The sequence below is a fragment of the Janthinobacterium sp. 64 genome, from assembly GCF_002813325.1.
GTDB lineage: Bacteria > Pseudomonadota > Gammaproteobacteria > Burkholderiales > Burkholderiaceae_D > Janthinobacterium.
Genome location: NZ_PHUG01000001.1, coordinates 4,283,364 through 4,397,810 on the forward strand (window position 1 = coordinate 4,283,364; position 114,447 = coordinate 4,397,810).

Genomic DNA, 114,447 nt, shown 5'->3' on the forward strand with positions numbered 1-114,447 from the left:
CTGGAACGCGTGCAGTACTACAATTTGACGGCAGGCATTGCCGCTTTGCACACCGGTATCAAGATGTAATGCATCAACGTTGGTGATTTTAGGAGATGGAATGAAATTGAAGAAATTTATGGTCGGCATGATGCTGGCCGCGACCACGGTATCCATGCTGGGCGAGGCGCTGGCCCGTCCCATGGGCGGTGGCCGTTCGTTTGGCCGCCAGTCGCAAAACGTGGGCCGCCAGGCACCCGCACCGGCGCCAACCCCGGCACCGGCCGCCGCGCCACGCCAGGCGCAACCTGCGCCAGCTCCCGCACCGGCCCCTGCCGCCAAGGCACCGAGCCGCTGGAAGGGCTTGCTGGGCGGCGCCCTGCTGGGTCTGGGCCTGGGCGCCTTGCTGTCGCATTTCGGCCTGGGCGGCGCCCTGGCCAGCATGATCAGCACCCTGCTGATGGTGGCCTTGCTGGCTGGCGTGGCTTACTTCATCTACCGCATGGTGCGCGGCAAGCGCGACAATAACGCCAGCGGCAATGCGCCATTCGCCGGCTTCGGCAACCAGCCTGCGCCAGCGGGTAACGTGCCGGACATCGGTTCGGGCATTCCACCGCTGCCGCCACTGCAGCCCGTCTCGTCCGGCGTCGGCCTGGATAAGCCGGCCCCGGCTGCCGCGCCATGGGGCGTGCCTGCCGACTTCGACAAGGAAGCCTTCCTGCGCCATGCGAAAAGCAATTTCATTCGCCTGCAAGCGGCCTGGGACAAGGCCGACGTCAACGATATCCGTGAATTCACGTCGCCGGAAGTGTATGGGGAACTGCGCATGCAAATCCAGGAACGGGGCGCGCAGCCGGACTTTACGGACGTGGTCACCATCGACGCCGAACTGCTCGGTATCGAGACGAGCGTCAACGATTACCTGGCCAGCGTGAAGTTTACGGGCCTGATCCGTTCGGCGCCGGGCGCGGCAGCGGAACCGTTCGCGGAAGTGTGGAATATGTCGAAACCCGTCAGCGGCAACAGCGGCTGGGTCCTGGCAGGCATCCAGCAATTGAATTAATTGCAAAAACTTGCTGAATACTGGCTTAAGTCCATGCGCAATGCATGATGCTTGACAGATATTCCCTGCTGAACTGGTAAGATCGAAGCCGCCCGCGTAGTTTTACGGGCGGTTTTTCTTTTTGGGGGCGCGAAGCGCGCAACATGATGGCACCACTTTCCGACCTTTCCCTGATGACGCCCGTCATCGCGACCATTAACCACTTGCTGGCGCAAGAGCCGTGGGCGCGCCAGCAGTTGGCCGTGCACGCCGGCAAGCTGGCCTGCATCGATACGGGCGCCGTGGCCTTGCGCCTGCGCGTCGACAGCGCCGGCATCCTCGAGGCGGCGCCGGCCGACATGCCGGCCAACGTCACCATCCGCGTAAAATTGTCCGATGTGCCACTGATCCTGCAAAACCGCGAGCGGGCGTTTTCCTACGTCAAGATCGAAGGCGATGCCGAGTTTGCCAATGCGATTTCGCAATTGAGCAAGGGCTTGCGCTGGGAAGCCGAGCACGACCTGGAAAAGGTCGTCGGTCCCATGCTAGCCACGCGCCTTGTTTCCGGTGCGAAAGATGCCGCCGCCTTTGTGCGCACGGGCCAGCAAAAGCTGGCGGAAAACGTGGCCGAATATTTTCTTGACGAACAGCCGATGCTGATCCGTCCTGCTACCCTGCAAGAGTATTCCGCTGGCGTGACGCGCGTGCGCGATGACGTCGAACGCCTGGCCAAGCGCCTTGCCCGGCTGGAAAAGGCGGCCGCTGCCGTCCAGCCGCAGTCCTCCTCACCGGATTTGTCTACATGATATTGAAATTTCTGCGCCTGTTTAAAATCATCCGTGTTTCCATCAAGTACGGTCTGGATGAAATAGCGATTTCTGGTCTGCAAGTTCCCCGCACCGCCAAATTGATCAACACCGTAATTTTCTGGCGCGACCTGTCGTCGCCACGGGGCTTGCGCCTGCGCCTGGCGCTGGAAGAGCTGGGTCCGATTTTCGTGAAATTCGGCCAGGTGCTGTCGACCCGGCGCGACCTGATGCCGCTCGACATCGCCGAAGAACTGGCGCGCTTGCAAGACCGGGTGCCGCCTTTCGATTCCGACCTGGCCATCGCGCAAATCACCAAATCGCTGGGTGCGCACCCGGATCAATTGTTTGCCCGCTTCGAGCGCGAGCCGGTGGCGTCCGCCTCGATTGCCCAGGTGCACTTCGCTACCTTGAAAGATGGCCGTGAAGTGGCCGTGAAGGTCTTGCGTCCAGGCATGAAAAAGCTGATCGACGAAGACGTGGCCCTGATGCACATCGCGGCCGACTGGACCAGCCGCCTGTGGGCCGACAGCAAGCGCTTGAAACCGAAAGAGGTGGTGGGCGAGTTCGACAAATATCTGCACGACGAGCTGGACCTGATGCGCGAAGCGGCCAACGCCAGCCAGCTGCGCCGCAACTTCGCCAATTCGGACTTGCTGCTGGTGCCGGAAATGCACTGGGATTATTGCTCCAGCAGCGTCATCGTCATGGAGCGCATGGTGGGTATTCCCGTGTCGCAGATCGACCGCCTGGTGGCGGCCGGCGTGGATTTGCGCAAGCTCTCCAGCGATGGCGTGGAGATTTTCTTCACGCAAGTATTCCGCGACGGCTTTTTCCATGCGGATATGCATCCGGGGAATATTCTCGTGTCGATCGCGCCCGAATCGTTCGGCCGCTACATCGCGCTGGACTTTGGCATCGTGGGAACGTTGAACGACTACGACAAGGATTATCTGTCGCAAAACTTCCTCGCTTTCTTCCGCCGCGACTACAAGCGCGTGGCCGAGGCACATATCGAATCGGGCTGGGCGCCGAAAGACACGCGCGTCGATGAGCTGGAAGCGGCCGTGCGCGCCTGTTGCGAACCGATCTTCGACCGTCCGCTGAAAGATATCTCGTTCGGCCAGGTCTTGCTGCGGCTGTTCCAGACCTCGCGCCGCTTCAACGTGGAAGTGCAGCCGCAGCTGGTGCTGCTGCAAAAGACCCTGCTCAATATCGAAGGCCTGGGCCGCCAGCTCGATCCGGAACTGGACCTGTGGCAAACGGCCAAGCCGTATCTGGAAAAATGGATGAGCAACCAGGTGGGTCCGCAAGGCTTCATGGAGCGCCTGCGCGCCGAGGCGCCCCGTTATGCACACATCTTCCCGCAACTGCCGCGCTTGCTGCACCAGGCCTTGACGGTGCAAGGAGAACCGCGTGAAAACGATGTGGAACTGATGAAAACCTTGCTGGCAGAGCAACGCCAGACGAACCGCTTGCTGAGCTTTATCGTGTACTTCGTGGGCGCTTTCGCCCTTGGTGCGCTGGGCTTGCAAGTGTTCATACGCTGGCATCAACTGCCATTTTAAAGGCTGAGGACGTAAGTGATGGCTGACTTCAATACCCGCGATCCGCTCTCGCCCGCCTTCTGGGACGAGCGTTTCGAGAAGCAATTTACACCCTGGGACCACGGCGGCGTGCCGTCGCGGCTGCGCAGCTTCGTTGCCGGCAGTCCGGCGCCGCTGCGCTGCCTGATTCCCGGCTGCGGTTCCGCGTATGAACTGGTTTTCATGCTCGATCACGGCTGGGATGCCACGGCCATCGACTTTTCGCCGGCCGCCGTGGCCGCCGCGCGCGCCCAGCTGGGCGAGCGGGCAGGGCGGGTGGTGGAGGCGGATTTCTTTGCCTGGCAGCCCGAGGCGCCGCTGGACCTGATCTATGAACGGGCGTTTCTGTGCGCCATGCCGCGCGCCATGTGGCCGCAAGTGGCGGCCCGCTGGGCGCAGCTGCTGGCGCCCGGTGCCATGCTGGCCGGCTACTTTTTCTTTGACGACAATGCCAAGGGACCGCCATTTGGTATTTCTCGTGAGAAACTACAGGAATTGCTGGCGCCGCATTTCGACTGCCTTGTCGATGAAGCCGTCGATGATTCCATCGCCGTCTTTGCCGGCAAGGAACGCTGGATGCGCTGGCGCCGCCGGGCAGACTGAGGCGGGCGGGGCAATTTCTGCTGGGAGCAAAGGAAAAGCTTTATAATTCAGGGTTTTTGATGATTTTCTCGGAGTAGAGATGCCGATTTATGCTTACCGTTGTGACGAGTGTGGTTTTGCCAAGGACGTCTTGCAAAAGATCTCCGATCCAGTACTGACGGTGTGCCTGTCGTGCGGCAAACCCAGTTTCAAGAAACAATTGACGGCCGCCGGTTTCCAATTGAAGGGCACCGGCTGGTACGCGACCGATTTCCGCGGCGGCACGGCGCCCACCACGGCCATCCCGACGGGCCCGGCTGATGGCGCCAAGCCCGCCCCAGCCGCCGACAGCACGCCTGCGCCTGCGTCCGCACCGGCTGCCGCTGCGCCGAAAGCGGACTGAGAGCGCGCCGCGCCGATACGTTCCATTACCGAGAAACCGATGCGTAAATACTTTATTACCGGACTACTGATTTTGGTGCCCCTGGCCATTACGGCCTGGGTCTTGAATCTGGTCATCAGCACGATGGATCAGTCGCTGTTGCTGGTGCCCGGCAGTAAGCTGCCCAGCGTCTGGTTCGGCCGCCAGGTGCCCGCGCTCAGTACCATTCCCGGCCTGGGCACGGTATTGACGGTACTGATCGTGTTCTTCACGGGCTTGCTGACGAATAACCTGGTCGGCAATTACGTGGTGAAACTGTGGGAAAAATTGCTGCAACGCATACCCATCGTCAATTCCCTGTATTCGAGCGTCAAGCAAGTGTCCGATACCTTGTTTTCCCCGTCGGGCAATGCCTTCCGCAAGGCCGTGCTGGTGCCGTATCCGCACCAGAACTCCTGGACCATCGCTTTCCTGACGGGCGTGCCGGGCGGCGATGCGGCGAACCACCTGGTGGGCGACTTTGTCAGCGTGTATGTGCCGACGACGCCGAACCCGACATCGGGCTTTTTCCTGATGATGAAGCGCAGCGATGTCGTCGAACTCGACATGAGCGTCGATGCGGCGCTCAAATATATCGTCTCGATGGGCGTGGTGGCGCCTGCGGAAGTTGTTGCTGTACCGGCCCCGGTCCCGGTACCGGCAACCAAAGAATAAAGGCAGGCGTCCCACGTGGGACGTGGCCGGATTGAACACTCACTAACCTGAACTGAGAATTTTATGTCTATGCGTACTGAATACTGCGGCCTCGTTACCGAAGCCATGCTGGGACAAACCGTCAGCCTGTGCGGCTGGGTACATCGCCGCCGCGACCACGGCAGCCTGATTTTCATCGACTTGCGCGACCGTGAAGGCCTGGTGCAAATCGTTTGCAACCCGGAACAAGCGGAGATGTTCAAGGTCGCCGAAGCCGTGCGCAACGAATTCTGCCTGCGCGTGACGGGCGTCGTGACCAACCGTATCGACGGCACGATCAACAACAACCTGAAGTCCGGCAAGATCGAAGTGGTCTGCTCGGAGCTGGAAGTGCTGAACCCGTCCGTGCCCGTGCCGTTCCAGCTGGACGACGACAACCTGTCGGAAACGACGCGCCTGACGCACCGCGTGCTGGACCTGCGCCGCCCGCAAATGCAAAACAACCTGCGCCTGCGCTACAAGGTGACGATGGAAGTGCGCAAGTACCTCGACGCGCTGGGCTTCATCGACATCGAAACGCCGATGCTGACCAAGTCGACGCCAGAAGGCGCGCGCGACTACCTGGTGCCGTCGCGCGTGAACGCGGGCAGCTTCTTCGCCTTGCCGCAATCGCCACAGTTGTTCAAGCAGCTGTTGATGGTCGCTAACTTCGACCGTTACTACCAGATCACCAAATGCTTCCGCGACGAAGACTTGCGCGCTGACCGCCAGCCTGAATTCACGCAGATCGATTGCGAAACCTCGTTCCTGACGGAACAGGAAATCCGCGACCTGTTCGAAGACATGATACGCGTCGTCTTCAAGAACACCCTGAACATCGACCTGCCGAACCCGTTCCCGGTGATGGATTTCGCCGAAGCGATGGGCCTGTACGGTTCCGACAAGCCGGACATGCGCGTCAAGCTGGCCTTCACGGACTTGACGGAAGTCATGAAATCGGTCGAGTTCAAGGTCTTCAACGGCGCCGCCAACATGAAAGGCGGCCGCGTGGTTGCCCTGCGCGTACCGCAAGGCGGCAGCATGCCCCGTTCGGAAATCGATGCCTACACGCAATTTGTTGCCATCTACGGCGCCAAGGGCCTCGCTTACATCAAGGTCAACGAGAAAGCCAAGGGTCCTGAAGGCTTGCAGTCGCCGATCGTCAAGTTCCTGCCTGCCGACGTGCTGGCCACGATCCTCGAGCAGACGGGTGCGCAAGACGGCGACCTGATCTTCTTCGGCGCGGACAAGGCCAAGGTCGTCAACGACGCCATCGGCGCGCTGCGCGTGAAAATCGGTCACAGCGAGTTCGGCAAGAAAGCCGGCCTGTTCGAAGACGTGTGGAAGCCATTGTGGGTGGTCGACTTCCCGATGTTCGAGCACGACGAAGAAGCGGACCGCTGGACGGCAACCCACCATCCATTCACGGCGCCAAAAGACGGCCATGAAGACATGCTGGAAAGCGATCCTGGTGCCTGCATCGCCAAGGCCTACGACATGGTCTTGAACGGCTGGGAACTGGGCGGCGGTTCGATCCGTATCCACCGCGAAGAAGTGCAGTCGAAAGTGTTCCGCGCGCTGAAGATCGATGCCGAAGAAGCGCAGCTGAAGTTCGGCTTCCTGCTCGACGCCCTGCAATACGGCGCGCCACCGCATGGCGGCCTGGCATTCGGCCTGGACCGTATCGTGACCATGATGACGGGTTCCGAATCGATCCGCGACGTGATCGCCTTCCCGAAAACCCAGCGTGCGCAAGACTTGCTGACGCATGCGCCGTCGGAAGTGGACGAGAAGCAACTGCGTGAACTGCACATCCGTTTGCGCAGCGCCGAGCCAAAAGTAGTGTAATGAAGCATGCGGCTGCCCCGGCGGCCGCTGTTTGATCCACTATGCAAAAAAAGGCGCTGTCGTGGCGCCTTTTTCATTGTTGATATGACTCATAAAATCCCTGTTTCCGTGCTGGTCGTCATTCATACGGCTGACCTTGACGTCTTGCTCATCGAACGCGCGGGCCAGCCCGGTTTCTGGCAATCGGTGACGGGTTCCATCGATGCCGTCGACGAGCCGCTGCTGCAGACGGCCGCGCGCGAATTGTGCGAGGAAACCGGCATCGTTGCCGATGGGCGCGACATCGTGCTGCGCGACTGGAACTTGTCGAATGTGTACGAGATCTATCCGATCTGGCGCCACCGCTATGCGCCCGGCGTGACGCGCAACACGGAACACGTGTTCAGCGTGCAAGTGCCGCGCGATACGCTGATTACGCTGAGTCCCCGCGAACACTTGCAATACGCGTGGCTGCCGTATCTGGCGGCGGCTGACCGTTGTTTCTCGTCGTCCAACGCGGAAGCGATTTTGCAATTGCCGGCCATGACGGGCCTGGCGCGTCCCACCTGATTTCCCTAGAAAGCACTCCATGTTGAACTGGTTACATTTGACTGCGCAGCAAAAATTGCTGGGCACCCTGGGCATCGTTTTCTGCCTGTGCTTTATCTTCCTGCTGTTCAGCTCCACCGTGCCCGGCCGCACGCCACCGATCGGCATGCCGCTGATGGCGATCGGCTGGCTGCTGCATCCGGGCGCCTTTGCCAAGGGCAAGCGCACCGTGGCCTGGCGCGGCGCGCCGTTGCTGGTCAAGATCGTCTGGGCGGCCGGTATCACCGCGCTGCTCGTCAGCGTGACGGCAGGCGTGGGACGCATGCTGGCGTGATTGTGTGCGTTTAGGTGCGCACGCGCACCTACGTTGGCGCCGCGCGGGGCCCGTCTGGGAGTAGAATCAAGGCATGAAAATCCGCGTAGCAACTTATAATATACACAAGGGTGTCTCCTCCGTGCGAGGCTTGCCCAGGGTCCATGCATTGAAGCAGGCGATTGCCCTGTTCCATGCCGATGTCGTCTTTTTGCAGGAAGTGCAAGGCAAGCATGACCGCAATGCGGCCCGCTATGGCGCCGAGAACAACGGCCACAAGCATTGGCCGGAAGCGTCGCAGCATGAATTCTTTGCCGGCGCCGAACACCATTCCGCGTATGGCATGAATGCCGTGTATGACCATGGCCACCATGGCAACGCCTTGCTGAGCAAGTTTCCCATCGCCTCGCAAACCAACCACGACGTGTCCGACCATGCCTATGAACAGCGCGGCATCCTGCATTGCGTGCTCAAGACGCCGCAGGCCGACGTGCATTGCTATGTGGTGCACCTGGGCCTGTTCGAATCGGGACGGGGCCGCCAGACGCAGGCGCTGATCGACGCCGTCATGGAGTCGGCGCCGCATGGCGAGCCCGTCATCATCGCGGGCGACTTCAACGACTGGCGCAACACGCTCAGCGACAAGCTGCGCAATGCGCTCGGGGTGGTCGAGGTATTCGACCAGCGCGCGTCGAACTCGGCCTTGGGCGACCTGGTGCGCACCCTGGCGCGGCGCCAGACGAAAACGCCCGTGCCCGTGCCGGCGCGCACCTTTCCCGCCGCTTTGCCATGGTTCCGTCTGGATCGCATCTATGTGCGCGGTTTCCACGTGGAAGGCGCGCAAGTGATGCATGGCACCTTGTGGGCGAAACTGTCGGACCACGCGCCGATCGTTGCTGCCTTGAAACTCGCGTAGACTGCCGGCATGCGCACAGTCAATTTTATCGCCGACAACGACATCAAGCTGCTGTATTGCGGCACCGATTACTTTCCCGCATTGGTCCAGGCCATCGATGGCGCCCGTTCGGAAGTGTATTTCGAAACGTATATCTTTGCCGACGACGCCACGGGCACCCTGGTGCTCGATGCCCTGAAACGTGCCGCCGCGCGCGGCGTGCTGGTGTGCATGATCACGGACTGGTTCGGCACGGGCAACCGCCGGGTCAACGCCATGCATGCGCAGCTGGAAGCGGCCGGCGTGCACCACCGCATTTTTAATCCCTGGTTCCGGCGCGGCATCACGCGCACGCACCGCAAGATTTGCGTCGCCGATGGAGAAATTGCCCTGGTGGGCGGTATCAATATCAATGACGACATGTTTTGCGACTATGACCACAACATCAGCCTGGAAGCGCCGCGCTGGGATTTCGCCGTGCAGGTGAAGGGCCCGCTGGTCGACGCCATCCATGAGGAAGTGCAGGCGCAATGGGCGCGGTTGGGCAAGATGAATTTGGTGCGGCGTATCAAGCTGTACCGCAAGATGCGCGTGGTCAGCAAGGAGCTGGCGAAGAACCCCGTCGTGGCCGGTTTTGTCGTGCGCGACAACCTGCGCAACCGCCGCACCATCCAGCGCGCCTACCTGCAGGCGCTGGGCCAGGCGCGCAAAAGCGTGATGCTGGCCAACCCGTATTTCGCGCCGGGGCACAAGCTGCGCCACGCGCTGGCCCAGGCGGCCCAGCGGGGCGTCGACGTGGTGCTGTTGATCGGCGTGGGCGAGTTTCGCATGCAAGATGCCGTGGCGCACTCGTTTTATCCGAAACTGCTGGCTGCCGGCGTGAAAATCGTCGAATACCGCAAGACGCAGCTGCACGCCAAGGTGGCCGTCGTCGACGATGACTGGGCGACGGTCGGTTCGAGCAATATTGACGCGCTGAGCCTGTTCCTGAACCAGGAAGCGAACGTGGTCATCAAGGACGTGGCCTTCGCGCAAAGCCTGCGCCAGCACATCGAGCAGGGCGTGGCCGACGGCATCGTGATTCACCAGGATGATTTCAAGCACATCGGCCGTGTCCGGCGCATCGGCTACGAAGCCGCCTTCCTCGTGTACCGGCTGGTGATGCGCATTTTTTCAGTAGGCAAGTACGCATGAACGAGATGACAACGGTAAGGCTGGACAAATGGCTGTGGGCGGCGCGCTTCTTCAAGACGCGCTCGCTGGCCAGCGAGGCCGTCGACACGGGTAAAGTCAAAGTGGGCGGCGAGCGCGTGAAACCGGCGCGCAGCTTGCGCGTGGGCGACGAGCTGGCCATCGACAATGGCGCGGAAACGTGGGAAGTGGCCGTGCTGGGCCTGTCCGACAAGCGCGGCGCGGCAAGCGTGGCGCGCCTGCTGTATGCCGAAACACCGGCCAGCATCGCCCGCCGCGAGCAACTGGCCGAGGAGCGCAAGCTGTTCCGCGAGCCGGGCACCACCATCAAGGGGCGGCCGACCAAGCGCGACCGCCGTCAATTGAGCAAGGCAGGCGGCCTCGACTGAGGCGCGCTTGTACCCAGATGGCAGGGGCGCACACCGCTTTTGCCCGCCTGAAATCGCTACAAACACGCGGCCAAAAAATGCTGCGCTGCACCAATAGAACACCGGCTCTAAAGTTCCCGTTTGACTTTTACGTGGTAGTGGATAATAGTACGAGCGTTCGGATTTTTTCGGAGCGTGCTTTTTTTTACCCTCGCTTCAGTCCGCCAGATCGGCAACATCACTTTTAGAACGGACCTCTTGAATACTTCAGTCAAATTCATGCGCAAGGGCGAACTGACCCGTGCAGCCATCCTCGACGTGGCGCTGGACTTGTCCAGCCGCGACGGCCTGGAAGGCCTGACCATAGGGCTGCTTGCGGACAAAATGAACATGAGCAAGTCGGGCGTGTTTGCCCACTTTGGCTCGCGCGAAGACTTGCAGATGGAAGTGCTGAAGCTCTACCACTATCGTTTCGAGCAAGAAGTCTTTTTCCCCAGCATGAAAGAGCCACGCGGCATCCAGCGCCTGCAATCGATGTTTGCGCGCTGGGTCAAGCGGGTCAGTGTGGAGATCGCTTCCGGCTGCATCTATATCAGCGGCGCCGTCGAGTATGACGACCGTCCGGGCCCCATCCGCGACTCCCTGGTGGCCATGGTACGGGCCTGGCAAGGCGCGCTGCTGCGCAGTGTCGAGCAATCGATCGCCACGGGCGATCTGAAAGCGGACACGGACGCCCAGCAGCTGGTGTACGAGATGTATGGCCTGATCCTGGCCCTGCATCACGATGCGCGCTTCCTGCGCGTGCCAGGCAGCATCGAACGGGCGCAAGCGGGCTTTATCCGCCTGCTGGCGTCGTACCAGAATTCCGTCACAAGCAAATAAGCCGTCAGGCAGTATCCGCAGCAACGCACACGCAGTTCACAAGTACAACACTTTAGCTAAACGCCTTCAGGAGAAAAATTATGGGTCAATACGTCGCGCCAATCCGGGATATGCAATTCGTTCTGCATGAGTTCCTGCAAGTGGAAGAAGAACTGAAGCAAATGCCGTCGTACGCCGACGTCGACGCCGATATCATCAACCAGGTACTGGAAGAGGGCGGCAAGTTCACTTCCGAAGTGTTGTTCCCGCTGAACCACTCGGGCGACCGCGAAGGCTGCCACCACGACCCCGTCACGAAAAACGTGACCACGCCGAAAGGCTTTAAAGAAGCCTACAAGCAGTACGTCGAAGGCGGCTGGGCGGCACTGGCTTGCGATCCGCAATACGGCGGCCAGGGCTTGCCTGTTGTGCTGAACAACTCGTTCTATGAAATGCTGAACTCGTCGAACCAGGCCTGGTCCATGTACCCTGGCCTGTCGCACGGCGCCTACGAGTGCCTGAAGGAACACGGCACCGACCACCAGAAGGAAGTGTATCTGCCGAAGCTGGTATCGGGCGAATGGACGGGCACCATGTGCCTGACCGAACCGCACTGCGGCACCGACCTGGGCCTGCTGCGCTCGAAAGCGCTGCCTGAGGCGGACGGTTCCTGGACCATCACCGGCAACAAGATCTTCATCTCGGCCGGCGAGCACGACATGGCGGAAAACATCCTGCACCTGGTGCTGGCCCGCGTGCCGGATGCGCCGGAAGGCTCGAAAGGCATCTCGCTGTTCCTGGTGCCGAAATTCCTGCCGAACGCGGACGGCACGGTCGGCGAGCGCAACCCGATCACCTGCGGCGCCATCGAAGAAAAAATGGGCATCCACGGCAATTCGACCTGCCAGATGAACCTGGACGGCGCGAAAGGCTGGATCATCGGCCAGCCAAACAAGGGCCTCAACGCCATGTTCGTCTTCATGAACGCGGCCCGCCTGGGCGTGGGCATGCAGTCGCTGGGCCTGACGGAAATCGCTTACCAGAACGCGCTGATCTACGCCAAGGACCGCACGCAAATGCGTTCGCTGTCCGGCATCAAGAACCCGGAACTGCCGGCCGACCGCATCATCGTGCACCCTGACGTGCGCCGCATGCTGTTGACGGGCAAAGCCTACGCCGAAGGCGCGCGCGCTTTCACTTCCTACGTGGCGCTGCAGATCGACCGCGAACTGCACCACCCTGACGCCGACGTGCGCAAGGAAGCGGCTGACGAAGTGGCGCTGCTGACCCCTGTCATCAAGGCCTTCATCACCGACAACGCCTGGATCGCCACCTCGGACGCGATGCAAGTGTTCGGCGGCCACGGCTACATTTCGGAATGGGGCATGGAGCAGTATGTGCGCGACGCGCGCATCAACATGATCTACGAAGGCACGAACACGATCCAGTCGCTGGACCTGCTGGGCCGCAAGATCCTCGGCGACAACGGCGCCAAGCTGCGCAAGTTCGGCGAGAAGATCAAGGCCTTTGTCGAAGACAACGGCACCGATGAAGCGATGAGCGAATTCGTCACCCCACTGGGAGACCTGGGCGACAAAGTCACCAAGCTGACCATGGAAATCGGCATGAAAGCTTTCCAGAACCCTGACGAAGTGGGCGCGGCATGCGTGCCATACCTGCGTGTCGTCGGCCACATGATCTACAGCTACCTGTTCGCGCAGATGGCCAAGATCGCCCTCGAAAAAGAGTCCAGCGGCGACACCTTCTACACCGCCAAACTGGCTACCGCACGTTTCTACTTCGCCCGCTTGCAGCCTGAAACGGCAACCCTGATCCGTCAGGCGCGTTCCGGTTCGGCCAACCTGATGGCACTCGACGCAGACCTGTTCTAAGACTTGAGGAAAATATGACCAATTTCATCGTTAAAAAAGTAGCCGTCCTCGGCGCCGGCGTGATGGGCGCGCAGATCGCCGCCCATTGCATCAACGCGAAAGTGCCGGTCGTGCTGTTCGACCTGCCAGCCAAGGAAGGACCAAAGAATGGCATCGTGCTGCGCGCCATCGAGAACCTGAAAAAGCTGTCGCCTGCGCCGCTGGGCAACAAGGATGACGCCGCGCTGATCCAGGTGGCCAACTACGAAGACAACCTGGACCTGCTGGCCGGTTGCGACCTGATCATCGAAGCCATCGCCGAGCGCATGGACTGGAAACACGACCTGTACCAGAAGGTCGCACCGCACATCGGCCCGAACGCGATCTTCGCCTCGAACACCTCGGGCCTGTCGATCACCAAGCTGGCCGAAGGCTTCGACGCCGACCTGAAATCGCGCTACTGCGGCGTGCACTTCTTTAACCCGCCACGCTATATGCACCTGGTCGAGATCATCCCGACCGAGTTCACCCGCCCGGAAATCGCCGACCAGCTGGAAGGCTTCCTGACCACCACCCTGGGCAAGGGCGTCGTGCGCGCCAAGGATACGCCGAACTTCATCGCCAACCGCGTTGGCGTGTTCGGCATCCTGGCCATCGTGCACGAAGCTGAGAAATTCGGTCTGTCCGTGGACGTCGTCGATGACCTGACGGGCGCCAAGCTGGGCCGCGCCAAGTCGGGCACCTTCCGCACGGCGGACGTGGTCGGCCTGGACACCATGGGCCATGTGATCAAGACCATGCAGGATTACCTGCCGAACGACCCCTTCGCTGCCGTCTACAAGACGCCGGCCGTGCTGGCGCAGCTGGTGGAAAAAGGCGCGCTGGGCCAGAAGAGCGGCGCGGGCTTCTACAAGAAGGTCGGCAAGGAGATTCAACGCCTCGATTTCGCCACCGGTGAATACGTCGCTGGCGGCGCCAAGGCAGCCGACATCATCGCCCGCATCCTGAAAGAAAAGGATCCGGTCAAGAAGATGAAGGCGCTGCGCGAATCGACGAACCCGCAAGGCCAGTTCCTGTGGGCGATCTTCCGCGACGCTTTCCACTACATCGCCATCCATCTCGACACCGTGGCCGACAATGCGCGCGACATCGACTTCGCCATGCGCTGGGGCTTCGGCTGGAACGTCGGCCCGTTTGAAACGTGGCAGGCATCGAACTGGCTGCAAGTGGCCAACTGGGTCAAGGAAGACATCGACGCCGGCCACGCGCTGTGCAATGCGCCGCTGCCAGCCTGGGTCTTCGAAGGTCCGGTCGCTGAAAAAGGCGGCGTGCACACGCCCGAAGGTTCCTACTCCGCCGTGTCGAACAGCTTCGTGCCACGCTCGACCCTGTCCGTGTATGACCGCCAGCCGTTCCGCGCGCCAGTCCTGGGCAGCGGCGCCATCGACGGCAAGACCGCCGGCACCACCGTGTTTGAAGACGAATCCGTGCGCGTCTGGCATACGGGCGACGATGTGTTGATCATCTCGTTCAAGACCAAGATGCACGTGATTGGCGAAGGCGTGATCAATGGCCTGAAACTGGCCTTGGCAGAAGCCGAGAAGAACTTCAAGGGCCTGGTGATCTGGCACGCCGACGCCGCCGAAGGCGGCGCGTTTTCGGCTGGCGCCGACCTGCAATCGGCCTTGCCGGCCTTCATGCAAGGCGGCGTGAAAGCCGTCGATCCGATCATCGCCGAACTGCAGAACACCTTCATGTCGCTGAAATACGCGAACGTGCCGGTGATCGCCGCGGTCGCGGGCCTGGCACTGGGCGGCGGTTGCGAACTGGCGCTGCATGCATCGAAGCGCGTGGCTTCGATCGAGTCCTACATCGGCCTCGTGGAAGTGGGCGTGGGCCTGATTCCTGCCGGCGGCGGCTTGAAGGAAGCGGCGCAGCGCGCCTACAAGGAAGCCAAGGGTAACGATATCCTGCAATTCCTGAAAACGGGCTTCACCAACGCAGCCACCGCCAACGTGTCGAAATCGGCGCTGGAAGCGAAAAAAATGGGCTACCTGAAGGAAGACGACGTCATCGTGTTCAACGCCTACGAGCTGCTGCACGTGGCCAAGGTCGAAGCGCGCGCCATGTTCGACGCGGGCTTCCGTCCAGCGCTCCCTTCGCTGATCCAGGTCACGGGCCGTTACGGCTGGGGCACCATCAAGGCGCAGCTGGTCAACATGCGCGACGGCGGCTTCATTTCGGCGCACGATTTCAAGCTGGGCGAGATGATCGCCGAGATCGTATCGGGCGGTGACGTGGACCAGGGCAGCTTCGTCAGCGAACAGTGGCTGCTGGATATGGAACGCAAGGCATTCCTGGAGCTGTTGAACCATCCGAAAACCCAGGAACGGATCATGGGCATGATGCAGACCGGTAAGCCGGTACGCAACTAAGCACAACGTCGATGACGATCCTGTCACTTGTTTTTAAAGTACTGCTGCGCGTGAGGCCAAGCATGGTGTATGACCGTATCAAACAACAGATGATGGACACCTTGCCCTTCGTGCGGCTGCTGGGGATCAGCATCGACGACATCGGCGCCGGCACCTCGAAGGTGTCGATGCCGGAAGATCCAAAACTGAATAATCACCTGGGCACGCAGCATGCGGGCGCCTTGTTTACCCTGGCCGAAACGGCTTCCGGCGCGGCCATGGCTGGCGGCTTCGCCGAGCTGATACTGGGCTTGCGCCCGGTGGCCAAGGAGTCGCGCATTCAGTACCAGAAGGTGGCCCGGGGCGCGACGCGCGCCGAAGGCCGGGTACCGGGCGATTTGGCTGCCTTGAAGGCACAGCTGGCACAGGACGGCAAGGTGGCGTTTCCCGTGGCAGTCGATATTTTCGACTCCGAAGGCACGCTGGCGGCACAGGTGACGGTGGACTGGTATTTGTCGCAGAAGCGATAGGCCAGCATCCCGGACATTCGACAGAACACGAACCTCGTTCAACATCTTTGAAAGCATAAAATGAGCAAACAACTTCAAGACGCCTACATCGTCTCTGCAACCCGCACCCCGATCGGCAAGGCGCCGCGCGGCATGTTCAGAAACACCCGCCCGGACGACCTGCTGGTGCGCGTGCTGCAATCGGCCCTGGCGCAAGCGCCTGGCCTCGACCCGGCCCTGATCACCGACGCCATCATCGGCTGCTCGTTCCCGGAAGCGGAACAAGGTTTCAACATTGCGCGTAACTCGGTGCTGCTGGCCGGCTTGCCGAAAACCGTGGGCGGCGTCACCGTCAACCGTTACTGCGCGTCGGGCATCACGGCGATTGCCATGGCGGCCGACCGCATCCGCGTGGGCGAAGCCGACGTGATGATCGCCGGCGGCATCGAATCGATGTCGATGGTGCCGATGATGGGCCACCACCCATCGATGAACCTGGACATGTTCAGCGATGAAAACATCGGCATGGCTTACGGCATGGGCCTGACGGCCGAAAAAGTGGCGCAGCAATGGAAAGTGTCGCGCGAACAGCAGGACGCGTTCTCCGTTGAATCGCACCGCCGCGCCATCGCCGCGCAGCAAGCCGGTTTCTTCAAGGCCGAAACGACGCCCGTCGAAATCATCACGCGCACGCCGAACCTGGCTACCGGCCAGGTGGACGTATCGCGCCGCACGGTCGACACGGATGAAGGCGCGCGCGCCGATTCGTCGATGGAATCGCTGGGCAAACTCAAACCCGTGTTTGCCGCCAAGGGCACCGTCACGGCCGCCAACAGCTCGCAGATGTCCGACGGCGCCGGCGCGCTGCTGATCGTCAGCGAAAAAATCCTGCGCGAGCATAACCTGACCCCGCTGGCGAAATTCTCGTCGTTCGCCGTGCGCGGCGTGCCGCCGGAAATCATGGGCATCGGCCCGAAATTCGCCATTCCCGCAGCGTGCGCCGCCGCCGGCATCACGCAAGACCAGCTGGACTGGATCGAGCTGAACGAAGCGTTTGCCGCGCAAGCCCTGGCCGTCATCGGCGACCTGGGCCTGGATCCATCGAAGGTCAATCCGATGGGCGGCGCGATCGCCCTGGGCCACCCGCTGGGCGCGACCGGCGCCATCCGCGCCGCCACCGTGATCCACGCACTGCAGCGCACCAAGCAGAAGTACGGCATGGTCACGATGTGCGTGGGCGCAGGCATGGGCGCGGCAGGCATCTTCGAGCGCGTATAAGTTTGGCGGGCTAAAGCAATACAACAGGGCGCTGCGGGATTACCCCGGCGCCCTTTATCTTTTTGGAGACGACATGGATATTTTGTGTAGCAAGAGCGAGGGCATTCTGACCCTGGAATTCAACCGCCTGGAACGCAAGAATGCGATCACGGGCGCCATGTACCAGACCCTGGCCGATGCGCTGGTGGCGGCCGAGACGGACGATGCGGTACGCGCCATCCTGATCTGCGGCAAGCGCGAGATTTTCACGGCCGGCAACGACCTCGATGATTTCATGAAGACGGCGCGCCCGAAGGATGGCTCGCTCGACCATGACCGTCCCGTGTTCCAGTTCATGCGCGCCCTGTACGGCAGCAGCAAGCCCGTGGTGGCGGCTGTTTCCGGCCCGGCCATCGGCATCGGCACGACCCTGCTGATGCACTGCGACCTCGTCTACGCGGCCGACAACGCCAGTTTCTCGATGCCGTTCACGCAGCTGGGCCTGTGCCCGGAATTCGGCTCCAGCCTGCTGCTCACGCAACTGGCAGGATACCCGCGCGCGGCGGAAAAGCTGATGCTGGGAGAGTCCTTCCCGGCCAGCGAAGCGCTGGAAATGGGCCTGGTATCGAAAGTCGTGCCCCTGTACGACTTGATGACGTACGCGCAAGGCCAGGCTGCCAAGCTGGTGGCCCTGCCAGCGGCCTCGATCCGCGCCACCAAGCGCCTGATGAAGCAAAGCCGCATGGAGCCGATGAAGGCCGCCATCGCCGACGAAAACACACTGTTCAGCGCCATGCTGGGCGGCGCCGAAGCGAAGGAAGCGTTTACGGCCTTCTTTGAAAAACGCAAGCCGGACTTCAAGAAGTTTGCATAAGTTCCAAGAAGCAAACCCAAATGCGGCACTGCCGGGGTCGGACCCTCAGGGTCCGACCCCAGAACTTGCCTTTGTGGCTTGCTTGATCTAGACGACTGGTCTAATTGTGCTACAATGCCTCGCATGAAAGCTGAATACACCGACGTGCGCCAGCACATTATCGACCAGGGCAAGGCCATCATCACGCGCAAAGGCTTTGCCGGCGTGGGGCTGAACGAGATTTTGTCGGCCGCCGACGTGCCCAAGGGCTCGTTCTACCATTACTTCAAGTCCAAGGAATTGTTTGGCGAGGCGATGCTGGAAGATTACGTCACCGGCTATCTGGATGAAATGGAGTTCGTGCTGGGCCAGCCCGGCAAGAGCGCGGCGCAGGCGCTGATGGCGTATTGGGCCAGCTGGACCAGCGCAAGCCTCGATGGCAGCGCTTGCGACTGCCGCTGCCTGGTGGTCAAGCTCAGCAGCGAAGTGGCGGACATGTCGGAACCGATGCGCGTGGCGCTGCTCGATGGCACCCACCGCATCATCGCCAGGCTGGCCCTGGCCATCGCGCGGGGCAGGGTGGACGATACCCTGCCATCGGTAGCCGACCCGGCGCAGATGGCCGCCACCTTGTACCAGCTGTGGCTGGGCGCGGCCATGCTGACCAAGCTGCGGCGCGACGCCAGCGCCTTGCAAACGGCGTGGCGTGCGACCCTGGCCATGTTGCAGCTGCCGCCGGACCAGTAAGCGAGTGTCAAGTACGCGGATGACAGACGTCCGCGTTTTTTTGAATTGCATTCTAGACGACCAGTCTAATAATATAGGAGCAGCAGCATGAAGAATTTTGAATTCCATAACCCGACCAAGATCGTGTTCGGTCTTGATACCGTCGCCAAATTGTCCACGCTGGTGCCGCACGATGCGCGCGTGCTGATCTTGTACGGCGGCGCCAGCGCGGAAAAGACGGGCACCCTGGCCGAAGTGCGAGCTGCGCTTGCGCTGGGCCAGCGCACGGTGCAGGAGTTTGGCGGCATCGAACCCAATCCCAGCTATGAAACCCTGATGCGTGCCGTGGCGCAGGTGCGCAGCGAAAAGCTGGACTTCCTGCTGGCCGTCGGTGGCGGCTCCGTGATTGACGGCACCAAGTTCGTCGCCGCCGCCGCCCTGTACGATGGCGAGCCGTGGGAAATCGCCGAGCGCGGTGGCGCCAATGTACGTCAAGCCCTGCCGTTCGGCACGGTGCTGACCTTGCCGGCCACGGGATCGGAAATGAACAGCGGCGGCGTGGTGACGAAAAAAGCCACACATGACAAGCTGAGTTTCCGCAATCCGCTGCTGTACCCGCAGTTTTCCGTGCTCGACCCCAGCAAGACCTTTACTTTGCCGGCCACGCAGGTGGCCAATGGCCTGGTCGACGCCTTTGTCCACACCACGGAACAGTATCTGACCTATCCTGTACAGGCGATGGTGCAGGACCGCTTTGCCGAAGGCTTGCTGCAAACCCTGGTCGAGATCGCGCCGCAGGCAATCGCCGCGCCCGACGATTACGCCACCCGGGCCAACCTGATGTGGACGGCCACCCTGGCCCTGAATGGCCTGATCGGCGCCGGCGTGCCGCAGGACTGGGCCACCCACATGATCGGCCACGAACTGACGGCCCTGTACGACATCGACCATGCACGCACCCTGGCCCTGGTGCTGCCCGCGCTGCTGGACGTGCAGCGCGAACAGAAACGCGGCAAATTGCTGCAATTTGGCGAACGTGTGTGGAACATCACGGAAGGCAGCGACGACGAGCGCATCGATGCCGCCATCGCCAGCACGCGCGCCTTCTTTGAAGGTCTGGGCATCCCGACCCGTTTGTCGGCCTATCAGCTGGGTCAGGAAGCGGTGGAAGCGGTACTGACGCAATTGGAAGCACATGGTATGACCTCGCTCGGCGAACACCGCGATATCGACCTTGCGCGCAGCCGCCGCATTCTCGAAGCAGCACTGTAGTCCCACCCCGCAAGCTCACTGAAAAGGAAACAACATGAACATCCTGATGGTACTGACCTCGCACGATCAACTGGGTAACACCGGCAAGAAAACCGGTTTCTGGCTGGAAGAATTCGCCGCTCCCTACTATGCCTTGCAGGAAGCGGGCGCCAGGCTGACGGTGGTGTCGCCCAACGGCGGCCAGCCACCGCTGGACCCGAAAAGCGATGAACCCGATTCGCAAACGGACGCCACGCGCCGCTTCAAGCAAGACGCCGAAGCGCAAGCCGTGCTGGCCAACACGGGCAAGCTGGCCGACGTGAAGGCGGCCGACTTTGACGCCGTGTTTTACCCGGGCGGCCACGGCCCGCTGTGGGATCTGGCCGAAGACGCGCATTCGATCGCGCTGATCGAACAGATGATCGCGGCCGGCAAGCCCGTCGCCGCCGTTTGCCACGCACCGGGCGTGCTGCGCCACGTGAAGGCAGCTGACGGCACGCCGCTGGTGCGCGGCAAACAGGTGACGGGCTTTACGAATACCGAGGAAGACGCCGTCGGCTTGACGGCCATCGTGCCTTTCCTGGTCGAGGACATGCTCAAGCAAAACGGCGGCGTCTACTCCAAGCTGGGCGACTGGCAGCCGTACGCCGTCACCGATGGCTTGCTGGTCACGGGCCAGAATCCCGCATCGTCGGAAGCGGCCGCGCAGGCGTTGCTCAAGCTGCTGGCCCGGTAGCGCGTCCGGCGGTCATGCCCGCCAGGATCAGGCTGACCGAGGCGTGCCAGTGCGTCTCGGTCGCCGGTCTGCCCGCCAGCGCATAGCCGTGCAGGAAATCGACGAGCGCATCGCGCCCGCGCAGCCGGGTTTTCTTGTCCTGCTCAAGGTCCTCCACGGCCAGCTCGAACAGCGCCGTGAACCGCTCGGCCACGTCGGCTTGTTCCACCAGCCCGCGCGCCATCAGGCGCACGAAATACGGCGTGGCGCCGACCAGTTCCAGGTACAGCGCGCACAGCGCGAGCAGGCGGCGCTGTGGCCCCTGGCGTTGCGTAAATGGCGGCTGGCGCGGATCGAGCGCGGCAAAACGCTGCGCCATCAAGGCCAGCAATAATTCCTCTTTTCCCGCGTAGTAGTGATACACGGCCATGGCATCGACGCCGAGGCGTTGCGCCAGCGCGCGCATGGAAAACGCATCGCCTTGTTCTTCCAGCAGGGCCAGGGCAGCGTGCAGAATGCTGGCGCCGTCCAGTGCGGGCGCGGCGCGGCGCGGACGCCCGGCTCGGCGCACGGGATTTTCAATCGCTTGAAGTTTTTGCGGTTTCATGGGCATAATTCTACACCGTAGAATTAATTGAAAGAGCGTCCATGCAAAAAATTTCTGTCAGCGTTTTTCTCGGCATCAGCCTTGACGGCTGCATCGCCGGAGAAAACGGCGACCTGTCCTGGCTGGCAGAACTGGCGCCCGACTCGCCCGACGCCACCGGCTATACGGCCTTGATGGAGCACGTTGATACCCTGCTGATCGGGCGCACCACGTATGACGCCGTGCTGGGGTTCGAGCCGTGGCCATATGCGGGCAAGCGCGTGGTGGTATTGAGCCACCACGACTTCGCGCCGCGCCATGGCGAGCAGCGCCGCGAAGGCGGCGTGCGGGAAGTATTGGCAGGTCTGGCCGCCGAGGGTTGCCGCCACGTGTATCTCGATGGCGGCGCCGTGATCCGCGCCGCTTTGCGCGAGGGCGTCATCGACAGCCTGACCTTGTCCGTGCTGCCCGTGGTGCTGGGCAAGGGCGTGCGCCTGTTCGAGGACGGCTTGCCGCGCAGCGACTGGCGCCTGGACGGCACGCGCCAGTTGCCCAGCGGCGTGGTGCAGCTGCGCTATCGAAAAAATCAAACCAGGCTGACGATGAAGCCGGAATCGTAGCGCTCGTTTTCCGGCGTGCCATCGGGCCGCTTGTAGCCGCAGGGGTTGCACACGACGCGGCACTCGCCTATCTGGTAGTCGAGCGAGGCGTGCATGTGACCATGCACCCACAGGTCCGCCTGCGCCACCAGTTCATCGAGCTGCGAGGCGAAGGCGGGCGAACCGAGATTGGTCGCGTATTGCTCTTCCACCGACTGCATCGATGGCGCCATGTGCGTGATGACGACCGTCTTGCCATCGAACGGTTGTGCCAGCTGCTCGGCTAGCCAGGTCTTGTGCCGCGCGTGCAGCTGCGCCGTGTCGCTCGCGCACAAGAGGCGCGGCGCGTCGCCGCCCGTGCTGATGCGCTTGTAGTCTGGCATGTAGGCTTGCGCCGCGTTCAAGGCTTCCTCGTACCTGTCGGAGCCGAACAGCAGAAAATCCGTCCACAGCGTGATGCCGAGGAAGCGCACGCCGTTCAAGACCACGGCGTCGCCGTCGAGCAGGCCGATGTTGGCGCCCTGTGCATTGGCGCTGGCGCAGGCGTCGCGCACGGCATCCTGCATGTGTTCGAGCTGGTGCCCATAGCCCTCGTGATTGCCATGCACGTACAGCACGGGCAGGGCGCCGAAGGTGCGCGCGGCCCAGGCGATGGCATGGTTGCCCGTAGCGATGTCGCCGGCCAGGATCACCACGTCGGGGCGGCTGGCGGCAAGGTCGATGGCGGGCGTGTCGTCACCCCAGACTTCCAGGTGCAGGTCGGACAGGATCAGCAAACGCATGGCAGTGGGCGCGGCAAGGCGCGCGGCAGTGGATGGGCCTCTATCGTAGCGCAATTGGCGGGATGGACGGCAAGCGCGCCCCACTGCTTGACCGCGCGAGGGTAGCGACGTTACCCTGTGGCATCGATTACCGCACACTCATTCCTGGAGCCGCATGCCGCCTTTCTACTTACCCAAGACTCTGCTCAGCATCGCGCTGGCCGCCATGGCGCTGCCATTTGCCGCGCATGGCGCCACGCCCGCCGTCGATCCCCTGACGCAGCCGATCGCCTCGCCGTATGCGGCGCAATGGAACCGACCGCAGCAGCCGGCGCGCATCCACGGCGACACGTATTACGTGGGCGTGGGCGGCTTGAGCGTGGTGCTGATCGATACGCGCGAGGGCTTGATCCTGATCGACGGCGCGCTGCCGCAATCGGTGGCCGCCATCAAGGAACACATCCTCGAGCTGGGCTTTCGCCTGGAAGACATCAAGTTCATCCTGAATACGGAAGCGCATTTCGACCATTCGGGCGGCATTGCCGCACTGGCCCGCGACAGTGGCGCGCAAGTGGTCGCCAGCCCGCTCGGTGCACAGGCGCTGCGCGCGGGTTCGGTGCTCGCGATGGACCCGCAAGCGGGCGAAATCGATCCCATGCCGGCCGTGGAAAACGTGCGCGAGATCGCCGATGGCGAAACCCTGCAACTGGGCGACTTGACCATCACGGCGCGCTACACGCCGGGCCATACGCCGGGCAGCACCAGCTGGACCTGGGTCTCGTGCGAGGATGCAGAGCGTCAGGATTGCCTGAACGTGGTGTTCGGCGCCAGCCTCACGCCGGTGGCGGCCGACGATTTTCACTACCTGGGCGATGAACGCCATGCGGACCTGACGCCGGCCTTCCGCCGCGTGATGCAGGACTTCGCCAGACTGCCGTGCGACATCCTGATCTCGGCCCACCCCGACCACTCGGGCGGTGACCGCAAGCTGACGCAATTGCTCGAAGGCGTCACGCCGAATCCCTTCATCGATGCGCAGGCGTGCAGCAGCTACGCGGCCAAGAATGAAGCCAAGCTCGATGCCCGCATCGCGAAAGAAAAAGCGGCTGCGACAAATTAACAACGTTGGCGCATGCGCCATGAAAATCAAAGTGAAAGCCACGCCCAAGCCGCGCAACCCGCTGGTGGCGGCCGGCAAGCACCGCTTGCAACAATTGCTGGCGGGGCGGCTCAAACCGGACGATTAGCGAGCCGGCAGTTCGACGATGAAGTTCGGATCAAAAGCGGGATTTTGCGGCGTGCCGCTGCGCGTCCTGTAGCCGCACGGGTTGCTGACGACGCGGCAGGGGCCGATGCGGTAATCGCGCGAGGCGTGGATGTGGCCATGCACCCACAGGTCCGCCTGCGCGACCAGCTCGTCCAGGCGCGAGGCATAGGCGGGCGAAGACGCCTCGCTGCCGTAGGCAGCGTCGACCGACAGCTGCGACGGCGCCATGTGGCTGATGACGACGGTGCGCCCATCGAACGGTTGCGCCAGTTCGCGCGCCAGCCAGGCTTTTTGCTGCGCGTGGAACATGGCCGTATCGGCCGCGCGCAGCTTGCGAAAACCCATGCTGGCCAGGCGGATGCGCTTGTAGTCGTTCATGATGGCTTGCGCGTCGTGCATGGCCGCTTGCCGCGTGTCGTCGCCCAGCAGGCGGAAATCCGTCCACAGGGTGGCGCCCAGGAAGCGCACGGCGTTGCCGGCCTGGTCGGTGATGATGTGGGAATCGGCGTCGAGAAAATGCACGTTGTCCGTGGCGGCGCAGACCGCGCGCAGCTCCTGGCGCACCTTGTCGAGGTGGTGGCCATAGCCTTCGTGGTTGCCGTGCACGTACAGCACCGGCAGGCCCGCGAATGCGGCGGCGGCCCAGGCGACGGCGCGCGCGCCCGTGTCGATGTCGCCGGCCAGGATCACGGCGTCGGGGCAGCTGAGCGCGAGGTCGCCCTGCGGCGCTTCGTCGCGCCATAGCTCGTGGTGCAGGTCCGACAGTATCAATAAACGCATGCTGTTTTCACGCCTGTTGAAAGAGCACCATCGTACCTGAAAACCTTCACTCTTCCGGCAGCGTGGCGAAGCTGTGCGCCAGGTAGTCGAGCAGCGCGCGCACGGCCGGCAGCAGGCCGCGCCGCGACGGGAACACGGCGTGGATGATTTCGCGCTGCGGCCGCCACTGCGCCATCAGCGGCAGCAGGCTGCCATTGGCCACCTGTTCGGTGATCATCATGGTCGGCAGCTGCACCACGCCCACGCCGGCCACGGCCGCGTCGCGCAGGGTCAGCATGTCGCCCGTGACGAAGCGCGGCGTATGGCGCAGCTGGGCGCGCGCGCCATCGGGGCCGTGCAAATCCCACTGGTAGTGCTGTTGCGGCATGCCCAAGGCCAGGCTGGGCCAGTCGGCCAGGTCGGCCGGCGCGGCTGGCCTGGCGGCGTCGCCGAACAGCAGCGGGCTGCCCACCATGCACTGGCTGCGCTCGGCCAGCACGCGCAGCACCAGGTCGCTGTCGGGCAGCGGCGGCGGACGCACGCGGATGGCCACGTCGATGCCTTCGGCCACCAGGTCGACGCGGCGGTTGCTCGCTTCGAGCAGCAGGGTCACTTGCGGATGCGCGCGCATGAAGCCGGCCAGCATGGGCGCGACCAGCGAGTGCAGCAGGGCGATGGGGCAGGACAGGCGCACCGTGCCGCGCGGCGCGGCCCGCGTCAGCTCGATCGCTTCCTGCGCCGCCTCCGCTTCCACCAGCATCGCCTTGCAATGCTCGTAAAACGTCTGGCCCACGTCGGTGACGGAAAAATGCCGCGTCGTGCGCTGCAGCAGGCGCGCGCCGAGGCGCTCTTCCAGCAGCGCGATGCGTCGGCTGAGTTTGGATTTCGGCATGCCCAGCGCCCGCCCGGCCGGCGCGAAGCCGCCATGGTCGACCACCTGCACAAAGTAATACAAGTCATTCAGGTCCTGCATGCCGCCTCCTTGATCGTTCTATTTTTGGAACACTGATGGCTGATTTTACCGTCTACCGCCTTCATCGTTGCAGGTCTATTCTGTCTCCATCGTCATGCACACCCCACAGGAGATCGAGATGAACACAGTCACAGGTATCTACAGCGCACCGCGCCAGCACTGGGTAGGCGACGGTTTCCCCGTGCGCTCGATGTTTTCGTATAACGGCCATGGCAAGCAGCTGAGCCCCTTCCTGCTGCTCGACTATGCCGGCCCTGCCGAATTTGCGCCCGGCACGCGTCCGCCCGGCGTCGGTTCGCACCCGCACCGCGGTTTTGAAACGGTGACCATCGTCTACAAGGGCGAAGTGGCGCACCGCGATTCGACGGGCCAGGGCGGCGTGATCGGCCCCGGCGACGTGCAGTGGATGACGGCCGGCGCCGGCATCTTGCATGAAGAGTTCCACTCGCCTGCCTTCACGCAGTCGGGCGGCACCCTGGAAATGGTGCAGCTGTGGGTGAACCTGCCGGCGAAAAACAAGATGACGGCGCCCGGCTACCAGGCCATCACCAGCGACACGATACCCACCGTGGCGCTGCCCGACGATGCAGGTTCCGTGCGCGTGATCGCCGGCGACTTCGCTGGCCTGCATGGCCCGGCCCGCACGTTCTCGCCGATGCAGGTGTGGGACGTGCGCCTGGCGCAGGGCAATCTGACGGAGTTGCCCGTGACCCGAGGCTGGAGCACGGCGCTGATCGTCCTGCATGGCACGGTGCTGGTCAATGGCGAGAGCGTGGTGCGCGAAGCGCAGATGGCGCTGTTCGAGCGCGATGGCGACAGCATCACCGTCGAGGCGAACAGCGATGCCGTGGTACTGCTGCTCAGTGGCGAGCCGATCGAGGAACCCATCGTCGGTCATGGCCCCTTCGTCATGAATACCGAAGCGGAAATCGCGCAGGCGTTCGAGGATTTCAACAGCGGCCGCTTCGCCCGTATCGCAAAATAATTTGTGTAGCGAATTTGTGTAATACCCGTGCCGCATCCCGCGGCACGGTTTTTCAGGAGACCACCATGAGCACCCCCGCCAACTTCCAAGGTTTGCCACCGATGATCGATCCCGACGACGCCGTCATGCTGTTGATCGACCACCAGAGCGGCTTGTTCCAGCTGGTGCGCGACATCGAGCAGCACGTGCTGCGCGGCCACGTCACGGCGCTGGCCAAGCTGTCGCGCCTGGCGAACATGCCGACTTTTACCACCGCTTCCGTGCCCGACGGCCCGAACGGTCCCTTGATCCCGGAAATCCACCATTTCAACCCGGAAGCCGTCTACATCCCGCGCACGGGCCAGATCAATGCCTGGGACAATCCGGCCTGGGTCGAGGCCATCGAAAAGACGGGACGCAAGACCCTGCTGATCGCCGGCACGCTCACCAGCGTGTGCATGGCCTTTCCCACCATCAGCGCGCTGGCGGCCGGCTACAAGGTGTTTGCCATCATCGACGCCTCGGGCAACTGGTCGAAGATGGCCACCGACATCACCATGGCGCGCGTCACGCAAGCGGGCGCCGTGCCGATCGATACGTATGCCGTGCTGGCTGAAGTGATGAGCACCTGGAACCGCGCCGATGCGATGGAATTTGCCGCCATCATGACGGACCATATCGTGCCGCCATACCGCGCGCTGATTGAAAGCTACGACAAGGCGCAGGGCGTGCAAAAGAATGGCCGCGAAACCAAGCTGGAAATTCTGGAAGCGGCCAGCAAGGGCTGATCACTTTACGGCGCGTCGTAGCGGGCGCGTATCGCCGCCAGCACGCCATGCTGTTCCAGGTGCGTGATGGCGGCGTCCAGGCGCGCCAGGTCGGCGGCGCTGGTCGTGCGCGCATTGAGCATCAGATGCACGGGAGCGCGCAGGACCAGGAAGGGCAGGGTGTTCAAGGCGACGCCCTGCAGGCGCGCTTCATGGCGCACGGCCAGCACGTCGCCCAGCAGCAGATCGGCGCGGCCCGCGTCGAGCATGAGGATACCCTGCCGGAAGCTGCCGAAGGCATTCAGCCGGCCGGCCTTTTCCAGCGCCGGCCGGGCCGCCGCATACTGCGCGCCATACCAGCCCACTTTGGGCGCCAGCAAGGTCGACTTGCCGCGCACCAGCTGCGCGAAGCTGGCGATTTGCTGGTGGTTGTGGGGCGAGCCGGATTTGCTGAAGACGCCCACGGCTTCATCGCGATACGAAATGGAAAAACGGGCATAGGAATGGCGTTCCGGCGTCTCGGACGCGGCGGGCATCAGGTCCAGCCCCCCTTTCTGGAACAGCAACTGGCGCCGCGCCGTGGGCAGTTCCGGCGCGGTCAGCAAGGTGCAGTGCGCTTCCTTGAAAATGGCGCGCAGCAGCTCCAGGTCCAGGCCCGTATAGTGGCCCTGGGCATCGCGGTAGAGATACGGCGGCCACTGTTCCAGCGCCATCGTCATGCGGCAGGCCTGGGCGGGCAGGATGTTGCCGAGCAGCGTTGCCGCAAGCAGCACGTGGCGCAAGCGCATGGAACATCTCCGCAGTGGTTCAAGTGTAGTGCTTAGCAATTTGCCAGAATGGCCACGGAAGTCAAGCAGTGCATGGCCGGTTACCGATATCAAATGGGCTATAGTGGCGGCTATCTTCATCCAAAGGAAATCCGCTTGACTCCCCCGCTCGAGATCGCCGCCAATGTCTTGATGACTGCTTCCATCATCCTGGCTGGACGCAATAATATTCATTCCTGGTGGATCGGCATCGTCGGCTGCGTGCTGTTTGCCGTGCTGTTTTTCCAGGTCAACCTGTACGCCGACGTGCTGCTGCAGCTGTTTTTCATCGTCACTTGCGTCATCGGCTGGCTGCAATGGCGGCGCGGCGCCGGCGGCAAGCCCTTGCCGATCACGCGCACGGGCTGGCGCAGCCTGGCCTGGGTGGTGCCTGCCGGCATCGCCTCCGTGGCGATCTACGGCATGCTGCTGCACCGCTTCACGAATGCCTACGCGCCCTTCATCGATTCGGCAGTGTTGGTATTTAGCATCATCGCGCAATTCCTGCTGATGAACCGGCGCATCGAAACCTGGGCCTTCTGGCTGCTGGTCAATACCGTCGCCGTGCCCCTCTATTACAGCCGCGGCCTGCACCTGACGGCCGTGCTGTACGCGGCTTACTGGGTCAATGCCGTGATTTCCTGGTACTGGTGGGGCGTGCAGGCACGCCGCGCGGCGGCCCCGCCGGAAACGATGGCTGACGCCTGACATAGCCAAACGCCCAGTCCTTAGATTCAAATCGTATATACAATCAATTTTTAATTCGTTCACGCCATAAAGACACCGGGATATAGTGGCCTTTCCCCGCTTACCGGTGTCTTTTATGTTGCGCTTTAGCCTTTCTGCCTGTTTTTATGCCGCCCCGCACCAGCTGGCCATGCAATGCATGGCCCAGTCGATGCCGGTGCGTGCCCGTCCACGCATCCCGTAATTCCTTCATACCCCCGTCGTTGTTTTGCCCGCAGGCCCACCCGGTCCGCGTGCCCCTGCTCGGCCTTTTTTATCTGAAAAAGGCTCAATCCCAATAAGAGGAAACCATGTTCAAACCACTCGCCATCAGTCTCGCCATCGCCGCCGCCTTTCCCGCTTTTCCCATCCTTGCCCACGCCGAAGAGGACATGCTGCGGGTCAACGTCACCGGCTCGAATATCCGCGTCAGCGAAAAGGAGGGCGCCAGCGCGGTGCAGGTCATCACGGCCAAGGAGTTGAAAGCCAGCGGCAAGACCAGCGTGTCGGATGTGCTGCGCGCCATCTCCGCCAACAGCGGCAACAGCTACAACGAACAATATACGGGCAGTTTCTCGGCCGGCACTTCGGGCCTGTCGCTGCGCGGCATCGGCCAGCAAAACACCCTGATCCTGGTGAATGGCCGCCGCGTGGCCAGCTATGCCACGGCGCAGGATTTGCAGCAGACCTTCGTTGACCTGAACAGCTTGCCGATGGCGGCCGTGCAGCGTATCGAAGTGCTCAAGGATGGCGCCTCGTCCGTGTATGGCTCCGATGCCGTCGCCGGCGTGGTCAACATCATCCTGTACAAGGAATTCACGGGCACGGACATCACGGCGCAATGGGGCGGCTCGACGCAAGGCACGGGCCAGCATGAAAAGAGCGCGGCGCTGCAAACGGGGTTCGGCAAGCTCGGGGAAGATGGCTACAGCGTGGTCTTCTCGGTCGATGCGCAGCAGCGCGACAAGCTGCAGCAAAGCGACGTGGCGTGGCTGCGCGATGCGGATTTCCGCAAGCAGCAGCGTGGCAGCCTGGGCTGGAACGTGACGAATTACGCGGGCGCCGATCCCACGCAAACCCTGGGCGGCGCGCGCGGGCCGCTGCAGCTGGTGCCGTACAGCGCCATCAATCCGGACGGCGCGGGGCAGGTGCTGGCCTATAATCCGTCGCCCTATGAAACCCTGATCCCCGGCATCCATCGCATCCACTCCTCGCTGCGCGGCACCGTGAAACTGAACGCGGACACGGAAGCCTACGTCGACCTGCTGCACAGCTATTCGCGCGCCGACCAGACCTTCAGCGCGCCATTGACGGTAAGCAGCTCGCTGCGCGCGTGGAACAACGGCACCAAGCGGCTCGACACGATTCCCGTGGTGCTGCCCGTGGGCCATCCGAACAATCCGGGCGCAACGCCCCTGCCGTTCACGGCCACCCTGTTCGACCTGGGGCCGCGCCTGAAGCAGGACAAGGTGACGTTCTATCGCGCCCTGGCGGGAGTCAAAGGCACTTTGGCGGGCTGGGACTGGGATACGGCCGTGGCCCATTCCAGCAGCAAGCTGGAGGAAACGGTGCAGAATTTCGTCAACCGCTATGAATTCCAGAAAGTGCTGGCCGATGGCAGTTACAACTTCTTTGACCCATCGCAAAACAGCGAAGCGGTGCGCAACCGCCTGCGCCTGTCGACCCTGCGCCCGGCCGAATCGACGCTCGACACGCTCGACTTCTCGGCGGCCAAGGATATCTGGAACCTGCCGGCGGGCCCGCTGGGCTTTGCCGCCGGCTTTCAATGGCGCCGCGAAAAGATGGATTCGCAAACCTCGACCGCCGTGCTGTCGGGCACGGAACTGCGTCCGGCGCTCAACATCATCGAGGGTTCGCGCAGTGTCTCGGCGCTGTTCGCCGAATTCAATGTACCCGTGGTGAAAAACCTGTCCGTCAACGTGGCGGGACGCGCCGACCATTACAGCGACTTTGGCAATGCATTTTCACCCAAAGCCAGCGCCCGCTACCAGGCGGCGCCATGGCTGCTGTTGCGCGGCACCGTCTCGCGCGCTTTCCGTGCACCGTCGCTGCCGGAAATCACCGACAGCACGGCCGTTAGCTATACCGGCGTGATCGATCCGCGCGACCCGTTGACGCCGACGCTGTCGCGCGGCGTGACGGTCATCACCATCGCCAATCCGGCGCTGCGCCCCGAGCGCTCGAAAAACCTGAATCTGGGCGTGGTGGTCTCGCCCACCAGCAGCTCGAGCATCGGCCTCGATTATTACCGCATCCGGCAGGAAGGCGTGATCGGCACGGAAAGCGCCACCACCACCCTGGACAATGAATTGACGTCGCCGGAAAAGGTCACGCGCGGCGCCGATGGCCGCATCACGACCCTGTACCGCCAGTTCCGCAACCAGGGCCAGCGCGACGTGTCGGGCATCGATCTCGACCTGCGCCAGCGCTTCGTCGACCAGGACTGGGGCAAGCTGACCCTGGCCGGCCAGTTGAGCCGCGTGCTGCGCTTTGCCGAGCCGCTGTCCGATGGCGCGCCGCTGACGAACGGCGCCGGCACCAATTATTTCGGCTCCATCCCGAAATGGCGCGGCGTCACCTCGGCCACGTGGGAGCAGGGCAAATGGTCGTCCACCCTGACCTGGAACTATGTGGGCAGCTATGCGCAACAACAGCACCTCGACGAATCGGTGGCCGCCTTCAGCACCTTCGACGTGACGACCAGCTGGCAGGTGACACCGAAGGCGAACGTCACCTTCATCGTGCAAAACCTGGCCAACAAGCGCGCGCCGTGGGATTACTCCGCCTCGGGCTTCGATTTTACCCAGAGCGACCCGCGCGGACGCTTTGCGTCGCTAAAGCTGAACTACAAGTTCTAGCGTTAGTGTCCGCCCGCCGCCTGCCGCTGGCCCGTCTGCTCCTGCAGGCGCTGGCGGTAGGCGCTGGGCGTCACGCCCATGCGCTCACGGAAGGCGGTGGCGAAGTTGCCCGCATTGTGAAAGCCGATCAGCAGGGCGATATCCTGCACGTCGATGTCTGTCTGCTGCAGCAATGCCACGCCGCGGGCGATGCGCGCTTCGCGGATGAAGGCAAACACCGTCATGCCCGTTTGTTCACGGAACATCAGGGTCAGCTTTTCGCGGTAGGTGCCCACGCTGCGGGCGATGTCGGACAGGTTGGGCAGGCTGCCCAGGTTGTCGAGAATGAGCTGTTTGACGGCATTGACGAACACCAGGTCGGGATGCTGCTGGCGCTCGCTGACCGGGACCGCGATGGGTAAGGTGCTGTTGCTTTTGCGCATCAATCCCAGGTGGATATGAATGCGCGCGGCCAGTTCTTCCGGCGTGAACGGCTTCGAAATGTAGTCGACACCGCCCACCTGCAAGCCCATGATGCGTTCCTTGGCGGCATCGGCGCCGCTGAGAAAGATGACGGGTATCTGCTCCGTTGCAGGATTGGCCTTGAGCAATCGGCATGCCGTGTAGCCATCCATCTCGGGCATGCGCACATCGAGCAGTATCAGGTCGGGTAACGTGGCCAATGCCAGCTGGTAGCCCTGGTAGCCGTTGAACGCGATGCTGAAACGGTAGGGCTGCTCGCTGAGCAGCTCCATCAGCATGCGCTGCTCGAACGCGGAATCGTCCACGATCAGGATGTTTTTTTTGACGGTTTCGCTGGTCAATGGCATGGCATGGATGACTTAACCAAAAAGCAAGTTGTGGCTTATTATGCCTCGCTTTTTCTTTTTTTTCTGCTTTTCTCGTGTTTCAAAAGAGGTTTCTCCGCCAGAAGAAGCGGCGATTTCCCAGATCGCTAATAATTCACCCATGCATTGACTTAAAGCAATGTCGATTGTTAAAAAATCTGTTTTGTAAATGCGGCAAAAAAACCGACGCCCTCAGGTTCCTGGCTCTCGGCGCTGATATTTTGTTGTCCTGGTTTGCGTGCCCCAAAAAACGCCGGCAATACCGTGACTATCCTCGACGTCCCTCATATTGACGGGCTCATTAATGATGTTCGATCATCAGGAGGTAGCATGTTGCGAGTCATTTCCCCCCACCTTATCGTTGCCGCCAGCACGGCACTGCTGCCGCGTGGCGCCGACGCGGCCGTGCATCTGAACGTCAATGCGAGCGTGAGTGTGACCTGCACCACGCGCTACCTGAGCGGCACCAGCGCCCGATACCTGTATTCCTGACGCTCAACATCCGCCTTGTCCGTGCCGAGGCTGGGCCCGTCGCGCAGGAAAACACCTGGCGCGTGTTCATCGATGAGGTCAGCCGTGACGATGAGCCGGGCCGCTTGATGAATATCGGACCCGCAGCGGAAGGCGTGGCTGACTTTGTAGTTGATCGTACTGATGTTTTCGTGTTGCAACTGAGATTTTTTCGATTGTTGTGTTGAATCAATGTGAGGAGATGGTCATGAAACATACCAACTTTAATAATTTGCCTTGCCCGATTGCCCGCAGCCTGGGCAAGGTGGGCGAATGGTGGAGCATCCTCATCCTGCGCGAAGCGTTTTATGGCAAGACGCGCTTCGACGAATTTGAAAAAAGTCTCAAGATCGCCCCTACCATCCTGACGCGCCGCCTGGCCGACCTGGTGGAAGGCGGCTTGATGACGCGCCGCCTGTACTGCGCCAAGCCGCCCCGCTACGACTATGTGCTGACCAAGTCCGGGCGCGCCTTCAAGCCCGTCTTGCTGGCGTTTATTGCCTGGGGTAATGAAAACTTCGCCCCGGAAGGCGCCAGCCTCGTCATCGCCAGCCGCGACACGGGCCTGGCTGCCGATCCCGTGCTGGTCGACGCCATGACGGGCTTGCCCATCAATGATGAGTACTACGCGTTCGCGCCGGGGCCGGCCGCCAGCGACAGCATGCGCAGCATCATCCTCGATGCGGAAAAAAGCAGCGGCATCGCACCCAAACCGAAGCCAGCGCCAGCCAACCGGGGCTGGGTGGCGGAAGGGCATCTGGCCTGAGGCGCGACGGCAGGCGAGCAGGAAGTTTGGCGCACAGCAAAGCGGGCACGGCGGTATAGCCTTACCGTCGCAATATGCAACACCAGTGCGGCGCAGGCCCGCGTATGCGGACCGGGCGCCTTCCGTGATCCGCTGTCCGTTGAAGGAGATCTGCGATGAACACATTGCAACAACACGTACGCCGCGCCGCCAGCGTGCTGGCGCTGGCCACCTTGCTCGGTGCCTGTTCCCACGGCCCGCACCACCCGGGCGGCCATGACGTCACCTTGACGGGCGCGCAGGAAGTGCCGGCCAATACCAGCACGGCCAGCGGCAACAGCAGCATCCGCGTCGCCCACGACCGCAGTGTCAGCGGCGGCGTGCGCTACACGGACATGCTGGCGACCATCGCGCATATCCATGAAGCGCCAGCGGGCGCCAACGGCCCCGTCATCGTGCCGCTGGTGAAAACGGCCGAAGGCATGTTTGCCGTACCGGCCGGCACCCTGCTCACGCCGTCCCAGCATGCGAGCTACCAGGCCGGCAACCTGTACGTGAACGTGCACAGCGCAGCCTACCCGGCCGGCGAGATCCGCGCCCAGCTCAAGCCATAGCCGGCCATCGGCGTTTTCCCGAAACCTCCTTGGGCCGCGCGAGCGGCCTTTTTTTGCGCCTGGGGGATGCTGCACGGGGCGCGCTACAATGGTGCTCCATGCTGACCATCCTCGCCATCACCTTTCCGTTCTTCGCCCTGGTGCTGTGCGGCTACCTGGCCGTGCGGCGCGCGCTGCTGCCGCTGGCCGCCATCGGCGGCTTGAACAGTTTTGTCCTGTACTTCGCGCTGCCGTGCATGCTGTACCGCTTCGGCGCCGCCACGCCCATCGCGCAGCTGCTCGACGCCAGCGTGTTCGGCGTCTACCTGCTATGCGCGCTGATCATGGTGGGCGTCACCATGGCCATGACGCTGAGCCACCGCATCGACTGGAACAACGCCGCCTTCGGCGCGCTGGTGGCGGCCTTCCCGAACACGGGTTTCATGGGCGTGCCCCTGCTATTGACCTTGCTCGGGCCCCGTTCCTCGGGTCCCGTCATCGTCACCATCGTCGTCGACTTGCTCATTACCAGCTCGCTGTGCATCGCCCTGTCGCGCATCGGCAGCGGCGGCGCGCACGGCAGCCGCACGGCCGTCGTCAACGCCATGAAGGGCATGGCGGGCAACCCCATGCCATGGGCGATCGTGCTCGGTGCCTTGGCGTCGTGGCTGGCACTGGCCTTGCCCAAGCCATTGATGCAGACGGTGGGCCTGCTGGCCGACGCTGCCTCGCCGGTCGCCCTGTTTACCATCGGCGCCGTGCTGGCCCGTTCGCAGATGAGCACCAGCGACCCGGCGCCGATGAAAGAATATGTACCCGTGGCGCTGAAAAAACTGCTGCTGCATCCGCTGCTGGTATGGGGCATCGGCCACGCGGCCATCGCGCTGGGCGCGCCGCTCGATCCGTTCGCGCTGACCTGCATGGTGCTGGTCGCTTGCCTGCCCAGCGCCAGCAACGTCTCGCTGCTGTCGGAACGCTTCGGGGCGAACACGGCGCGCATCGCCCGCATTATCCTGGTGTCGACGGCGCTGTCGTTTTTGACGTTTTCGGCGGCCGTCAGCTGGCTGGCGTGACGTTGGCGGCGATCAGCGCGCCCAGCGCCTGCGCCGCGCCGGGCTGGGTGCCGGCGGTCAGTTCGCGCGCCATCGTGGCCTGATCTTTCTGCGTGCGGTTCTGCCCCAGCTTCCATTTTCCCGTGAGGCGCGTGAGCGGGATTTCGATGCCGACGATGGCTTTCAGGAGTTTCTCGATATAGCCGGCCGGCGCATCGCTCACCCGCCACGGCGCGGCTTGCTCTGCCTCATGGCGCGCCGTCAGCCGCTCCACCAATCCCAGCAGCCATGCCGCGTCGTCGATGGCGCGCAGGGGGCCGTGCGCGTGCACCACCGCGTAGTTGAAGGTGGGTACTTCCTTGCCGCTGCGCTGCTTTTCCGCATACCAGGCGGGCGTGATGTAGGCGTGCGGTCCCTGGAAGATCACCATGCAGTCGGCACCTGCGGCGCGCCACAGCGGGTTGGCGCGCGCCACATGGGCGCGCAGGATGCCGAATGGGGCGTCAGCCGTGGGTGCGGCGATCTCGAATGGCAAATGGTCGGCGCACAGGCCATCGGCGCTCTGGCGCACCAGCGCGCCCAGCGGATGCGCGTCGATCAGGCCATGCAGCACGTCGAGGCGCTCTTCGCGGAAGGTGGCGGGCGTGTACATCTAGGCGACGCCTTCCACGACCACGTCGGCCGTCAGCGAATTGGCGATGTAGCAGCGTTCATGCGCGTCGTGGTGCAGGGCCGCCAGCGCCTCGGGCGAGGGCGGCGTTCCCGCAAACGCGATGCGCGGGCGCAGCACGATGCGCGTCATGGCCAGGCGGCCTTGCGCATTTTTCCCCAGCTCGCCGACGGCGTCGTCGCGGTAGTCGTCGATGACGACACCGCGCTGCGCTGCCAGCGACAGGAAGAACAGCATGTGGCAGCTCGACGTGGCCGCCACCAGCGCTTCTTCCGGATCGATATTTGCTTCCACCGACATGGGCAGCGGCACGGACAGGGGCGACGACGAGGCGGGTACCGTCAGGCCGCCGTCGAATTGCCATTCATGGCCGCGGCTGTAGCGCTGGCCGGCGAAATCCTGGCCGTCGCGCTGCCAGGCCACGGTGGCGAAAAACTGATGCATGGGTGCTCCACGGGAGTAAGAGGGATGCGTCATCTTAGCGCCAGTTTTGGCTATTTAAAACAGCCAATAAGTGATATCTTGAAGCTACCAATTCAAGAGTGCCGCCATGCCAGCTTCCCATTTGCACCAGATCATCGCCGCCTTGCCGCTGCAGCGCGGCGCCAGCGAGCCGCTGTTTCGCCAGCTGTATGCGGCCATCAAGGCCGCCATCCTCGATGGCCGCATGAGTCCCGGCGTGCAGCTGCCGCCCACGCGCGAATTTTGTCGTCTGCTGGCCGTGTCGCGCCAGACGGTGCTCAATGCGTATGCGCTGTTGACGGCGGAAGGCTATCTCGATGGCGCCGTGGGGCGCGGCACCTTTGTCAGTCGCGACGTTCCGCTGCTGGCGCCTGTCCCTGCTGCGGCGCCCGGCTTGCTGCGCCCCCTGTCTGCGCGCGGGCAGGGCGTGGTGGCGGCCATGCGCCAGGTGGCGTTCCACCGGGGGCCGCTGCGCGCTTTCCGCGTCGGCATGCCGCGCATCGACCATTTTCCGTTCGACGTGTGGAACCGCCTGGAAGCGCGGCGCTGGCGCCGGCCCGACCACCATTTCGGCTACAGCGATCCGGCCGGCTACCTGCCGCTGCGCGAGCTGCTGTGCGTGTATTTGAAAGCGTCGCGCGGCGTCCTGTGCACGCCGCAGCAGATCGTCATCACCTCCGGTTCGCAGCAGGCGCTGTTCCTGCTCTCGACTATTTTGCTGGCACCGGGCGACTCTGCCTGGATGGAGTCGCCCGGCTACCGGGGCGCCAGCGGCCCCTTGCGCGCGGCCGGCGCGCGCGTCTTTCCCGTTCCCGTCGATGCGCAGGGGCTGGACGTGGCGTATGGCGTGGCGCACTGTCCGCAGGCGAAGCTGGCCTATGTGACGCCGTCGCACCAGATGCCGCTGGGCGTGAGCATGAGTTTACCGCGCCGCCTGGCCTTGCTGGCCTGGGCCGCGCACAATAAAGCGTGGCTGGTGGAGGACGATTACGACAGCGAATACCGCTACACGGGCGCGCCGCTGGCGTCCCTGCAAAGCCTGGACCGCGATGGCTGCGTGGTGTACGTGGGTACCCTGTCAAAAGTGCTGTTCCCCGGCCTGCGCCTCGGTTACATGGTGGCGCCGCCCGCGCTGGCCGACGCGCTGGTGCAGGCCAAGGCCGTGATGGACCGCCACACGGCCATTGTGCCGCAGATGGCGCTGGCGGACTTCATCGCCGAGGGCCACTTTGGCCGGCATATCCGCCGCACGCGCGACAGCAATGCCGAGCGGCGCGACCTGCTGGTGCGCGGCATCGCGCGCGAACTGGGCGACCAGCTCGCGTGCGGCCCGGCCGACAGCGGCCTGGAACTGTGCGCGTATTTTCGCGGCGGCCACGATGAGGAAACGGTGTCGCGCGCGGGGCTGGAACGCGGTATCGAACTGCGCCCGCTGGGGCACTATGCCGACCCTGACGCCGGTGCCGCCTGCGCCACGCCGCCCGGGCTGTTGCTGGGTTTTGCGGCGATTCCCCCGGACGAGATGGCGCACGGCTTGCTGGAACTGGGACGCATCCTGCGCGGCCGATAAACTATACTGGCACTTGCCTGCACATGAAGAACACGACCATGAATATTACCCGCTGCTCCTGGGCCAACCCGGCCAATCCCCGCTACCTCGACTATCACGACACGGAGTGGGGCGTGCCTTGCCACGACGAGCGCCGGCTGTTCGAGATGCTGAACCTGGAAGGCGCGCAGGCTGGCCTGAGCTGGGAAACCATCCTGAATAAGCGCGACACTTACCGCGCCGCCTTTGACAACTGGGACGCGGAAAAGATCGCCGCGTATGGCCCGGACAAGGTGGCGCAGCTGCTGGCGGACCCCGGCATCGTGCGCAACCGCCTGAAGGTGGCCGCCGCCATCACGAACGCGCAAGCCTATTTGCGCCTGCGCGCGCAAGGCCAGACCCTGGACAGCTTTTTGTGGGCGTATGTCGATGGCCAGCCCATCGTCAACAGCTGGCAGCCGGGCGAATTCCCGGCCAAGACGGCCTTGTCCGACACATTGTCGAAAGACTTGCTCAAGCTGGGCTTCAAGTTCGTCGGCTCGACCATCGTCTACGCCTACATGCAGGGCATCGGCATGGTCAACGACCATGCGCCGGCCTGCTTTTGCCGCGCGGGGCATTGATGCGCCGCGCGCTGGTCCTGCTCGACACGGATTTTGACGGTGCCCGCTTTGGCGCAGCCTGTACGGTGCATGGCGGGCGGCGCCTGCATTACATCGCGCTGGCGCCGCGTCCCGTCGATGCCAGCCACTTGCCCGAGCAGTGGCGCGCACAGTGGCCGCTTTGCGTGCCGGGCTTGCACCGCATGGTCTCGCACGACGGCCTCGTCACGCTCGATGTACTGATCGGCGAGCCCGATGCCTGCCTGGCGCAATTGTCGGCGCGCGTCGATGAAGTGCTGCTGGCTTGGGTGCCCGCCGCCATGGCGGTGCTGGCGCGCCTGATGGTCGATGGCGGCCAGTTGCATGCGGTGCACCTGGACGAGACACAGCGTGCGGCGCTGCAACAGACTGGTTTTGTCTTCGACGAAAGCCGCTTGCGCGCCGTGTTTTATGCGCGGCGCGCAGAGTACGCGGCCGTCACCGTACCCGAGCGGCGCGCCATCGTCATCGGCGCGGGCGTGGCCGGCGCGGCCGCCTGCGAACGGCTGGCCGCGCGCGGCTGGAAGGTGACCCTGATCGAGCGCCACGCGCAGCCGGCCAGCGCAGCGTCGGGCAACCTGGCCGGCATCTTCATGCCGTTGCTGTCGAAGGACGACAACATCGCCACGCGCCTGACGCGCGCCGCCTATCTGTACTCGCTGCGCCGCTGGAAAGACCTGGGCGGCATCGGCACCGCCATCGAGGGCGCGCAAAGCGGCGTGCTGCACCTGGCGCGCGACGGCGCGCATGCGCAGGTGCAGCGGCAGATCGCCGCCAGCGGCCTGTATCCGCGCGAATTCGCCCGCTGGCTGGAAGCGCCCGAGGCGAGCGCCATGCTGGGCGCGCCGGCGCCCGATGGCGCCTGGTGGTTCGCACAGGGCGGCTGGGCACGTCCGTCTTCCGTCTGCGCGGCCATGCTGGACGCCTGCGGTGGCTTGCTCACGCGGCGCTTTTCCAGCAGCGCCCTGCGCCTGGAGCGTGGCGATGCGGAGTGGCTGGTGCGCGATGCGGACGGTGCCCTGATCGCGGCCGCGCCCAACGTCATCCTGGCGGCAGGCACGGGTGCCGTCGATTTCGAACAGGCGGCGGGTCTGCCACTGGACGCCGTGCGCGGCCAGGTCACGCACCTGGCCGAAGGCAGTCTGCCGTCGTTGCCGTTCGTCGTCTGCCGCGAAGCCTACATGACGCCGGCATACCAGGGCGTCATGTGTGTGGGCGCGACCTATGCTGCCGATGCGGACAGCAGCCTGCGCATGGATAGCCAGCACGACAATATCGCGAAGATCGCCGACATCCTTGGCGTGACCCCGTTCGAGGCGCCGCTGGCCGGGCGCACGGGCTTTCGCTGCATGGCGCCGGACCGCCTGCCGCTGGCGGGCGCCTTGCCCGACCCCGGCGTGCCAGGGCGCTGCGAGCGATTGCGCGACGTGCCGCGCTGGCCCGGCCTGTTTGGCTTGCTCGGTTACGCCTCGCGCGGCCTGATCTGGGCCCCGCTGGCGGCCGAACTGCTGGCGTGCCAGCTGGAGGGGGAGCCGCTGCCGCTGGAGAGTCAATTGGCCGCTGCGTTGGATCCTGCGCGGTTTTTATTACGAGAGCGCCGTAGAGCATATTGATTCTGGTCTTTTTCTAATTTACCCCCAAAACAAGTTCTGGGGTCAGACCCGGCGGGGGAATATGCCCCAATGGGGCATATTCCGATTCCGAAGGAACTGACCCCATATACGTTTTCCAGCTTTCCAAACTCTTTTTAATTTGTTTTCCGAACAACATAAGTTCGCTACAGTGGACTCGTGCTGGTTTTTGACGACGGAATAAAGAGGTGGAAAGATGGCTGCTGCAGAACTGATTTTCGATCCCCGCGCCGCCCACGGCGAGGCGGCTTTTGACGAAGTGCTCCATCTCGCGCGCAGCCAGGCGCAGGCGCAGGGCTTGCCGTATGCGGGCATCGTCAGCGCGCAGGATGCATGGCAGCTGGTGCAGGCTGGCAAAGCCGTGCTGGTTGACGTGCGCACGCATGAAGAACGCACGTTCGTCGGCTACGTGCCCGCCTCGCTGCACGTGGCGTGGGCGACCGGCACGTCCATGCACCGCAATCCCCGCTTTACGCGCGAACTGGAAGCGAAGGCGGGCGGCAAGGATGCCGTCGTGGTGCTGCTGTGCCGCAGCGGCAAGCGCTCGGCCCTGGCCGCCGAAGCGGCCGCCAAGGCCGGTTTCACGCACGTCTTCAACATCGCGCAAGGCTTCGAGGGCGATCTCGACGCGCAGCAGCAGCGTGGCCACAGCGGTGGCTGGCGCTGGCATGCGCTGCCCTGGCTGCAAGATTAAATCTCTTCCCGGAGCCACCATGAACCAGCGAGCCATTCCCCCCGCCTCCCTTGCCGCGCAGCCGCAATGGGAACTGCGCCAGATCGTCGATGAATTGCGCGCCGTGCGCGCGCAGTGGCGCGAAGGGCTGGCCAGCAACCAGGAGTGCGGCGCGCGCCAATTCCCGTCGCGCCAGCATTTGCGCGACATCATCAACGCCTTGTGCGCGGCCCTGTTTCCGATGCGCCTCGGCCCCCTCGACCTGCAGCAGGAGAGCGAGGATTTCTTTGTCGGCCACACGCTCGACACGACCCTCACGGGCTTGCACGAACAGGTGCGGCGCGAACTCAGTTACCACGCGCGCCAGCATGGCTTGCAGCAGACGGTCTCCATCGAACAGCAGGCGCTGGCCATCGTGCAGCGCTTCGCCCGCGCGCTGCCGCGCATCCGCGCCCAGCTCGATACGGACGTAGCGGCCGCCTTCCATGGCGATCCGGCCGCGCACAGCGTCGATGAAGTGCTGCTGTGCTATCCGGGCATCCTGGCCATCATCCATTACCGCCTCGCGCACACCTTGCATGCACTGGGCGCGCCGCTGGTGGCGCGCATCATCGCCGAAGTGGCCCATTCGCAGACGGGCATCGACATCCATCCGGGCGCCATCATCGGCAGCAGCTTTTTCATCGACCATGGCACGGGCGTGGTGATCGGCGAGACGGCCATCCTCGGCGACAGGGTGCGCATTTACCAAGCCGTCACCCTGGGCGCCAAGCGCTTTCCCGCCGGTGCCGACGGCATGCTGAAAAAGGGACTGGCGCGCCATCCCATCGTGCAGGACGACGTGGTCATCTACGCGGGCGCGACGATCCTGGGGCGGGTCACCATCGGCCAGGGCTCCGTCATCGGCGGCAATGTCTGGCTGACCCGCAGCGTGGCGCCAGGCAGCCATGTCACGCAAGCGCACAACCAGCAGGAGGCGCCCGATTTGCCAGAGTCGCCGGCGCCATCGCCCCCCGCTTTTGCCCACCACCGATGAGGACAGCATGTTGATCAAACAGTTTGGACTGGCCGTGCGCCAGTTGCGCGAAGGGCATGGCTGGTCGCAGGAGCGCCTGGCCGAAGCGGCCGACTTGAACCGCTCCTTCATCGGCGAAATCGAGCGGGGCGCCGCCACGCCGTCGCTGCTGACGGTGGAAAAGCTGGCCATCGCGCTGGGCGTCGGCCTGGCGGGATTGATGGCCCGCTGCGAACCGGAGCTGGTGGATTAGGTCGATGATAACGCCGCGTTGATGGCGATAGCATGTTGAGGAAAAGAGAGGGGTACTCGATACTTTATTCGTTTTTCAGATAAGCATATTCACTTTTCTCATCAGGAGTAGTCATGACAGCAGCAACAGAGAACCAGTTCGCGCTGGGCGATAACGCCGCGCGCCAGCTGGCCAATGCAAGCAAGAGCGTCCCCCAGTTATCCACGATCACGCCGCGCTGGCTCGTGCACCTGCTGCAATGGCTGCCCGTGGAAGCGGGTATCTACCGCCTCAATCGCGTGAAGAACCCAAAGGACGTGCGCGTGGCCTGCTCGCAGCGCGACGAGTCGGAACTGCCGCAAACCTTCGTCGACTATGACGAGCAGCCGCGCGAGTATTTTCTCAATGCCGTCAGCACGGTGCTCGACGTGCATACGCGCGTGTCGGACCTGTACAGCAGCCCGCACGACCAGATCAAGGAGCAGCTGCGCCTGACCATCGAGACGATCAAGGAGCGCCAGGAAAGCGAACTGATCAACAATCCCGATTACGGCCTGCTGGCCAGCGTGCACGACGACCAGCGCATTTTTACGCTGACGGGCGCGCCGACGCCGGACGACCTCGATGAACTGCTGACGAAAGTGTGGAAGGAACCGGGCTTCTTCCTCGCGCACCCGCTGGCGATTGCCGCCTTTGGCCGCGAATGCACGCGCCGCGGCGTGCCGCCGCCGACCGTCAGCCTGTTCGGTTCGCAGTTTTTGACGTGGCGCGGCGTGCCGCTGGTGCCGTCCGATAAACTGCCGATCGAAGACGGCAAGACGAAAATCATCTTGCTGCGCGCGGGCGAACAGCGCCAGGGCGTGATCGGCCTGTTCCAGCCTGGCCTGGCGGGCGAGCAAAGCCCGGGCCTGTCCGTGCGCTTCATGGGCATCAACCGCCACGCGATTTCGTCCTATCTGATTTCGCTGTATTGCTCATTGGCCGTGCTGACCGACGATGCGCTGGCCGTACTGGAAGACGTGGAGATCGGTAAATACCATGACTACCCAGACACCTACAAGTGATGGCGCGGCGGCCTTGTCCGCCGTCCCGTTCTTGCCCGATGAAGCGACCCTGAACCGCCTGGCGGGCGAGTTTTTCGCGCGCCTTCCCGGGTTAGATAAGTCGCCCAGCCTCGGCGGTTCCGGCAGCGTGCTCGATGCGGCGCCCCGCTATGCGAACCGTCCGCCGCCGCAGCCCGGCCCTTCGTTTGCCGCCATCGCCCCCGGCGTGGCGACGGCGCAGGTGCCGCCCGTGACGGCGCCGCTGGAGACACCGATTGCGCCGGCGCCGGCCTCCGTGCCGACGCCGCGCGCATCCGCCCTCGGTGCGCCGTCGCCCTACTATTTTGTCGGCGGCGCGCATGGCTATCCCGCATCGAACGGCAAGCTCGATGGCCTGGCGCAGCAGGGGCTGGGGCAGGCGATACCCGATGCCACGCCGCAGGGCGCGCCCGCGCGCCAACTGCCCGTATCGCCAGCCAGTGGCCAGCCCGCCTTCTATTTCCAGACCGAGCTGCCTGCGCGGCAGCAGGGGCATGGACAAACCCCCGCGCCGTTCGACGTGCATGCCGTGCGGCGCGATTTTCCCGTGCTGGCGGAGCGCGTCAACGGCAAGCCTTTGGCCTGGTTCGACAATGCGGCCACCACGCACAAGCCGCAATCGGTGATCGACCGCGTGTCGTATTTCTACGCGCACGAGAATTCGAACATCCACCGCGCCGCGCACGCACTGGCGGCGCGCGCCAGCGACGCGTATGAAGCGGCACGCGCCAAGGTGGCTAACTTCCTCGGCGCCGCCTCGGCCAATGAAATCATCTTCGTGCGCGGCGCCACCGAGGGCATCAATCTGGTCGCCAATACCTTTGGCCGCAAGTACATCGGCAGCGGCGACGAGATCATCGTCTCGCAGCTTGAGCACCATGCCAACATCGTGCCGTGGCAGCAGCTGGCGGCGGAAAAGGGCGCGATTCTGCGCGTGATTCCCGTCGACGACAGCGGGCAAATCCTGCTCGATGAATTCCGCAAGCTGCTCAACGGCCGCACCAAACTGGTGTCCGTGACGCAGGTGTCGAATGCGCTGGGGACGGTCACGCCCGTGGCGCAGATCATCGCGCTGGCGCATGCGGCCGGCGTGCGCGTGCTGGTCGATGGGGCGCAAGCCGTGTCGCACCTGCGCGTCGACGTGCAGGCGCTGGGTGCCGATTTTTACGTGTTTTCAGGGCATAAAGTGTTTGGCCCGACGGGCATCGGCGCCGTGTATGGCAAGGCGGACTTGCTGGAGCAATTGCCGCCGTGGCAGGGCGGCGGCAACATGATCGCCGACGTGACGTTCGAGCGCACCGTCTACCAGGGCGTGCCGAATCGTTTCGAGGCGGGCACGGGCAATATCGCCGATGCCGTGGGCCTCGGCGCGGCCATCGATTACGTGCAGCGCATCGGCCTGGACAACATCGCCGCTTACGAGCACGCGCTGCTGGACTACGCGACGCAGCAGCTGCAGGCGATTGCCGGCGTGCGCCTGATCGGCACGGCGCTGGACAAGGCCAGCGTGGCTTCCTTCGTGCTGGCCGGTTACGAGCCGGCGGAAGTGGGACGCGCCCTGAACGACGAGGGCATCGCCGTGCGTTCGGGCCACCACTGCGCCCAGCCGATTTTGCGCCGCTTCGGCGTGGAAGCGACCGTGCGGCCATCGTTCGCCTTCTACAACACGTATGAGGAAATCGACCGCATGATCGCGGTGGTGCGCCGTCTGGCGGGTGCGCGCCGCTGATCTTGCCTGCTTGTCAAGCTGATGCCGCCCTGGCGCAAGCTGGGGTGGCATTGTTGCGTCATGTCACGGTCTTTGCGCGCGACTGGCTGGCGTCCGCAGGCTGGCGGTATAATTTATCCTTGGCAATATTGAAGCTGCGGCCCCAAGGAGATATCCGGTGGAAAATCAACACAGCTCGCCCGAGCTTTTCCTGTTCCTGGCGTCGACCGTGCACGACATGAAAAATTCGATCAGCGTGGTCAGCGGCACTTTGGAGTCGCTGCTGGCGGCCGAGCAGGCGAAAACAGCCCCCCAGGCCGACCCCGCCTACCTGCAGATGGCGCAAATGCTGTACCAGACCAAGCGCCTCAACGATAACCTGATCCAGCTGCTGGCCCTGTACAAGGAAGTGGGCAAGCCCGGCTACCCGTTTGACGTGCAGCCGCAACTGGTGAGCCAGGTGCTCGACCAGGTGGTGGACCAGGAAAAGATCCTGCTGGCCTCGAAAGGCATCGGCCTGGAGACGGCGTGCCCGCCGGAGCTGATCTGGACCCTCGATGAAGACCTGGTCATCGGCGTGCTGGCGCATGCGATCAATAACGCCATCCGCTACACGAAGGACACGATACGCCTGTCGGTGCAGGAGCACGACGGCATGCTCGAACTGCGCGTGGACGACAATGGCGACGGCTACTCGCAGGCGCTGCTCGACGCGGGCAGCGCCGCCATGGATGGCATGGCGGCCGGCGTGAACTTTTCCACCAACAGCACGGGACTGGGCCTGTATTTCTCCAGCGAAGTGGCGAAGATGCACAAGCACCGGGGCAGCAGCGGCAGCATCGCCCTGGAAAATGGCGGCGCGCTGGGCGGCGGCTGTTTCATCCTGCGCCTGCCCTGAACGAGGAATTCATGACGACAGACAGCCACGCCACCGCCGCCGAAGCGGGCAGCACCGACTGGGCCGACAAGCATTATCTGCTGGTCGATGATTTCGTCGGCATCCGCATCCTGCTGCGCGAATCCCTGCGCAACCTGGGTGCGCGCCATATCGACCAGGCGGCCAGCGGCGGCGAAGCCATGAAGCTGCTGGCCAAGACGCGCTATGACGTGGTGCTGTGCGATTACAACCTGGGCGAAGGCAAGAATGGCCAGCAAGTGCTGGAAGAGACGCGCGTGCGCAACCTGACGGCGCCATCGAGCGTGTGGCTGATGGTGTCGGCCGAAAAAAGCGTGGAATCGGTGATGGGCGCGGCCGAGCACCAGCCCGACGCCTACCTGATCAAGCCGATCACGGAAGGCGTGTTGCTGACGCGCCTGAACCGCGTGTGGCACAAGAAGCAGGTGTTTCGCGAAATCGACCAGGCCTGCATGGAAAAGGATTATCTGCGCGCGGCCAAGCTGTGCGACGCGCAGATCGAGCTCAACAAACTGCACGCGCTGGAATTGCTGCGCATGAAGGCGTCGTTGTTGCTGAAAAGCGGCGAGCCGGACAAGGCCCGCGCCGTGTACGAAAAAGTGCTGGCCGAGCGCGATTACAGCTGGGCCAGGGCGGGCCTGGGCAAGATCCGCATGAACAACGGCGAGCACGAGGCGGCGCGGCAGATCTTCCAGGGCGTGATCGTCGAAAACAAGTATTACATCGACGCCTACGACCAGATGGCCATCGCCTACCAGCTGATGGGACAGCACGAGGAAGCGTGCGGCGTGCTGGAAAAGGCGGCGCGCCTGTCGCCCAATTCCGTGCCGCGCCAGCGCAACTTGGGGCTGGCGGCCCTGAAAGTGGGCAATGTCAGCATGGCGGAAAAGGCTTTTCGCAAGTGTATTTCCATCGGTGAATTTTCCGTCATGAAGACGCCGGACGCCTATCTGGGTCTGGCGCGCGTGTGCGGACTGAAGAAAGATGCCAAGGAAGCGCTGCAGTGGCTGCTGCTGGCGCAGCGCGAGTTCCCGCCCGAGCAGATCGGACTGCGCGCGAAGATCACGGAAGGCATGGTGCACCACGAAACGGGCGATTACCGGCGCGCGCGCAAGTGCGGCGACGAACTCGAAGCCATGCTGGCCGAAGACCCGGCGCGGCCCGAAAAAAGTATCTGCATGGAACTGGCGACCCTGCTGTTCGCCGTCGGCGTGAAGGATGCGCCGGCCGGCCTGCTGTGCTATGTGGTGAAGAACAACCACGACAACCAGGTGGTACAGGACGAGGTGCAAAAGATTTTTGACAAGGCCAAGATGGGCGACGAAGGCACCAGCCTGATCATCGCTGCGCGCAAGGAAGCGTCGGACTTGATGAACAAGGGCGTGCTGCTGTGGAAGACGGACAAGCTCAACGAGGCAGTCGCCTGGATGCGCGCGGCACGCGAAAAGCTGCCCAACAACCTGCGCATTCTGTTCAATTCCGCGCAAATCATCGTGTCTTTCCTGGAGCAGCGCGGTTACCAGGCGGAATTGGCGGCCGAAGCCATGGAAGTGTTGTTGTATGTAGACAAAATTGCACCGGGACAGCAGCGCTTTGCGCAATTGATGGAGCAACTGGTGCAGCTGACGCCGCCGCCCGGGCCGGAACAGGCCGTCGAGGTGGCGGAAAAAACGCCGCCGGCGCCGGAAAAAGGGGGAAAATCCGTGCACGAGCGTGCCGGATGATAAACTAGGGGCCAGCGTGGGTTCGCCCGTGCTTGAGTTGCTTTACAACAATAAGGAAGAAACTATGCGTGATGTGGTCAATGAAGTGTACAAAAAAATGAAGGTCGGCAGTATTGCCTGGGTACGCCCGGTCGCCGCCAAGGGAGACACGCTGGAAACATTCCAGTCTTCGTACGAGCACGCCAAGGCGCTGGCCGACGAAGGCCTGATCACGATCGGTGACGTAAAACGCCAGGCCGACAACATGATCGAAGCGATCCGCATTCATCGTATCGCCTGATCATATCGCCGGCTTGCGTATCAGGCCTTGCCTGGTGCTTTAGCCTTGGGCGCTGCGCGTTTCGCGGGCGCCTTGCGCAGCGGGGCCTTGGCCTTGGCTGCCGTGCCTGCTTCTGCCGGCTTGGCGGGCTTGCTGGCCGCTGGCTTGGTCTTGGCGCCAGCGCCGAAACTGGCCGCTGCCGCACTGGCAGCGTCGGGCGACATTGCCGTCGACACCGCCTGCTTGAACTGATCTTGTAACAAATTCCACCAAGCACTTGGATTTGCCAACTGGGCTGCTGCCTGGCTGCCGGCATCGTCGGTCGCCGCCGCAGCCGGTTCCGGCGCGGGCGCAGGTGCGGGCGCCGGTTTCGGTGCAGGCGCGGGCGCCGCAGGTGCAGCTTGCTGGAAAAACGCGGAAGCGTAGGGCACCGATTCAAAGACGCTTTTCTCGCTGGCGCCGGGCTGGGTGATGGCCGCCGCCAATGACGCACCCATCGATTTCAATGTGGCGATGGTACCGCGCTGTACTTCCAGCGCCTGGATACTGCCGCGCAGCATGCTGGTATTGAGGTTCAGCCATGCTTCGACGGCTTTCAGGTCGCTGATTTTCTTGTCCAGCTCTTCCACCGACAGGGTGGGCGCCGTGATGCCAGGCACGCCCATGCCGGGCACGCTCATGCTGCCCCACAGGTTCTTGACGAAGTCGAGGGTATCGGTCACAACTGCTGCGCCCGGTATTTGGGGCATTTGCGGATTTGCCATGCGAAATCTCCTGGTAGGTGGGTGCCCCTAGCGTAGCAGATATCAGCTTGCAACTGACGCAACGCTGCCAACATTTTCTTACATAAAACATCAGGAGTTGAGCGCGGGCAAGAAGCGGGAGACGGAGGGAAAGCGGTACACTACGGCCTATGATGCCCGACTCCTTCTTTTCGCCACCGCGCCGCCGTACCGTCGTCTTTGTCGCGCTCATCGGCGCACTGCATTACGTGGCGCTGGCATGGCTCACCTCGCATGCGCGCATGGTGCCGCTGGGGCAGGATCATGCGCAGGTGGTCAGCATGGCCTTGATCGCCGAGCCGCCCAAACCGCTGCCGGTGGTGCCGCCACCGCCGCCTGAACTGCTGCCCGTGCCCAAGCTCAGGCCGCCGCCACCGCCGCCGACGACGGAACTGGCGTCGAGCGAAACGCCCCAGTGGACGGCGCCCGCCAGCGACGTGCCGCAAGGCCCTGCCACGTCCGAGCCGGCCGCAGTGGCTGCCCCGGCCATCACGGCGCCTGCACCTGCCGTGGCGGCCGCGCCCGCGCCAGCTGCCGCACCGCCGCCACCGGCCGTCGAGCAGGCACGGCACTACAAGACGAATGTGCCTGCTTCGGCCCAGTTCGACTTGCATGTGGACCGGCGCGATGCCGACGGCACCAAGTGGCAGGGCGTGGCCGCCATGGCGTGGGACAATCGGGGCGACACGTATCAGCTGAAGCTGGAAGTGGGCTTGAGCATGCTGATCACGCGCATCAACCTGCTGGTGCTGACCAGCGAGGGCGTGATCGATGGCAGCGGCATCGTGCCCGTCACGGCCACGGAAAAACGCAAGGGCCGCGCGCAAACGGCCACGCATTTCAAGCGCGACGCCAAGGCCATCACGTTTTCGGCCACGACGGCCACGGCGCCATGGCAGGAGGGGGCGCAAGACAAGGCCACCGTGCCGTTCCAGCTGGCCGCCATCGGCCGCGCCGACGTCAACCAGCTGGCCGGCAATATCGACATCCTCGTCGGCGAGGAAAAGGAAGCGACCGTGTTCCGCTTCCAGCTGGTGGGCGAGGAAGAACTCGATACCAACATGGGCCGGCTGGTGACCTGGCATCTGCGCCGGCCACCGAAGCCCGGCACCTATTCGTCGCAGCTCGATATCTGGCTGGCGCCGTCGATGCAGTGGTATCCGGTACAAATACGCAATACCGAGGCGAGCGGGGCGCTGACCACGCAAACCGTGACCCAAATTCGCGTCAATGACGCTACAGGAAAATAAATGATGACTCTGACTACTTTCAAACACTTGCTGGCCGCCGGCGTGCTGGCCGCCACCTTCGCTCCCGCCATGGCCGACGCACCCGTGGAGCACCCCGTCATCAAGCGCCCGTACAAGCTGGCGCCATCGGCGGACCTCGTCTATTCGATCAAGGCCAAGCAGCGCGGCATCGGACTGTCCGGCGAATCGGTCAGCAACTGGCGCGTGGGCGATGGCAAGTACTCGCTGCTGGCCGAAACCAAGGCTGCCCTGTTCGGCAAGATTCTGGAGCAGCGCAGCGAAGGCACGGTCGACGATTTTGGCCTGGCGCCTTCTCAATTCGTGGAAAAACGCTTCCGCAAGGAAGCGGCCACCACCACGTTCAAGCGCGACAGCAAGACCATCGTCTTCAGCGAGGGCGATGACAGCTATCCGCTGAAAGGCGGCGAACAGGACCGCAACAGTACCGTCTGGCAACTGGTCAGCGTGGCGCGCGCCACGCCCGAGAAATTCACGCCCGGTTCGGAATGGAGCTTCTTCGTGGCCGGCCGCCACGACGCCGAGCCGTGGACCTTCAAGGTCGTCAAGGATGACAAGGTCGCCACCGGCCTGGGCGAAGTGGCCGCCATCCACCTGGTCAAGGCGCCGCCGCCGGACAAGAAGGGCCAGCAAGTGGACCTGTGGCTGGCGCCGTCGCTGGAATGGTACCCCGTGAAGGTGACGTTCGCCGATGAAGACGGCGATTACGTCGAGCAAACCTTGCAAAAGATTGTCAAGAAGTAAGTGCTTGCTATCAATTTTTGCGTCAAATTTTCAACCCTGATGCAGAAACCGGGGTCGGACCCTCAGGGTCCGACCCCAGCCCTTCGCCGTTGGGGTTTTCGTCAATACAACACTCGGCTACCTGACTGCCCGCTGGCTCCCCTCCCATGCGCTAAATTGCATGTCAGAACTGATATACTGACGCCCCCGCCCCGCAGTGCTGCGTTAGCCCGCTGCGCCGCCCGCTGAACACTCATCCGGAAAAGAATGATTGATATAATGGCAAGTGCAGCCGTGGCTACGGATGCACATCAGACAGAGCAAGAGCATCACGATTCCTTGCAGGCGCATTTCCAGCCCAATATTTCGGCCGACGAGATCGAGCAGGTATTTCACTTGAAGCGGGCCCAGCCCCTGCTGCAAGTGTTTACGGCCCTGTTCCACGGCGGTTTCGATGGCGTGCTGGTGCGTCTGCTGGTGTTGCGCGAGCTGGCGTCCGATGCGGCCACGTCCGCCTATACGCGCGCCGATATCAACACCAAGCTGGCCTATTTATTGCCGGAAAGCCTGGAAACGGTCTTGCTGCGCCTGCGCTCGAACCAGTTGCTGGCCTGGGATGCGCAGCAGGGCGTGTACCGCGTCACGCCCATGGCGCGCAATGTGCTGTCCGCCATCGACAGCTTGCTGGGCCTGGGCCAGACGGAAGATGAAGCGGAAATGGGTTTCCTCCTGTCCCAGGTGGCCGGTGCGCAAGCCGTCGGCGGCGTGTCGGTCGAGCAGCTGCAGCATCTGCTGGGGCGCCTGGTGGATTTGACGGAGGAATTCTCCGACGCCATCGCTTCCGGTTCCGAATTTCGCCTGCGCACGGCGCAGGCGAAGTGGAACATGGCCTGCGACTGGGTGGAAAAAGGCTCCGAGATTCTCGTGGCGATCACGTCCGATGAAAACGCGGACAGCGCCACGCACAAGGCGGCGCAGGCGATCGGCCGCGCGCAAAGTAAATTGCTCAACATGCAAGGCATGTTTTCGCGCGCGCTGAACCAGATCGAGCGCCAGCGCGTGCACCTGGGCCAGTCGGGCCTGTCGACCACGGACATCAAGCGCTGGCTCTTGCTGCACGACGACCTGGCCAGCCTGGCCGAAGGCGCCATCGATCAGCCCGTCGTGCCCCTGTTCAGCACGCCGGCCGAGATGATCGACGTGGCCGAAACGGAACTGCTGTCCGAACGGGCGGCGGGTGTCATCAACACGGGCCTGCCCAGCGGAGAGGACGCGCCCACCACCATCAGCGACGGTCCCGCCATGCAGCTTGAACTCGATGACTTGCTCGAACGCCTGTCGAACTTTGCCAGCCTGGGCAATTTCCCCAGCATAGTCGAAGAAGGGCCGAAGTCCGTACCGGTGCAGGATTCGCTGCTGCCGGCCAGCTTTGCCGTGGCGTCCTACCGCGCCTCGATGCTGCCGCTGTTGGGCGACGTGTCCGAAGCGAGCTTGCAAGGCTCGACGGCCGAACTGGCCCGTTTGCCGATTACCTTTACACCGACCGACGAGATGGTCCAGCTGACCGACCCCCATGTGGCGGCCATGTCGATCGCCTCGCTTTCACTGAATGTTTCACTTGATTTAGATAGCGGCACTGCCGATGAATGACGATTCCCAAATCCTGATTGCGCGCCTGCTCACGCATCAAACCCTGCGCCGCGACGACAAGCTCGTCAAGCGCGTGCTGTCCGACGAGCTGTTCCGCGCCGAAATTGATGCGCGCCTGCTGGCCTGCGGCTTGAAACTGCTCGACAACGTGTATGCCGACCATGTGACTTTGGCACTGACGCGCACCATCGAGCCGAAGATCTTCGGCGCGCGCGACGTGTGGCAAAACAATAACTTCGGCCTGGCGCGCGATGGCGTGGCCTTGCTGGTGGTGCTGTGGGCGCAGATCATCCTGCCCAAGCGCGAACGCCAGGAAACGCATCAGCATGCGGATGACGACCAGAACGATATGTTTGGCACGGAAAAGCCGCTGCCGCGCGCGGAAGACGCCTCGATCGGCATTTCCTACAAGGCGCTGCTGTCGGACTTCGGCGACAAGCTGGGCAAGAAGACGCGCATGGACATGAACCTGGGCACCCTGGCCAAGCTGGGCTTCATCGAGCGGCGTGGCGACTTCATCCTGGAAGGTCCCTTGCTGGACCTGATGATGGATACCGACGTGCTCAAGGAACGCATCATCAACGGCGCGCTCGCCGACGTGTTCAAGCGGGCGCCCGCGCGCCTGGTGGCCGTCGACCTGGACGCTGATTTGTCCGCTGATTTGTCCGCCGACATCGGCGACTTGCCTGACGCGGGCGACGAGCCTGCGTCCGACCTCCCTCACTGAAAGCGCCCATGTTTCATATCAAATCACTTGAACTGGTGCACTGGGATTACTGGCAGCGCATCAAGAATATTCCGCTCGACGCGAAGATCATCACCATCGCGGGGCAGAACGGTTCCGGCAAGACCACCTTGCTCGACGCCTTGCGCACCCTGTTCGGCCTCGACTGCTCGATGGGCCGCACGTATAAACACTATGCGCGCCACTCGGGCCAGCAGACGGCCTGGCTGCGCGCCGTGGTCGACAACAAGAACGTGGGCAAGCAGCTGTCGAACCGCCCGTTCCGCAGTTCCGGCTTCTTCAGCGACGATGAAGTGACCCTGTTTTGCCAGATCCAGAAAAATGGCGGCGACTGGAAGCGCCAGTATCTGATGCGTCCGGGCAATGTGCAGATCGAAGACATCACGGATGCCAACGACTGGCTCGGTGTGGAAAACTACCGCAAGCGCCTGGCCAATGCGGGCCTGTCGCCGGCCATGTCGAAAGTGCTGGCGCTGGAGCAGGGCGAGACGGACAAATTGTGCGAATACGCGCCGCGCCAGCTGCTCGACCTGGTCTTCCAGGTGTTTGGCGACAAGGAAGTGCTGGACGCCTACGATGAAGCCAAGCGCCACCAGCGCGACACGGAAGTGGAGCTGAAACGCTTCGAAACGGAACTGGAAGCGTCGAAGACCAACCTGGAAGGCTTGCGCCTGCGCGTAGCCAATTACCACCAGTGGGAAGGGCTGCATAAAGAGCGCCGCAACCTGCTGGAAGAAGTGCTGCCCAGCTTGCAGTACCACGAGGCGCGCGAAAAAGCGGCCATCGCCAGCCGTCAATTGCGCGATGCGCGCAAGCCGATGGCGCAGGCGGATCAGCAGCTGACCGATAAACGCAATGCGCTGGCCGCGCAAGCGAAGGCCTTGTCCGACGCGCAGATGAACGAAACCCTGCTGGAGCAGGAATCGATCGGCTTGCAGAGCCGCTTGTCTCTGATCAATGCCAAGCTGAAACCGCTGGACAGCCTGCTGGAACAGAAGGACCGCCTGCACAAGCTGGCCGCCGACTCGGGCAGCGACATCGCCGAAGTGGCGGCCCAGCTGGAACAGAAGGAAGCGGAACTGTTGCGCCAGCGCCAGCAGCGCGACGCCCTGTCGGCGCGCATCGCGGGCGAGCAGGCGACCATTGCCGCGCTGCAAGGCAAGACGGCCATGCCGGAGCCGGACAATGTGCGCGGCATGCGCCGTGCATTGCGCGACGCGGGCATTGCCCACGCGATGCTGTCGGACATCGTCGAAGTGACGGACAGCCGCTGGCAGGGCGCCGTCGAAGGTATATTGGGCGGTTACGCCTCCGTCGTCTTGCTCGACAAGGCCAAGGATGCGGCTGCCGCCTACCGCCTGGCCGAAAAAGAACGCTACCGCCACTTCATCGTGCCGGACCTGGTCACGGCACCCGTCGCCAAAGACGAGAGCTTGCTGGCGGTAGTAAAATTTTCCGCGCCCGTGCCCAGCTGGCTGATCGAGCAATTGTCGCGCATTGCGCGTGTCGATTCCGTCGAAGCCGGTTTCAAGCTGGGCAACCACGAGGAATGGATCACGCCCGAGGCGTATCACCGCGAACGCCGCGGCGGGCGCTCGCTGTTCGTGGAAGCGTCGCGCTACCGCTTCGGCCAGGCTGGCCGCAGCGGCCGCCTGGAAGCGCTGCTGCGTTCCTTGCCTGGCCTGGAAGGGCAGGAAGACACGCTCACCCTGGCGATCTCGAAGCTGGCGGCGGAAGTGGGTGCCCTGAAGGCGCGCATCGCCGGCGTCGACGCGGCCAAGGAACTCAGTGCGCGCCAGGACGAATTTGCCGAAGCGCTGCGCAACTCGAAGCCGCTCAAGGAAGAGCGCCTGGAAGTGGGCGGCCGTCTGGGCGAGCTGCAGACTCTGACGAAGAACGCCACCGTGGCGCGCACGCGTGCCGATACCGTGTGGCAAAACGCGCGCCTGGCCTTGTCGGAAGCGGAAGCGGGTTCGCGCCTCGGCTACAAGAAGCAGATCGAACAACGCGCCGAGCATGCGCGCGCCTTGCTGGCCCTGCGCCATGCGTGGCGCCATTTGCCGAAAAGCTGGCGCCGTCCCGCGCGCCGCGCGGCGCTCGTGGCCGAGCACCAGAATGCGCACCAGGTCGATCTGCGCGTTGCCAGCCTGCAAAACAGCCTGGCGCGCGACGACTGGGAACTCGACGCCACCGTCATCGACCAGCATCACCGCCTGTCGGATCAATTGCATGGCCGCCAGTCGGAAACGGACGAGCGCCGCTACCAGAACAACCGCGCCATCGAAGCGACGGGCAATGCCCGCGGTGCCTACATGGAACGCTTGCGCTACACCATCAAGACGTACAGCAAGAACATCAAGGAGCTGGGCGAACTGGCCGGCATCGAAGTGCATGCCGACCCCGTGCGCCTGGAAAACGACGACGTGCAGCTGTCGCAGGCGGGCTTGCACGTGCGTTTCAAATTCGACGGCAAGGGCGTGATCGGCATGAACGATGGCGAAGCGTCGGGCGGCCAGCAAGTGATGAAGTCGCTGGTGCTCTTGATCGGCTTGCTGAAATCGGAAGACGGTTCCGGCGGCTTCGTCTTCATCGACGAACCGTTTGCCCACCTCGATATCCGCAACATTCAGCTGGTCGGCGAGTTCCTGAAAAACACGCAAGCGCAATACCTGATGACGACGCCGTTGACGCACAACACGGATGTCTACGATCCCTCGGAGCTCACTTTGATCACGAGCAAGAAGAAAAAGGATAGCCTATGGGCGCAACCGATTTTCGTGCTGCAGCGCCGGGTCGATCCCGTGTCGGGCAAGGTGGCGTGATGATCGCGCGCAAGCTCGTTCTGGCCGTAGCCCTGTCGCTGGCATTGACAGGCACGGCCATGGCCAATGACGGCATCGGCTCGGTCAGTGCCGGCGGCATTATCGTCGGCAAGACCGACGCCGTGGCCATGAAAAAGGAAGTGCTGACCGTCAGCGCGGACTTGATCAAGGTCGAGTACGAGTTCCTGAACGAATCGCCAAGCGATGTGGCAGAGACCATCATCTTCCCGCTGCCTGCCTACGAGGCCGGCTACCACCAGTCGCCCACGTATTACGGCCAGCCGCAGCAGTTCTCGATCGAGGTCGACGGCAAGCGCAAGGATTACCAGACCGTGCTGCTCGCCAAACTCGACGGCCGTGACGTGACGGCGCGCCTGGCGCAGCTGGGCCTGTCGGACGCGCAGGTGGCGTATTTTCCCTCGTTCAGCCCGTTCGAAAAAAAGGTGGCGCCCTTGAGCGCCGCGCAGCAAAAAGCCATGATCGCCGAAGGCTTGCTGGCCAAGCTGTCCGACGATGAAGAATGGGTGCCGGCCTGGTCCGTGACGGTGGTCTACCAGTGGCGGCAGACGTTCCCGGCCGGTAAAACGGTGCGCGTGCGCCATCAGTATGCGCCGTTCGTGGCCGCCGGCCCCGGTGCCTCCTACCTGGGCGAGGGCAAGGAGTTTGAACAAAAGTATTGCGGCGACAAGGCTTTCTACAAGACGTGGAACCGTTTGGCGGCGCAACAGGGCGAGAGCGGTTTCGTCAATGCCAAGTGGGTCTCGTACATCCTAAAGACTGGCAACACCTGGAAGAATGGCATCGAAGACTTTACCCTGAACCTGGTCAAGGGCAAGCCGGATGAGCTCATCAGCCTGTGCTTCCCCGGCACATTTACCAAGATCAATCCCACCACCTTGCAGGTGAAGCTGCGCAATTTCCGTCCGCAGCAGGATCTGAATGTGTATTTCGGCAATGTCGAGGGTGGCAGCGAGAATACGGGCGAGGCGCCTGCGCTGCGCCCCCATTATTTGCTGAAGAAATAGAAAGATATCGCCATGCCCACTCCGATTCTCCCCCGCCGTTTGCGTAGCCTGCTCCTGGGCGCGCTGCTTGCCGCGCCTGCAGCCTGGGCCGACAGCTATACCGATTTCCAGCAAGCCAGCGGCCAGCTGGAAGCGCTGATGGCCAAGGCGACGCCGCACAGCGGCTTGCCGCGCCTGGGCGACCCTGGCGTGGCGGCACTGTTTGCCCAGGTCGCCGATGGCCCGCGCCTGTTCCAGGCACCCGTGGCCGCACTGCAAGACATGAACCAGAGCGTGGCCCTGTGCGAGCGGGCGACCAACCTGGGCAAGGCGTATTACACGTTTGGCTTGCAACGGCCGCTGCTGCTGTCCGGCGCCGAGCTGCAGCAGGCGCGCCGGGAGCAGGTGACGCAGAACCTGGCCAATTATGGCGATGAAATGGCCGCCCTGTTTGCCTTCGGCGTGCATTGCCATGCGCACTTGATCGGTTTGATGGAACAGGAATTCAGTACGCAGCCGGCGGACGCGGTGAGCGGGCCCGAGCGCATGCGCGCGCGCGCGTTCAGCAAGGGATCGAGCACCGTGTTTGCGAACGTGGCGCAGTTCGTGCAGGTGCCGTTCTGGAATGTGGCGCAAAAGAAAGTCATGCTGGCAGCGGCGGCGCAGCACGCCACGGCGAATGCCAATCTGATGGCGCCACCCTTGCGCGAGCGCCTGCTGACCAGCTTGGCTGATGCGGACAAGGACCTCGATCCCGCCCTGGCGCCGGCGCTGACGACGATACGCGAGGCGCTGGCGGTGACGACGTGTACCGGCCTGTGCCAGTACTACTGATTTACTCTGCGGCCTGCAGCGGTTTGTTGCGCTGGCGCCAGCGCAGCAAGCCCCACGCATACATGGCGTAGTAGCCGATGACCAGGCCGTAGGCTGCCATGGTCAGCGGGCTTTGGCCGAATGGCGGCGGCGGCACGGGCACGTCCTGGCGCGTGTTCAGGTAGATTTCCATGCCGCGGTACAGCAAGCGGGCGATGAACAGCATCGTGATGGCCAGGCCCAGGTAGCGGTGCTGGGTAAAAAAGAAATCTTTTCCTGCTTGTTCGAAGCGCGTCAGCTTCAAGCCCAGCACGCCCAGCCAGCCACCGGCCAGCGCCGCTGCGCCCAGGCTGGACAGGGGCAGGACCTCGAATTTCGTCGTCGTCGCCAGGAACAGCAGCAGCGCGGGGAAACCGACGGCCACGGTCCAGTGGCGCCACAGTTGCGACTTCTGGCGCGCCACCAGTTTCTTCAGGCGCGAATAAATACGCCAGACCAGCAGCGGGACCAGGAACAGCAGGGCGAGGGTAGTGGTTTCCATGTAGGCAATCGGGTACGGTAAAACAGCGATTGTAAGCGAGATGGAGACGGGCGGCGATGCTTGTCAAACGGTAAAAGTTGCCGGTTGACATTTACATGGCATCAACGCACTATGCCTTGTCACAATGCGCCGCCATGAGCGGTGCGGTGCACTCGCTGCTTGTCACCACCTTCATCCACTGGAGTTTCATGTCTACTCGTTTGCCTTTGCTGCCCATCACTGTCGGCCTGTTGGCCTCTTCTTCCCTGGCCATGGCGCAAGATGGCGCTTATCAAGCCCCGCCAGCGCCCCTGCAAGCCATCGTCGATGCGCCGCGCGCGCCGACCCTGAGCCTGAGCCCGAAACGCAACCTGGCCGCCGTGCTGCCCACGCCATCCTTGCCCGGCATTAGCGAAGTGGCGCAGCCGGAACTGAAGCTGGCCGGTTTGCGCATCAATCCGCGCACGTATTCGGCCAGCCGTTTCAGTTTTCACACGGGACTGGGTTTACTCGACATCGATACGCAGAAGGAAATCAAGGTCAGCGGCTTGCCCGCGTCGCCCCGCATCGCCGACCTGGCCTGGTCGCCCGACCAGCGCTACCTGGCGTTTACGCACATCGCCTATGCCGATCCCTCCAAGGGCGTGAAGGAATCGGGCGTGCAATTGTGGCTGCTCGACGTGCAGACGAAAGCGGCGCGCAAGCTGGCCAGCGCGCCTTTGTCGACCGTATATGGCCGCGGTTTTTCGTGGATGCCCGACAGCAAGACCTTGCTGGTGCAGCTGAAACCGGCCAAGCTGGGCGCGGCGCCCGTGGCGAGTGGCATCCCGACGGGCCCGTCCATCCAGGATAGCGTGCCGGGCGGTGGCGTCAAGCAATTGCGCACCTATCCCGACCTGCTGAAAAACGAACAGGATGCGCAGCTGTTCGAACACTACATCACCGTGCAACTGGCCTTGCTGGACGTGGCGGGCAAGCAGCGCCTGGTGGGCCAGCCCGGCCAGTTTTCGCGCGTGTCGGCCTCGCCCGATGGCAAGCACCTGCTGACGACCAGCATCGTGCGTCCGTATTCCTACATCGTGCCGGCGCATGACTTTGCCCACCAGATCGACGTACGCGACCTGAATGGCAAGGTGGAGCACGCGGTGGCGTCCCTGCCGCTGGAGGAAGGTCTGCCGCCAGGCAATGATGCCGTGTCCGCCGGCGTGCGTTCCGTCAGCTGGAGGGTCGATGCGCCCGCCACCCTCGTGTGGGCCGAAGCGCAGGACGGCGGCGATCCGGCCAAGGCGGCCGAGATCCGCGACATCGTCTACACGCAGGCAGCGCCGTTCAGCAACAAGCCGGCCGTGCTGGCCAGGCTGGGCTCGCGCTATGCGGGCGTGGCCTGGGGCCGCGGCGACCTGGCCCTGCTCAGCGAAGCGTGGTACAAGACGCGCGCCGTCAAGCAGTGGAAAATTTCGCCAGATCAACCTTCCGCGCCAGCCGACCTCGTGTATGCGGGATCGTTCGAAGACCGCTACAACGATCCGGGCCAGCCCGTCATGCGTGCCGATGCGGCCGGCTTGCCGCGTTTGCTCATCGCTGCTGATGGTTCCATCCTGCTCGACGGCCAGGGCGCCTCGAAGGAAGGCGACCGTCCCTTCATCGACCGCCTGAACCTGGCGACGAAACAGAAGCAGCGCCTGTTCCAGAGTGCCGCGCCCTACTATGAAAACGTGGTGGCCGTGCTGGACGAAGATGGCAGCCGCTTGCTGTCGACGCGCGAGTCGCCGACCGAGCAGCCGAATTACTATGTGCGCAACCTGAAACAGCAGGGCGCCGCGCAACTGACGGCCCTCACGCATTTCCCCCATCCGTTGCCGCAATTGAAGGACGTGCAGAAAGAATTGATCCGCTACAAGCGCGCCGACGGCGTCGACTTGACGGCGACATTGATGCTGCCGCCGAACTACGACGTCAAGCGCGACGGCCCGCTGCCGACCCTGATGTGGGCCTATCCGCAGGAATTCAAGACGGCCAGCGCCGCCAGCCAGACCAAGGGTTCGCCGTACAAATTCAATGCCGTCAGCTACTGGGGCCCGGCCGCCTTCCTGTCCATGGGCTATGCCGTGCTCGACAATCCATCGTTCCCCATCGTCGGCAATGGCGAGCAGGAGCCGAACGACACCTATCTGCCGCAGCTGGTGGCCGATGCCGAGGCGGCCGTCGATGAAGTGGTGCGCCGTGGCGTGTCCGACCGCAACCGCATCGCCATCGGCGGCCACTCGTATGGCGCTTTCATGACGGGCAATTTGCTGGCGCACACGCGGCTGTTCCGCGCCGGCATCGCCCGCAGCGGCGCCTACAACCGCACCCTGACGCCGTTCGGCTTCCAGGCGGAAGAGCGCTCGTTCTGGCAGGCGCCGGCCGTCTACCAGGCCATGTCGCCGTTCAATTATGCGGACAAGATCAAGGATGCGCTGCTGATGATCCACGGCGAGCAGGACAACAACTCGGGCACCTTCCCCATCCAGAGCGAGCGCATGTTCCAGGCCGTCAAGGGACTGGGCGGCACGGCCCGCCTGGTGATGCTGCCGAACGAAAGCCACGGCTACCGCGCGCGCGAATCGATCATGCAGATGCTGTATGAAAGCAACAACTGGCTGGAGAAATATGTGAAGAACGCGGCGCCACCGGCCGCCGACGTCAAGCGGGCAGCGAAATAAGGGGCGCGCAGGGCAGGAGGCGCATTTCTCGTGGTATGGTCTTCTTTTGTCTGCAGGGAGGCCAGCCATGTACGTCATCCACGCCCACCGCGCGCCCGATCCGGCGCCCGTCGATGAACCGATGCCGGCGCCGGAGCCGCAAGAAGCGCCCGGGCGCCAGCCGGGGCCCGTGCACCCGGTGCCGCAGGACGATCCCGTGCCGCACCCGCACCCCAGTTAATCTCGTCAAGAAAGGCTGTTTCAGATGGCAATTGTCAAGGAAGTCTACACACGCAAGGTCAGCGGAGAATCGTTCGACTATGAACTCGATTACACCCAGGGCGCGGACGTGGCCTGGATTGCGCGCGTGTACCACGATGGCGTGCTGAAAGGCTCGCCGCACGGCGCGCTGACGGCCAACGTACTGTCCGGCCCCGCGCTGGAGCAATATCTGCGCGCGTATGTCGAAGGCATGATCGAGCGGGGGCTCGACGTGGCTGAGTAAGCTGTTTGCTGCAGTCAAACAAAAGGGCGCCGAGGCGCCCTTTGTTGTTTGTTGGTCGGGGTCAGACCCCAGCACTTAATCAAACGCCCACGTGTACAACACGTCGAGCGCATTGTTCGTGCCCGTCTGGAATTGCAGGGTGATGCGGCGATTCAGCTTATAGCGCAGCTTGACCAGGCTCGTCGCCGTGCTCGTGCCTTGCTCGAACGTCAGGTAGGCGCGCGAGGACAGGCGCTTGCCGACCGTGACGACCGTGCTTTCCAGCCCCTTCGCCTGCGACAGTCCCACTTCATCAAGGCCCAGCGAACTGGCCAGCTTGCCCTGCAAGCCGCCGCCGGAGCCGCCGAAGAGGGCGCCTGCGGCCGTCGTCAGCAGGGCCATTTCATCGCCGGCCGCCGTTTCCGCACCGTGGCCGAGGATCAGCCAGGCCAGCTTGTCGCTGTCCGACACGCTCGGCGTGGAGACCAGCTTGGCCGTCGGCGCCTGGGCCGTGCCGCGCACTTCCACGCCCGCTTCCACATTCGTTTCCGACAAGGCTTCGCCCTCGGGACGCTTGCGCACGGCCAGGATGTTGAGCGACGGGTTGTCGTAGGCGCCCGTGAAGGCGATCAAGCCCCGCTCGATCGACAGCTTCTGTCCATAGGCCGCGTACTGGCCGTTGGTGACCTTGATGCTGCCCGTCACGCGCGGCGCGGCGCGGTTGATGACTCTGGCGCGCACGTTGCCGGCCAGGTCCGCATCGATGCCCATGCCGCGCAGGTGGAAGGCGCTGCCCAGGTCAAATTCCAGGTCTATATTCAGGGGCAAGGATGGCGCTTCCTTGCCGCCCTTGACTTCCTTGCCCAGCACCACCACGTCGCTGCTTTGCGTCGGGGTATCTTGTGGCGCCAGTTCGATCAGCGCGCGGTTGGCCTTGAACTTGCCCTCGAAGCTGAAGCGCTTGTCGTTGCGCACCAGGGTGCTGTTGCCCGACAGGATCAAGGTACGGTCGGGACGCGACAGCGCTTGCAGGCGGTCGGCCATCAATTTCAGTTCCAGGCTCGCTTCGCCATTCGCAAAGCGTACCCAGCCATCTGCCTGCACCTTGCCGTCGCCGCCGTCAAAGCTCAGGCGCTGCAGTTGCAATTGATCGCCGGCCAGCTTGGCTTGCAGCACGCCATTGCGCAATTTCAAGCCCTGGTCGGCCCAGTTCACCAGCAGCTTGCTGCCGTTGATGTCGCCATTTAATTGCGGTGCGCCGATGGTGCCGCTGCCGGACAAGGCCACCTTCAAGGCGCCGCCCAGTTCCAGCCCTGGCTGGCCCGTCAGCGGCGCCAGCCAGGCCAGTGTATCGATGCTGGTGGTGCCCGTCAGCGAGAGGGCGCTGTCGTTGCTGATGCGCCCGTTCAGCATGTGCACGGTGGCGTTGATATCGCTCTGGCCCGCGCGCGCGCCGTCGAGTTTCACGGCCAGGCGCAGTTGCTGGTTGGCTACGTCCACTCGCGCATCGATGGTGCGCAAGCCCAGCGCCAGCGGCTGTTCCACACCCACCGTCACGTCGCCTTTTTCGCGGTAGATGTGCAGCATGCCGGCCAACGACGGATCCTTCTGTTTCGCCGTCGGCACCTGCATGTCGAGCGACCATTGCGCGCCCAGGGTCAGGTCGCTGCGCGCATTGGCTTGCAGCGAGGGAATCACTTGCGCCAGATAGGTCAGGGCCACGCCGGCCGCCTGGCCGGAACTGCTCCAGCGGGGGCCGTTCTTGACGAGGCTTTGCATGGTAATGCTGCCTGCCGGCAATTTGATGACGGTATTGCCCACGCTGATCTGCTCGGGCTGGCCCAGGCCCGCCACGCCGCTGCCGGCCGGGCCCGCCACTTTCACGGGCACAGGCGCTTGCAGCACCAGCGCATAGCGGCCCTTGTTTTGCAGGCTGTCGATGGTGCCCGTCCAGCTGGCGCCGCTCTGGCTGCCGCGGATTTGCACGCTGGCGTCGAAATCGTCGTTGCGCGCCGCCAGGCTCACCGTATGGCTGCCGCGCGTGCCCGTCGTGCCCAGACGGGCGCTGGCCAGCTTGAAGGTGGGCGTGCTGTAGCCCGTGATGTCCAGCGCGCTGACCATGGGGTCGAGCGCGCCCTGGCCGGCGCCCACGCTGGCGCTGCCTTTGATGGCTTTCAATTGCTGGTCGCCAAAGAAGGTCAGGTCACGGCCATCCAAGGTCAGTTGCGCGGCGGGCGCGTCCATCTTGCCGCTCACGGAACCGGCTGCCTGCAGCACGCCGGCAAAGCGCGGGCCCAGGGTCGACAGTTGCGGCGCATCGAGTTTCCATGTCAGCTTGTCCGTGGCGCCACCGAGCGCGCCCTTGGCCAGCAGGCTGTTCGGCCCCAGGCGCAATTCCGTATCCACGCTGTCGATGCGTTTGGCGTTGGCCGACAATTTGGCGTAGCCGGCCAGCGGCGCATTTTGCAGAGTCGATTCGCGCAGGGCCAGGTTGAGCGCCACTTGCCAGTCGCTCGTCAGGCGGCCGCTGCCGTTGAAATCCGCATTGACGTTGCCGTTGGGCAGCGATGCGCCAAACGCGGCCGGGTTGATCTTTTGCAGCGAACCCGTCATTTTCAATTCCGCTTGCTGCTTGGCTCCCGTCAAGCCCACTTCGCCGCTGGCGTGGATGGCGCTGTCGGGCGCAGGGCGCTTGCCGCTGGTCAGGCCCAGTCCCTTCGCATCGGCAACAAAGCTCGTGCGCGGCTGCTGCATCGTGCCTTGCACCACGCCGCTGGCCAGTACCGTGCCCAGCAAGTCGCCCTGCAAGGCGGAAAGTTGCCGCGCATCGACGTTCCAGTTGAGCTTTTCGCCGGCGCCGCCGAAGTTGCCCTTGGCCGTGACATTGTTCTTGCCCAGTGCCAATTGCACGTCGATGCCGCTGAAATGGGTCGCGTCGGCCGTCAGCTTGCCCTTGCCGGACAGGGGCTGGTCGAGCAGCTTGCTGGGGCGCACGGTGAAGTCCGCATTTGCCAGCCACTGGGGAGCCACGTGGCCATTCGCGCGCACGTCGAGGTTCAGGTCGGCTACGGGGAAGGCGCCGAAATCGGCAGGGTTCAGGCGGCTGGTGCTGGCCACGGCCTTGAACGGTTGCTCGTCCTTGAGGCTGATCTGGCCCGTCGCGTTGACGCTGCTTTTGCCCGCTTGCAAGGTTGCCTTGCGCAGTTGCACCAGTGAGTCGGCGAGGGTCGCTTCCACGTCCAGGCGCAGCTTGGCTTCGCCGAGCTTGGCACGCAGGGTCTGCGTCTTGCCGTCGCTGTCGAGCACGATGTCGCCCACGATCTTGGTGCTGTTGATGCTGCTGTACATGTGCTGCAAGTCGATCTTGTCCGTGTGCAAGGTCAATTGCGCATTGCCGATGGGCGCGTCGGCCGCATCGCGGTTAAGCTTGCCGCTACCCGTGAATTTACCCGCATTGCCGAAATCGATGATGGCCGATTCCAGTGTGGTAGCCGTCAGGGTGCCGCCCAGGCGCGCCTCGAACTGGCGCAGCGGCAGCTTTTGCTGGTCGATGGGACCGGGTGTGGCGTGGTTGAGGATGGCCAGCTTGCCCGACACGGTTTGCGCGTTGGGACGCGTGTCGATGGCGGCATCGAGTTCCAGGCTCAGGTCCGCCTGCGGCAAGGTCGCGTCAAACTTGCCCGGATTGATGTTGCGGCCACGGATGTTGGCCGAGCGCAGGATGATGACGGGATCGAACGGCGCCAGCGCCAGCTGGGCATCGGCCGTGGCCGCGCCCGCGCTGCCCTTGGCCGTCACGTTCAGCAGATTCAGGTCGCCACCCAGCTGCAGATTCAAGGCGGCGGGTTTTTCACCGGCTGCGGCATTGAGCTGCGTCAAGCCGGCCTTGCCTGACAGTTTGAACGGCTGCGTGGCCGCTATCGTCGCGCTGGCCGTGGCCTGGCCGAACGGCGTCAGGGCCGACGCGTTTTCCAGCTGCCATTGGGTCTTGTCGCCCGACAAGGTGAAATGGATCTTTTCAAATACCGTGTTGCCGCCCGCGCTGACCAGGGTCACCTTGTCCAGGCGCGCGTCGGCAATGCCGATCTTGAACGGTGCCGCCAGGCTGGCGGGCATGGTCGATGGTTCCTCGGACGGCGCCGTGCTTTCCACGGACAGGCTGGCCACGTGCAGTTCGCTGATGGCGATGCCTTCCGAGAAGAACTGGAACGGCGACCAGTTGATGTCGATATTGTCGGCCGTGATGTGCTGCGTCTTGCTGCGGTAGCTGACGTGGCCCAGGTGCATGCGGTTGTAGAGCGAGCCGGACACGCCCGACACTGCGATGTCGCCGCCGCTGGCGCTGGCCACTTTTTGAACCAGCATCTGCAGGGTCGATTCGCGGCCCAGGAACCAGAAGGCGCCGCCCAGCAGCACGGCCAGGCTGGCGACGGCGATCAGCACGTAGCGCACCCAGCGGCGCGGTTTTTTCGCCGGCGGTGGCGGTGCGGCGTCGTGGGACTCGGTAGTCATATCGGACATCAGAAAGTAAATCCCAGAGAGAAGTGCAAACGGTAAGCGTGGACGGCGTGGCCATACGCCACGTCGACATTGATGGGGCCGACGGGGCTCTTGTAGCGCCCGCCCAGGCCATAGCCCGATTTCGGCGTCATGGCCGCTTTGACGGTGTCGGCCGCGTTGCCGGCGTCATAGAAGGCGGCAATGGCCCACTTCGGCTTGAACCAGTACTGGTATTCGGCGCTGCCGGTGAGCATGTAGCGTCCGCCGATGGTGGCATCGCCTTCCTTGACGCCCAGTTCCTGGTAGGCATAGCCGCGCACCGACTGGTCGCCGCCCGCGCGGAACAGGTAGACGGCCGGCACGCCGCGTTTTTCCTTCGAACCGAGCGCGCCCATTTCGCCGCGCACGATCAGCTCGCCCTTTTCACCGAGCGGGCGGTAATACACGGCCTTGCCGGCCACGCGCACGAAGCGTTCGTCCGTCAGTACGGGCAGCAGGGCGCCGCCCACCTGGGCATTGATGACATAGCCCCTGGTGGGAAACAGCAGGCTGTCGAGGCTGCGCTTGGTGATGGCATAGGTCAGGGGCAAGCTCTTGCTGCGCGTCTGTTCCAGGCCCACGACGGTCTTGTCTTCGCTGAGGAACTCGAACGTCAGGCTGCGTTCGAGGTTGGTGCCGCCCCAGTTGCGCTTGGCCGAGATGGTGGTGACGGCCGTGATTTCATTGGAAATATCGCTGCGCTCAAACGAAGCGCCGGCGCTGTCGTTGTAGCCGCGCTCAGTGGTGGGGAAATAAAAATTGGCGTGCGCCGCCTGTTTCTTCGTTTCCATGGTGATCGCGCTCTTGAAGCGCGTGCCCCACACGTTCAGGTTGTCATAGTTGAGCTGGGCGCGGTTACCCGTGTTCGTACTGAAACCGAGACCGGCGCTGACGTTTTGCTGCTTGTTTTCCGTCACGCGCACGACCAGCGGCAGCAGTGGCGCGGGGCCGCGGTTGGCGGGCTTGGCTTCAGGGACGGCACCGGCGGCCTCGGCTTGCTGGCTTTCCTGGGCCGCTTCGATCTGCTCGCCCAGGATGCTGCTCATGTCGGCACTCACTTCCACGCTGGCAAAGTAGCCCGTGTCCTGCAGGCGCGCCTGCAACGATTGCAGCGCCGATTCGCTGTAATAGTCGCCCGGGCGTATCTTGTCGAGGTTGCGGATGATGCTGGCATCGTAGCGCTTCAAGCCTTCGATGCGCAGCTCGCCGAAGCGCAGTTCAGGGCCGCTGTCGAGCACCACCAGCAGGGACACCTTGTGCGTTTCCGGATCGACCACGGCTTGGGTATCGACCAGCTGGGCGCGCGGGTAGCGCGTCTGTACCACTTCGCGCAGCAGCGCGCGCTTGGCCGATTCCCATTCGGCCTGGCGGAACACGCTGCCCGATTTCAGCGACCAGCTGCGCTTCAGGGCTTCCGTGTCGAAGGGCTCGGAAGCGGCCAGCGGCGGCGTGGGGTCGAAGCCGCGCAATTCCAGTTCGACCTTGTCGACGGTCGCGGGCGGGCCCGGGTCGACGTCGACGATGACGACGGGTTTGGCGCCCGTCGTATCGACGCGCACCGTGACGACTGGCGTGTAGTAGCCGGCCGTGGCGATGAGGTTCCTGGCCTCCTCGGGCGTAGCGCGCACGAGGCGCCGCAATTGTTCGCGGTCCATGCGCGGGTTGCCGCGGAAGCGTTCCAGGTCCAGGTTTTTTTCCAGCAACTCATCGAGGTCGCCGGGCGCGTTGACCTTGACCTCGTACTGCAGCGGCGCGGGCGCCGCTTCCGTGGCGCTGGCGCTCTCTGGCGCAGCATCTTGCGTGCGTTCTTGCGGCCCTTCCTGCGCGCGGGCTTCGGCGATCGGGCATATCAAGATGACACTGCCGGCGGCCGCCAATGTCAGTTGCCCCATTACTTTTGTCACTACTTGTGCCAAAATTCGTGGTCGTATCGCCTTGCCGGCAGCCGTATGCCGTATGGGTCGTGCAGAAAACATGGTGCTCCAGATGAGTAAATGCTGACTGCATGTTACCGGAATAGGTAAACTGATGGCGGACGAATAAGTATTTTTTGCCCGGGGAGTCACGTTTCCCCGCGCACGATTGCAACAGAGTAAAACTGAAAAGAAAGAAATTATGCTAGCAACGGACTCCGCACTGGTGCTCTTTAGCGGTGGACAAGATTCCACCACCTGCCTGGCCTGGGCCCTCAAGCACTATAACCGTGTCGAAACCATCGGCTTTGACTATGGACAGCGCCATGCGATCGAGCTGACCGTGCGTCCTGGCGTGCTCGAACAGATGCGCCAGCAATCGCCCGAGTGGGACCGCCGCCTGGGCCAGGATCACATGATCGACCTGTCATTGATTGCCGCCATTTCCGATACGGCCATGACGCAGAACGTCGAGATCGTCATGCAGGAAAACGGCTTGCCCAACACTTTTGTTCCTGGCCGCAACTTGCTGTTCATGACGGTGGCTGCCACCGTGGCGTATCGCCGCGGCTTGACGGTGCTGGTGGGCGGCATGTGCGAGACGGATTTTTCCGGCTACCCGGATTGCCGCGACGATACGATGAAGGCCCTGCAAGTGGCGCTGAACCTGGGCATGAATACGCGATTGAAACTGGAAACGCCGCTGATGTGGCTGGACAAGGCGCAAAGCTGGGACCTGGCGCAAGACCTGGGCGGCCAGCCGCTGGTCGACCTGATCCGCAGCGGCACGCACACGTGCTACCTGGGTGAACGTGGCGAGCTGCACGACTGGGGCTATGGCTGCGGCACTTGTCCCGCCTGCGCCCTGCGCGCGAACGGCTACCAGCACTACGCGGCGCGCAAGGCTGCAAAGCAGGCTGCCAACTAAACAGGTTGCGCCGTTTCTTCAAGCGGCGCGGCAGGGGGACAAGCCATGCTGTGGTTTTTGCCACAGGAGAACCTTGCCATGAAATCCCTCTTTGCCGCGCTGTACGGCCCCGTGTTCTGGGCCGGCTTCATCGGCGCCGCCGCCTGCCTGATTGCGGTTGCTCACTACTCCCTCTGGGTCTTGCCGCCCTTGCTGCTGCTGGCCCTGCTCACATCCTTTCTTGCTGAACGCTATCTGCCATACGATGGCGCGTGGAACCATGCGCACGGCGACGGCTGGCGCGACGCGTTGCATGCGCTCGTCAATGAAGCGCTGTACCTGCTGGGCCTGGCTGCTTTTCCCCTGCTGGCCGGACACCTGGCGCTGGGGGACTTCTGGCCAGTCCAGCTGCCATTCTGGGGGCAACTGCTGCTGGCGATCCTGATTGCCGACTGCGGCATCACGCTCGTGCATTACCTGAGCCACCGCTATTATTTTCTGTGGAAACTGCATGCCGTGCATCACAGCGTGCAGCGCATGTATGGCTTCAACGGCTGGATGAAACATCCGCTGCATTTGCTGCTGGAAGCGGCGGGCGGCATGCTGCCCTTGCTGCTGCTGGGCATACCGGAGCATGTCATGGCCGTGCTGGCGTTTGCCGTGGCGGTCCAGCTGTTGCTGCAGCATGCGAATGTCGACATGCGCATGGGGCCGCTGCGCCACGTATTCGCCTGGGCGCCCTTGCACCGTTTCCACCACATGAAGTACGGCACGGCCGGCGACGTGAATTTCGGCCTGTTCTTGACGTGCTGGGACCGCCTTCTGGGCACCTGCTTCGACGCGCCGGACTATCGCATGCGGGGTGAAGACCTGGGCATCGGCAGCCGTCCCGATTATCCCGTGGCCTACCTGCCGCAATTGATCGAACCATTCCGCGCGGAAGAGGGCGTGCGCGCGCCCGAGCTGCCGGCCGGTTTGCGCCAGGGTCTCAGTCGAGCAGCGTGACCTGCAACTGGCGCAAGCTGCGGTCGGCGCGCACGCCGAACAGGCTGCGCATGGTGCGCGAAAAATGCGCGGCATCGGCAAAACCGGCGCCGTGGGCGGCGTCCGTCAATGTACCGCCAAGCAAGATGAAACGGATGGCCAGGCGCAAGCGGCGCCACAGCACCAGGCGCCGCACGGGCAGGCCCAGCTGGGCGCTGAACAGGCGCTCCAGCTGGCTCAGCGACAAATGCGCCGCCTCGGCCACGGCGGCCGCGCTGACTTTGCCCGACAGCAGCGCGTCGACCTGGTCCAGCGCGCGCTGCACGCGCACGTCGGCGAGGATTTCCCTCGGTTGTGCCTGCAGCGCGGCGGCCAGGCTGTCGAGGCTGGGCACGCCTGCGCTGCTGGCGGCCGCCAGCAAGGCCGCGCCACTCAGGCGCTGCGGTTCCGCATAGATGGTCAGCATGGGGGCTGGCGCGCTCAGGATGGCGTGCGGGCGCAGGCTGTCGATCAGCAAGTGCCGCGCCGTGTGGACGATGCCGTCGAGCTCTGCCGTGAAGGGCGCCCCGGTGCTCAGCATCAGCTGGTGCGCATAATGGGCGTGGCTGTCCGTGGCGCCCGCTGCGCCATGCAAGATGGCAAAGTCGGGCGCCAGCCATAGTGTTCCCTGCCAGCTGTCCTGCTGCAAACGAGACTCCTGCGTGATGGTTTCCAATGCATCGAATTTTCCCGACGTAGACATTATTGCATTTGCGAAATTTGTGATTTTTTTAATACAATATTCAGCATTGCAAGGGCGCCCGCTGTAACGTACTATCATTCTCATCGACTACCGATGGTAATCGTGCAGCCCGCTGCCAGCCATGCTGCTGGCCGTGTAGCGGTTTGATGTCCGTTCTGCTTGTCCGCCTGCCATGCCTACACGCGCGTCTACGTCGTGGTTTGCTCGATCAGTGTCGCACTGGGTGGGGCCGCGCGTGCTGGCTGCGCTGGTGCTGGCGCTGTGCCTGGGGCTGACGTATGGTGCCTGGCGCAATGCCCACGACGCCAGTGAACAGCAGGTGCAGGCCGATTTTGACTTTCGCGTGCGCGAACTGGTGGGCAATATCGTCGTGCGCATGCAGACCTACATCCAGGTGCTGCACGGCGTGCAGGGACTGTATGCCAGTTCGCAGGACGTCACGCGCGGCGAATTCCATGCCTATCTGGCGGTGCAGCAGGTGCACCGGCATTTTCCTGGCATCCACGGCATCGGCTACCTGCCGTTGTTGCCCGGTGCCGGGCTGGCGCGGCACGAAGCGAGCGTGCGCGCGGAGGGCTATCCCGGCTATGCCGTGCGTCCGCCGGGCCAGCGCGCCTGGCATGCGCCCATCACGTATCTGGAACCTTTAAGCGAAAGCAACCTGCTGGCGTTCGGCTATGACATCTGGTCCGAACCCGTGCGCCGCGCCGCGCTCGAACAGGCGCGCGACACGGGGCAAGCGGCCATGACGGGCAAGATCCAGCTGGTGCAAGATGGCGGCAGCGCTCAGACGCATGGCTTCCTGGTCGTGCTGCCCGTGTATGGCAATGGCTTGCCGCATGGTAGCGTGGCGCAGCGCCGCGCCGCCTTGCGCGCCTGGGTGTTTGCGCCGTTCCGCATGGCCGACCTGATGGCGGGCGTGGGCGGCGAGGGGGCGCGCGAGCTGGACCTGGCAATCTATGATGGGGCACGACAGGCTGAGGCGGCGCTGATGTATGACAGCTTGCCGGACATGCTGGCGGAGGCCGGGTCGGACAGCCTGGTGTCGCAGCAGGCGGTCAGCATCGCCGGCCATGTCTGGACCTTGCGCGTGCGCGCCATGCCGGGCTTCGATGGAGAACTGCTGGCGCGGCCCCGCCTGGTGGCCTGGACCGGCTTGCTGGCCAGCATCGTGCTGGCGCTGGCGGCCTGGCTGCTGGCGGCGAGCCGCACCCGCGCCCAGGCGGCGCTGGCGCGTTCGAGCCAGTTGACGGACCAGCTCGAACAGGGCCAGGCCAGCGTGCTGGCGATGGCCGAGGCGGCGCAGCGCAGCCAGGCCATGCTGCGCAGCATCCTCGATTCGACCATCGACGGCATTTTGGTCGACAACATCGCAGGCCGCATCTTCACTTCGAACCGGCGCTTCCGCGACCTGTGGCAAGTGCCCGACGCGCTCGACTGGCAAGCGGACGGCGCGGCACTGGTACGCCATATGGAAAGCCAGCTGGAGCAGGCGGCGCCTTTCCTGGGAGCACGCGCCCACGCGCCGCACGGCCACCGCGAGCGGCGCGACGTGCTGCACCTGCGCGATGGACGGGTGGTCGAGCAATACGTGCGCAGCATGCAGCTGGGCAATGAACAGGCGCGCTTGTGGACCTTCCGCGACATCAGCGAGCGCAGCCAGATGGAACGGCGCGAGCACACGCGGCGGCAAGTGCTGGAAATGCTGGCCACGGGCGCGCCGCTGGAGCGGGTGCTGGAAAGCGTGGTGCTGAGCGTGCAAGCCGACCATCCCGCCATGCTGTGCAGTATCTTGTTGCTCGATGAAAATCGCCACCGCCTGGTGCTGGGCGCGGCGCCGAGCTTGCCCGCGTTTTTCAACCTGTCCAGCCATGGCCATGACCTCGACACCCTGCAGGGCGTGCATGGCATCGCCGCGCAAGCGCTGCGCGACGGCCAGCGCGTGATCGTGGGCGACCTGCATGCCGCTGCCGATGTGCCAGAGACGATGGAACTGGCGTGGCGGGCCCAGCTGCAATCGTGCTGGGCCGAGCCCGTGCGTGGCGGCTCGGGCAAGTTGCTCGGTGTGCTGATGGCGTATCACCGCCAGCCGACGTTACCGGGCGCGGCGCATCTGGCGCGGCTGAGCGAGGCGGCGCACCTGGCCGGCATGGCCATCGAACAGGCGCAGGTGGCGCTGGCCCTGCGCGCCGGCGAAGCGCGTTTCCGCAGCCTGTACGACCATGCGCCCGTGGCCCTGTGGGAACAGGACTGGTCGGCCGTGCGCGCCGCGCTCGATGCGCTCAAACAGGCGGGCGTGCGCGACCTGGGCGCCCACTTCCAGGCCAATCCGGACGCGCTGCAGCGGCTGGCGGGACTGGTGCGCATCATCGATGCGAACGGCGCCGCGCTGGCGCAGGTGCGCGCCAACGAGGGCGACCAGCGCCGCGGCGCGCTGGGCCTGGCGCAGAATTTCGATGCCAGCGCCTTGCCCCGTTTCGGCGATGCGCTGCTGGCGCTGGCTGGCGGCGCCCACCTGTACGAATGCGAGAGCAGCTTCTTGCGTCTCGATGGCGCGGCGCGGCAAAATGAGCTGAGCTTGCTGGTGATGCCCGGCCATGCCGACAGCCTGGACTTCGTCATGGTGTCCTCGCTCGATATCACGGAGCGCAAGCGCATGAACGCGGAATTGCTGCAACTGGCCACCACCGATTTTTTGACGGGCTTGCCGAACCGGCGCCATTTCATGGCGGCACTGGAAAACGAGCATGCACGGTTGCAGCGTGAACTGGCCAGCTGCGCCAGCGTGCTGATGCTCGATATCGATCACTTCAAGCGCGTCAACGACGAGTATGGCCACGCCGTGGGCGATACCGTACTGCGCCACCTGGGCGCGCTGATGTGCCAGGCGCTGCGCAAGGTCGACGTGCCGGGCAGGGTGGGCGGCGAAGAATTCGCCATCTTGCTACCGGGCACCGACCTGGCGGCGGCCGCCGTGTTTGCGGAGCGCTTGCGCCGGCGCGTGGCGGAAAGTTCGCTGACCACCGATGGCGGCCTCCTGATCACCATCACGGTGAGCATCGGCATGGCCGCCATGGCCGGCACCGATGCCGATTGCGACGCCGTGCTGGCGCGCGCCGACGAGGCGCTGTACCGGGCCAAGCGTGGCGGACGCAACCGCATCGAACAGAATGATGGCGGCAGCGACGGCGTGCTCAGCAAGTTCATGGCGCAGTGATTACAGGCTGTGCTGGTGTGCTTGTGCCTGCTTTTGCTTGCGGCTGACGATCAGCCAGACGATGGCGACGGGAATCAACAGGGGCAGCAGCACGGGCGTGCTCAGCGCCAGCACCAGTACCACGCCGAGTGCCAGCACGGCGATCAGCACCACGCCCACTCCCGCCAGCACCACGCCCGTGACGACGGCGGCGCACACCAGCGCAATGGCGGCGACGAGCAAACCGCCACCGGCAAACACCAGGCCGAACAGCCATTCCAGCGGACCGTCGACATCGTCGCCGTTGAACTGCATGTGCATGTCGCTGCCGCCGACCTTGTCGAGGAACAGGCAGGCCAGCATGACGATGAGGACGAAAGTGAGTATTTTTTTCATGGTAAGCCTCGGTGTGTGGGTGATCGGGGATGGCATGCTCACACTGTAGGGGCACGCCGGGCTGGCCGCCAGCAGCGTGCGACAGGCCGTCATTTTCACGGTATGGGAGGTCTGTACGGGCAGAAAACGCTGAATCTGGAACAAGATTTCTTTTCTTGTAATACGCGCAAGCCGTCCTATACTGAACACCTCAGTCTCGCAAGGAGGGCAACATGCTTTTGTTTGCAGATACCGGGGATCAATCGCTATCCCTTTCCCACCATCAAACCACGCGCCAGCGTAGCGCCCCGCAGTCCTGCGCCGAACCCGTCGGTGCGCCAGCGGCGATACCGCCGATCATCATCAATCCCTTTAATTACCATGCGCCACTGCCAGCCATCGACCCGCGCTGGGTGCCGCCCGGTCCGCCGCTGACCTGGCCGAACCGGCCGGCCATGTCCATGTGCTGACGGCACCGGCGGACGGCAGCCGTCTGGCCTGGCCATGAAAAAGCCCGCATCGCGGGCTTTTGCCAGTACCTGCCCGCGTCAGGAGGATTTGCGGCGCAGCATGAAACCCAGCAAGCCCAGGCCGGCCAGCAGCATGGCATAGGTTTCCGGTTCGGGAACGGCCGCGATGAAGGCGTGGTTATCCGTCTCGAAGGCATTCTGCGTGGAGTGGAAGGCAACCGAGGTGATCTTGCTGCCAGCGCCGGCGAAGGCATTCACGTACAGACCCACGGACTGGTTGCCGTTGGCGGCATCGCCGGCCAACGCTGCCAGTTGCATGCCCGTCAGCGTGGTCGAACTGTGGTCGGCAAAGGTGTAGGTCACGCTGTTGTACGTGTCCGGCGAACCCATGTAGAAGCCGAAATAGCTCAAGCCGCTAGTGAAGTTGGCGATCACGGGCGAGAACTGGTCGGAAGAAGTGCCTGCCGACAAATACTTGCTGATATCGCCAGGAGGCGCAGCATGGTTGCTGTTCGTGCCGGTAAACAGCGCGCCGTCGATGTAGTTGGCGGGCAGGATGCCGCTGTTGAAATCGATCGTGGTGGCGCCTGCAACGGATGTCACCAGCCCTTCGCCGGCCAGGGCTGTGCCGCCGGCCGTAAATGTGGGGACGGCGCTGGCGCTGCCGGCGGCGGCAACGAGCGTCGCGCATGCCAGTGTGGACAAGATTCTCATGTTTATTCCCTCAAAGATGTATAGGTGTACGCAGCTGTTTTGATCAGGACAGGCAGAAGTGCTTGGCGTGGCGATGCAAGGCGGCGTGCGGGGATGAGGGGCGCCGCAGGGATAAAAATTTCTTGTGGCCAAGCATTACTAAATGCAATATTTGAAATATAAAAAACATAATTCAGATTGCAAAATAATAATAGTCGTACTTGAGCAATATCAAAGCTCGATTGCTAGAATGAAGCTACTACATTGATAGCTTGTCTTATTGCCGAGATCGACTATGGCGGGCCGCGCCTTACCTTGCGGCAAGGCGGCACGGGTGGGCGTTTTCGACTATCATGCTAGCCCCGACCTTCCATCACGAGCACCGCCATGAGTACCGATTTCCCCGACTTTTCCGACGAAGCAGCCGAGCCAGACAATGACGCCCCGATCCAGGAGCCGCGCCTGTGGGTAGGCAATGGCTGGACGGCGAGGGTGATCAAGAACGAGGAAGATGAAGGCTGGGCCGTCGCCATGATCAAGGACGGCGAGCCGGAACCGGCGCTGGTGGGTCCGTGGACCATGGGCCGCGACAAAAAAAACCCGAAGCCGCTCGACGTCAACGCGTTCAACACGCTGGTCAAGACGGCGTCGGAAGTGCTGCGCCGCCACGAGCAGCAGCTGCATGCGCAATTGCACAAGAACCTGTTCGTCGCCACCGACGAGGGCCAAGTCAAGGTGATGTTCGACATCGTCCCCGACGAAGACCACCCGTACGCGGAACTGAGCGCCTACGACGCCGACGGCGAACAGATCGCCAAGGTGCGCACCTCGGCCGCGTTCAAGTTCAATGCCACGTCAGCGGCGAACTGGATCGAGGGCGGCTACCGCCGGCCGTAATCCGGCGCCACCACCGGCGCCAGTGGTGATGTCGGATTACGGCCCTTCGGACCTAATCCGACCTACGTCCGACCTACCTCTTGCCGGCGGTACGCCAGCCGGTACAGCAGCGGCAGCACCAGCAAGGTCAAGGCTGTCGACGACAGGATGCCGCCGATCACCACGGTGGCCAGCGGACGCTGCACTTCGGCGCCCGTGCCCGTGGCAATGGCCATCGGCACGAAGCCCAGCGAGGCCACCAGCGCCGTCATCAGCACGGGCCGAAGGCGCGTGATCGCTCCCTCGCGTATCGCCTCCTGCAAGGGCATGCCCTGTTCGCGCAGCTGGCGGATGTAGGCGATCATCACGAGGCCATTGAGCACGGCCACGCCGGACAGGGCGATGAAGCCGACGGCCGCCGAGATCGACATGGGTATGTCGCGCAGCCACAGGGCGACGATGCCGCCCGTCAAGGCGAACGGGATGCCGCTGAACACCAATAAACCATCCTTTACATTGCCGAACATGGCGAACAGCAAGACGAACACGAGTGCCAAGGCCACGGGCACCACCAGTTCCAGGCGTTTCGTGGCCGACTGCAATTGTTCGAACTGGCCGCCCCAGCTGGTCCAGTAGCCGGCTGGAATGCTGACCTGTGCATGCAACTGCTGCGTGGCGTCGGCAACAAACGAGCCGATGTCGCGCCCGCGCACGTTGGCGCTGATGACGATGCGGCGCTTGCCGTCTTCGCGGCTGATCTGGTTCGGTCCCGGCGCCACTTGCAGGCTGGCCACTTCACCGAGCGGGATGAAGCGGGCACGGCCTTCCGCCGCCGCACCCAGGGGCAGGGCGATGGGCAGGCGTTTGAGTTGCTCCAGGTCGCTGCGCAGGCTGTCGGGCAGGCGCACGACGATGTCGAAGCGGCGGTCGCCCTGGAACAGGGTGCCTGCCTCTTGCCCGCCGATGGCCGTGGCAATCGCCGCTTGCACATCAGCAATGTTGAGGCCGTAGCGCGCCGTCTGCTCGCGGTCGATCTGCACCGTCAGCATGGGCAGGCCAGTCGTCTGCTCGACTTTTACCTCTGTTGCGCCCGGTATCTTGCCCAGCACGCCGGCGATCTTCGCCGCCGTACTGTCGAGCACGACCATGTCGTCGCCGAACAGTTTCACGGCCACGTCGCTGCGCACGCCGGAAATCAGTTCATTGAAGCGCAGCTGGATCGGTTGCGAAAACTCGTAGTTATTGCCGGGCAAGCTGGTGGCCGTCGCTTCGATTTCCGCCAGCAAGCGCTCGCGCGATTTTCCCGGTTCCGGCCATGCGTCGCGGGGTTTCAGCATGATGTAGCCGTCGGAAATATTCGGCGGCATAGGGTCGGACGCGATCTCGGCCGTCCCCGTGCGGGCGAAGACGCGGGCGATTTCCTTGTGGTTTGCCATCAGCTTGCTTTCCAGTTGCTGCTGCATGGCCAGCGATTGCGTCAAGCTGGTGCCGGGGATGCGCAAGGCCTGGATGGCGATGTCGCCCTCGTTCAAGCTGGGTACGAATTCGCTGCCCATGCGCGTGGCCAGCAAGCCCGACAGCACGACGGCCACGGCCGCACCCGTCAGCACGACGGGCGTGTTGCGCATCACCTTGTCCAGCAGCGGCGCGTACCAGCGCTTGGCGGCGCGCATGATGGCGTTTTCCTTTTCCGCCACCTTGTCGCCGATAAACAGCGCCACGGCGGCGGGAATAAAGGTGATCGACAGCAGCATGGCGCCCAGCAAGGCGATCACCACCGTCAGCGCCATCGGCGTAAACATCCGTCCTTCCACGCCCGTCAGCGCAAAGATCGGCAGGTACACGACCATGATGATCAGCTGGCCATACAGCAAGGGCCGGCGCGCCTCTTGCGATGCGGCAAACACTTCGTGGAAACGTTCCTGCAAGGTCAACGGTCGTCCCAGTTTCTGCTGCGCATGGGCCAGGCGGCGCACGCAGTTTTCCACGATCACGACGGCGCCATCGATGATGATGCCGAAGTCCAGCGCGCCCAGACTCATCAGGTTGGCGCTCACGTGGTATTGCACCATGCCCGTAAACGTGAACAGCATGGCCAGCGGGATCACCATGGCCGTGATCACGGCCGCGCGGATATTGCCGAGGAACAAAAACAAAATGGCGATCACCAGCACCGCGCCTTCGAGCAGGTTTTTCTTCACCGTATTGATCGCCTTGTCGACGAGCACCGTGCGGTCATACACGGTGACGGCGTGCACGCCTTTCGGCAGGCTGCGGTTGATTTCCACCATCTTCTTGTCGACGGCTTGCGAGACGGCGCGGCTGTTTTGCCCGATCAGCATGAACACCGTGCCGAGCACCACTTCGCGGCCGTTTTCGGTGGCCGCGCCCGTGCGCAGCTCGCGCCCCAGCACCACGTCGGCCACGTCGCGGATGCGGATAGCCACGCCCTGCACATTGGCGACGACGATGTTGCCGATGTCGTCCTTGGAGGCCACCTGGCCCGGCGCGCGTATCAGCAATTGCTCGCCCTGCTTTTCGATATAGCCGGCGCCCACGTTGCTGTTGTTGCGTTCGAGCGCCGTCACCACGTCTTGCAGGCTGATGCCGTAGGCGGCCAGTTTTTCCGGATACGGCGCCACCTGGTATTGCTTGGCGTAGCCGCCGATGGCATTGATTTCCGTCACGCCCGTGACGTTGCGCAACTGCGGCTTGATGATCCAGTCCTGGATTTCGCGCAAGTCCGTCGGCGTGTATGGCGTACCATCGGGTTTTTTCGCGCCCTCCTGCGTTTCCACCGTCCACAGGTAGATTTCGCCGAGGCCTGTAGACACGGGTCCCATCTTCGGCGTGATGCCAGCCGGCAAGCTTTCCTTGGCTTCCTGCAAGCGCTCGTTGATCATCTGGCGCGCAAAATAAATGTCCGTGCCATCCTTGAAGATCACGGTCACTTGCGACAAACCATAGCGCGACAGCGAGCGCGTCTGTTCCAGGTTCGGCAAGCCGGCCATGGCCGTCTCGATGGGAAACGTCACGCGCTGCTCGGTTTCCAGCGGCGAATAGCCGGCGGATTGGGTATTGATTTGCACCTGCACATTGGTGATGTCGGGCACGGCGTCGATGGGCAGCTTTTGATAGCTGTAGATGCCCAGGCCAGCCATGGCGGCGACGGCCAGCATCACCAGCCAGCGCTGGTCGATGGCGAAGCGGATCAAACGTTCAAACATGATGGTTTCCTTTCGTTTGACGTGATCAGTGTTCGTGGCCGGCAGAATCTTTGCCCAGCTCGGACTTCAGGACAAAACTGCCTTGCGCCGCATACGGCGTGCCGGCGGCAAGTCCCTGCTGGATGTGCGTCAAGCTGCCATCGCTGCGGCCCGGCACCACGGGCGTGGCCTGGTAGCCATCTTTCACTTGCACGAAGACGACGGGCTTGTCTTCCACCGTCTGGATGGCCGTGCTGTGCACGGTAACGGGCGCGTCCGCTTCACCGGACACCACTTCCACCGTGACGAACAGGCCCGGGCGCCAGGCCATGTCGGGGTTCTGCAAGCTGATGCGTGCCTTGGCCGTGCGCGTCTGCTCGCCCAGCAAGGCGCCCACATAGGTGATCGTGCCTTGCGCGCTGGCGTCAAATGCGGACGCTTTCACTTCCGCCTTGCCATTCACGCGCACGGTGGCCAGGTCTTTCGCCGGCACGGCGATTTCCGCCCACACGGTCGACAGGTCGGAAATGACGAAGATGTTCGCGTCTTCCTTGACGGCTTCGCCCAGGGTGATGTGTTTTTCCAGCACCATGCCGTCGAACGGCGCGCGGATCTCATAGCGGTTCAACGGACCTTTGCTGGTACTCGTGGCGCCCAGCGCGCTGAGCTTTTGCTGCGCGTTCTGCACGGCGATTTCCGCTTCGCGCCACGCTTGCTGGGCCTGCAGATAATCCTGTTCGGCCGAGATTTTTTCGCGCCACAGTTTTTCTTCGCGCTCATACGTGGAGCGGGCCAAGGATAGCCGCCGCTGCGCCGACAGCAGTGCGCTGCGCTGTTCCGACAGTTCCGTGCTGGCGATGACGGCCAGCACTTGCCCCTTTTTCACCAACTGGCCCAGGTCCGCCTGCACGGCTTCCACCACGCCGGCCAGACGCGGCACGACGTGGGCCGTGCGGTCTTCATTGAAGCGGATTTCGCCGGGCAGGGCCACCGTCGTTTTGATGCGGCCCGGCGCGGCCGTGGCGATGACGACGCCGGCCGCGCGGCTTTGCGCGGCGCTCAATTCCAGCTTGCCTTCCACTTCTGCGTGGCCGTGTTCGTCTTTCTTTTCAGCATGTGCTTCCGCCTTGACGGCAGGGGCGGGTGGGGCGCCAGATTTTCCCGTGCCCAGGATGAGGATGGCCAGCACGATGCCGGCCGCCGCGATGGCGCCGATGGCGATCGCTTGTTTTTTGTTGAGTGTGATGTTCATGGAGGGTGTTCCTTACAGGGAAGCGGGGGCGCCCAGCAGGCGCTCGATCTCGGCGGCGGCGTGCTGCGCTTCCGTCAGCGCGCGCAGGTATTGGTTTTTGGCTTGCAGCAAGGTGCGCTGGGCATCGAGCACGTCGAGGAAGGCGAACTTGCCGAACTCGAAACCCTTGCTGGCCGCGTCGTAGGCGCTCTGGGCGCCAGGCAAGATGTCCTGGCGCAAGCTTTCCACGTCCAGCCGTGCCGTGGCCAGCCGTTCGATAGCGGCGGCCACGTCCGTTTGCACGGCGATGCGGGCGGCGGCCAGCTCGTCGCTGGCCTTGTCGCTGCGGCGCAGGGCGTCGAGCTTGTTGCCCGCGTTGCGGTCGAAAAAAGGCAGCGGCAAGGCCAGGCCGATGATGGCCTGGTTGCGGCCCAGTTCTTCCGAGCGCTTCATGCCGATGCTGAATGTGACGTCGGGCGTGGCGCGCCGCTGTTCCACGTCGAGCATGGCTTGCCGCTGGGCCAGCGCGCTGTGCGCCTGGCGCACGGCCGGGGCTTGCCCCAGACGCGCCGCCAGTTCGCTGGCCGGGGGCAGCTCGGGCAAGGTTTCCAGCCGGCCTTCCGCCAGGGTAAAACGGGGCGTGGCATTGCCCCACAGCGCGGCCAGGCGCTTGCGCGCGCTGGCCAGGGTGCTGCGGGCCAGGTTCAGCTCCAGCCGCACGCTCGCTTCGGCGACACGGGCGCGGGTTTCCTCGACGGGCGAGGCCTTGCCGGCCGTCACTCGTCGGGCCGTGATGTCGCTGGCGCGCGCGGCCAGCGCCTGCGCGCTGTCGGCCAGGCGCAAGCCTTCCTGCGCCGCCAGCACGTCGACAAAGGCGGACGTGACGGCGGCGCGCGTGTCGGCTTGCTGCAGGGACAGGCCCGCTTGCGCCAGGTCTGCGCCGCGCTGGGCGACGGCCGCGCGCGCCCCGCGCTTGCCGCCCAGTTCGATCAACTGGTTCAGTTGCACGGTGGTGCTGCGCGTGGCGCGCCGCGTGTCTTCCAGCACGGTTTGCAGTTCCGGGTTGGGCAAGGCGCGCGCCTGTTGCAGGGCGCCGCCTTGCGCCGCCAGTTCATGGCGGGCGGCCGACAGGGTGGCGTTGCCGCCCTCGGCCAGGGCCAGCGCGGCGGGCAAGGTCAGGGGCGCGGCGGGTTCCACGCTGGATTGCGCGTGGGCAAAGTTGCCGGCCAGCAGGCCAGCGGATAGCAAGAAAATGAATCGGTACATCGAATTCTCCAAGGTACGGAAAAAGAATTCGACGGGACGCGCAGGCTGGCGCCTGACTTACGTTGAAAAGTGATTGAAACGTCCCGTCGGCCTAGATGGCCGACGACCAGTCAGGGCGCTTGGGAGCGTCCGGGATGTGGGAAGCGTAAAAGAAGGGGGAGGTGTCCGCGTTGACGGAGGCCATGTCGCCGGTGGGCAGGCTGGAGCCGGCCGGCAGCCATGCATGGCCGATGCCGTGGCAGACGTTGCAGTCGCTGTGCGGCTGGCCTTTGGATTGCTTGTCAGCCTTGTCGGCCACGGGTTTTTTGTCCGCGTCCGCCTTGTGCTGGTGGCTGTGGTGGCCCAGGTGCTGCGCCGCCTTGCCTTCCTCGTGCAGGCAATACGCGCTCGCCGCGGCCCAGGACATCTGGAGCGGAAGCACGAACAGCAGCAAAATGAGGAAGAATCGGCGCATGGTGACGGCTATTGTACAGAAAGAAGCGCTTAACGTGGCTGGGCGCGCCACGCCTTCAGTTGCGCGGCGATGGCCCTGCCCTGGAACAGTTGCGGCTCGGAATGCTCTTCCGCCTCCATGCCGCCTTCGCGGAAATCGGCCGCCTCGCGCGCCTGCACCAGCACCTTGGCTTGCTCGAACGCTTCGGCAAAGCCTGCGCTCTTGGGCAAGGATTCCTTGAAGTACGCTTCGCTGAAATACGTAAAATCGTTCTGGTCGTCGCAGCCGAACGAGGTGCGGTCGCTGCGCGCGGCCGTGATGATGAGGGTATTGTCATCTTTTAAGGGCGCGATGAAGCCGCCCGCATAGCAGGCCGAAACGACGATGACTTTCCAGCGGATGCCGCTGTGCTTGAGCATGGACGCCAGTTCCTGCGCGGGCAGGCTGTGCAAGTCCATGCCGTTTTGCGCCAGCGCCAGTTCGTGTTCGGGCGAGCCGTGGCTGGTGAGGAACAAAAACAGGATGTCGTTGGCCTTGTCCATCTTCGCGCCCAGGGCGTCGAGGCTGGCGGCGATGCTGGTGCGCGTGGCCATCGGTTGCTGCGCCACCGTGTTGCGGCTGTTGACCAGCATCAAGGAGCGGCCCGTGGTGCCGTAATCGCGGTCGAACTGGCGCTGCACGAAGGCCGTTTCGCGGTGAAACACTTCCTGCGCGCCATCGCCGGCCACGCCCAGCAAATACAGATTGATTTTTTTCGCCGCATCGCGCGGCGCGATGCGGGCCAGGGCGCCGTCGAGCAGGGTGCGCTGGTTGTACAGGGCCAGCTCGATATTGTCGCGCGTGAGCTTGTCTGCGGCCGGGTCGTCGAGCTGGCCTTCCATCCAGTTGCCGCTGTCTTCGCGCCGGCCGTCCGCCTGCGCCACGGCGTAGCGCAGCACGCCCTTGCCGTCGAACTGGCCATTCTTGAAGCCGCCCCGGTATTCGTCGCCGTCGGCCGTGCGCAGCACGCCAGTACCTTCGAATTTCCAGTCTTTCAGCTCGCCTTCGTAGTGGATGCCGTCGCTGGTGGTGACGGTGGCCTTGCCCTGCACCTGGCCCTGGACGAAGTCGCCTTCAAAGACGGTACCGTCCGTGTCGGTCAGCTTGCCGGCGCCGTGCGGGCGCCAGTGTTTGAAGTGGCCTTCGAAAGTGGCGCCATCGGCGCCCTGAAAGCGGCCTTGCCCCTCGAAGCTGCCCTTGACGAAGCTGCCTGCATAGATTTCGCCCTTGGGCGAGGTGTAGCGGCCGATGCCGTCGAAGGCGCCCTGGCGGAAGGCGCCCGTGTACTCGACGCCGGAGGCCTGGCGCAGCATGCCCTGGCCGGAAAACACGCCTCGCGCGAAGCCCCCTGCGTAAAACGCGCCGCTCGCGTATTCGAGCCGGCCCTGGCCATGCATCTTGCCTGCGACGAGGGGGCCGAAATAGCGTCCGCCATCGGCCGTCTCCGCCGCCGGCGCCTTGGCAGGCGCGGCGCACAGCGGCGGCATGCCCAGCGCGGCAAAGACCAGCAGGCCGGCGAGGGTATAGGGGCGAAGCGAGGCGCGTAGCGTGGCGGTCATGAGGACGGTCTGGTCTGTGGGAAGGGGCCTAGTCTGCCACTGTATCGCCAAGGTGGCAAATGCCGGCGTGGCGTGTGTTGCGGTGCCTCAAGGCAAGATTGTGCATTTTATGCCGTGCCAAGGCTGGGCTGAACTGATAATATTGATTTTCAGAACATATCGACACAAGGCACACAGTTACCCATGGAAAGCCGTCTCAGCCGTCTGGAAGCCGTTCAAACCGTGTTGCTGGAAATCGGGCAGCGTTCGAGCACCTGCAGCGATATCAGCGAATTCCTGCAGGCGGTGCATGCGGCGCTGGGCCGCATCATGTATGCGGCCAACTTTTATGTGGCCCTCAGCGACCATGACGACGGCCTGGTGCGCTTTCCCTATTTTGTCGACGAATTCGATGCCGCGCCCGACCCGGACGAGGGCGTGCGCCTGGCAAGCGCGGCGCAGTCGCCCACGGCCTGGGTCATCGTCAACCGCAAGCAGCTGGTGATGACGGCCGACGACGACGCCATGCGCGCCATCGGCGGCGGCGCCTGGGGCGGCGGCACGGCGGCCGAGCACTGGATCGGCTGCCCGCTGCTGGACCAGCAGCACCAGGTGCTGGGCGCCATCGTCATCCAGAGCTACGACGCGCAGCACCACTTCAGCCTGGAAGACCAGGCCCTGTTCGCGCTGATCGCCACGCACGTGTCGAGCGCCCTGCAAGGCATGCAAAGCATGGACCGGCTGGAAAAGGCGGTGCAGGAGCGCACGGCCTTGCTGGCGCACGAGGTGGCCGAGCGGCGCCGCGCGGAAAACCTGCAGCATGCGCTGTATGAAATCGCCAACCTGTCGGCGCAGGCATCCGACGCGACGACCCTGTACGCGCGCCTGCACGCCATCATCAGCGAACTGGTGACGGCGAAGAATTTCCTGATCGCCCTGTACCACCCGGACAACAAGGACATCACGATCCCGTATTTTGTCGATGAAAAGGATGCACAGGCACCCGTAAAACGTTTTCACTATGGCATCGGCATGAGTTCGTACGTGCTGGCGCGGCGCAAGGCTTGCCTGCTGGACGCCAGCAGCTACGCGGCACTGGTGGCCAGCGGCGAGATGGACGAGCCGCTGGGCAATGTCGGCATCGCCAGCTGGATGGGCGCGCCCATGCTGCTGGGCGAGCGCAAATATGGCGTGATCATCGTGCAAAGCTACGACGAATCCGTCGTATATGGCCAGGCCGAACTGGACGTGCTGGCCTTCATGGCCAGCCACGTGGCCGTGGCGATGGCCCGCATCCAGGCCGACAGCGCCATGCGCCGGGCCAAGGAAACGCTGGAAGAGCAGAACGCGGCCCTGAACAGCGCCCTGAGCGCCTTGCAGGAAGCGCAGTCGGAACTGGTGCGCCAGGAAAAACTGGCGTCGCTGGGGCGCCTGGTGGCGGGCGTGGCGCATGAAATCAATACGCCGCTGGGCATTTGCGTGACGGCCACCAGCCACCTGGTGCAGGAATTGAAACTCACGCGCGAAGACCTGGAAGGCGGCCAGCTCGATGAAGACGGCTTGCGGCAATTCTTCGACATTATCGACCAGACCCTGCGCATCATGACGACGAACACGCAGCGCGCCGCGGCGCTGGTGCGCAGCTTCAAGCAGGTGGCTGTGGACCAGTCCTCGGACGAATTGCGCAGCTTTAATTTGCGCAAATACCTCGATGAAATATTGCTTTCCTTGCAGCCGAAGCTCAAGGGCAAGCCGGTCAAGGTGGAGATCGACTGCGCGCCCGAGGTGCAGTTGCGCAGCTATCCGGGCGCCGTCTCGCAGATCGTCACGAACATGGTGGTCAATTCACTGGTGCACGGCTTTGCCGAAGGCGAGCCGGGCAAGATCAAGATTTCAGCCAGGACGGCCGGCGAGATGCTGGAACTCGACTACAGCGACGACGGCATGGGCATGGACAGCGCCACCCTGGGCCAGCTGTTCGACCCCTTCTTCACGACCAAGCGCGGTTCCGGCGGCAGCGGACTTGGCGCGCATATTCTGTATAACCTGGTGACGGGGCCGCTGGGAGGGACGGTGAAGGTGGTTAGTGCGCCGGGGATGGGCTTGCATTACAAGATACGTTTCCCTCTCGGTTTCAATGATGTGTCCTTGAAAACCTAAAAACGGCGGGCCGGATTGGCCCGGAATGCCCGTATTGGAGACCTGGGCCGAAGCGTGTTTTGCCGGTGTGCGTATTGCTCAGCGACGTAGGTCGGATTAGGCCGCAGGCCGTAATCCGACAACATTGTTGACGTGGCCGGTGGTGATGTCGGATTACGCGCAAGCGCTAATCCGACCTACTAATCCGGGAAACGCTGATTCAGCGCCAGCGCTGCATCCAGATTCGCAATCAGCAACTCCACATACTGCGGGTCGAGGTGGCTGCCGCTCACTTCGCGCAGGTAGCTGACCACGCGCTCCAGGGGCCAGGCGTCCTTGTAGCAGCGCTTGTGCATGAGGGCGTCGAAGACGTCGGCGACGGCGGCGATGCGCGCGTATTTGTGGATGTTGTCGCCCACCAGGCCTTGCGGGTAGCCGCTGCCGTCGTATTTTTCATGGTGCTGGTGGGCGATCACGGCGGCTGCCTTCAAGAGCGGGCGCTGGGAGCCGTCGAGGATGGACATGCCCACGGTCGGATGCTGCTTCATGATTTCCCACTCGGCCGCGTCGAGCTTGCCCGGTTTCAGCAGCACCGCGTCCGGCGTGGAAATCTTGCCGATGTCGTGCATGGGCGCCGCGTGGCGCAGCACCATGGTTTCCTCTTCCGACATGCCGGACGCCTGCGCCAGCAGCTGGCACACTTCGGCCATGCGGCGCACGTGGTTGCCGCCTTCGTGCGAGCGCGATTCGACCACGTCGCCCAGGCGCAGGATCAGTTCGGCCTGGGTATCGGTGATTTCCTGCGTCAGCAGGATGTTGTCGAAGGCAATCGCCACGCCCGAGCAGAACACTTCCAGCAATTGCGCGTCGAGGTCGGAGATTTCTTCCACGCCTTTCAAGACCAGCAGCGAAGCCTTGCCGCTGCTGTTCGGAAAATAGCCGACATAGGTGTCGCCGTGCAGGCGCGAGATCTTGTTGCTCTTGGCATGGTCCAGCTGCGACAGCAGGGACGGGCTGAGGATGCCGCCGTCGGCTTCATGGTCGCCGATCTGTGCGAGGATTTCATAATCCTGCTCGCCCGTGATGGCGCTGGCGCCGCGCAGGCGCAGCAGCATGCTCGTTTCCAGGCGCAGCAGGGCGACGACTTGCTGCAGCAGGCCGCTGGCGAAGTCGCGCAGGTTGCGCTGCTTGAAAATGTGCGCCGAGGCGGCGATGACTCTTTCCAGGCCTTCACGGTAGTGCAGCTGGGCCTGGCGCGCCTCTTCCACCTTCATGATGTCGCGGTAGGCGCGCAGGGCGGCAAAGGTGGTGGTGAACAGCTTGGTGCGGTCCAGTTCCGTCTTTTCCTTGTAGTCGTTGATGTCGTAGTTGACGATCACGCGTTCTTCCGGCGCCTGTCCCGGCTGCCCGGTGCGCAGCACGATGCGCGTAAACTGGTTGCCCAGGTCTTCGCGCATCCAGCGCGCCACTTCCAGGCCGCTGTCTTCGCGTTCCATCACCACGTCCAGGAAGACCAGCGCGATGCCGTCTTCGCGCGCCAGCACCTGCTTGGCTTCGGCGCCGCTGTAGGCGTGCACGAAACTCAGGGCGCGGCCCTCCAGGCGGAAACGGCTCAGCGTCAGTTTGGTGATGTCGTGGATGTCGGGTTCATCGTCGACGAGCAGGACTTTCCAGGGAGGTAACTTGGGCGATGCTGAAGACAAAAATGACATAAGGGCGAGTTCCGCTAAAAGGCATAACTGACGCAATGTTGAAACGCCTGCGCCAGGAATTCCTGTGCGCCATTACCGGCGTTGCGCATTTTTCGGGCGCATTTTGTCGATTGTAGACTGACAGCTAAATATTAACAATATGCAAGAAAAATTGACTAAAAACATGCAACATCGGTGCTAAAAAAACACTTTAAATCCGGTCTGCTGACACTATCTATGCTTTATCGCTTAGGCAACTATATTTTCAAGACAATACTTTGTTTTAATTAATATTGCCAATGAATCTGCAAAAAATATGGCGTCTCGCCTTTCCGGCGCGAAATCAGAAAAGTAACAAGGTATGAATTGCGCGTCAGAATGGGCTGCGCCGCGCTATATTGGACAGGTATAAGAAGTGGCACCATGCCACGCACATTTCCTGAAAGGGTACATCATGCAAAAGCAAACGACGCGCGCCCTGGTCGCCGGCCTGGCCTTGCTGGCCAGCAGCGCGGCCTGGGCTGGAACGGAAGTGCAGTTCAGCAAACCGGATCAATACACGGATATCCCGTTCAATCCGCAGGAACGCGATGACGTGCTGAAGGAACTGAGCCGGCATTTCGAGAAACTGGGCGCATCGCTGCCGCCCGGGCAAACCTTGAAAATCGACGTCACGGATGTGGACCTGGCGGGACGTGAAAATCCGTCCCTGCGTGCCGGGCAGGATATCCGCGTCATGAATGGCCGGGTCGACTGGCCGCGCATGCGCCTGCACTATGTGCTGGAGCAGGATGGCAAGGTCATTCGCAGTGGCGATGCGGCCCTGTCCGACATGTCGTATCTGAACCGCATCAACCACTATTTCAGTAATGAAAAGCTGCGCTATGAAAAGCTGATGATCGATGACTGGTATGCCGATACTTTCGGTATCAAGGTGAAGCGCCAGGCGCGCAAGTAAGCGAGCGATTTCATCGCTATGTCAGCGCAGGTACGCAGCTTCGATGCGTGCCAGCTGGCCGTTCTGCCGCATGGCAAGCAAGGCCGCATTCATCTTCTCGATGAATGCGGCCTTGTAGGCGGGTGTATTGCGTGCGCTGTAGGCGATATACGTGGCTTCGGACGACAGTTCCAGCACTTCGTGCAATTGAAAGCCGTAGTTGCTTAGTTCTCCTTGCAGCTGGCGCGCCGTGTGGCGGGCTGCGCCGCGGTCGCTGGCGTAGCAATCGATGCGCCGCAGGGCCAGTTTCTTCAGATTGGCTTCGTTGCCCTTGGCCGCTTCCAGATGCAGCACTCCCTGGCGGGCCGGCTCCATCAATTTTGCCGACAGCAAAAAACCCGTGTTGACGCCGATGGTCAGGCCGGCGAAATCCGCAGGAAAATGCGTGCGCGGTGTGCGCATGACGGCGTCATGGCAAAACAGCACCACCGATTCGCGGTACAGCATGGCCGAATACGGTTGCACGTACGGCCGCTCCGTCTTGCGCCCGGGTGGGAACAGACCGAATACCTGGCCTTTTTCCAGGGCATCGAGTCCCCGTTTCCAGGGGCGCGGCTGCAGGTCCAGCTGATACTCCGGCATGCTGGTAGCCGCTGCGCGCAGCATGTCGACGTACATGCCCTTGAAGACGCCGTTTTCCACATAGCTGTACGGCGCATAGTCGTCGTCGCCATACAGGATGACGGTTTGCGGCGCGGCCAGGGCGCTCTGCCACACGCCCGACAACGCCAGGGCCAGGCATAGTCTTGCCGTTATCGCTGCTTGCATGCCGCTCCAGTTTCAATGTCTTCCTGGCAAGCATACAGCATGGCGGCAAGGCGACCCGCTTAATTTCCCCTTTAGTCGATCCAGTTCACCTGCGGGAACTTGCTGCCGAACTCTTCCGGCATCGGTACGACCTGGCTGCGCTTGTAGTTGAAAAACACAAAGCCGGACTTGGCCATCGCGATCAGGGTGTTGTCGCGCGGGCGCGTGATGCGGAAGGTGATGTCGCCGCCATATTTATTGAAATCCATGACGCCCACTTCGAACAGCAACTGGTCGCGCGCATGGGCTTCGGCACGGTAGGTGGTGGCCAGGTCGGTGACGATGATGCCGGTGCCGTCCGCTTCAATGTCGCGCACGCCGAATTCGAACAGGAAGCGGGCGCGCGCCTCGGAAATCATGGAAATCATGGAATCGTTGCCGAGATGGTTGCCGGCATTGATGTCCGTGGTGCGTACCGTCAGTTGCGAGGAATAGCAATACTGGTCTTCGGGAAATTCAAGTTTCAAACGGGCCATGGTGTTCTCTTGGGCTGGTGCGCGGGGCGCGACGGGAAAAACCCATTCTAGCCGGTTCCCCGCGCCCCGTCGAAAAACGTCCTCTGCCGCGTGCGCCGCCATGACCGCCTGCGCACGCTTACTTGCGTACGCTTATTTACGCTTATTGACGGACGATCTGGTACACCTTGCCCGTGCCGCTTAGCATGTACAGCTCGTTTTTCGCATCCTGGCCAAACGACAGGATATTGCCCACATTGGTGATGCCCCAGTTCGTCACGGCGGAGGCCGTGCCATTGCTGTAGCTGAAGCTTTTCAGCCAGCCGCTGCAGTAGTCCGAATACAGGTACTGCCCCGCCAGTTCCGGCAAGGCCGTGCCCCGGTACACATAGCCGCCCGTGATCGAACAGCCGTTGGCCGCATCGTTGCTGTACGTGATGGCGGGCAGGACCAGCCCCGCCTGGTTGCAGCTGGCGCTGTTGTAGCACTGCGTGCCTTCCATGATGTTCCAGCCATAGTTGTTGCCCGCCTGGCCCACGGGACGCACGTCGACCTCTTCCCAGTTGGCCTGGCCCACGTCGGCGATGTACAGCAGCTGGGCCGGCACGTCGAAGGCGTAGCGCCACGGATTGCGCAAGCCATAGGCCCAGATTTCAGGGCGTCCGCCTGCCGTGGCAAAGGGGTTGCCGGGTGGAATGGCGTACGGCTGGGTCACTGTGCTGGCGTTGACGTCCAGGCGCAGCAGTTTTCCCAAGAGTACGTTGATGTTTTGTGCATTGCCGGGCGGGTCGCCCCCGCTGCCGCCGTCGCCCGTGCCCGCGTATAGATAGCCGTCCGGGCCAAAGCTGAGCAAGCCGCCATAGTGGTTGTTGAACGTGGGATGGGGAATCGTGATGATGGTCAGCGCGGACAGGGGGTCGGCCACGTTGGCGTTGCCCGCCGACACTTGCCGCCGCTCGATGACGATATCGCCAGCCAGGTTGGTGTAGTACAGGAAGAAATAGCCGTTGCTGGCGTACTGCGGATGGAAGGCCATCGACAACAAGCCCCGCTCGCCACTGGTGGTGGTGAGCGTACTGATATCGAGGAAGGGCGTGGCCAGCAAGTTGCCGTTCTGCACCACGCGGATGCGACCGGCCCGTTCGATGATGAACAAACGGCTGTCGCCGGGCGGCGCGGTGAGGAAGATGGGCACGCTCAAGCCGCTGGCCACTTCCTGCAGGCGCAGGGCCAGCGGTGCCGTGGCCGCGTACGTGACGGCCGCGCTGGCCGTGCCGCCGGCCGTCACTTGCACCTGCTGCGTGACGGGCGTGGGCGCCAGGGTTCCCGTGCCTTGCGCCACGCTGGCGGCGCTGAGCGTGTAGGCGCCGGGTGCCAGGTCCGTCAAGGTGGTGCTGGCCGTCAGCGTCTTGCTGTAGGACGCCGGTCCTGTGAGCGTGACGGCGCCCGCCACGCCTGCCGGCAAGCCGCCGATGGTGACGGTCAGGCTGCCCGTGGTGGCCCCTGGCGCTGGGTGGTGATGGCCGCCGCCACAGGCTGTCAGCAGGGCCAGGCAGCATGCCAGCAGCAGGGCCAGCCAGGGGCCGGGGAGGCGGGAAAGGAAATGGCGCATGTCGGTCTCCTGCGGGAATGACGCAATGGCTGCTCAAAGGATGTGCCCAGAATGCGCGTCTTTGTATTGGGACGTTTGCGCTGGCGCAAACGTGCGGCGGCAGCGGACAAATGCGCCGCGTTTTCAGACAAGCGCGGGGTTCCTTGCCCCGCCACGTTTGCTGGCAGCCGATAATGGCGCATCTGAAACCGAGCAGGAAGACATCCCATGAAAACCAAAGCCGCGATTGCCTGGAAGGCGGGCGCCCCGCTGACCATCGAAGAAGTCGATCTGGCCGGCCCGCGCGCCGGCGAAGTGCTGGTCGAGCTGAAAGCCACGGGCATTTGCCATACCGATTACTACACCCTGTCGGGCGCCGATCCGGAAGGCATCTTCCCCGCCATTCTCGGCCATGAAGGCGCCGGCGTCGTCGTCGACGTGGGTCCGGGCGTGACGACCCTGAAAAAGGATGACCACGTCATTCCGCTGTACACGCCGGAATGCCGCCAGTGCAAGTTCTGCCTGTCGCAAAAAACCAACTTGTGCCAGGCCATCCGCTCCACGCAGGGCCGCGGCCTGATGCCGGACGCCACCAGCCGTTTTTCGCTCAATGGCCAGCCGCTGTTCCACTACATGGGCACGTCCACCTTTTCCAATTACATCGTCGTGCCGGAAATCGCCCTGGCCAAGATCCGCGAAGACGCGCCGTTCGACAAGGTCTGCTACATCGGCTGCGGCGTGACGACGGGCGTGGGCGCCGTCTTGTTCTCGGCCAAGGTCGAGGCGGGCGCGAATGTCGTCGTGTTCGGCCTGGGCGGCATCGGCCTGAACGTGATCCAGGCAGCGAAGATGGTCGGCGCCGACAAAATCATCGGCATCGACATCAATCCGGCGCGCCAGGCCATCGCGCGCAAGTTCGGCATGACGCATTTTATCAATCCGAACGAGGTGGAAAACGTCGTCGATGCCATCGTGCAACTGACGGACGGCGGCGCCGACTACAGTTTCGAATGCGTGGGCAACACCAACTTGATGCGCCAGGCGCTCGAGTGCACGCACAAGGGCTGGGGAAAATCGTTCATCATCGGCGTGGCGGCGGCGGGCCAGGAAATTTCCACGCGCCCGTTCCAGCTGGTGACGGGGCGCGAATGGCGCGGTTCGGCCTTCGGTGGCGCGCGCGGTCGTACGGACGTGCCGAAAATCGTCGACTGGTATATGGAGGGCAAGCTCAACATTGACGACCTGATCACGCATCGCTTGCCGCTCGAACGCATCAATGAAGGCTTCGACCTGATGAAAAGCGGCGAATCGATCCGTTCCGTCGTGTTGTACTAATCTTATCGGGTGTACTCATTGCGCAACACTTGACGGACGGGGCAGGGCGGCAGGCTGTACTTCGCTGCCTGCCCCTGCTAGTGTGAAGGCATCCACCTTGCTTTGGGAGCCGTTCATGTTTGCCACTGCCTACCTCGCCACCTTGCGTCGCATGCTGCCCGTCTTCTTCGGCGCGGCCCTGTCTTCCCTGCTGGCCTTGTGGTGGAGCAATGCCGCCATCCTCGCCACGCCGGCCATCTGGCTGGCGCTGCTGGCCACGTATCTGCTGTGCGCGCTAATGTTTACGCCGCTGGCCTGGCACCGTCAGCAGTTGGCCACGCGCCACGTGCGCAGCAACAAGTCGCGCTGAGTCCTAGCGCGCCGTGCTGGAAAAACGTTCGCGGTAGTCGCGCGGCGTAATGGCGAGTTTCTTTTGGAACAGGCGGCGCAGCCTTTCTTCGCTGTGCAAGCCCGCCTGCACGGCCACCTGTTTTAAGGACGATACATTGTCTTCCAGCAAGCGACGCGCCACTTCAAAGCGCGCCGTCTCGATGAATTCCGTAGGACTGCTCCCCGTTTCGCGCTGGAACACGCGCGTAAAATTGCGCTCGCTCATGGCCAGCCTGGCTGCCAGCAGCGGTATGCCGAGCTCTTCGCCCAAGTGTTCCATGATCCAGCCCTGCAACTGGCGGATGGTCGGATGCGTCGTCATCTGGCTCGACAGGTGCACGGAAAACTGCGACTGGCCACCGGGCCGCTTCAGGTACACCACCAGGTCGCGCGCCACTTCCAGCGCGATATCGCGGCTGAAATCGTCTTCCACCAGGGCCAGCGCCAGGTCGATACCGGCCGTCACGCCGGCCGACGTCCAGAATTTCCCTTCCCGCACGAAAATTGCGTCGGCATTGACGTGTATCAATGGATAGCGCTGGCGCAGGCTTTCCACGGCGCTCCAGTGCGTGGCGGCGCTCTTGCCGTCGAGCACGCCGGCTTCGGCCAGGAAGAAGCAGCCCGTGCACAGCGCCGCCAGCGTGTCGATGCGCGGCGCCGCCTCTGCCACCCAGGCGGCGAGGGCGGGAATGTCCTGCAAGACTTGCTCGACGTGGTGGCAGCCGACGATGACGGCCAGGTCGGGCAGGCGGTTCACATCGAGTGCCTTGCTGGCGTGCAGCGACATCAGCGTGTCGGACTTGACGGGACCAATGGCCGTCGACACGATGCGCACGTCGTAGCCGCCGGGCAGATGGCGCAGGCGCAAATGGGTGTTGGCGTAATCAAACACTTTCATGGCGCCGATGGCTTCGAGCGCCTTGAAACCGGGGTAGACGATGATGTCGACGGTACGTAATGGAAATTCTTGCGGGCTGTGTTTGATCATGCAATGAATGAGATAAATGGAATAGTGCCATAATGCAATAACAGCGGTGGCATAGATTAGCATGGAATAAGCGACGGACCGCCTGGTTTCCCACTCATCAGATTCATCGATATCTTGCGCATATACATTTTTCTCGTCGGTTTGTTCTTCTATCTATCGACCGGCATGGCCCAGGCGGCCACCTTCAATTTCAATGGCGTTGACGTCAGTAATTGCACCCGCTCTGGCGCGCAATATACCTGCGGCAACTTGTCCATGGCCGATACCGACGTTATCGTTATCGCCAGCGGCTATGGCGTGACCTTCAACAGTTCTCTGACCATGACTTATAACCAGGGATTGAGGATGAGTGGCAGCGCCGCGTTGACGGCCACGGGCAATCTCGATATCAAGGACATCAATCCATCCAACTTGAAAGTGACTGGTGGCAGCCTGACGGCGGAGGGCGGCACGTTCAGCATGGGAGCGCAGGCGCAGACGATCATTGCCAACATTGCCGGCACGACCATCAAAATGGGGGGGAGTGCCGTCAAGGTGACAGGCAGCATCAGTGCCAAGGGACTGGTGGAAATTTCATCGGGCTCGACCATCACGGGGGCGATTGGTGGCAATATCGTCAATATCCTGCCCGCGAATAGCCAGATCGAGGGCGATATCACCGCCAAGACCACGCTGACCATCGGTTCCGGCAGCCAGATCAAGGGTGACCTGACTGCGCCGACCATCGATCTGAAGGCGTCCGGCCTGCTTGTCACGGGCGACGTGACGGCATTAAAGTCGCTGACCATTGCCTCTGGCAATGCCATCAATGGCAATGTCGAGGGCGGCAATGTCACCCTGGATGCGGCGAATGGGTATATCACGGGCAATGCACTGGTCGACCACATCACGCTGGGGTCGTGGACGCATGTGGATCAGACGATCACCTGCAAGGCCTATACTCCAGCCAACCCCTGCAGCTGCGTGACGAACAACAGCGGCTGGCCTGCCGGCAGCGTCAACGGCCCGAAATGCGGCCCCGGCACCCCCACTGGTCCCCACCATTTCCAGATCGATCATTCAGGCACGGCCCTGACGTGCGCGCCGCAAACGGTAACGGTGACGGCGTGCGCGGATGCGGCTTGCAGCGTCAAGTACACGGGCGGCGCCACCGTGATGCTGAGTCCTGGCGGCATTACTTCTCCATCCGTCCAGATCGGCAGCACAGGCATGGTCAGCACCACCGTTCGCCAGTACACGGTCGGCACGGCCACCCTGAGCCTGACCAGCGTGCCCGGTGCAACGGACGCGCTGGTGTGCAAGCGCAGCTCGGACAATAGCAATAGCTGCAACATGGCGTTCGCGGCGACGGGCTTGATGGTCACGCCCGTCAATCATAACTCCGCCGTGGCCACGGATTTCACAATCAGCGCATTGCAAGATAAACCGAACGAGCAGGCCTGCGTTCCCCTGTTTAAGAATGCCAGCAAGGATTTGACCCTCAGTTGCAGCTACAGCAATCCTGCCAGCGGCACCTTGCCGCTCCTGGTCAAAGGGACGGGGGGCTTTGTGCCATTGGCCGCGAGCGCCAGCAGCGCGTGCAGTGCGACGGGCCAGTCCGTCAACCTGGCGTTCGACAACACTGGCGTTGCCACGGCAACCATGTCCTATGCCGACGCGGGCAAGCTGACGTTGAACGCAAAGTATGAATCGGCCAGCGGCAGTGACAAGGGCTTGAAGATGCAAGGCAGCGGGGACGTGATTGTCGCTCCGTACGATTTTGTATTCAGTGCGATCGCCACGCCACAGCGTGCGGGCGTGGCCGTGACGGGCGTGACGCCGGCAACAGCGGTTAACGTATCGGCACGGAATTTTCTGAAGGCGGTCACGCCCAACTTTGGCCGCGAAGCGGCGCCGCCAGCCGTGCTGCTGGGACGTACTGTCGTTGAGCCCACGTTTGCCGGCCGCGCCGAGCCGGAGGCCGATGGCAGCCTGGGCTTCAGCGGGGGTGTCTTGACCGCCACGGGCATGAGCTGGAAGGAAGTGGGATTGGTTCGATTTACGGCCAGCTTGAGGAACTACCTGGGATGGCAACGGCCTGCCGTCGATGGCATCATTCCACCGCTGGCAAGCGGCACGAGCGGCCAGGTGCAGTTCATCCCGCACCACTTCATCACGGAGTTGATCAAGGACAAGGAAGCTGACCAGCCCAAAGTGACCAACGGCATCGCCACGCCATGCGCCGCCCCGCTCACCTGTGCCAACGATGGGGAGCAAGGCCGCTACGCCTACTCGGGGCAGGCGATAGGCGTGCGCGTGACGGCGCGCGCCTTGGGGGGAGCGACGACGGCCAATTATGACGAGCGCAATCCGAGTGCCATGGCGCCCGTGTTGCTCGAAGGCCTGGATGCGGCCACGGGCGCGATTTCCTTTCCACCGAGCACCCCTGATGGCAGCAGCCGCCTTACCGATGGCAGCAAGGCGCAAACCACCGTCACCGGCGTGGCGCCTGCGACATTTACCCTCGGCATCGCCCGAAGCATGGTCGCCTACCGTTTTCCGGGCAAGGCAGGCGCGCCGGTGAAGGTGGCGCCCACCGACGTGCTGCTGCGCGCCAGCAGCACGTATCCCGGCGGCGCCGTCGTCAGCTCAAGTTCGGCATTGATACAGAACGAGGCACGCATGACCGTGCTGTCGGGGCAATGGCAGGTAGCCCACGGCTATGGCTCCGAGTTGCTGCCCGTCCGGCTGGCCGTGCAAGTGCAGTACTGGAATGGCACGAAATGGATCACGAACCTGCTCGACAGCATCAGTGAGTTCAACAAGTCGCAGGTACTGTTTGTCAATTGCAAGAAAACGCTGGACTGCAGCAAGCTGGCCGCTGATGACCGGGTCTATACCGTCGTGCAAGGCGCGTTGCCGCAGGCCAATCGCCTGACCCTGCTGGCGCCCGGAACCGGCAAGGCTGGCAGCGTGGACGTTTCCGTGGGCAATCATCCCTATCTGGGCAGCACGGTGGGCGTCGTTGTCTTTGGCATCCTCAGATCGGGCCCCGTGCTTTACCTGCGCGAGATGTATTGAGCCTGTGCAAAGGGGGGCGGACGCAGGCGGCGCGAAAAACCAGTAACATGCCTGGCTGTGGCATTTCCTCCCCCAACCTCAGACTGGAGTTTTCTATGAGCACAACTTCGCAGTGGATCGATATCGCCGGCCCGGACGGCAGCTTCCAGGCTTACCTGGCCGTGCCGCACGTGGGCAAGGGCCCCGCCATCATCCTGTTGCAGGAAATATTCGGCGTCAACGAACACATCCGCGCCGTGGCCGACCAGTACGCGGCCGATGGCTACGTGGTGCTGGTGCCCGACCTGTTCTGGCGCGCTGGCGCGCACATCGAACTGGGCTATGACGAAGCAGGCTGGAAGCGCGCCGTGGAACTGATGCAGGCCACCGACAATCCGCATGCCGACGCCGATATCGCCGCCACCGTCGCCGCCCTGCGCGCGCGTCCGGAAGTGACGGGCAAGCTGGCCTCGGTCGGCTATTGCTTCGGCGGCCGCCTGTCGTTTCAAACGGCAGCGGCCGGCCTGGTCGATGCCGCCATCGCCTATTACGGCGGCGGCATCCAGAACAAGCTGGACCTGGCCGACCAGATCAAGGTACCGCTGCTCATGCATTTCGGCGGGCAGGACAGCCATATTCCGCCGCAAGCCGTGCAAACCATCGCCGAGCGTTTCGAAGACCGGCAAGACGTGGAAATCCATATCTATCCGGGCGCCGAGCACGGCTTCAATTGCACCCACCGCGACAGTTACCAGCAGCGCGCCGCGGCCCACGCGCACGGCAATTCCTTGATTTTTCTGGCGGAAAATCTGTAAGCGGGAGCGCCGCCAGCGCTGTCGGCTCGGCAGTAAAGCCGCATGGGCGCTAAAATAGCGGCTGTGCCGGGCAACTCCGGCCGGCCGGGCGCGGCGCCCGGCAAACCTGGATGAGGAACCGAATCAAAGATGGCCCAAGTAATTGTTTCTGTAACATTGGCGGCAAGCGCCGAAAGAGTGTGGGATTTTATCGGCGGCTTCCAGTCGCTGGCTGAATGGTCGAGCTCCATCAAGACCAGCCTGCCTGAGCACGGCGGCAGAGTGCGGCGCCTGAAAACCACGGACGGCGCCATCATCGCCGAACGCCTGCAAAGCTACAGCGAAGCGGACAAGAGCTACAGCTACACCATCGTCTCCGGTCCGATCCCCGTCAAGAACTACCGTTCCACCCTGCGCGTCACGGGCGAACCGGGCGCGAATGAATGCGTGGCGCAATGGTCGAGCGAGTTCGACGCGGCCGAAGGCGTGGAAGAGGTCATGGTGGGCGCGTTTCAGCATTTATACGAAACAGCGTTCGTCGACCTGAAACGCATCATGGCCATTTGAATCACCAAACCCCATAGCAAATACCGAGGTCAGACCCTGAGGGTCTGACCCCAGCCTTTCTGTTTTGCGGGTTAAACATGGTTACCCTCTTAGCGTTTTACCTTCCCAAACGCCTCACCCTTGTTCCAAGTAGGCAAGTTCTTGTCGTTCGCCACTTCATAGCCCAGATTCAGGGTGAACTGCGCCTGCTGCACCATACCGGACAAGTCCCACGACGGGTGGTACTCATCGGTGACCTGGTGGTAATCCTTTTTAAACGCCACCAGGCGCTCGCCCGAGGCTTTGGGTTCCTGGACGAAATCGAAGGAGCCGTCGCCGGAAAACACGGCTGAGCCCACGTTGAAGGCGGGCACGCCGGCCTTGGCAAACGCAAAATGGTCGGCACGGTAAAACGCGCCGGACAGGTCGGGGATCGTCGGCGCCAGGCGCAAGCCCATGCGTTTGGCGACCCTGGCGGCGCTGGCGTACAGGCTGCTGCGCTCGGCGCCGGCCACGCCGATGTCATGCGTCTTGCCGACGAAATTCATGCTGTCGAGGTTCAGGTCGGCGGCCGTCTTGGCCAGCGGCCACAGGGGCGCGCGCGTGTAGGCCGTGCTGCCCAGCATGCCCGTTTCTTCGCCGGCCGGCCACAGGAAGATCTGCGTGCGCCGTGCCGGCTGTTTCACGGCCACTTGCGCCATGGCCAGCAGGGCCGCCGCACCCGAGGCGTTGTCGATGGCACCGTTGTAGATGTGGTCGCTCTGGCCAGCGCGCTGGCTGCCTTCGTCATCCTTGCCCAGATGATCCCAGTGCGCCGAGTAAATCACGGCTTCGTCCTTCAATTTCGGGTCCGTGCCCGGCACGATGCCGGCCACGTTGAATTGCTCGATGCTGCGCACATGGCTATGGACTGCCACCTTGACCGTCGCGTTCAGGGCGACGGGGCGGAATGCGCGCGTTTCGGCCTGCGCGCGCAAGGCGTCCAGGTCTTGCCCGCCCGCCTGGAACAGGGCGCGCGCCATGTCTTCCTGCAGCCAGCCTTCCATCGCATTGCCCGCGCCCGCCAGGTTGAAGCGCTCGTGGCCGAAGCCGTTGGCGGGCACCGACCATGGATACGAAGCGGACGCCGTCGTGTGGATCAGCAGCACGCCTGCGGCGCCCTGGCGCAGCGCTTCTTCGTACTTGTAGACCCAGCGGCCGTAATACGTGAGGGACTTGCCGGCGAAGCGCTGCGGTTCGGCGCTTGTGGGCTGCGGGTCGTTGACCATCAGGATGAGCAATTTGCCTTTTACATCAACACCCTTGAAATCGTCCCAGTTTTCTTCGGGGGCGCGGATGCCGTAGCCGGCGAACACGACGGGTGCGTCGAACGCCACTGTCTGCTGGCCATTCGCCGCGCCAAAGACGATGTCCTGGCCGAAGGCGGGAGACAAGGTCTTGCCGCCCGCGCTGAAGGTCACTGTGCTCGATGGCAAGGCCTTGCTGCCGACGATGGTCAGCGCTTGGCGATATGTGCCATCTTTTAATGGTTGCAGGCCGGCCACGGCTGCCTGCGTTTCCAGGTAGCGCACGGCCAGGTCGCCGCCGCGCTGGCCCGTGCCGCGTCCTTCCAGCAAGTCGTCGGCCAGGAAGGACAGATGGGCGCGCAGGGGCGCTTCGGCAACGAGCGGTTGGGCGAGGGCGGCCGTGCTGAACAGGCTGGCGGCGAGGACGAGGGGGAAACGCATGACAACTCCAAAAGTGAATACGGGAAAGCAAAGCAGTGGCAATCTTACTCTACCGCAATGCTCTGGCGTAGCGCGCGGCGTGCGCGCGCCATTGCGGCCACAATGGCCGCTGGTCCACCGACAAGGAGCGTTCCATGACTGCCACCGATTTGCAATCGAGCAATACCCTGCGTACCGCCGACGGCACCCTGATCTACTACAAGGACTGGGGCAGCGGCCCGCCCGTCGTCTTCAGCCATGGCTGGCCGCTGTCGTCCGATGCCTGGGAAGACCAGATGTTTTATCTGGCTGCGCGCGGCTACCGCGTCATCGCGCACGACCGGCGCGGCCATGGCCGTTCCAGCCAGCCCTTCGACGGCAACGACATGGATACCTATGCCGATGACCTGGCCGCGCTGATTGAAGCGCTGGACTTGACGGGTGCCACCCTGGTCGGCCACTCGACGGGCGGCGGCGAAGTGGCGCGCTACATCGGCCGCCATGGCACCGGGCGCCTGGCGGGCGCCGTGCTGGTGGGCGCCGTGCCGCCGCTGATGCTGCAAACCACTGAAAATCCGCTGGGCTTGCCGCTGTCCGCGTTTGACGCCATCCGTGCCGGCGTGCAGGCCGACCGCAGCCAGTTCTTCCGCGACTTGAGTGTGCCCTTCTATGGCTACAACCGGCCCGATGCGAAGCCCTCGCAAGGCGTGCGCGACGGTTTCTGGCGGCAAGGCATGCAGGCGGGCATGCCGGCATCCTATCTGTGCATCAAGCAGTTTTCCGAGACGGATTTCACAAGCGACCTGGCCAGCTTCGACGTGCCGACCCTGGTGATCCATGGCGACGATGACCAGATCGTGCCGATTGCCGCGTCGGCGCGGCGCACTGCCGAGCTCATCATCGGCAGCAAGCTGCTCGTGTATGCGGGCGCGCCGCACGGCCTGGCGACGACGCACAAGGATAGGCTGAACGAGGACTTGCTGGAATTTTTGCGCCACTCGGTCGATGCGGCAAGCAATATCGGGGCGCACCTGTAAAACGGTCACATCTATTGCAAAACACATAAGATTGCTTGTTTTTTGCACCAATTGCGTGCGGATCGCCGATTTTTCTGCGTTGTAGATAGCAAAAAACGGCGTTCTGCCGCCTGTGTCCACCCGGTAAGGTCCAGTAAAGAGTAAACTAGCAGATACACTCTTTCGCATTGGGCGATTCGAGCGAACTTGTGAGTGATTTCATGTCTGATACACCAATTTCCTTATTTTCCGACCTTAACCTGAGCGAGCCGCTGATTCGCGCGCTCAAGGATGTCGGTTACGAAACACCGTCGCCTATCCAGGCGGCCACGATTCCATTATTGCTCGCGAACCGCGACGTGCTGGGCCAGGCGCAAACAGGCACGGGTAAGACCGCCGCCTTCGCCTTGCCTATCCTGTCGCGCATCGATCTGAAACAAAGCTCACCCCAAGCCCTGGTCCTGGCACCGACGCGCGAACTGGCCATCCAGGTCGCCGAAGCGTTCCAGGTGTACGCCGCCCACATTCCCGGCTTCCACGTGTTGCCGATCTACGGCGGCCAAAGCTACGGCCCGCAGCTGTCGGCCCTGCGCCGCGGCGTGCACGTCATCGTCGGCACCCCAGGCCGCGTCATCGATCACCTGGACAAGGGTTCGCTCGACCTGTCCAAGCTGAAAACGCTGGTACTCGATGAAGCCGATGAAATGCTGCGCATGGGCTTTATCGACGATGTCGAACGCATCTTGAAAGAAACGCCGGACGGCCATCAAACGGCCCTGTTCTCGGCCACCATGCCTTCCGTCATCAAGCGCATCGCCACGACCTACCTGGTGAACCCGGCCGAAGTGACGGTTGCCGCCAAGACGGGCACGGCCGACAACATCCGCCAGCGCTACTGGCTGGTATCGGGCATGCACAAGCTCGACGCGCTGACCCGCATCCTGGAAGCGGAAGCGTTTGACGGCATGATCATCTTTGCCCGCACCAAGCTGGGTACGGAAGAGCTGGCCGGCAAGCTGCAAGCGCGTGGCTTCTCGGCTGCCGCCATCAATGGCGACATCCAGCAAGCGCAGCGCGAGCGCACGATTCAGCAGTTGAAAGACGGCAAGATCGACATCCTCGTGGCAACCGACGTGGCCGCCCGCGGCCTGGACGTCGAGCGCATCAGCCACGTCGTCAACTACGACGTGCCGCACGATCCGGAAAGCTATACCCACCGTATCGGCCGCACGGGCCGCGCCGGCCGCAGCGGCGAAGCGATCCTGTTCATCACCCCGCGTGAAAAGAACTTGTTGAAAGCCATCGAACGTTCGACCCGCCAGCCGATCGGCATGCTGGAACTGCCAACGATCCAGGCCGTCAACGACGTGCGTATCGCCAAGTTCAAGGAACAGATCAGCGAAACCCTGGCCTTGGGCGAACTGGAACAGTTCCAGTCGCTGATCGAAGATTTCGAACGCGAGCAAAATATTCCCGCCATCGAAATCGCCGCCGCCCTGGCGAAGATGGCACGTGGCAATACGCCGCTGCTGCTGGACAAAAACAAGGCGCGCGAGCAAGCCACGTGGCAAGACGACCGTCCTGCACGCCAAGACCGTTTTGAGCGCAATGACCGCTTTGACCGCCCTGAGCGCAATGACCGCTTCGAGCGCAGCGAGCGTGGCGAACGTCCGGCCTTCCCGAAAAAGGAACGTATTTCCCGTCCTGCCGACGCCGGCATGCAGACTTTCCGTATTGAAGTCGGTCATCAGCATGGCGTGAAACCGGGCAATATCGTGGGCGCCATTGCCAACGAAGCGGGTATCGATTCGAAAAACATCGGCCGCATTGAAATCTATGACGACTACAGCGTCCTGGACTTGCCAGATACCATGCCGAAAGAATTGCTGGACCAGCTGAAATCCGTGTGGGTGGCAGGCCAGCAGTTGCGCATCAGCCGTGACGGCGACGCGCCGGACCTGGCGCCGCCAGCCGCGCCGCGCAAGCCGTTTGCCGCCAAGTCCGCGCCAGCGTTCAAGGATGCGCCAGCGGACGCGGGCGACGCAGCACCTGCGCCGCGCGCGCCGAAGAAGGAACGTCCACGCCCGGGCGTGACGGCCTACCGCATCGAAGTGGGCCGTGAGCACGCCGTAACGCCAAGCAACATCGTGGGCGCCATCGCCAACGAAGCGAACCTGGAAGCCAAGCATATCGGCCGCATCGATATCTTTGACAACTACAGCGTGTTGGACTTGCCTGAAGGCATGCCGCCGGAAATCCTCGACCACCTGAAATCGGTCGTCGTGTCGGGCCAGAAACTGCGCATCAGCCTCGATGACGGCACGACGGAGCGCAAACCTGCGCCAGCGCGTCCAAAGTCGCCACCGCGCAAGACTTACAAGTAAGCCATCCCTTCGCAGGTGCCTCCCCCGGCGCCTGTGTCGCGGATTGGAGACACATCCCCCACTGGCGCGTTCGCGCCAGTTTTTATTTTCCCTCAAGAAACGAATATTGTTGCCGCGTTATTGCTGGCGGCAGGCGTCGCCATGTGCTGGCCTTTATCGCAATGCCTGCGCGTCTTTTTGATCGGCGCAAGTACCATATTTATTGCCCGTGACATCAATGCATAATTTTTTATTAATTATTGCACCTGCACGCAATTTTAATTTTGCATTTCAATAAAATCAATCAAGTTGGGTCAAAGTAAATTCTAAAACATAAATGAATTGGCTTTTATTAAATTTTTTGACCAGCGTCACTGTCGCCGGGGCGATATATCGGTGGTGCTTGATGTGGTATATTGTTTTTATAATTTTGTTATGCTAGTTGAAAAAAATAGAGGAGCGACGATGCGGGTCAACACGCCTATCACGCAAAATGAATACGTATTAAATGAAGGCATGACGATTGTTTCCACCACGGATTTACAGGGAAACATCAATTACGCCAATCAGTATTTCATTGAGGTCAGCGGTTTTTCAGAAATGGAACTGCTGGGTGCGCCACAGAATATTCTGCGTCATCCCGATATGCCGGCCGAAGCGTTTGCCGACCTGTGGGATACCATCAAGACGGGCATGCCTTGGACCGGCATGGTCAAGAACCGCTGCAAGAATGGCGATTTTTATTGGGTCTTCGCCAATATCACGCCCGTCATTGAAAACGGCCGTCCGATCGGCTACATGTCCGTGCGTACCAAGCCCTCGCGTGAGCAGGTCAACGAGGCGGCAGCCCTGTATAAAAGTTTCAAGGACGGCAATACCGCGAACCTGGCGATCCGCAATGGCCGCGTCGTGCGCCAAGGCTGGGCCGCCAAGCTGGCCGAGTGGCGCAAATTGACCCTGTCGCAAGACCTGGCCTTCCATTGCATCGTCTTTGGCGTGGTGCTGGCCATCCTCGGCTGCGCCGTTTGGAATATCGACGGCGATACGAGCACGGCCACGCGTAGCTGGCTCAGCGGTGCCGCCGCCGCGGCCGTGGTGCTGATGCTGTATTTCTGGACCCATCTGCACAATTCGCTCGTTGCGCCGCTGGGCGACGCCATCACGATGGCGCGCAAGATGGCCGGTGGCGACTTGACGGGCGTCATCGACAAGGTGCGCGACGACGACATGGGCCAGTTGATGGCCGCCCTGCGCCAGACCAATATCAATCTGCACAGCATCATCGGCGACGTGCGCGCCAACTTCGAGGATATCCGCATCACCACGGCAGAGATCGCCACGGGCAATATGGACCTGTCCAGCCGCACGGAATCGCAGGCGTCCAGCCTGGAGCAGACGGCAGCGAGCATGGAAGAGCTGACGTCCACGGTGCAAAACAGCGCCGACCACGTGGACGCGGCCAATAAGCTGGCGGTGCAGGCGTCCACCGTTGCGTCCAAGGGCGGCACCATCGTCAGCGAAGTGGTCACCACGATGGATGAGATCAGCAGCTCGTCGCGCAAGATTCTGGACATTATCGGCCTGATCGACGGCATCGCTTTCCAGACGAATATCCTGGCCTTGAACGCGGCCGTGGAAGCGGCCCGCGCGGGCGAGCATGGCCGTGGCTTTGCCGTCGTGGCGGGCGAAGTGCGCAGCCTGGCACAGCGCTCGGCGACGGCGGCCAAGGAAGTCAAGCACCTGATCGACCATTCGATCGCCACCGTGAATGCGGGCAGCGTGCTGACCAGCAATGCGGGCGCCACCATGGCGGAAGTGATCGCCTCCGTGGCCCGCGTGACGGAAATGATGGACGAGATTTCTTCCACCACGCGCGAGCAGAACCAGGGCATCGGGCAAGTCAACCAGGCCGTCATCCACATGGATGGCATCACGCAGCAGAATGCGGCGCTGGTGGAGCAGGCGGCCGCGGCCGCCACCAACCTGGCGCGGCGCACCGAGAGCGTGGCCCAGTCGATCGGCATCTTCAAACTGAAGGCCTCGCCCAAGCGCAAGGCTGCAGGGGTGGGGCGCAGCGTGGGCGCGGGCATGGCGTCGCGCGCTTTGCTGAAGGCGCGCTAATTACCCCAACGGCGAAAGGCCGGGGTCCGTCACTGCGTGACCGGAATGCTTCCCATTGGGAGCATTCCCCCCAGTTTGCTTTTGGGGTACTCTTACTTCTTCACCCGATACACTTCCCCGCTGCGCACTTTCTTCACCACCCCATCCCCGCCAAACAGAATCACATACTCTCCCTGCGCGCCCGAGGCCGTCGGGTAGGTGTACATCCACACTTCATTGCCGCTGTCGAAACGGATGGACGTGCTCTCGCCCAGCGCGGCGCGCAACTGGTCGCGCGTGCTGCTGCCCGGCTGCACCGTCTGTTCCAGGGTGGCGTAAGGCACGTTTTTGCTTGCCTGCAAGGCGCGCGTGCCCGAGCACCCGGCCAGCAGCGCCAGCGCGAAGACCAGCCACTTCATGGCGCCACCTCGTCCATATACGTAAATTCCAGCAGGGTATCGTCGGGCCAGTTGCTGTCCCACAGGGGCGCGTAATACGTGCGGTCAAGCAAGACCTGGCAATCGCAGTAGGGCAGCGAGGCGGGCGTTTGCTCGCCGCCCGCGTACAGCATGGTAAACGGTAGCGCAACCCTGCGTTCGCCATGCACGAGGGTCACGCCGAACAGGGGGCGGTCCGTGAAAAACAAATAATTGCCGTCCGGCTCGGAACACACTTTATCAGTGCTGTAGAGCATGCTGGACAGCCAGGCGATGATTTGCGGGTCGTTCGAAATCAGGCCCGAATCCATGCCGGCGCGGCATTCCAGGCGCAGGTCGCCCAGGCGCCGCGTGCCGGGCGGCAAGCCGGGCGTGATCACTTGCGCGCGCCAGCTCATGCTGGAAGCCTTGCGGTTGGCGATCAGCACGGCATCCTCGCGCGCGGCTTGCGCGTTGCGCACGGGGGCAAAGCTGTTGTCCTCGGCCAGGGGCAGCGGGATGCTGACGGTGTCGCCGGCGATGCGCAGCTGCACGCCCGTCATGTCCACGCCGGGCTGGCGCGGCAGCAAGCGAAAGCGCAGCACCGCTTGCGGCGCCAGCGCATGGTCGCGCTCGAAGCGGTCCACGCCCTGCAGCATCTTGCGGTAGGATTTATCCACGGGGTCGCGCGTGGCATCGACCTTGACTTGCGGCACGGGCGCGGTTTGCGCCAGGGCGACCGGGCCATGGAGCAGGCAGGCAAGCAGCAGGGAGAGAGGAATACGCATGGCTTGATGCTACGCCTTTTTGCGCGGCAGCCACGCACGCGTGAGTGTCTCAGTATTCGCTGTATTTGCGCGCGTCGCCGCGCACCTGCTGCGCCGGATACTTCTGTGCGTTCAGTTCCATCTTTTCCAGCACGGCAGCATGCAGGTCGACGCCGCTCTTGTCGGCCAGGCGCACCAGATACATCAGCACGTCGGCCAGCTCGTGGCGGATGCCCGTGCGCTTGGCATCGTCGAGTTCGGCGTCCGCGCCCGTCGGCAGCCACTGGTAGTGCTCGACCAGTTCCGCCACTTCCACGGACAGGGCCATGGCCAGGTTTTTCGGCGTGTGGAATTGGTCCCAGTCGCGTTCGTCGGCAAAGGCGCGCAGGCGCGCGCGGATGTCGAGCAGGCTGTCGGCAGGCGCGCTCATGCCGCTACCTGCAGCGTTTTTTTCATGAAGGCCGGCACATCGGCTTGCTGCGGTGATTCCAGGCGGATGGTCATGGGGAGGTCGAATGAATGGGACTTCCCCCATGGTATCACTGAGGCCGCGCCAGGCGCAGCGTCAAACCGATGGGCGACATCACAAAACCCATCAGTTCCTGCGCCTCGCCGCCATCGGGCGTATCGACGCCGGCGATGTCGAAGCTGCCCAGCAGCATGGCCATGGCGATCTTGATTTCCAACAAGGCCAGGTAGCGGCCCGGGCAGGTGCGCAAGCCGGCGCCGAAGGGCATGGCGGCGCGCTTGTTGTTCGCCTCGCCGCCTTCCAGCCAGCGTTCGGGCTGGAACGCTTGCGCGTCGGGGAAGTGCGCATCGGACACGCTGTCGTGGCGCATCACGCACCACAGCATGCTGCCGGCCGGCACGGCCACGTCGCCCACCACCGTGTCACGCAGCGCTTCGAGCGGAATGTAGGGCGCCACCGGTTTCAAGCGCATGGCCTCGCTGGCGCAGGCGCCCAGGTAGTCGAGGCTATCCATTTGCGCCACGCTGAACTGCGCCACGTCGGGCGCCAGGCGCCGCACTTCCTCGCGCGCCCGCGCCAGGCATTTTGGATTGCATTGCAGCAAGTACATCATCCAGGACAGCGTGTTGGCCGTCGTGTCTTCGCCGGCCAGCAGCATGGTCAGCACATTGCCGGCCACGGCGCGGTCGTTCACGCCGCTGTCGGCTTCGTCGGCGGCAGCGATCATGGCTTCGAGCAGATTGGGCGGATGTGCGCGGCGCGCGGGGTCCAGCGCCAGGCGCGTGCGCGCCTGCTGCACCAGGTCGGCCACGGCGGCGGAAAGGGCCGCCACGTCGCGGTCCAGCCGGCGGTCGACGGGCAGCTTGACATAGCGCCAGTACGGCAGCATCGACAGGCTGCGCCGCGCCACGGCCGGCAGAATGGCGTCCAGGTGGCGCTGGATCACGTCTTCGCCCGATTCGAGCGTATTGACTTGCGTGCCGAAGGCCAGGCCGGCGATGATGTCGACCGTGTAGCGTTTCAGGTCGCCGTCCAGATCGATCGCCTGGCCTTGCGTGGCGGCATGCTGCCAGCGCCGCTGCAAGCGCTGCGCCACCGTCACCAGTTTCGGAAAATATGCCTTGATGGCGCCCGGCGCCATGCCGGCCATCACCATGCGGCGCTGGTTGCGCCACTCGCTGCCCTCGGCCAGGAACAGGCCGGGGATGCCGCCCATTTCCACTGAAATCGTGTAGCTGCTGAGAGGGCGGCGGAAGCCGTCCGGGCGGTCGCGCAGCACGGCGGACACCGCTTCACTGTCGGCCACCACCAGCACCAGGGTACGGCCAAACCAGGCGCGCATGAAGGGACCATAGCGGCGTACCCAGCCTTCCACGTCGCGGTGGATGCGCGGCAGTCTCACTTGCAGTGCGTTGCCGATGATGGGCAAGGCGAATGGTCCCGGCAACTGGCGGATCTGGCGCAGGGCAGGGGTGGTGGCGGGCGCAGGTGTGGTGACGTGGTCGAGTGGCGGCATGGCAAGCTCCTGTTGTCGTGGAACGATGGCCTGACTGTAGCGCGCTTGCGCACGCGCGTCTTGAACGAATACGACAGCGCGCGCGGCGCCAAAAATTGCCGGTACAATCGTCGCCATGCCTGCCGCCCCATCGCCCCTGACCCGTTTGATCGCGCCGCGCACCGCGCTCGCTTCCTGCGTGCGCGCCTTCCTCGTGCGCGACACCACGCATTGCGCGCCGCTGCCGCCCGCGCAGCGCCTGAACCGCTTTCCCGCCACGCCCATGTGCTGCCTGCTGTGGACGGTCGCGGGCGATGTCGAGGCGGCCGCGCCCGCTCCCGACCTGCTGCACGTGCGCATGCCGCCCGCTCTGTTCAGCGGGCCGCGCGGCTATCCGCTGGTCAGCTACAACCCCGGTCCCGTGCACTCGTTCATGGTGATGCTGTATCCGGCCGCTCTGCATGCGCTGACGGGAATCGACATGGCGGCCCTGTTCGACCAGGTGCGCCCGCTGGCACCGCTGTTCGACGCGGACTGGCTGGCCTTGTCCGACGCCGTGTTGGCCGCGCCCGACGATGCAGCGCGCGTCAGGCTGGTGGAGGATTTTCTCGCGCCGCGCTGGGCGCTGGCGCGCAAGGGCGGCGACCATCCGGCCGGCGCCATCCAGGACTGGGTGCGCCGCCTGGGCGTGCAGGCGGCCTCGACGGGCCTGGCCAGCAGCGCGCGCAATATCGAGCGCCGCATCAAGGCCTGGGCCGGCCAGCCCATGCGCACCCTGCGCCGCATGCGCCGCGCGGAACAGTCGTTTCTCGACGCGCGAGAAGCCATGCTGCAAGGCAATGCTTCCTGGACCGATATCGCCGCCGAGGGCGGCTACGCCGACCAGGCCCACCTGTGCCGCGAAGTGCGCGCCATCACGGGCCTGAGTCCCACGGAACTGGCGCGCGCCAGCCGCGAGGATGAAAGTTATTGGGTCTACAGGATTTGGGCGTAATCCGGCCGGTGGTGATGCCGGATTACCGCTCGCTGTACACCTTGCCCTTGGACAGGGTCACTTCATGATGGCCCGCGCCCGGCGCCATCATGGGGAAGCAGTTTTCCCCGCCATGCACGCGCACGTCGAGGAAGTAGGGGCCGCTCGATGCCAGGCAGGCCGCCAGCGCCGCGTCGAGTTCCTCGCGCCGGCTTACCGTCTGCGCCTGCCAGCCAAACGCGCGCGCCAGGGCGACGAAGTCGGGCAGCGCTTCCGTGTAGCTGTGGCTGTAGCGCTCGCCGTGGTGCAGTTCCTGCCACTGGCGCACCATGCCCATGTAGCCATTGTTCGACAGCACCACTTTCACGGGCAAACGGTGCTGCACGGCCGTCGCCAGTTCCTGGATATTCATCAAAATCGACGCGTCGCCGCTGACGCACACGACGCATTTTCCCGGATGGGCGATCTGCGCGCCGATGGCGGCCGGCAAGCCATAACCCATGGTGCCGGCGCCGCCCGAGGTGAGCCAGCGGCGCGGCTGCTCGAAGCGCAAGTGCTGCGCGGCCCACATCTGGTGCTGGCCCACGTCCGTGGAAACGATGGCGTCCTTGCCATCGAGCGCCGCCTGCAAGCGGCGCATCAGCGCCTGCGGTGCGATCACGTCCGGCGTGTCGTCGAACGCCAGCGAGTCCTGCGCGCGCCAGCCATCGATGCGCTGCCACCACGGCTGGCGGTCGGCCAGCAAGCGGCCGCGCAGCTGCGCCAGCAGGGCGGTGAGCACGGGCGCGCAATCGCCGCGCAGGGCCACGTCGGCGCGCACGACCTTGCCGATCGACGCCGGGTCGATATCGACGTGGATGATTTTCGCGCCAGGACAGAAAGCGTCGAGGCGGCCCGTCACCCGGTCGTCGAAGCGGGCGCCCACGCAGACGATCAAATCCGCATGGTGCATGGCCAGGTTCGCTTCCAGCGTGCCGTGCATGCCCAGCATGCCGAGGAAGGCAGGGTGCGAGGCGGGAAAGGCGCCCAGGCCCAGCAGGGTCAGGGTGCACGGTGCGGCCGCCAGTTTCACTAATTGTTGAAACGCGGCGCAGGCATCGAGGCCGGAATTGATGAGGCCCCCGCCGCCATAGAACACGGGCTGGCGCGCGCCTGCGATCAGGCTGGCGGCCCGTTCCAGGTCAGTGCTGTCGGGCAGGGGGACGGCCACTGCGGCGGCGGATGGCGGCGGCGTGTTGGCCGCAACGGGCGCCAGCTGCATATCCTTGGGAAAATCGATCAGCACGGGACCGGGCCGCCCCTGCGTGGCTTGCGCGTACGCTTCGTGCACGACGGCCGCCGTTTCCTCGGCCGCGCGGATTTGCCGGTTCCACTTGGTGACGGGGCGCGAGATGCCCAGCGCGTCGCATTCCTGGAAAGCGTTGGTGCCGATGCTGGTGGTGGCCACCTGGCCGCTGATGCAGATGAGGGGAATCGAATCGCACAGGGCGTCGAGCAAGCCCGTGGTGGTATTGCTCATGCCGGGGCCGGAGGTGACGAAGACGACGCCGGGCCGGCCCGTGCTGCGCGCATACCCTTCTGCTGCGTGCACGGCCGCCTGTTCGTGGCGCACCAGCACGTGGCGCAAGCGGGGCTGCGCATGCAGCGCGTCGTACAGGGGCAGCACGGCGCCACCCGGGTAGCCGAAGACGGTGTCGACACCGAGCGCCAGCAGGGTGTCGATCAGGGTGCTGGCGCCGTTGCGCGGCGCAAGATCGGGGGCGGGAGCGAGGAGGGGAGCGGGATCGGGTTTCATGTGTCTATTTTCTGCTTGCCCCGGCAGAAAAGGCTGCTGGTTTTCTCGTATAGAATGCAGATTTCAGCAAAATTTGCTGTGAAATAAGGATATGACAGAATGAAGCTCGATAAATTCGACCTCGCCATCCTGACGGCCCTGCAGCAGGACGCCCGCATCAGCCTGCATGACCTGAGCGCCAAGGTGGGCCTGACTTCGTCGCCATGCTGGGCGCGCATCAAGCGCATGGAAGACGATGGCGTCATCGAGGGTTACACGGTGAACGTCAACGCGGCCAAGGTGGGGCTGGCCGACACCGTCATCGTGCAAGTCACCTTGGACGACCATTCCGACCAGGCCCTGTTCGAATTCGGCCACGCGCTGGCCATGATCCCGGAAGTGCTGGAAGCGTTCCTTGTCTCGGGCGATTACGATTACTACCTGCGCATTGCGGTGAGCGACACGCGCGACTATGAACGGCTGCTGCGCGAGCGTTTATACAAAATTCCCGGTATCCGCCACAGCAAATCGAGTTTTGTCTTGCGCCAGCTCAAACAGAGTTACTTGCCACTGCAACGATAAATTTGCCTGCACGGCGGGAGTTTTTCCCTAGCCCATCCCCGGTGGCTGTCCGATACTGGACAGACATAAAAATCACTATAAAACGGGGATACGCATGAAACTGACTTTATTCGCCGCCGCGGCCATGGCGCTGTGCCAGGCGCAAGCTGCCGACCTTGCCGCTGACGCCAGCGCGATCATCGCCGGCGACTTGCCCACCGTCATCATCACGGGCAGCATGCCGCTGCCCACCGTGGAGCAGGCGAGCGACACGTTCGCCGCGCCCGTGCAGACGGCCAGCGCGCAGCAGATCGCGCGCAGCGGCGCGCTGGACTTATCCGCTTTTCTGCGCCGCAACCTGGGCAGCGTGGTCGTGAACGAAGTGCAGAACAATCCGTTTCAGCCCGACGTCAGCTATCGCGGCTATACGGCCTCGCCGCTGCTGGGCACGCCGCAAGGACTCTCTGTGTATCTCGACGGCATGCGATTGAACCAGCCGTTTGGCGACGTCGTCAGCTGGGACTTGATACCGCGCATGGCCATCGCTTCGCTGACCCTGATGCCCGGCGCGAACCCCCTGTTCGGCTTGAACACCTTGGGTGGCGCGCTGGCCCTGCAGACCAAGGATGGCAAGAGCAACCCCGGCACCGCCATCGAGGCGCGCCTGGGCTCCGATCAACGGCGCGGCATCGAGTTCGAGCATGGCGGCAGCAATGCGCAGGGCTGGCACTGGTACGTGACGGGCAACCGTTTCAAGGAGGACGGCTGGCGCGACGATTCCCCTTCCGACGTGCGCCAGCTGTTTGGCAAACTGGGCTGGAGCGATGCGCGCACGGACATTGCCGCCACCTTGGCCCACGCGGACAATGCGCTGACGGGCAACGGCTTGCAGGAGCAGCGTTTGCTGGCGCGCGACTACCGCAGCGTCTACACCAAGCCCGACTTGACGCAAAACAGGTCGACCCTGCTGAACCTGACGGGCAAGCACCAGGCCAGCGAGGCCTTGCTCTTGTCCGGCAATGTCTACTACCGCAAGATCGACACGCACACCTTCAATGGCGACCTGAACGACGAGTCGTTCGACCAATCCGTCTACCAGCCCGGCGCGGCCGAGCGGGCGGCCCTGACGGCGGCCGGCTACACGGGTTTTCCCGCCAGCGGGGCGAATGCAGGCAATACGCCGTTTCCGAAATGGCGCTGCATAGCCAACGTGCTGCTGAACGATGAACCGGCTGAAAAATGCAATGGCATGCTCAACCGCAGCCATACCGAGCAGGAAAACTATGGATTTTCGGGCCAGTTCACCGCTCTGGCCGACGTGGCGGGAGCGCGCCATGCCGTCACGGCCGGCGCCGCCTTTGATGCGAGCCACGCCACGTTTCGCCAGACCAGCCAGTTCGGCTACCTGAACCCGGACCGCAGCATCACGCCCGTCGCATTCTTTGCCGACGGCACGCAAATCGATGACGATGGCACGCCAGTGGACAACCGCGTCGACTTGAGCGGGCGCATGCGCACCTGGAGCGTGTATGCGAGCGACAGCATCGCGTTCAGTCGTGACCTGACTCTGACTGTTTCCGGCCGCTACAACCGCAGCACGGTGCGCAACCGCGACGCCATCACGCCCGGTGGCGGCAGCGGTTCGCTCGATGGCGACCACCGTTTCAGCCGCTTCAACCCCGCCATCGGCCTGGCCTATGCGCCAGCCGGAGGGGCCAGTGCTTACCTTGGCTACAACGAAGGCAGCCGCACGCCGACGGCCATCGAACTCGGTTGCGCCGACCCGGACAACCCGTGCCGCCTGCCCAACGCCATGGCCGGCGACCCGCCATTAAAACAGGTGGTGACGAAGACGTGGGAAGCGGGCGTGCGCGGCAAGCTTGGCCAGATGGCACGCTGGAGCGCGGGCCTGTTCCGCGCGGAAAACCACGACGATATACTGTTCGTCGCCGACAACCAGGCCGGTTTTGGCTACTTCAAGAATTTCGGCAAGACGCGCCACCAGGGCGCCGAATTGGCGCTGGACGGCAAGGCCGGTGCGCTGGACTTCGGCGTCAACTACACGTGG

103 protein-coding genes (2 of these 103 running past the window's edge) are annotated in these 114,447 nt (G+C 63.4%); 71 read left to right on the top strand and 32 right to left on the bottom strand.

What is annotated here, in order from left to right; translation table 11 throughout:
- The 22 genes from ubiE to CLU91_RS18950 all read left to right on the top strand — a co-directional run.
- Positions 1-69: the 3' portion of a bifunctional demethylmenaquinone methyltransferase/2-methoxy-6-polyprenyl-1,4-benzoquinol methylase UbiE gene (gene ubiE, locus CLU91_RS18845; protein ID WP_034778407.1), read on the top strand. Its footprint begins 666 nt before the window's first position; 69 of the gene's 735 nt are visible here — the last part of the coding sequence; its start codon lies off the left edge, out of view; it ends in the stop codon at positions 67-69.
- Positions 70-100: 31 nt separating this feature from the next.
- A complete protein-coding gene (locus CLU91_RS18850) occupies positions 101-1,042 on the top strand; it encodes a Tim44 domain-containing protein (RefSeq protein ID WP_100875358.1) in 942 nt (313 codons plus the stop codon).
- A 146-nt stretch (positions 1,043-1,188) separates the two neighbouring features.
- Positions 1,189-1,827, top strand: a complete 639-nt coding sequence (locus CLU91_RS18855; protein ID WP_232730939.1) for a ubiquinone biosynthesis accessory factor UbiJ — start codon at positions 1,189-1,191, stop codon at positions 1,825-1,827.
- Positions 1,824-3,395, top strand: coding sequence for a ubiquinone biosynthesis regulatory protein kinase UbiB (gene ubiB, locus CLU91_RS18860; protein WP_100875360.1), 1,572 nt, complete (start codon positions 1,824-1,826; stop codon positions 3,393-3,395). Before CLU91_RS18855 ends, ubiB begins: the two co-directional genes overlap by 4 nt.
- Positions 3,396-3,413: 18 nt before the next feature.
- Positions 3,414-4,016, top strand: a complete 603-nt coding sequence (locus CLU91_RS18865) for a methyltransferase (protein WP_100875361.1) — start codon at positions 3,414-3,416, stop codon at positions 4,014-4,016.
- A gap of 79 nt (positions 4,017-4,095) precedes the next feature.
- The gene (locus CLU91_RS18870) at positions 4,096-4,398 is read left to right on the top strand and encodes an FmdB family zinc ribbon protein (RefSeq protein WP_100875362.1); all 303 of its coding nucleotides are present in this window, start codon (positions 4,096-4,098) and stop codon (positions 4,396-4,398) included.
- Positions 4,399-4,437: 39 nt separating this feature from the next.
- Positions 4,438-5,091, top strand: coding sequence for a DUF502 domain-containing protein (locus CLU91_RS18875; protein ID WP_100875363.1), 654 nt, complete (start codon positions 4,438-4,440; stop codon positions 5,089-5,091).
- A gap of 69 nt (positions 5,092-5,160) precedes the next feature.
- The gene (gene aspS / locus CLU91_RS18880; protein ID WP_099401335.1) at positions 5,161-6,957 is read left to right on the top strand and encodes an aspartate--tRNA ligase; all 1,797 of its coding nucleotides are present in this window, start codon (positions 5,161-5,163) and stop codon (positions 6,955-6,957) included.
- 84 nt (positions 6,958-7,041) lie between these two features.
- On the top strand, positions 7,042-7,506 hold the full coding sequence (gene nudB, locus CLU91_RS18885) for a dihydroneopterin triphosphate diphosphatase (protein WP_100875364.1): 465 nt from the start codon (positions 7,042-7,044) through the stop codon (positions 7,504-7,506).
- Between the two features lie 19 nt (positions 7,507-7,525).
- Complete coding sequence (locus tag CLU91_RS18890) at positions 7,526-7,819, top strand: hypothetical protein (protein WP_072457749.1); 294 nt, start codon at positions 7,526-7,528, stop codon at positions 7,817-7,819.
- Between the two features lie 73 nt (positions 7,820-7,892).
- Positions 7,893-8,714, top strand: a complete 822-nt coding sequence (locus tag CLU91_RS18895; RefSeq protein ID WP_100875365.1) for an endonuclease/exonuclease/phosphatase family protein — start codon at positions 7,893-7,895, stop codon at positions 8,712-8,714.
- Positions 8,715-8,723: 9 nt separating this feature from the next.
- On the top strand, positions 8,724-9,887 hold the full coding sequence (clsB, locus tag CLU91_RS18900; protein WP_100875366.1) for a cardiolipin synthase ClsB: 1,164 nt from the start codon (positions 8,724-8,726) through the stop codon (positions 9,885-9,887).
- Entirely contained in the window at positions 9,884-10,273 is a 390-nt protein-coding gene (locus tag CLU91_RS18905) for an RNA-binding S4 domain-containing protein (protein ID WP_100875367.1), read from the top strand. Before clsB ends, CLU91_RS18905 begins: the two co-directional genes overlap by 4 nt.
- Before the next feature lie 258 nt (positions 10,274-10,531).
- Positions 10,532-11,134, top strand: coding sequence for a TetR/AcrR family transcriptional regulator (locus CLU91_RS18910; protein WP_100875368.1), 603 nt, complete (start codon positions 10,532-10,534; stop codon positions 11,132-11,134).
- A gap of 80 nt (positions 11,135-11,214) precedes the next feature.
- On the top strand, positions 11,215-13,005 hold the full coding sequence (locus CLU91_RS18915; protein WP_100875369.1) for an acyl-CoA dehydrogenase C-terminal domain-containing protein: 1,791 nt from the start codon (positions 11,215-11,217) through the stop codon (positions 13,003-13,005).
- Positions 13,006-13,019: 14 nt separating this feature from the next.
- Entirely contained in the window at positions 13,020-15,419 is a 2,400-nt protein-coding gene (locus CLU91_RS18920; RefSeq protein WP_100875370.1) for a 3-hydroxyacyl-CoA dehydrogenase/enoyl-CoA hydratase family protein, read from the top strand.
- An 11-nt stretch (positions 15,420-15,430) separates the two neighbouring features.
- The gene (locus tag CLU91_RS18925; protein ID WP_232730797.1) at positions 15,431-15,928 is read left to right on the top strand and encodes a PaaI family thioesterase; all 498 of its coding nucleotides are present in this window, start codon (positions 15,431-15,433) and stop codon (positions 15,926-15,928) included.
- Between the two features lie 60 nt (positions 15,929-15,988).
- Positions 15,989-17,185: an acetyl-CoA C-acyltransferase gene (locus CLU91_RS18930; protein ID WP_100875372.1), complete on the top strand. Its 1,197-nt coding sequence runs from the start codon at positions 15,989-15,991 to the stop codon at positions 17,183-17,185.
- A gap of 73 nt (positions 17,186-17,258) precedes the next feature.
- Positions 17,259-18,038, top strand: coding sequence for an enoyl-CoA hydratase (locus CLU91_RS18935; RefSeq protein WP_100875373.1), 780 nt, complete (start codon positions 17,259-17,261; stop codon positions 18,036-18,038).
- Positions 18,039-18,161: 123 nt separating this feature from the next.
- On the top strand, positions 18,162-18,764 hold the full coding sequence (locus tag CLU91_RS18940) for a TetR/AcrR family transcriptional regulator (protein ID WP_100875374.1): 603 nt from the start codon (positions 18,162-18,164) through the stop codon (positions 18,762-18,764).
- Between the two features lie 87 nt (positions 18,765-18,851).
- Positions 18,852-20,015: an iron-containing alcohol dehydrogenase gene (locus CLU91_RS18945; RefSeq protein ID WP_100875375.1), complete on the top strand. Its 1,164-nt coding sequence runs from the start codon at positions 18,852-18,854 to the stop codon at positions 20,013-20,015.
- A gap of 34 nt (positions 20,016-20,049) precedes the next feature.
- The gene (locus tag CLU91_RS18950; RefSeq protein ID WP_100875376.1) at positions 20,050-20,730 is read left to right on the top strand and encodes a type 1 glutamine amidotransferase domain-containing protein; all 681 of its coding nucleotides are present in this window, start codon (positions 20,050-20,052) and stop codon (positions 20,728-20,730) included.
- On the opposite strand, the gene CLU91_RS18955 is transcribed toward CLU91_RS18950, so the two are convergent.
- Positions 20,711-21,316 carry a TetR/AcrR family transcriptional regulator gene (locus CLU91_RS18955; RefSeq protein WP_198521361.1) on the bottom strand — a complete coding sequence of 202 codons (606 nt, stop codon included), beginning with the start codon at positions 21,314-21,316 and terminating at the stop codon, positions 20,711-20,713. The genes CLU91_RS18950 and CLU91_RS18955 overlap by 20 nt on opposite strands.
- A gap of 41 nt (positions 21,317-21,357) precedes the next feature.
- Here CLU91_RS18955 and CLU91_RS18960 point away from each other — a divergent pair, with 41 nt between their 5' ends.
- Entirely contained in the window at positions 21,358-21,915 is a 558-nt protein-coding gene (locus CLU91_RS18960) for a dihydrofolate reductase family protein (RefSeq protein WP_100875378.1), read from the top strand.
- On the opposite strand, the gene CLU91_RS18965 is transcribed toward CLU91_RS18960, so the two are convergent.
- The gene (locus CLU91_RS18965) at positions 21,882-22,676 is read right to left on the bottom strand and encodes a metallophosphoesterase family protein (protein WP_100875379.1); all 795 of its coding nucleotides are present in this window, start codon (positions 22,674-22,676) and stop codon (positions 21,882-21,884) included. The two genes, CLU91_RS18960 and CLU91_RS18965, sit on opposite strands and share 34 nt — an antisense overlap.
- Before the next feature lie 154 nt (positions 22,677-22,830).
- Between CLU91_RS18965 and bla the strand changes: the two genes are divergently transcribed.
- Positions 22,831-23,775, top strand: coding sequence for a subclass B3 metallo-beta-lactamase (gene bla, locus CLU91_RS18970; protein ID WP_100875380.1), 945 nt, complete (start codon positions 22,831-22,833; stop codon positions 23,773-23,775).
- 123 nt (positions 23,776-23,898) lie between these two features.
- Here bla and CLU91_RS18975 read toward each other — a convergent pair whose 3' ends face one another.
- Together CLU91_RS18975 and CLU91_RS18980 are read right to left on the bottom strand one after the other, a co-directional pair.
- Positions 23,899-24,702: a metallophosphoesterase family protein gene (locus CLU91_RS18975; protein WP_100875381.1), complete on the bottom strand. Its 804-nt coding sequence runs from the start codon at positions 24,700-24,702 to the stop codon at positions 23,899-23,901.
- A gap of 46 nt (positions 24,703-24,748) precedes the next feature.
- Positions 24,749-25,654, bottom strand: a complete 906-nt coding sequence (locus CLU91_RS18980; RefSeq protein WP_100875382.1) for a LysR family transcriptional regulator — start codon at positions 25,652-25,654, stop codon at positions 24,749-24,751.
- 118 nt (positions 25,655-25,772) lie between these two features.
- Between CLU91_RS18980 and CLU91_RS18985 the strand changes: the two genes are divergently transcribed.
- Positions 25,773-26,639 carry a pirin family protein gene (locus CLU91_RS18985; protein ID WP_100875383.1) on the top strand — a complete coding sequence of 289 codons (867 nt, stop codon included), beginning with the start codon at positions 25,773-25,775 and terminating at the stop codon, positions 26,637-26,639.
- 65 nt (positions 26,640-26,704) lie between these two features.
- A complete protein-coding gene (locus tag CLU91_RS18990) occupies positions 26,705-27,406 on the top strand; it encodes an isochorismatase family protein (RefSeq protein ID WP_198521362.1) in 702 nt (233 codons plus the stop codon).
- A 5-nt stretch (positions 27,407-27,411) separates the two neighbouring features.
- Here CLU91_RS18990 and CLU91_RS18995 read toward each other — a convergent pair whose 3' ends face one another.
- Positions 27,412-28,173, bottom strand: a complete 762-nt coding sequence (locus CLU91_RS18995; protein WP_100875384.1) for a substrate-binding periplasmic protein — start codon at positions 28,171-28,173, stop codon at positions 27,412-27,414.
- A 135-nt stretch (positions 28,174-28,308) separates the two neighbouring features.
- Between CLU91_RS18995 and pnuC the strand changes: the two genes are divergently transcribed.
- A complete protein-coding gene (gene pnuC / locus CLU91_RS19000) occupies positions 28,309-28,899 on the top strand; it encodes a nicotinamide riboside transporter PnuC (protein ID WP_100875385.1) in 591 nt (196 codons plus the stop codon).
- A gap of 329 nt (positions 28,900-29,228) precedes the next feature.
- Positions 29,229-31,796: a TonB-dependent receptor gene (locus CLU91_RS19005; protein WP_198521363.1), complete on the top strand. Its 2,568-nt coding sequence runs from the start codon at positions 29,229-29,231 to the stop codon at positions 31,794-31,796.
- 2 nt (positions 31,797-31,798) lie between these two features.
- Here CLU91_RS19005 and CLU91_RS19010 read toward each other — a convergent pair whose 3' ends face one another.
- Both CLU91_RS19010 and CLU91_RS28720 read right to left on the bottom strand, forming a co-directional pair.
- Positions 31,799-32,605, bottom strand: a complete 807-nt coding sequence (locus CLU91_RS19010; RefSeq protein WP_100875386.1) for a response regulator transcription factor — start codon at positions 32,603-32,605, stop codon at positions 31,799-31,801.
- Between the two features lie 12 nt (positions 32,606-32,617).
- Positions 32,618-32,746 carry a hypothetical protein gene (locus CLU91_RS28720; RefSeq protein WP_257572286.1) on the bottom strand — a complete coding sequence of 43 codons (129 nt, stop codon included), beginning with the start codon at positions 32,744-32,746 and terminating at the stop codon, positions 32,618-32,620.
- A 207-nt stretch (positions 32,747-32,953) separates the two neighbouring features.
- Between CLU91_RS28720 and CLU91_RS27935 the strand changes: the two genes are divergently transcribed.
- The 4 genes from CLU91_RS27935 (at position 32,954) to CLU91_RS19030 (ending at position 35,544) form a co-directional block, all read left to right on the top strand.
- Positions 32,954-33,115 (top strand): hypothetical protein, encoded by a 162-nt coding sequence (locus CLU91_RS27935; protein ID WP_157814733.1) that lies wholly within the window; start codon positions 32,954-32,956, stop codon positions 33,113-33,115.
- 226 nt (positions 33,116-33,341) lie between these two features.
- The gene (locus tag CLU91_RS19020; protein WP_100875388.1) at positions 33,342-33,899 is read left to right on the top strand and encodes a winged helix-turn-helix transcriptional regulator; all 558 of its coding nucleotides are present in this window, start codon (positions 33,342-33,344) and stop codon (positions 33,897-33,899) included.
- Between the two features lie 155 nt (positions 33,900-34,054).
- Positions 34,055-34,492: a CHRD domain-containing protein gene (locus tag CLU91_RS19025; RefSeq protein WP_100875389.1), complete on the top strand. Its 438-nt coding sequence runs from the start codon at positions 34,055-34,057 to the stop codon at positions 34,490-34,492.
- A 98-nt stretch (positions 34,493-34,590) separates the two neighbouring features.
- Positions 34,591-35,544: an AEC family transporter gene (locus CLU91_RS19030; RefSeq protein WP_100875390.1), complete on the top strand. Its 954-nt coding sequence runs from the start codon at positions 34,591-34,593 to the stop codon at positions 35,542-35,544.
- On the opposite strand, the gene CLU91_RS19035 is transcribed toward CLU91_RS19030, so the two are convergent.
- Positions 35,528-36,175 (bottom strand): FMN-binding negative transcriptional regulator, encoded by a 648-nt coding sequence (locus CLU91_RS19035; protein WP_100875391.1) that lies wholly within the window; start codon positions 36,173-36,175, stop codon positions 35,528-35,530. The genes CLU91_RS19030 and CLU91_RS19035 overlap by 17 nt on opposite strands.
- A complete protein-coding gene (locus CLU91_RS19040; RefSeq protein ID WP_100875392.1) occupies positions 36,176-36,637 on the bottom strand; it encodes an OsmC family protein in 462 nt (153 codons plus the stop codon).
- Positions 36,638-36,743: 106 nt separating this feature from the next.
- Here CLU91_RS19040 and pdxR point away from each other — a divergent pair, with 106 nt between their 5' ends.
- The 11 genes from pdxR (at position 36,744) to CLU91_RS19095 (ending at position 48,106) form a co-directional block, all read left to right on the top strand.
- Complete coding sequence (gene pdxR, locus CLU91_RS19045) at positions 36,744-38,225, top strand: MocR-like pyridoxine biosynthesis transcription factor PdxR (RefSeq protein WP_100875393.1); 1,482 nt, start codon at positions 36,744-36,746, stop codon at positions 38,223-38,225.
- Between the two features lie 38 nt (positions 38,226-38,263).
- The gene (locus CLU91_RS19050; protein WP_100876804.1) at positions 38,264-38,827 is read left to right on the top strand and encodes a DNA-3-methyladenine glycosylase I; all 564 of its coding nucleotides are present in this window, start codon (positions 38,264-38,266) and stop codon (positions 38,825-38,827) included.
- A complete protein-coding gene (gene mnmC / locus CLU91_RS19055) occupies positions 38,827-40,458 on the top strand; it encodes an FAD-dependent 5-carboxymethylaminomethyl-2-thiouridine(34) oxidoreductase MnmC (protein ID WP_100875394.1) in 1,632 nt (543 codons plus the stop codon). The genes CLU91_RS19050 and mnmC overlap by 1 nt, the downstream gene beginning before the upstream one ends.
- Positions 40,459-40,672: 214 nt before the next feature.
- Positions 40,673-41,170 carry a rhodanese-like domain-containing protein gene (locus CLU91_RS19060; protein WP_100875395.1) on the top strand — a complete coding sequence of 166 codons (498 nt, stop codon included), beginning with the start codon at positions 40,673-40,675 and terminating at the stop codon, positions 41,168-41,170.
- A 19-nt stretch (positions 41,171-41,189) separates the two neighbouring features.
- Complete coding sequence (epsC, locus tag CLU91_RS19065; protein WP_100875396.1) at positions 41,190-42,185, top strand: serine O-acetyltransferase EpsC; 996 nt, start codon at positions 41,190-41,192, stop codon at positions 42,183-42,185.
- A gap of 7 nt (positions 42,186-42,192) precedes the next feature.
- Complete coding sequence (locus CLU91_RS19070) at positions 42,193-42,417, top strand: helix-turn-helix domain-containing protein (RefSeq protein ID WP_086147172.1); 225 nt, start codon at positions 42,193-42,195, stop codon at positions 42,415-42,417.
- 113 nt (positions 42,418-42,530) lie between these two features.
- The gene (locus CLU91_RS19075) at positions 42,531-43,460 is read left to right on the top strand and encodes a family 2A encapsulin nanocompartment shell protein (RefSeq protein ID WP_100875398.1); all 930 of its coding nucleotides are present in this window, start codon (positions 42,531-42,533) and stop codon (positions 43,458-43,460) included.
- A complete protein-coding gene (locus CLU91_RS19080) occupies positions 43,435-45,207 on the top strand; it encodes a family 2A encapsulin nanocompartment cargo protein cysteine desulfurase (protein ID WP_100875399.1) in 1,773 nt (590 codons plus the stop codon). The genes CLU91_RS19075 and CLU91_RS19080 overlap by 26 nt, the downstream gene beginning before the upstream one ends.
- Positions 45,208-45,364: 157 nt before the next feature.
- On the top strand, positions 45,365-46,084 hold the full coding sequence (locus CLU91_RS19085; RefSeq protein WP_100875400.1) for a sensor histidine kinase: 720 nt from the start codon (positions 45,365-45,367) through the stop codon (positions 46,082-46,084).
- A gap of 11 nt (positions 46,085-46,095) precedes the next feature.
- Positions 46,096-47,826 carry a tetratricopeptide repeat-containing response regulator gene (locus CLU91_RS19090; RefSeq protein WP_100875401.1) on the top strand — a complete coding sequence of 577 codons (1,731 nt, stop codon included), beginning with the start codon at positions 46,096-46,098 and terminating at the stop codon, positions 47,824-47,826.
- Between the two features lie 16 nt (positions 47,827-47,842).
- A complete protein-coding gene (locus CLU91_RS19095; protein WP_225317168.1) occupies positions 47,843-48,106 on the top strand; it encodes a hypothetical protein in 264 nt (87 codons plus the stop codon).
- 20 nt (positions 48,107-48,126) lie between these two features.
- Here the strand turns inward: CLU91_RS19095 and CLU91_RS19100 are convergent, their stop codons facing one another.
- Positions 48,127-48,849, bottom strand: coding sequence for a PhaM family polyhydroxyalkanoate granule multifunctional regulatory protein (locus CLU91_RS19100; protein ID WP_100875402.1), 723 nt, complete (start codon positions 48,847-48,849; stop codon positions 48,127-48,129).
- A 149-nt stretch (positions 48,850-48,998) separates the two neighbouring features.
- On the opposite strand from CLU91_RS19100, the gene CLU91_RS19105 reads away from it, so the two are divergent.
- From CLU91_RS19105 to CLU91_RS19135, 7 genes are all read left to right on the top strand, one after another.
- Positions 48,999-50,117: a DUF3108 domain-containing protein gene (locus CLU91_RS19105; RefSeq protein WP_232730798.1), complete on the top strand. Its 1,119-nt coding sequence runs from the start codon at positions 48,999-49,001 to the stop codon at positions 50,115-50,117.
- Positions 50,118-50,879 carry a DUF3108 domain-containing protein gene (locus CLU91_RS19110; RefSeq protein ID WP_100875403.1) on the top strand — a complete coding sequence of 254 codons (762 nt, stop codon included), beginning with the start codon at positions 50,118-50,120 and terminating at the stop codon, positions 50,877-50,879.
- A gap of 258 nt (positions 50,880-51,137) precedes the next feature.
- Positions 51,138-52,508 carry a hypothetical protein gene (locus CLU91_RS19115; RefSeq protein WP_100875404.1) on the top strand — a complete coding sequence of 457 codons (1,371 nt, stop codon included), beginning with the start codon at positions 51,138-51,140 and terminating at the stop codon, positions 52,506-52,508.
- A complete protein-coding gene (locus CLU91_RS19120) occupies positions 52,501-53,235 on the top strand; it encodes a hypothetical protein (protein WP_034753458.1) in 735 nt (244 codons plus the stop codon). The genes CLU91_RS19115 and CLU91_RS19120 overlap by 8 nt, the downstream gene beginning before the upstream one ends.
- An 8-nt stretch (positions 53,236-53,243) precedes the next feature.
- Positions 53,244-56,075: an ATP-binding protein gene (locus CLU91_RS19125; protein ID WP_100875405.1), complete on the top strand. Its 2,832-nt coding sequence runs from the start codon at positions 53,244-53,246 to the stop codon at positions 56,073-56,075.
- On the top strand, positions 56,075-57,100 hold the full coding sequence (locus CLU91_RS19130; protein ID WP_157814734.1) for a DUF4424 family protein: 1,026 nt from the start codon (positions 56,075-56,077) through the stop codon (positions 57,098-57,100). Before CLU91_RS19125 ends, CLU91_RS19130 begins: the two co-directional genes overlap by 1 nt.
- 12 nt (positions 57,101-57,112) lie before the next feature.
- The gene (locus CLU91_RS19135) at positions 57,113-57,913 is read left to right on the top strand and encodes a hypothetical protein (protein WP_157814735.1); all 801 of its coding nucleotides are present in this window, start codon (positions 57,113-57,115) and stop codon (positions 57,911-57,913) included.
- Between the two features lies 1 nt (position 57,914).
- Here the strand turns inward: CLU91_RS19135 and CLU91_RS19140 are convergent, their stop codons facing one another.
- Positions 57,915-58,433 carry a hypothetical protein gene (locus CLU91_RS19140; RefSeq protein ID WP_100875408.1) on the bottom strand — a complete coding sequence of 173 codons (519 nt, stop codon included), beginning with the start codon at positions 58,431-58,433 and terminating at the stop codon, positions 57,915-57,917.
- Positions 58,434-58,621: 188 nt separating this feature from the next.
- Between CLU91_RS19140 and CLU91_RS19145 the strand changes: the two genes are divergently transcribed.
- From CLU91_RS19145 to CLU91_RS19150, 3 genes are all read left to right on the top strand, one after another.
- The gene (locus tag CLU91_RS19145; RefSeq protein WP_232730799.1) at positions 58,622-61,117 is read left to right on the top strand and encodes an alpha/beta hydrolase family protein; all 2,496 of its coding nucleotides are present in this window, start codon (positions 58,622-58,624) and stop codon (positions 61,115-61,117) included.
- 67 nt (positions 61,118-61,184) lie between these two features.
- Positions 61,185-61,337: a hypothetical protein gene (locus tag CLU91_RS28275; RefSeq protein ID WP_198521364.1), complete on the top strand. Its 153-nt coding sequence runs from the start codon at positions 61,185-61,187 to the stop codon at positions 61,335-61,337.
- A gap of 24 nt (positions 61,338-61,361) precedes the next feature.
- Positions 61,362-61,601, top strand: a complete 240-nt coding sequence (locus CLU91_RS19150; RefSeq protein ID WP_034753464.1) for a hypothetical protein — start codon at positions 61,362-61,364, stop codon at positions 61,599-61,601.
- A gap of 75 nt (positions 61,602-61,676) precedes the next feature.
- Here the strand turns inward: CLU91_RS19150 and CLU91_RS19155 are convergent, their stop codons facing one another.
- Together CLU91_RS19155 and CLU91_RS19160 are read right to left on the bottom strand one after the other, a co-directional pair.
- Entirely contained in the window at positions 61,677-66,101 is a 4,425-nt protein-coding gene (locus tag CLU91_RS19155) for a translocation/assembly module TamB domain-containing protein (RefSeq protein ID WP_100875409.1), read from the bottom strand.
- The gene (locus CLU91_RS19160; RefSeq protein WP_100875410.1) at positions 66,101-68,011 is read right to left on the bottom strand and encodes an autotransporter assembly complex protein TamA; all 1,911 of its coding nucleotides are present in this window, start codon (positions 68,009-68,011) and stop codon (positions 66,101-66,103) included. The genes CLU91_RS19155 and CLU91_RS19160 overlap by 1 nt, the downstream gene beginning before the upstream one ends.
- Positions 68,012-68,234: 223 nt before the next feature.
- Between CLU91_RS19160 and queC the strand changes: the two genes are divergently transcribed.
- Both queC and CLU91_RS19170 read left to right on the top strand, forming a co-directional pair.
- Complete coding sequence (gene queC / locus CLU91_RS19165; protein WP_100875411.1) at positions 68,235-68,960, top strand: 7-cyano-7-deazaguanine synthase QueC; 726 nt, start codon at positions 68,235-68,237, stop codon at positions 68,958-68,960.
- Between the two features lie 78 nt (positions 68,961-69,038).
- Entirely contained in the window at positions 69,039-69,944 is a 906-nt protein-coding gene (locus CLU91_RS19170; protein WP_100875412.1) for a sterol desaturase family protein, read from the top strand.
- Here the strand turns inward: CLU91_RS19170 and CLU91_RS19175 are convergent.
- Positions 69,928-70,665 (bottom strand): helix-turn-helix domain-containing protein, encoded by a 738-nt coding sequence (locus CLU91_RS19175; RefSeq protein WP_100875413.1) that lies wholly within the window; start codon positions 70,663-70,665, stop codon positions 69,928-69,930. The genes CLU91_RS19170 and CLU91_RS19175 overlap by 17 nt on opposite strands.
- 211 nt (positions 70,666-70,876) lie before the next feature.
- Between CLU91_RS19175 and CLU91_RS19180 the strand changes: the two genes are divergently transcribed.
- Positions 70,877-73,882, top strand: a complete 3,006-nt coding sequence (locus CLU91_RS19180) for a sensor domain-containing diguanylate cyclase (RefSeq protein WP_232730800.1) — start codon at positions 70,877-70,879, stop codon at positions 73,880-73,882.
- Here the strand turns inward: CLU91_RS19180 and CLU91_RS19185 are convergent, their stop codons facing one another.
- On the bottom strand, positions 73,883-74,257 hold the full coding sequence (locus tag CLU91_RS19185) for a hypothetical protein (protein WP_100875414.1): 375 nt from the start codon (positions 74,255-74,257) through the stop codon (positions 73,883-73,885). It lies immediately after the preceding gene.
- Positions 74,258-74,469: 212 nt separating this feature from the next.
- Here CLU91_RS19185 and CLU91_RS19190 point away from each other — a divergent pair, with 212 nt between their 5' ends.
- Positions 74,470-74,706: a hypothetical protein gene (locus CLU91_RS19190; protein ID WP_100875415.1), complete on the top strand. Its 237-nt coding sequence runs from the start codon at positions 74,470-74,472 to the stop codon at positions 74,704-74,706.
- A gap of 78 nt (positions 74,707-74,784) precedes the next feature.
- Here CLU91_RS19190 and CLU91_RS19195 read toward each other — a convergent pair whose 3' ends face one another.
- Positions 74,785-75,420 carry an Npun_F0296 family exosortase-dependent surface protein gene (locus CLU91_RS19195; RefSeq protein WP_100875416.1) on the bottom strand — a complete coding sequence of 212 codons (636 nt, stop codon included), beginning with the start codon at positions 75,418-75,420 and terminating at the stop codon, positions 74,785-74,787.
- Positions 75,421-75,786: 366 nt separating this feature from the next.
- Between CLU91_RS19195 and CLU91_RS19200 the strand changes: the two genes are divergently transcribed.
- On the top strand, positions 75,787-76,296 hold the full coding sequence (locus CLU91_RS19200) for a hypothetical protein (RefSeq protein ID WP_035824298.1): 510 nt from the start codon (positions 75,787-75,789) through the stop codon (positions 76,294-76,296).
- 62 nt (positions 76,297-76,358) lie between these two features.
- On the opposite strand, the gene CLU91_RS19205 is transcribed toward CLU91_RS19200, so the two are convergent.
- From CLU91_RS19205 to CLU91_RS19225, 5 genes are all read right to left on the bottom strand, one after another.
- Positions 76,359-79,502, bottom strand: a complete 3,144-nt coding sequence (locus CLU91_RS19205; protein WP_100875417.1) for an efflux RND transporter permease subunit — start codon at positions 79,500-79,502, stop codon at positions 76,359-76,361.
- A gap of 25 nt (positions 79,503-79,527) precedes the next feature.
- Positions 79,528-80,733, bottom strand: coding sequence for an efflux RND transporter periplasmic adaptor subunit (locus CLU91_RS19210; RefSeq protein WP_100875418.1), 1,206 nt, complete (start codon positions 80,731-80,733; stop codon positions 79,528-79,530).
- 12 nt (positions 80,734-80,745) lie between these two features.
- Complete coding sequence (locus CLU91_RS19215) at positions 80,746-81,978, bottom strand: TolC family protein (RefSeq protein WP_157814736.1); 1,233 nt, start codon at positions 81,976-81,978, stop codon at positions 80,746-80,748.
- 91 nt (positions 81,979-82,069) lie between these two features.
- Positions 82,070-82,432 (bottom strand): cation efflux protein, CzcI family, encoded by a 363-nt coding sequence (czcI, locus tag CLU91_RS19220; RefSeq protein ID WP_100875419.1) that lies wholly within the window; start codon positions 82,430-82,432, stop codon positions 82,070-82,072.
- Positions 82,433-82,461: 29 nt separating this feature from the next.
- Positions 82,462-84,009, bottom strand: a complete 1,548-nt coding sequence (locus CLU91_RS19225; protein WP_100875420.1) for a C13 family peptidase — start codon at positions 84,007-84,009, stop codon at positions 82,462-82,464.
- 183 nt (positions 84,010-84,192) lie between these two features.
- Here CLU91_RS19225 and CLU91_RS19230 point away from each other — a divergent pair, with 183 nt between their 5' ends.
- Positions 84,193-86,148, top strand: coding sequence for a GAF domain-containing sensor histidine kinase (locus CLU91_RS19230; RefSeq protein WP_100875421.1), 1,956 nt, complete (start codon positions 84,193-84,195; stop codon positions 86,146-86,148).
- 179 nt (positions 86,149-86,327) lie between these two features.
- Here CLU91_RS19230 and CLU91_RS19235 read toward each other — a convergent pair whose 3' ends face one another.
- Positions 86,328-87,839 carry a response regulator gene (locus CLU91_RS19235; protein ID WP_100875422.1) on the bottom strand — a complete coding sequence of 504 codons (1,512 nt, stop codon included), beginning with the start codon at positions 87,837-87,839 and terminating at the stop codon, positions 86,328-86,330.
- 433 nt (positions 87,840-88,272) lie between these two features.
- On the opposite strand from CLU91_RS19235, the gene CLU91_RS19240 reads away from it, so the two are divergent.
- Entirely contained in the window at positions 88,273-88,776 is a 504-nt protein-coding gene (locus tag CLU91_RS19240) for a DUF3016 domain-containing protein (RefSeq protein WP_100875423.1), read from the top strand.
- A gap of 21 nt (positions 88,777-88,797) precedes the next feature.
- On the opposite strand, the gene CLU91_RS19245 is transcribed toward CLU91_RS19240, so the two are convergent.
- The 3 genes from CLU91_RS19245 to CLU91_RS19255 all read right to left on the bottom strand — a co-directional run bounded on the left by CLU91_RS19245 (position 88,798) and on the right by CLU91_RS19255 (position 91,689).
- Positions 88,798-89,583: a substrate-binding periplasmic protein gene (locus CLU91_RS19245; protein WP_100875424.1), complete on the bottom strand. Its 786-nt coding sequence runs from the start codon at positions 89,581-89,583 to the stop codon at positions 88,798-88,800.
- Between the two features lie 71 nt (positions 89,584-89,654).
- Positions 89,655-90,098, bottom strand: coding sequence for a thioesterase family protein (locus CLU91_RS19250; RefSeq protein WP_071079638.1), 444 nt, complete (start codon positions 90,096-90,098; stop codon positions 89,655-89,657).
- Positions 90,099-90,240: 142 nt separating this feature from the next.
- Positions 90,241-91,689 carry a PQQ-dependent sugar dehydrogenase gene (locus tag CLU91_RS19255; protein WP_100875425.1) on the bottom strand — a complete coding sequence of 483 codons (1,449 nt, stop codon included), beginning with the start codon at positions 91,687-91,689 and terminating at the stop codon, positions 90,241-90,243.
- 207 nt (positions 91,690-91,896) lie between these two features.
- Between CLU91_RS19255 and CLU91_RS19260 the strand changes: the two genes are divergently transcribed.
- Both CLU91_RS19260 and CLU91_RS19265 read left to right on the top strand, forming a co-directional pair.
- A complete protein-coding gene (locus tag CLU91_RS19260) occupies positions 91,897-93,003 on the top strand; it encodes an S-(hydroxymethyl)glutathione dehydrogenase/class III alcohol dehydrogenase (protein ID WP_100875426.1) in 1,107 nt (368 codons plus the stop codon).
- 115 nt (positions 93,004-93,118) lie between these two features.
- A complete protein-coding gene (locus tag CLU91_RS19265; RefSeq protein WP_100875427.1) occupies positions 93,119-93,352 on the top strand; it encodes a hypothetical protein in 234 nt (77 codons plus the stop codon).
- Between the two features lie 3 nt (positions 93,353-93,355).
- Here the strand turns inward: CLU91_RS19265 and CLU91_RS19270 are convergent, their stop codons facing one another.
- Positions 93,356-94,360 (bottom strand): GlxA family transcriptional regulator, encoded by a 1,005-nt coding sequence (locus tag CLU91_RS19270; RefSeq protein WP_100875428.1) that lies wholly within the window; start codon positions 94,358-94,360, stop codon positions 93,356-93,358.
- 114 nt (positions 94,361-94,474) lie between these two features.
- On the opposite strand from CLU91_RS19270, the gene CLU91_RS19275 reads away from it, so the two are divergent.
- The 3 genes from CLU91_RS19275 (at position 94,475) to CLU91_RS19285 (ending at position 98,760) form a co-directional block, all read left to right on the top strand.
- Entirely contained in the window at positions 94,475-97,420 is a 2,946-nt protein-coding gene (locus CLU91_RS19275) for a polymer-forming cytoskeletal protein (protein WP_100875429.1), read from the top strand.
- Between the two features lie 95 nt (positions 97,421-97,515).
- Positions 97,516-98,214, top strand: coding sequence for a dienelactone hydrolase family protein (locus CLU91_RS19280; protein WP_100875430.1), 699 nt, complete (start codon positions 97,516-97,518; stop codon positions 98,212-98,214).
- A gap of 129 nt (positions 98,215-98,343) precedes the next feature.
- A complete protein-coding gene (locus tag CLU91_RS19285; protein ID WP_100875431.1) occupies positions 98,344-98,760 on the top strand; it encodes an SRPBCC family protein in 417 nt (138 codons plus the stop codon).
- 89 nt (positions 98,761-98,849) lie between these two features.
- Here the strand turns inward: CLU91_RS19285 and CLU91_RS19290 are convergent, their stop codons facing one another.
- Positions 98,850-100,466, bottom strand: coding sequence for a M28 family peptidase (locus tag CLU91_RS19290; protein ID WP_100875432.1), 1,617 nt, complete (start codon positions 100,464-100,466; stop codon positions 98,850-98,852).
- A gap of 134 nt (positions 100,467-100,600) precedes the next feature.
- Here CLU91_RS19290 and CLU91_RS19295 point away from each other — a divergent pair, with 134 nt between their 5' ends.
- From CLU91_RS19295 to CLU91_RS19305, 3 genes are all read left to right on the top strand, one after another.
- Positions 100,601-101,482, top strand: a complete 882-nt coding sequence (locus CLU91_RS19295) for an alpha/beta fold hydrolase (RefSeq protein WP_100875433.1) — start codon at positions 100,601-100,603, stop codon at positions 101,480-101,482.
- 200 nt (positions 101,483-101,682) lie between these two features.
- On the top strand, positions 101,683-103,845 hold the full coding sequence (locus tag CLU91_RS19300) for a DEAD/DEAH box helicase (RefSeq protein ID WP_100876809.1): 2,163 nt from the start codon (positions 101,683-101,685) through the stop codon (positions 103,843-103,845).
- A gap of 444 nt (positions 103,846-104,289) precedes the next feature.
- Entirely contained in the window at positions 104,290-105,945 is a 1,656-nt protein-coding gene (locus tag CLU91_RS19305; protein ID WP_100875434.1) for a methyl-accepting chemotaxis protein, read from the top strand.
- 92 nt (positions 105,946-106,037) lie between these two features.
- Here the strand turns inward: CLU91_RS19305 and bamE are convergent, their stop codons facing one another.
- From bamE to CLU91_RS19325, 4 genes are all read right to left on the bottom strand, one after another.
- Entirely contained in the window at positions 106,038-106,343 is a 306-nt protein-coding gene (gene bamE, locus CLU91_RS19310) for an outer membrane protein assembly factor BamE domain-containing protein (protein ID WP_100875435.1), read from the bottom strand.
- Positions 106,340-107,128: a hypothetical protein gene (locus tag CLU91_RS19315; protein ID WP_100875436.1), complete on the bottom strand. Its 789-nt coding sequence runs from the start codon at positions 107,126-107,128 to the stop codon at positions 106,340-106,342. Before CLU91_RS19315 ends, bamE begins: the two co-directional genes overlap by 4 nt.
- Before the next feature lie 49 nt (positions 107,129-107,177).
- The gene (locus CLU91_RS19320) at positions 107,178-107,537 is read right to left on the bottom strand and encodes a nucleotide pyrophosphohydrolase (RefSeq protein ID WP_100875437.1); all 360 of its coding nucleotides are present in this window, start codon (positions 107,535-107,537) and stop codon (positions 107,178-107,180) included.
- A gap of 109 nt (positions 107,538-107,646) precedes the next feature.
- Entirely contained in the window at positions 107,647-109,092 is a 1,446-nt protein-coding gene (locus CLU91_RS19325) for a cytochrome P450 (protein WP_100876810.1), read from the bottom strand.
- Positions 109,093-109,207: 115 nt separating this feature from the next.
- Here CLU91_RS19325 and CLU91_RS19330 point away from each other — a divergent pair, with 115 nt between their 5' ends.
- Complete coding sequence (locus CLU91_RS19330) at positions 109,208-110,065, top strand: helix-turn-helix domain-containing protein (protein ID WP_232730801.1); 858 nt, start codon at positions 109,208-109,210, stop codon at positions 110,063-110,065.
- A gap of 22 nt (positions 110,066-110,087) precedes the next feature.
- On the opposite strand, the gene ilvB is transcribed toward CLU91_RS19330, so the two are convergent.
- A complete protein-coding gene (gene ilvB, locus CLU91_RS19335) occupies positions 110,088-111,839 on the bottom strand; it encodes a biosynthetic-type acetolactate synthase large subunit (protein ID WP_100875438.1) in 1,752 nt (583 codons plus the stop codon).
- A 99-nt stretch (positions 111,840-111,938) separates the two neighbouring features.
- On the opposite strand from ilvB, the gene CLU91_RS19340 reads away from it, so the two are divergent.
- Positions 111,939-112,400 (top strand): Lrp/AsnC family transcriptional regulator, encoded by a 462-nt coding sequence (locus CLU91_RS19340; protein WP_070217690.1) that lies wholly within the window; start codon positions 111,939-111,941, stop codon positions 112,398-112,400.
- 94 nt (positions 112,401-112,494) lie between these two features.
- Positions 112,495-114,447 carry the 5' portion of a TonB-dependent receptor gene (locus CLU91_RS19345; RefSeq protein WP_100875439.1) on the top strand. 540 nt of this gene lie beyond the right edge of the window, so 1,953 of the gene's 2,493 nt are visible here — the first part of the coding sequence; the start codon lies at positions 112,495-112,497; its stop codon lies beyond the right edge, outside the window.

Coding starts and splice junctions, on each gene's coding strand:
- CLU91_RS18850 (WP_100875358.1), top strand. CDS start 101: ATGAAATTGAAGAAATTTATGGTCGGCATGATGCTGGCCGCGACCACG.
- CLU91_RS18855 (WP_232730939.1), top strand. CDS start 1,189: ATGGCACCACTTTCCGACCTTTCCCTGATGACGCCCGTCATCGCGACC.
- ubiB (WP_100875360.1), top strand. CDS start 1,824: ATGATATTGAAATTTCTGCGCCTGTTTAAAATCATCCGTGTTTCCATC.
- CLU91_RS18865 (WP_100875361.1), top strand. CDS start 3,414: ATGGCTGACTTCAATACCCGCGATCCGCTCTCGCCCGCCTTCTGGGAC.
- CLU91_RS18870 (WP_100875362.1), top strand. CDS start 4,096: ATGCCGATTTATGCTTACCGTTGTGACGAGTGTGGTTTTGCCAAGGAC.
- CLU91_RS18875 (WP_100875363.1), top strand. CDS start 4,438: ATGCGTAAATACTTTATTACCGGACTACTGATTTTGGTGCCCCTGGCC.
- aspS (WP_099401335.1), top strand. CDS start 5,161: ATGCGTACTGAATACTGCGGCCTCGTTACCGAAGCCATGCTGGGACAA.
- nudB (WP_100875364.1), top strand. CDS start 7,042: ATGACTCATAAAATCCCTGTTTCCGTGCTGGTCGTCATTCATACGGCT.
- CLU91_RS18890 (WP_072457749.1), top strand. CDS start 7,526: ATGTTGAACTGGTTACATTTGACTGCGCAGCAAAAATTGCTGGGCACC.
- CLU91_RS18895 (WP_100875365.1), top strand. CDS start 7,893: ATGAAAATCCGCGTAGCAACTTATAATATACACAAGGGTGTCTCCTCC.
- clsB (WP_100875366.1), top strand. CDS start 8,724: ATGCGCACAGTCAATTTTATCGCCGACAACGACATCAAGCTGCTGTAT.
- CLU91_RS18905 (WP_100875367.1), top strand. CDS start 9,884: ATGAACGAGATGACAACGGTAAGGCTGGACAAATGGCTGTGGGCGGCG.
- CLU91_RS18910 (WP_100875368.1), top strand. CDS start 10,532: ATGCGCAAGGGCGAACTGACCCGTGCAGCCATCCTCGACGTGGCGCTG.
- CLU91_RS18915 (WP_100875369.1), top strand. CDS start 11,215: ATGGGTCAATACGTCGCGCCAATCCGGGATATGCAATTCGTTCTGCAT.
- CLU91_RS18920 (WP_100875370.1), top strand. CDS start 13,020: ATGACCAATTTCATCGTTAAAAAAGTAGCCGTCCTCGGCGCCGGCGTG.
- CLU91_RS18925 (WP_232730797.1), top strand. CDS start 15,431: ATGACGATCCTGTCACTTGTTTTTAAAGTACTGCTGCGCGTGAGGCCA.
- CLU91_RS18930 (WP_100875372.1), top strand. CDS start 15,989: ATGAGCAAACAACTTCAAGACGCCTACATCGTCTCTGCAACCCGCACC.
- CLU91_RS18935 (WP_100875373.1), top strand. CDS start 17,259: ATGGATATTTTGTGTAGCAAGAGCGAGGGCATTCTGACCCTGGAATTC.
- CLU91_RS18940 (WP_100875374.1), top strand. CDS start 18,162: ATGAAAGCTGAATACACCGACGTGCGCCAGCACATTATCGACCAGGGC.
- CLU91_RS18945 (WP_100875375.1), top strand. CDS start 18,852: ATGAAGAATTTTGAATTCCATAACCCGACCAAGATCGTGTTCGGTCTT.
- CLU91_RS18950 (WP_100875376.1), top strand. CDS start 20,050: ATGAACATCCTGATGGTACTGACCTCGCACGATCAACTGGGTAACACC.
- CLU91_RS18955 (WP_198521361.1), bottom strand. CDS start 21,316: ATGAAACCGCAAAAACTTCAAGCGATTGAAAATCCCGTGCGCCGAGCC.
- CLU91_RS18960 (WP_100875378.1), top strand. CDS start 21,358: ATGCAAAAAATTTCTGTCAGCGTTTTTCTCGGCATCAGCCTTGACGGC.
- CLU91_RS18965 (WP_100875379.1), bottom strand. CDS start 22,676: ATGCGTTTGCTGATCCTGTCCGACCTGCACCTGGAAGTCTGGGGTGAC.
- bla (WP_100875380.1), top strand. CDS start 22,831: ATGCCGCCTTTCTACTTACCCAAGACTCTGCTCAGCATCGCGCTGGCC.
- CLU91_RS18975 (WP_100875381.1), bottom strand. CDS start 24,702: ATGCGTTTATTGATACTGTCGGACCTGCACCACGAGCTATGGCGCGAC.
- CLU91_RS18980 (WP_100875382.1), bottom strand. CDS start 25,654: ATGCAGGACCTGAATGACTTGTATTACTTTGTGCAGGTGGTCGACCAT.
- CLU91_RS18985 (WP_100875383.1), top strand. CDS start 25,773: ATGAACACAGTCACAGGTATCTACAGCGCACCGCGCCAGCACTGGGTA.
- CLU91_RS18990 (WP_198521362.1), top strand. CDS start 26,705: ATGAGCACCCCCGCCAACTTCCAAGGTTTGCCACCGATGATCGATCCC.
- CLU91_RS18995 (WP_100875384.1), bottom strand. CDS start 28,173: ATGCGCTTGCGCCACGTGCTGCTTGCGGCAACGCTGCTCGGCAACATC.
- CLU91_RS19005 (WP_198521363.1), top strand. CDS start 29,229: ATGTTCAAACCACTCGCCATCAGTCTCGCCATCGCCGCCGCCTTTCCC.
- CLU91_RS19010 (WP_100875386.1), bottom strand. CDS start 32,605: ATGCCATTGACCAGCGAAACCGTCAAAAAAAACATCCTGATCGTGGAC.
- CLU91_RS28720 (WP_257572286.1), bottom strand. CDS start 32,746: ATGGGTGAATTATTAGCGATCTGGGAAATCGCCGCTTCTTCTGGCGGA.
- CLU91_RS27935 (WP_157814733.1), top strand. CDS start 32,954: ATGTTGCGAGTCATTTCCCCCCACCTTATCGTTGCCGCCAGCACGGCA.
- CLU91_RS19020 (WP_100875388.1), top strand. CDS start 33,342: ATGAAACATACCAACTTTAATAATTTGCCTTGCCCGATTGCCCGCAGC.
- CLU91_RS19025 (WP_100875389.1), top strand. CDS start 34,055: ATGAACACATTGCAACAACACGTACGCCGCGCCGCCAGCGTGCTGGCG.
- CLU91_RS19030 (WP_100875390.1), top strand. CDS start 34,591: ATGCTGACCATCCTCGCCATCACCTTTCCGTTCTTCGCCCTGGTGCTG.
- CLU91_RS19035 (WP_100875391.1), bottom strand. CDS start 36,175: ATGTACACGCCCGCCACCTTCCGCGAAGAGCGCCTCGACGTGCTGCAT.
- CLU91_RS19040 (WP_100875392.1), bottom strand. CDS start 36,637: ATGCATCAGTTTTTCGCCACCGTGGCCTGGCAGCGCGACGGCCAGGAT.
- pdxR (WP_100875393.1), top strand. CDS start 36,744: ATGCCAGCTTCCCATTTGCACCAGATCATCGCCGCCTTGCCGCTGCAG.
- CLU91_RS19050 (WP_100876804.1), top strand. CDS start 38,264: ATGAATATTACCCGCTGCTCCTGGGCCAACCCGGCCAATCCCCGCTAC.
- mnmC (WP_100875394.1), top strand. CDS start 38,827: ATGCGCCGCGCGCTGGTCCTGCTCGACACGGATTTTGACGGTGCCCGC.
- CLU91_RS19060 (WP_100875395.1), top strand. CDS start 40,673: ATGGCTGCTGCAGAACTGATTTTCGATCCCCGCGCCGCCCACGGCGAG.
- epsC (WP_100875396.1), top strand. CDS start 41,190: ATGAACCAGCGAGCCATTCCCCCCGCCTCCCTTGCCGCGCAGCCGCAA.
- CLU91_RS19070 (WP_086147172.1), top strand. CDS start 42,193: ATGTTGATCAAACAGTTTGGACTGGCCGTGCGCCAGTTGCGCGAAGGG.
- CLU91_RS19075 (WP_100875398.1), top strand. CDS start 42,531: ATGACAGCAGCAACAGAGAACCAGTTCGCGCTGGGCGATAACGCCGCG.
- CLU91_RS19080 (WP_100875399.1), top strand. CDS start 43,435: ATGACTACCCAGACACCTACAAGTGATGGCGCGGCGGCCTTGTCCGCC.
- CLU91_RS19090 (WP_100875401.1), top strand. CDS start 46,096: ATGACGACAGACAGCCACGCCACCGCCGCCGAAGCGGGCAGCACCGAC.
- CLU91_RS19100 (WP_100875402.1), bottom strand. CDS start 48,849: ATGGCAAATCCGCAAATGCCCCAAATACCGGGCGCAGCAGTTGTGACC.
- CLU91_RS19105 (WP_232730798.1), top strand. CDS start 48,999: ATGATGCCCGACTCCTTCTTTTCGCCACCGCGCCGCCGTACCGTCGTC.
- CLU91_RS19110 (WP_100875403.1), top strand. CDS start 50,118: ATGATGACTCTGACTACTTTCAAACACTTGCTGGCCGCCGGCGTGCTG.
- CLU91_RS19115 (WP_100875404.1), top strand. CDS start 51,138: ATGGCAAGTGCAGCCGTGGCTACGGATGCACATCAGACAGAGCAAGAG.
- CLU91_RS19120 (WP_034753458.1), top strand. CDS start 52,501: ATGAATGACGATTCCCAAATCCTGATTGCGCGCCTGCTCACGCATCAA.
- CLU91_RS19125 (WP_100875405.1), top strand. CDS start 53,244: ATGTTTCATATCAAATCACTTGAACTGGTGCACTGGGATTACTGGCAG.
- CLU91_RS19130 (WP_157814734.1), top strand. CDS start 56,075: ATGATCGCGCGCAAGCTCGTTCTGGCCGTAGCCCTGTCGCTGGCATTG.
- CLU91_RS19135 (WP_157814735.1), top strand. CDS start 57,113: ATGCCCACTCCGATTCTCCCCCGCCGTTTGCGTAGCCTGCTCCTGGGC.
- CLU91_RS19140 (WP_100875408.1), bottom strand. CDS start 58,433: ATGGAAACCACTACCCTCGCCCTGCTGTTCCTGGTCCCGCTGCTGGTC.
- CLU91_RS19145 (WP_232730799.1), top strand. CDS start 58,622: ATGTCTACTCGTTTGCCTTTGCTGCCCATCACTGTCGGCCTGTTGGCC.
- CLU91_RS28275 (WP_198521364.1), top strand. CDS start 61,185: ATGTACGTCATCCACGCCCACCGCGCGCCCGATCCGGCGCCCGTCGAT.
- CLU91_RS19150 (WP_034753464.1), top strand. CDS start 61,362: ATGGCAATTGTCAAGGAAGTCTACACACGCAAGGTCAGCGGAGAATCG.
- CLU91_RS19155 (WP_100875409.1), bottom strand. CDS start 66,101: ATGTCCGATATGACTACCGAGTCCCACGACGCCGCACCGCCACCGCCG.
- CLU91_RS19160 (WP_100875410.1), bottom strand. CDS start 68,011: ATGGGGCAACTGACATTGGCGGCCGCCGGCAGTGTCATCTTGATATGC.
- queC (WP_100875411.1), top strand. CDS start 68,235: ATGCTAGCAACGGACTCCGCACTGGTGCTCTTTAGCGGTGGACAAGAT.
- CLU91_RS19170 (WP_100875412.1), top strand. CDS start 69,039: ATGAAATCCCTCTTTGCCGCGCTGTACGGCCCCGTGTTCTGGGCCGGC.
- CLU91_RS19175 (WP_100875413.1), bottom strand. CDS start 70,665: ATGTCTACGTCGGGAAAATTCGATGCATTGGAAACCATCACGCAGGAG.
- CLU91_RS19185 (WP_100875414.1), bottom strand. CDS start 74,257: ATGAAAAAAATACTCACTTTCGTCCTCATCGTCATGCTGGCCTGCCTG.
- CLU91_RS19190 (WP_100875415.1), top strand. CDS start 74,470: ATGCTTTTGTTTGCAGATACCGGGGATCAATCGCTATCCCTTTCCCAC.
- CLU91_RS19195 (WP_100875416.1), bottom strand. CDS start 75,420: ATGAGAATCTTGTCCACACTGGCATGCGCGACGCTCGTTGCCGCCGCC.
- CLU91_RS19200 (WP_035824298.1), top strand. CDS start 75,787: ATGAGTACCGATTTCCCCGACTTTTCCGACGAAGCAGCCGAGCCAGAC.
- CLU91_RS19205 (WP_100875417.1), bottom strand. CDS start 79,502: ATGTTTGAACGTTTGATCCGCTTCGCCATCGACCAGCGCTGGCTGGTG.
- CLU91_RS19210 (WP_100875418.1), bottom strand. CDS start 80,733: ATGAACATCACACTCAACAAAAAACAAGCGATCGCCATCGGCGCCATC.
- CLU91_RS19215 (WP_157814736.1), bottom strand. CDS start 81,978: ATGTACCGATTCATTTTCTTGCTATCCGCTGGCCTGCTGGCCGGCAAC.
- czcI (WP_100875419.1), bottom strand. CDS start 82,432: ATGCGCCGATTCTTCCTCATTTTGCTGCTGTTCGTGCTTCCGCTCCAG.
- CLU91_RS19225 (WP_100875420.1), bottom strand. CDS start 84,009: ATGACCGCCACGCTACGCGCCTCGCTTCGCCCCTATACCCTCGCCGGC.
- CLU91_RS19230 (WP_100875421.1), top strand. CDS start 84,193: ATGGAAAGCCGTCTCAGCCGTCTGGAAGCCGTTCAAACCGTGTTGCTG.
- CLU91_RS19235 (WP_100875422.1), bottom strand. CDS start 87,839: ATGTCATTTTTGTCTTCAGCATCGCCCAAGTTACCTCCCTGGAAAGTC.
- CLU91_RS19240 (WP_100875423.1), top strand. CDS start 88,273: ATGCAAAAGCAAACGACGCGCGCCCTGGTCGCCGGCCTGGCCTTGCTG.
- CLU91_RS19245 (WP_100875424.1), bottom strand. CDS start 89,583: ATGCAAGCAGCGATAACGGCAAGACTATGCCTGGCCCTGGCGTTGTCG.
- CLU91_RS19250 (WP_071079638.1), bottom strand. CDS start 90,098: ATGGCCCGTTTGAAACTTGAATTTCCCGAAGACCAGTATTGCTATTCC.
- CLU91_RS19255 (WP_100875425.1), bottom strand. CDS start 91,689: ATGCGCCATTTCCTTTCCCGCCTCCCCGGCCCCTGGCTGGCCCTGCTG.
- CLU91_RS19260 (WP_100875426.1), top strand. CDS start 91,897: ATGAAAACCAAAGCCGCGATTGCCTGGAAGGCGGGCGCCCCGCTGACC.
- CLU91_RS19265 (WP_100875427.1), top strand. CDS start 93,119: ATGTTTGCCACTGCCTACCTCGCCACCTTGCGTCGCATGCTGCCCGTC.
- CLU91_RS19270 (WP_100875428.1), bottom strand. CDS start 94,360: ATGATCAAACACAGCCCGCAAGAATTTCCATTACGTACCGTCGACATC.
- CLU91_RS19280 (WP_100875430.1), top strand. CDS start 97,516: ATGAGCACAACTTCGCAGTGGATCGATATCGCCGGCCCGGACGGCAGC.
- CLU91_RS19285 (WP_100875431.1), top strand. CDS start 98,344: ATGGCCCAAGTAATTGTTTCTGTAACATTGGCGGCAAGCGCCGAAAGA.
- CLU91_RS19290 (WP_100875432.1), bottom strand. CDS start 100,466: ATGCGTTTCCCCCTCGTCCTCGCCGCCAGCCTGTTCAGCACGGCCGCC.
- CLU91_RS19295 (WP_100875433.1), top strand. CDS start 100,601: ATGACTGCCACCGATTTGCAATCGAGCAATACCCTGCGTACCGCCGAC.
- CLU91_RS19300 (WP_100876809.1), top strand. CDS start 101,683: ATGTCTGATACACCAATTTCCTTATTTTCCGACCTTAACCTGAGCGAG.
- CLU91_RS19305 (WP_100875434.1), top strand. CDS start 104,290: ATGCGGGTCAACACGCCTATCACGCAAAATGAATACGTATTAAATGAA.
- bamE (WP_100875435.1), bottom strand. CDS start 106,343: ATGAAGTGGCTGGTCTTCGCGCTGGCGCTGCTGGCCGGGTGCTCGGGC.
- CLU91_RS19315 (WP_100875436.1), bottom strand. CDS start 107,128: ATGCGTATTCCTCTCTCCCTGCTGCTTGCCTGCCTGCTCCATGGCCCG.
- CLU91_RS19320 (WP_100875437.1), bottom strand. CDS start 107,537: ATGAGCGCGCCTGCCGACAGCCTGCTCGACATCCGCGCGCGCCTGCGC.
- CLU91_RS19325 (WP_100876810.1), bottom strand. CDS start 109,092: ATGCCGCCACTCGACCACGTCACCACACCTGCGCCCGCCACCACCCCT.
- CLU91_RS19330 (WP_232730801.1), top strand. CDS start 109,208: ATGCCTGCCGCCCCATCGCCCCTGACCCGTTTGATCGCGCCGCGCACC.
- ilvB (WP_100875438.1), bottom strand. CDS start 111,839: ATGAAACCCGATCCCGCTCCCCTCCTCGCTCCCGCCCCCGATCTTGCG.
- CLU91_RS19340 (WP_070217690.1), top strand. CDS start 111,939: ATGAAGCTCGATAAATTCGACCTCGCCATCCTGACGGCCCTGCAGCAG.